This is a genomic window from Duganella zoogloeoides (assembly GCF_034479515.1).
In the GTDB taxonomy this organism is placed as follows: domain Bacteria; phylum Pseudomonadota; class Gammaproteobacteria; order Burkholderiales; family Burkholderiaceae_D; genus Rugamonas; species Rugamonas zoogloeoides.
Genome location: NZ_CP140152.1, coordinates 5,042,326 through 5,157,668 on the forward strand (window position 1 = coordinate 5,042,326; position 115,343 = coordinate 5,157,668).

A 115,343-nucleotide genomic window follows, 5' to 3' on the forward strand; every position below is an offset into this window, starting at 1 on the left:
AACTGCGCCAGATGGGCGGTTGCCTGCTGGCACGCCACGGCGATCCGCTGACGGCAATCCCGGCGCTGGCCGCCGAATTGAAAGTCGATGCAGTGTATTGCAACCACGACTACGAGCCGCAGGCCATCGCCCGTGATGCCGCTGTTGCCAAAGCGCTGCAAGCCGACGGCCGCGCGTTCGCCAGCTTCAAGGACCAGGTGGTGTTCGAGAAAAGCGAAGTGCTGTCGCAAACGGGCGGCGTGTTCTCCGTCTTCACCCCGTACAAGAATGCCTGGCTCAAGAAGCTCGACGCCGATCCGAGCGTGATCGCGCCTTACCATATCGAACCGCACGCCGCGCGCCTGGCGCCGCCTCCCTCGCCCGCACCCAAGTTGCCCACCTTGAAGCAGCTCGGCTTCGAACAGAGCAACCTGGCCGAACTGAAAATTCCCACCGGCATGTCCGGCGCCGCCCAACTGTTCGAGGATTTCCTGCCGCGCATCGCGCACTACAAGACCGCGCGCGACTTCCCTGCCGTGAAAGGCCCGTCGTACCTGTCGCTGCATTTCCGCTTCGGCACGCTGTCGGTGCGCCACCTGGTGCGCACGGTGGTGGACCTGATGGCGCGCGGCGGCGGTGGCGAAGGCGCACCGGTGTGGCTGGCGGAACTGATCTGGCGCGAGTTCTACGCCATGATCCTGTTCCACAACCCGCACGTGGTGGGCGGCTCGTTCAAGCCCGCCTACGACGCCATCGAATGGGAAACCGGCGAGGAAGCCGACGAACTGTTCGCAGCCTGGTGCGAAGCGCGCACCGGCTACCCGCTGGTGGACGCGGCCATGCTGCAACTGAACCAGACCGGCTATATGCACAACCGCCTGCGCATGGTCACCGCCTGCTTCCTGATCAAGGACCTCGGCATCGACTGGCGCCGGGGCGAGGCCTATTTCGCGCTGCACCTGAACGATTTCGACCTGGCCTCGAACAACGGCGGCTGGCAGTGGGCGTCATCGTCGGGCTGCGATGCGCAACCGTACTTCCGCATCTTCAACCCGATCACGCAGTCGGAAAAATTCGACGGCGCCGGCAAATTCATCCGCCGCTACCTGCCGCAGCTGAAGCACCTGACCGACAAGGAAATCCACGCGCCATGGGTGCACTCCCGCATGGAACCGCTCAAGTACCCGGGCCCGATCGTCATGCACGACGAGGCGCGCAAGCGCACGCTTGAGCGCTATGAAGTCGTCAAGAAGGTCAAACCGCCGGAGGATTGAGCAGTTTTTCCATCGTCTCGAGCAGCTCCGGCTCCTGGAACGGTTTGCCGAAGAAGGCATCCACGCCCAGGTCCAGCGCGTAGTTGCGATGCTTGTCGGCGCTGCGCGACGTGATCATGATGATCGGGATGCCGGCAGTGCGTTCATCGCCGCGTACCTGGCGCGTGAGATCGAAACCGTCCATGCGCGGCATTTCGATATCGACCAGCAGCAGGTCGGGCTGGTGCTCGCGCAGCTGTTCCAGCGCATCGACGCCATCCTTGGCCAGCAGCACCCGGTAGCCTTCGCGCTCGAGCAGGCGCCCGGTCACGCGGCGCACCGTCATCGAATCATCGACCACCATCACCGTGGCCGCGTGCGCACGCGTCGCCGTGCCGGCATCGGCATCGGTGTCGCCGTGGACCGCCTGCGCATACTGGGCGCGCGCCTCCGGGTTTTGCGCCAGGTGGTGCAGCAGCGCCACCGGGTTGAGAATCAACACGATGTCGCCCGACCCCAGCACGGTGGCGCCGGCGATACCGGCCATGCGCGCAAGCTGCGGGCCGATATTCTTGACCACCACCTCGCGGTTGCCCAGCACTTCGTCCACCTGCAATGCCAGCCGCTCGGTGCCATTTTTGAGCATCATCACCGGCGCCGACTGGTTGACCTGCGGCTGCATGTCAATATCGCCCAGCAGCGCGGGCAGGTAGTGCAGCGCGGCCTGGCGGCCATGCAGCGCCACGTGGCCGTTCAGGTGGCCAACCTGGTGGGCGGCGGCCAGCGCCTCCCCGTTCATCTGCTGCACCTGCTCGACCAGGATGGCCGGCAGGGCGTAGCTGCGGCCCCCGGCAGCCACCAGCACAACCTGGGTGACCGCCAGCGTGAGCGGCAGGCGAATCACGAAACGCGTGCCCTGCCCCGGCGTCGATTCCAGGTCCACCCGGCCGCCCAGGGCCTGCGCCTCGGACTGCACGATATCCATGCCCACGCCGCGGCCCGACAATTCGGTCAGCGCTTCGGCGGTGGTGAAGCCCGGCTCGAAAATCAGGTCGGCCACCTGCGCCTCGGTGACATCTTCGCCTTCTGCCAGCAAGCCGCTGGCGACGCCCTTGGCGCGGATGCGCTCGAGGTCCAGGCCGGCGCCGTCGTCGGAAAATTCGATGACCACCTCGTTGCCCTGCTGCGCCACTTCCATCAGCAGCTCGCCGGTTTCGCTCTTGCCGGCCGCCGTGCGTGCGGCGCGCGGTTCCACGCCGTGGGCAATCGCATTGCGCAGCAGGTGTTCGAACGGCGCGGCCATGCGTTCGAGCACGCCGCGATCGATTTCCACGCCGCCGCCGCGCAGGTCGAGGTTGACGCGCTTGTCCACTTCCTTGGCGCTCTGGCGCGCCACCCGGAACAGGCGCTCGGCAATGCTGGCAAACGGCACCATGCGCACCCGCATCAGGTCGCGCTGGAGGTCGCGCGTGAGGCGCGCCTGCACCACCAGGTCGTCGCTGGCGTGATTGACGCTGTGCGACAGGTGCTCGTGCAGGCTGGCCGCATCGTTGACGCTTTCGGCCATCATGCGCGTGAGTTCCTGCAGGCGCGTAAAGCGGTCGAATTCGAGCGGATCGAAATCGCGCTCGTTGACGTCGGCCATGCGCGACATGCTCGAGGCGATCTGCGACTCGGCCTGCATTTCGATTTCGCGTAGCTGCCGGCGCAAGCGCGACAGGTTGTCGGACACGTCGCCCAGCGTGGCGCGCATGGCGCCCACTTCGTTTTCCAGCCGCGAGCGGGCGATCGACACTTCGCCGGCCTGGTTGACCAGGCGGTCGAGGATATCGGCGCGCACCCGCACCAGCGGCGATTTGTTGGCCGGCTGGTCGTCGGCGCACGGCGCGGACGGCGCATCGGCGCATGGTGCGGCGCCAGGATCGGCCGCCGCATCGGCTTCCACGGCAGCGGCCATGCCGCCCTGCTGCAACTGCTCGAACAGCAGCAGCGCGTGGTCGTAATGGGCCAGCAGCTCGTCGAACGCCAGCGGCGTGGCGGAACCTTCGTGCACCATGTTTTCGATATGGGTTTCGATCTCGTGCACGTGCTGGCCCAGGCGCATGGCGCCGGCCATGCGCGCGCTACCCTTGACCGTGTGCAGCAGGCGCAGCAAACCTTGCGCGTGGCCGGCATCAAGCGGTGCGCCCTGCCAGGCGCGCAAGGCCTCGCCTACCTGTGGCAGCAGGTCGGCGCCTTCTTCGAGGAACACGGCCAGCAGTTCGGCGTCCAGTTCATCGTTGAAAATGGCCGGCGGAGCGTCGCGCTGCGCCGGGGCGGCCAGTGGCAGTTCGGTGATGCCGGTGTCGGCGTGGAATGGTGCCGGGACTGCTACCGGGTCTGCTGCTGGTACTGGTTCCGAGGTGGATTCGGCCGGAGCGGGCAGTGGCTGCGAAGTCATTTCGGCGGCCGGTGCGGCGATGTGCAGCGGCGGCTCGGCAAAGGTTTCGTCGAAGGCAGCGTTGAACAAGTCGTCGATATCGTCATCGACGCGCGGCTCGACCTTGCGCCAGCCTTTTTTCGGCGCTGGCGCCGGCTCGGCGGATGCCGGCACGGTCCCGCTCAGCTGGTCGTACACCTGGCGGAACATGGCGTCCAGCGGCGATTCGTCGTGCGCCGCCGCGCCAGGCGCCTGTGCGCCGGCCACCAGCTGGTCGAGTTGCGCGTCCAATGCGGCGTTGGCGGCCGGTGCGCTCGCTTGCAGCTGCGCGCGCAGCGCCGCCAGCGCGGCGATCAATTCCGGCTGGGCGGCCGGCATGTCGCCGCGACCCACGGTATCGACCATCTGCCGCAGGCGCTGCGCCGTGAAATCGAACAAGTCGTGCTGCGCCTGGTCGAGGAAAGGCGCGGGCGCCTGCAGCGCGACCAACGTGTCTTCCAGCGCCAGCGCCAGCGCGCGCAGCACGGGCACGCCCACGGTGCCGGAAATACCGGCCAGCGTGTGCGCGGCCCGCAGCGACTGCGGTTCGGCGGCGCGTTGCGGGATCTGGCGCCAGGCGCCGAAGTCGTGCGCCAGCTGGTCCACCAGCTGCCCGGCTTCCGCCAGGAAGATGGCGAGCAGCGGGGCCGGGATAGCGGCGTCACCAGCAGGCAGGTTGTCCGCGCTGGCCAATGCGTCAGAGGCGCCGGAGGCATCGGCTGTGTCGGCAGTCTCGGCCGCATCGGCAACGCCATCGATCACGCGCCTGGCGTCGGCAGCCAAAGCCTGGGCGCGGGTGGTCAGCGGCGCTTGCGCGCCGTCGCTGGCCAGCAGGTCGGTCCAGGCGCGCAGTTCGCGGGCGGCCCGTTCCAGCAAGGCGGTCAGCGCGGCGTCCACCGGGCGCTCTTCGGCCAGCCAGGTATTCATTACGCGCTCGATGGCGTGGGCGCCGTCGGCGAAGTCGTCCAACGCCACGGTGCGGGCGCTGCCCTTCAGGGTGTTGAACGAGCGGCGCAGCATGATCAGGTACTGTTCGTTGCCCGGTCCATCGACGGCCAGCGTGGTATCGGCGAAGTCCAGCGTCTCACGCGCCTCCGAGAGAAACAGCTCCAGCAGGTGCGGCGCGTTGGCGGCCGTCTCCACGGCGGGCACGGTTTCCGGCGGCGGTGCGGCGGGGGGCGGCGGCGGCACTGCGTCGTCGAGCACCGGGATCGATTCCGCGCCTGCCATCTTGGAAAATGGCACCGCGCGGAAGCTGCCCTGCCGCGCATCGTAGGCAAAGCGCTGGCGCGCCCCGGCCGCGTTGTGCGCCAGCAGCTCGGCAAAGAAACCCAGGGCGCTGAGGTTGTGCACCACGTCGTCGAGCGTTTTCGCTTCCTGCGCCGGATCGGCGCCGTCCTGCGCCAGGGCCGCTACCTGCGACTGTACTTGCAGGGCGGCCTGGGCGGCGGCCGGCTGCTCCAGCTCCGTCAATGTCGCCTGCAATCCATCGAGCGCCGGCGCCAGCCCGGTCAATGCCGCGCGCTGCTGCGGGTCGGCATAAAACCGGTCCAGCGCGTGCTCCACCGCGCGCAGCGCTGCCTTGATCTCGGCGGTGCTGCGCTCCGGTGCGGCATCCTGCCAGCTGCGCGCCTGCGCGGGCGCCAGCGCATCGCGCTGGCCGTAGCGGCGGGTGTCGTAGTCGGGCGGCGCCAGGCCGTCCAGCGCAAACGCCGCGTGCAGCGCGCGCGCCGTGGGCGAACCGCTGTCCGGACCGGCCACCGCGATGAAGAACAAGGCGTCGCGCAGCATGGCGTCCGGCTGGGCGGCATTGCCCTGGGAGAGGCGCCGCAATTGCAGGTTGATCATGCCAAACAGCTGCTTGACCTGCACGCTGCCGGCGATATCGCCGCCGGCCACCAGTTCGGCAAAGGCTTGCAGCGCCAGCCAGAACGCGCGCGGCTTTGCCTCCTGCTGGACGGCAGCCACCGCCGCCACCGCATCGGTCAGGGCGGCGGCGTGCTCGCGCTGCTGCGCCGGATCCGCGCTTTTCAGGTAGGGCAGCAGTGCGCGCTCGAAGCGCTGGCGGCGGGCGGCGTAGTCGGGGGCGGTGTCGGGCACCGCATCGGCAGCAGCAGGCAATTCCACGGCGCGCGCCAGGTCGGGGAAAAACAGGTCGGCCGGATGGATGCGTTCCGCCCCGACGATTTCCTGCACCGCGCGGTAGTACGGGTACAGCCTGGCCGGCTGCGATGGCGCGCCGGCCAGCAGCTCTTCCAGGTATTCCACCAGCGCCTGGTACAGCTGGGTGACCGCTTCCACGTGATCAGTCGTGCATTTGACGGCGCCCGACTTGAAGCGGTCAAGCGCGGTCTCGGCCAGCGCCGTGACCTGGCCCACGCCTTCCACATCGACCATCTGCAAAGCGCCATGGGCCTGGTGCAAATGGGTCTTGGCGTGCTGCAGCTGGGTGGCCTGGTCTTCGGCGGCGCGCCCGCCCGCTTCCTGCAAGGCGGTGCGCGAACGGGCCAGCGCTTCGCGGATTTCCTCCATCACCCACGACAGCGGACCGGTGTCGATGGGAGTTGCGGTGGTGATTGCGTGAGCAGTGTCAGTGGTCGTCATGCTGGTACCGGCCTTTCAATGTTGTGCCGCTCAGGAGGCGATGCGGAACCGCGCCACCGAGTTTTTCAGTTCCTGCGCCAGCACCGACAGTTTATGGATCGACTGCGCGGTGTGCTGGGTGCCGTCCTGGGTCTGTTCGGTGACGGTCAGGATCAGCTGGATGTTGCGCGCCACGCCGCTGGCCGACGTGGCCTGCTCGCCGGTGGCCTGGGCGATGCCGGAAATCAGTTCCGCCAGGTGGTGCGACACGTTCGAAATATCGTTCAGGGCCGCGCCGGCGGCGTCGGACAGGCGCGTGCCCTCCACCACCCCGCGCGTGGATTTTTCCATGGCCGCCACCGCGTCGTGGGTGTCGGTCTGGATGGTGCGCACCAGCGCGCCGATCTGCTTGGCGGCGGCGGCCGACCGCTCCGCCAGCCGCTGCACTTCCTCCGCCACCACCGTGAAGCCGCGCCCCGCTTCGCCGGCGGAAGCCGCCTGGATGGCGGCGTTCAGCGCCAGCACATTGGTCTGCTCGGTGATGTCGGAAATGAGTTCGGTGATTTCGCCGATCTCCTGGGACGACTCACCGAGGCGCTTGATGCGCTTGGACGTATCCTGGATCTGGTCGCGGATCTCGTGCATGCCGAAGATGGCGTTGGCCACGGCGGTCGATCCCAGGTTGGCAGCGGCCACCGATTGCCGCGCCACGGCGGCCGATTCGCTGGCGGAGCGCGAGACGTCGGTGATCTGGTCGGCCATGCGCACCACGGTGCTGCTCACGTCCTGGATTTCGCGCGACTGCTGCTGCGAGGCGCGCAGCAAATCGTTGGAAATGCTATGCGCGTGCAGCGAGGCCCGCGTGACCTGTTCGGCGGTGGCGGTGACCCGCCCCACCAGCACCCGCAGCTCCTCCACCGTGTAATTGACGGTGTCGGCAATCGCCCCGGTGACGTTCTCCGACACGGTAGCGCGCACGGTCAGGTCGCCATCGGCCACTTTTTGCAGCTCGTTCATCAGGCGCAGGATGGCGGCCTGGTTCTGGGCGTTGGTTTCGCGGGCCGCTTCCTCCTTGCGCTGCGACTCCACGCGCAGGGCGTCGGCCTCGCGGCGGCGGCGGTCGGCGCCGCGCGTGCGGTTGTTGGAATCGACCAGCAGTACGCGGCCGATGGCCACCGCCATCACCAGCGTGAGCATGCCGCAGCCCACCATCAGCCAGAAGGTCAGACCCAGTGAATCCTGCTCGGCGCGATAGGACTGCTGCAGCGTGTAGAGGCGCTGGCGCAGCGCCTCGTTCTCGTTGAAGATCAGCCGTTCGGCGTTCTTGGCGGCGCTGAATTTATCGAGCTTGTCGAGGATGGCCGCCACCAGCTTCTGGTAGTCCTCGAACTGCGCCTTGAGCGCGACGATTTTCTCGCGCAGCTCAGGCTCGCGCGCGGCGCTCAAACCCTGCGCGGCGCTGCCGACGAGGAAGCCTTCGAGGGTGGTGCGGAACACCGTGGTGTCGCGCCCCAGCTGGAATGCGGTTTCGGAACTGATGCCGCCGGCGGTGAGGAATTCGCTGGCGCTGCGGCTCATGCGCTGGGTAAGCATGGTGAGCTTGCCCAGCGCGGCGATCTCGCGCGCCGAACCGCCGCCGGCCACGCGCAAGGCGCTGATCTCCTCGGTGCGGGCCAGCAGGTCGGGCGACATGGCATTGAGCTTGTTCAGGGTCTGATCGACGCCACTGAGATCGGTCTTGAGGGTGAGGATGGTGGCGGCGGCCAGGTCGGTGGCGCCCCACTGCTTGCGCACCGATTCCACGGTTGCGGCCAGGTCGGCTCCGGGCGCGCGCAGCTGGCGGCCCTGCACCTTGCCGCCGCGCGTCATCAGCGTGATGTCGTTATTGAGTTCGCGCCGGCTTTCCTCGAGCTGGCGAAACGCTTCGTCGCTGCCCTGCACCGCGTTCGGCGCGGCCTTGCCGATGCGCTGCGAGTGCATCAGCGCGTCGCTGGCAACCTGGGTTTGCGCCGACCGGTTGGCGCTGTAGATGGTGTTGAGGGCGACGCAGGCGGCCGAGACGCTCAGGCTGATGCCAAGCGCGGTGGACAGGATGCTCAACTGGCGCTGGGTGGGCAGGCGGCCGATCAGCGGCAGCCGTTTCAGACCGGGCCGGGCTTCGTGCTGACCGTCGGCTGCCGCCGTGGCGGCGCCGAGACGGTCGAGCGCATCGCGCAGGCGCACCGGTCCGCCCTGCTGCGCGCGCGCGGCAGCGATATGGTCGAAGCTTTCCTGGTCCAAACCCGTTCCTTCCCTTTAAAAGCCCACCAGCGCAAAGCGTGGCTCGCGCACCAGTTGCGCCAGGTCCAGCAGCGTCCAGCGCCGGTCCTCGCCGTCGTCAAACTGGTGAGCGGCCCAGGCGGGCGCGCCGGCGCCGGGCACGGCGACCGCCTGCATCTCGGACGAGGTGCGCAGTCCCAGCACGCGGTCGGCCAGCAGCGCGCAGTTGAAGCCCAGTTTAGGCGAAAAGGTAATCAGGCGGCGCTCGGCCGACGTTGCGGCACTGGTACCGGCAACCGCACCGGGCTGGCCCTGGTAGCGCGCCAGGTCGATCACGCCGGTCAGGTCGCCGCGGATATTGGCCAGGCCCAGGTACCACGGGCGCGCCAGCGGCACCGGCGACACCGGTTGCGGCGTGACGATCTCGCCGATCTGGGTGAGGTCCAGCAGGTAATGCCGGCCGGCGATCACCACGCCCAGCTCGCGCACGCCGGCGGCAGCGCCGCTCTTGGCCGCCTGCATGCGTTCGAGCAGCTGCACCTGGTACTGGCGCAGGCTGCTGCGGCGCTCGCCGGCTGGCGGACCGTCGGTGGGATCGAGGGGTGCGGGCGTGGCGGCGTCCATCGCTCAGCCGAGGGCGGCGATCTTGTCGAGCAGGTCGCCCGGCGTGACCGGCTTGACCAGGTAGTCGCGTGCGCCCTGGCGCATGCCCCAGATGCGGTCGGTCTCCTGGTCCTTGCTCGAGCAGATAATCACCGGCACTTCCTTGAGCACCGGGTCGCGCGCGATCGAGCGCGTGACCTGGAAGCCGTTCGCGCCCGGCATCACCACGTCCATCAGGATCAGGTCCGGCTTCTCGGCGCGCAGCTTGACCAGCGCTTCCTCGCCGCTTTCGGCAACGTCCACGGTATAGCCGTTGCGGACCAGGATGTCGGACAGGTAGTAACGCTCGGTGGGCGAGTCGTCGACGATCAGTATGCGTTGTATGGCCATGGTTCCCCCTGCGGGTATCTTAGTCTGGTGAGCTGGTGGCATGCGCGCGAACCGCTGCAAGCATGCCTTCCCGGGTGAATGGTTTGGCCAGGCACGCGGCGGAACCGGCCATGGCGCCGCGCGCGCGGTCGAACAGGCCGTCTTTCGAAGACAGCATGAGCACCGGCGTGGCGTGGAATGCCGCGCTGTTCTTGATCAGCGTGCAGGTCTGGTAGCCGTCGAGGCGCGGCATGACGATGTCGCAGAACACCAGCGCCGGGCGATGGTCGGCCAGCTTGGCCAGGGCGTCGAAGCCGTCGTCGGCCAGCACCACGCGGTAGCCGGCGCCGGACAGGAAAATCTCGGCCGAGCGGCGGATCGTGCTGCTGTCGTCGATGACCATGATCGTCAGGGCGTTATTCATCACTGCACCTTAGCACATGCCGCAACTGCATGGATCGGGCTGCAGATCAGAGCGCGACCATCTCGAAATCGTCCTTGCGGGCGCCGCATTCGGGGCAGCTCCAGTTCATCGGCACGTCGGCCCAGCGGGTGCCGGGGGCGATGCCTTCGTCGGGCAGGCCGGCCTGTTCATCGTAGATCCAGCCGCAGATCAGGCACATCCAGGTCTGGAAGTCCTGCGTTGTTTCATTGCTACTCACGTTCTGCCACCCTTCAATCAAGTAAAATGCCGAATCAGGTATCTTAATCTACCAGCCGTGCAAAACCAAACTTCTCCTCTCATATTAAGCTTCGGCGTGGCCGATCCCGCCGGCGCAACCGGTGTCCAGGCCGACCTGGCCGCGTTTGCCGCGCTCTCGTGCACCGGCCTGGCCGCCACCACCGCGTTGCTGATCGGCGACACCGCCCGCATCGAGGATACCCAGGAAATCGATCCCGACTGGGTGGCCGACCAGGCCCGCGTGGTCCTCGAGGACATGACCATGGCCGCCTTCAAGGTCGGCGCGCTGACCAACGTGGAGCAAGTGGCGGCAATCGCCGAGATCCTGTCCGACTATCCCGATGCGCCGCTGATCCTCGATCCGTTCAGCTCGCGCCTGCCCGACCTGCCCGACGACGAGGCCGAGGAACTGCTGACCGCCGTACGCCAGCTGCTGGTGCCGCAGGCCACGCTGCTGATGCTGTCGGTGGTGGAACTGGGCCGGCTGGCCGAAACCTGGCGCGACGCCGGCGATGGCCTCGACAACATGCTGCAGTCCGACGTCGAATACCTGATCGCCCTGGGCTGCGAATACGTGCTCGTTACCGGCACCCAGGCCGGCGCCATGCAGGCCAAGGTGGGCAGCCGCACGGTACCGAATACCCTGGCCAACACCCTGTACCACTCGGACGGCATGGTCAGCCACGACGCCTGGCAGCACCTGCCCGGCCCCTTCATCGGCGCCGGCGGCACGCTGTCGGCCGCGATCACCGCCTTCATGGCGCGCGGCGTGGACGCCCCGGAAGCGGTGAAAGCGGCGCAGGAGTACACTGTGGGCGCCCTGGCCCATGCGCAGCGCTACGGCATGGGCAAGTTCGTGCCCAACCGCTTCTTCCACTTGCTGACGACGGCCGCCGACATGCAATAAGCATGGCCGCTTTATTCACCAGACACCGAGATAACCACATGACCACGATTTCCAACAACGACACGCTGTTCGCCCGCGCCCAGAAAACCACGCCCGGCGGCGTCAACTCGCCGGTGCGCGCCTTCCGCTCGGTGGGCGGCACGCCGCGCTTCATCACCCGCGCCGAAGGCCCGTACTTCTGGGATGCCGACGACAAGCGCTACATCGACTACATCGGCTCGTGGGGCCCGGCCATCGTCGGCCACGCCCACCCGCAAGTGGTCAAGGCGGTGCAGGAGGCAGCCACGCGCGGCCTGTCGTTCGGCGCTCCGACCCAGGGCGAAGTGGAAATGGCCGAGGAAATCTGCCGCCTGGTGCCGTCGCTGGAACAGGTGCGCCTGGTCTCGTCGGGCACCGAGGCGACCATGAGCGCGCTGCGCCTGGCGCGCGGCGCCACCGGCCGCGACAAGATCGTCAAGTTCGAAGGCTGCTATCACGGCCACGCCGACTCGCTGCTGGTCAAGGCCGGCAGCGGCCTGCTCACCTTCGGCAACCCGACGTCGGCTGGCGTGCCCGAAGACTTCGTCAAGCACACGCTGGTGCTCGACTATAACAACGTGGCGCAGCTCGAAGAAGCCTTCGCCAACTTCGGCGACGAGATCGCCTGCGTGATCATCGAGCCGGTCGCCGGCAATATGAACCTGATCAAGGCCAACGCCGACTTCCTGCAAGCGACGCGCGACCTGTGCACCAGGCACGGTGCACTCCTGATCTTCGACGAAGTGATGTGCGGCTTCCGCGTGGCCCTGGGCGGCGCCCAGGAACTGTACGGCATCAAGCCCGATCTCACCGCCCTGGGCAAGGTGATCGGCGGCGGCCTGCCGGTGGCGGCGTTCGGCGGCAGCGCGCAGCTGATGTCCAACATGGCGCCCCTCGGCGCGGTGTACCAGGCCGGCACCCTGTCGGGCAACCCGGTGGCGGTGGCGGCCGGCATGACCACCTTGAAGCTGATCCAGGAACCGGGCTTTTACGAGCGCCTGGGCGCCACGGCCGAGCGCCTGGCTGCCGGCCTGACGGCAGCGGCAAAAGAAGCGGGCGTGGTGTTCTGCGCCGATGCAGTGGGCGGCATGTTCGGCCTGTACTTCAGCGCCACGCCGCCGAACAACTACGCCGAGATGATGGCCGGCGACCGCGAACGCTTCAACGTGTTCTTCCACGCGATGCTCGACGAAGGCGTGTATTTTGCGCCGGCGGCGTTCGAGGCGGGGTTTGTGTCGGCCCAGCATAGCGACGCGGTCATCGACGAGACCATTGCAGCGGCGAGCCGCGTGTTCAAAAAGCTCGCAGCAGCATCAGCCTAAACATACGCATAAGCAACTATACGGGGGTTCAAGCCGACTGGATCACCCCCGTATTGAAGTCGTACTCGAACAGATCCCCGTACCGCCCCCACTCGATGGCCACGCGCAGTGCGCGTTCGGCCTCCTCTTCGCTCAGCGTAAACCGCAGCAGCTTGAGGAACAAATCTTCCGGCAAATCGCCCGACCGGTCCTGCGCCAGCCCATGGCAGATGTACGCAATCAGCGGCACGTGTTCGAGCAGCTGCTTGCCGAACACCGCCTGGCGCGCGCCGCTGTCCTCGGTCGCCATGATGGCGGCATAGCGCGCACCGAGTTCCGTTAGCAAAATATCGCCATCGAGCAGGTGGGCAAAACCCAGCAGCAGCAAGGCGTTGGTCACTTCCAGCAGCTCGGCGTCGGTGAGATCGGTTTCCTCGGCCAGTTGCGGCAGGTCGGCGCGGCCGGCGAACGGTTCTTCGGCCAGCAGTTCCAGTATGCCTTCCATGTGGGCGATGTCGGCCTGCGGCAGGCGGTCGCCCAGTTGCAGCTTCACCTCTTTTTCGCTGATCGGGCCACGGCGGCCGGCGCCGGCTGTCATCAGCTCGTACACTTTATCGATCAGGTGCCGCACTTCGGCACCTTCGGCCTTGCGCGGCTGCGGCAGCGCGATCGGCAGTTCGGCGCGCACCCGGCCCGGATCGCTGGCGAAAATCAGCACACGGTCGGCCATCATCACCGCTTCCTCGATATTGTGCGACACAACCAGGATGGCCTTGGTGGGAATCCGGCCGGACTGCCACAGTTCCAGAATTTCCTCGCGCAGGCGCTCGCCGGTGAGCACGTCGAGTGCGGAAAACGCTTCGTCCATCAGCAGCACTTCGGGTTCCATCACCAGCGCCCGGGCGATGCCCACGCGCTGGCGCATGCCGCCCGACAGCTCGCGCGGCAGCGCGCCCTCGAAACCGGACAGGCCGATCAGGTCGATCACGGCCGACGCCCGCCGCGCCCGTTCCGCCGCCGGCATGCCCTGCGCTTCCAGCCCCAGTTCCACGTTCTTTTGCACGGTCAGCCACGGGAACAGCGCAAACGACTGGAACACCATGCGGATGCCGCGCGCGGTGCCGTACAAGGGCATGCCGCGATACAGCACCTGGCCGGCGTCGGCCTGGATCAGTCCCGCCATCAGGCGCAGCATGGTCGATTTGCCGGAGCCGGACTGGCCCAGCAGCGCGACAATTTCCCCTTCGTGCAGGGTGAAATCGACGCCTTCGAGCACCGCGCGCGCAGCGCCATCGGCCGCCCGAAAATGCTTGGCGACGCCTTTGAGTTCGACGATCGGTGTGTTCATGGTGCGCTCCTAGAAATGCAGCCGGCTCTCGGCCATGATGTACAGGCGGCGCCAGACGAAGTGATTAAAACCCATCACGAAGATGCACATCACGCCGATGCCGAGCGCAATGCGCGGAAAATCGCCGGTGGCGGTCATCTCGGCAATGTAGCTGCCCAGGCCATGGGCCTTGACCGTGGTGGCGCCCCAGCTCACGTATTCGGCCACGATGCTGGCGTTCCACGAGCCGCCCGACGCGGTGATCGCACCGGTGACGAAACTGGGAAAAATCGCCGGCAGCAGGTAGCGCCGCCATTTAAGCCAGCCCGTCAACCCGAAATTCTGCGCCGCGTGGCGCAACTCGGTCGGTATGGTGGACGCGCCGGCGATCACGTTGAACAGCAAATACCACTGGGTGCCGAGGATCATCAGCGGCGACAGCCAGATGTCCGGGTTCAGCTGGTAGCGCATGATGACGATCACCGCCACCGGGAACACCAGGTTAGCGGGGAACGCGGCCAGGAACTGCGCCACCGCCTGGGTGCGCGACGCCCAGCGCGGGTTCATGCCGATCCACACGCCCACCGGCACCCAGATCAGCGCGGCCAGCACCAGCAAACCGATCACGCGCAGCATGGTGTAGCAGCCCAGCAGCAGCACGTGTCCCACTTCGCGCCAGCCCACCTCGGTGCTGATGAAGTGGCCGAGTGTCCACAAGGCGTAAAACACCACGGCGACGATCACCGCGTCCCACACGCGCTGGGGCACCAGCGACGGATGATCGCGGCGGGCGCGGATCGAGGTGCCGTCGTGGCCGAGACGGAACAGCGCGATGGAGCGCGACAGCAGCCGGCCGCACCACGCTACGAATTCCTGGGTGCGGTCGGTGCGGCGCAGCCAGGTGAGCAGCCACGAGTTTTGCGCGGTGTCGCCGCCGGTTTCCTCGAACCGGAACTTGTCGGCCCAGGCCAGCAACGGACGGAAAAACAGCTGGTCGTACAGCAGCACGGCGATCAGCATGGCAAAGATGGCCCAGCCGATGGCGCCCAGGTTGCTCTGCTCGATGGCCAGCGCGATGTACGAGCCGATGCCGGGCAACTTGATGTCCTGGTTCGAGACCGAGATCGCCTCCGACGCCACCACGAAAAACCAGCCGCCCGACATCGACATCATCATGTTCCACAACAGGCCCGGCATGGCGAACGGCAGTTCCAGGCGCCAGAAGCGCTGCCAGCCCGACAGCTGGAACACCTGGGCCGCCTCCGACAGTTCGGCCGGCACGTTGCGAAAGCCCTGGTAGGCCGAGAACGCCATATTCCACGCCTGCGACGTGAAGATGGCAAAGATGGCCGCGCATTCCACGCCCAGCAGGTTGCCGGGAAACAGCGCGATGAAGGCGGTCACCGTGATCGACAAAAAGCCGAGGATCGGGATCGACTGCAGGATGTCGAGCAGCGGCACCAGCACTTTTTCGGCGAGCCGGTACTTGGTGGTAAGCGCGGCAAACACGCAGGCGAACACCACCGACGCACCGAGCGCGATAAACATGCGCAAGGTGGTGCGCAGCAGGTAATACGGCAGGTTGGTCGGGTCGAGCGAGAGCGGCAGCGCCTGGCCCAATTGGTAAGGGCGCGCCATCTGCTGGCCGCCATAGGCCAGCAGCACGAACAAGGCCAGCACGATGGGCAGCAGCGCCCAGTCCCAGCGGTTGCCGCCGGCTTCCACTACCTGCCGGGGGAAAAATTGCCGTTTCTTGTACATGGTCGTGGCTCCCGGACACTGAGATTGGCCGCCATTTTAAGTGCATCCAGCATGCAACTATATTACGGTTGTGAAAGTCCATGACGCTGGCTCGGCCTAACCGACATAAATGACGGAAATGATGATCCACATCAAAAAAACTCACCGATAGATCGTTAGCACTAGAAATTTCATTGCTGTACAAACATAAAAACGTCATTTTCGTCAATTTAATTTGTTTCCATTAGGAAATTACAGTACACTGCTTTCATCCGCTGCCTTACCGGCCGTCCATGCTCGAGATACGCTAATGCCCAACAGTAAAGATTCCGTCCTGACCACCCGCGCGACCGCAGAGTTGCTAGGCGTGGCCGTCAGTACGGCGCAGCTGTGGATCGAGAACGGCGCGATTCCGTCATGGAAGACGCCGGGTGGCCACCGCCGTGTGCGCCTGTCGGCTGTCAGGCGCCTGATGGAAGAGCGCGGCCTGGTGGCGCCGGTCGCCGCCGTGGCAGTGTCTGCGGCAGCGGTAGCCAGCAGTGACGAATTTCTGCCCGTGTCCACCGCTGCCTACCCGGTGGCGCACGACGAGGCCCAGCGCCTGCTGGCGCTCGACGCCGCGCGCATCGTCGATACGCCCGCCGAGTCGGTGTTCGACCGCCTGACCTGGCTGGCCAGCCAGGTCACCGAGTCGCCGATGGCGCTGATCAGCTTGTTGACGTCGAAGCGCCAGTGGTTCAAGTCGCGCGTCGGGGTGGCCGTGACCGAGACGCCGCGCGACTGGGCGTTTTGCAGCCACGCGATCTTGCAGGACGGCTTGTTCGTGGTGGAAGATGCGGCGCGCGACCCGCGCTTCCAGGACAATCCGCTGGTGATCGGCGAGCCGCACATCCGCTTTTATGCGGCCTTCCCGCTGCTCGATGCGCACAAGGTCCCGCTGGGCACCTTGTGCGTGCTGGACCGCGAACCGCGCCGCCTGCGCGATCGCGAAATCCGCTCGCTGCGCGAACTGGCCGCCATCGCTTCGGAAGAAATCCAGCGCCGAGCGCGACCGTAACACCCGATTCCACGGCGCCCGCCCCTTGCCCGCCGGTGCGCCGCAGTTTTAGCAGTGTCAGTAGCAACCGCAGCAAGCCTGTCGTTTCCGGCGCCGCCCAATTCTCGCGACTGCCACAAAAAAAGCAAAATAACCAATGTCGCCGCCATGCGGCCGCGTTTCCACTAGCCGCAGGTGCCTGAGGAAACGTATAACGTTTCCAGGAAGAAGATCATGAACGCATTCAAACAACTGAAAATCGGTACCCAGCTGTCGTTGGGCTTTGGCATGGTCACGGCGTTGATGCTGCTGCTGGCGGCGGTCTCCATCTTTGGCGTCACAGCGATCAACAATGCCTTCAAGCAGCAGGACAAAATCAACACTGAACACCTCGATCCGCTGGTGGAAACGCGCGAAGCACTGGCGCAAACCGGCCTGGCTGCGCGCAACGCCTTCATCTTCAACGACAAGGCGCAGGCAGCCAAGGAACTGGCCATCCTCGACGAGCAAAAGGCGATCTACCTGAAAGCGCTGGAAAAAATGACGCCTGCCTTTGCCGGCAACGCCCAGTTCGACAAGGTGCGCACCGGCTTGCTGACCATGGCCCAGGAACTGAACAAGCCGCGCAAGTTCCGCGAGGCCGATGAGATGGAGGCTTACGGCAAGTTCCTGGTCAACGAGTGCAGCCCGCTGCGGCGCCAGATCGTGGCCGACATGGCGGTGCTGCTCGACGCCGCCCAGAAGGAATCCCTGGCAGCGAGCGATTTGTCGGAACAGCGCGCCGAAAGCGCCCGTTTCTGGACCATCGCCCTGGCCGTCACCGCGTTCATTCTCAGCATTGCAGTTACCGCGATCATCAAGCACGTGCTACTGCGCCAGTTGGGCGGCGAACCGGCTTATGCCACCAAGGTGGCCAGCCAGATCGCCCATGGCGACCTGGCCGTGAAGGTGAACGTCAAGTCCGGCGACCAGAGCAGCCTGCTCTATGAAATCAAGAGCATGCGCGACAGCCTGGCCGCCATCGTCGGCAAGGTGCGCGAAGGGACGCACGCCATCGACACCGCCTCGAGCGAAATTGCCGCCGGCAACGAAGACATGTCGAACCGCACCGCGCACCAGGCCTCGTCGCTGGAAAAAGTGGCCACCGCGATGGAAGAGCTGACCTCCACCGTGCGCCAGAATGCCAGCAATGCCCAGCAGGCCAACACCCTGGCGCAGACCGCTTCGTCGGTGTCGGAACAGGGCGGCGTGGTGATGCAGCAGGTGACCGACACCATGGAATCGATCAACGAGTCGTCGAAAAAAATCGTCGACATCATTTCCGTCATCGACGGCATCGCCTTCCAGACCAATATCCTGGCGCTGAACGCGGCAGTCGAAGCGGCCCGGGCCGGCGAGCAGGGGCGCGGCTTTGCCGTGGTGGCGACCGAGGTGCGCAACCTGGCCCAGCGGTCGGCCTCGGCCGCCAAGGAAATCAAGGCGCTGATCGACGATTCCGTCACCAAAGTGGGCAGCGGCACCGAGCTGGTGTCCAAGGCCGGCATCACCATGCAGGAGGTGGTTATCAGCGTCAAGCGCGTGACCGAGATCATGAGCGAGATCAGCGTGGCCAGCGCCGAGCAGAGCATCGGTATCGAACAGGTGAACGGCGCCATCGGCGAAATGGACGGCATGACCCAGCAGAACTCGGCGCTGGTGGAAGAAGCTTCGGCAGCCGCCCATGCGCTCGATCAGCAGGCGTCGGCGTTGACCGAGGTGGTGGGAGTGTTCAAGCTGGACAGCGACACCGCCACCGTGCGCTCGGTAGCGCAGCGCCCCAGCGCACCGCAGCGCAGCACCAACCTGCGCCTGGCGCGCGGCTAGGTTCCGGTTACTTCAGCCAGCCCCGCCGGCGGAAGTACCAGAACGGCGCGATCGCGCTGGTGACCATCAGGGCCAGCGCGAACGGGTAGCCGGCCTGCCACTCCAGTTCCGGCAGCCACTTGAAGTTCATGCCGTAGATCGAGGCGATCAGGGTCGGCGGCAGGAAGGCCACGCTGGCCACCGAGAAGATCTTGATGATCTTGTTCTGGTTGATGTTGATGAAGCCGACCGTGGCGTCCATCAGGAAGTTGATCTTGTCGAACAGGAACGACGTGTGGCCGTCCAGCGATTCGATGTCGCGCAAAATCTGCCGCGCTTCCTCGAACTGGTCGGCGTTGAGCAGGCGTCCGCGCATCAGGAAACTGACTGCACGGCGGGTATCCATCATGTTGCGGCGGATGCGGCCGTTCAAGTCTTCCTCGCGCGCGATCGAGTTCAGCGCTGCAGCCGCGTCATCATCGGTGAAGTGTTTTTGCAACACGCGGCCGCTCACTTCTTCCAGGCTCAGATAAATGCCTTCGAGCGCGTCGGCCGAGTACTCGGCGTCGGTCGCGTACAGGTCCAGCAGCACGTCCATGTAATCGCCGATCGAGCCGGGCCGCGAACGGGCGCGCATGCGCACCAGGCGGAACACCGGCAAATCGTCGGTATGGACCGAGAACAGCATCTTGCGCGCCAGGATGAACGCGACCGTGATCACGCGCGACGGGCCGTCGTCTTCTTCCAGCAGAAAGTCGGTGCGCAGGTGCAGGTCGCCGTTTTCCGCTTCGTAGTAGCGCGCCGATGCTTCGATATCCTTGACTTCATCTTCGCCCGGCAGGGTCACGCCATAAATGGTCTTGACCCATAGCCGCTCGTCATCCGTCGGGTCGGTCAGGTCGACCCACACCGGCTCGGCGTTGACCAGGTCTTCGCGCGTGTCGATCGGTACCTGGTTGAGCCGGCCATTCTGGAGAACGAAAACATTAATCATGGGAGGGGAGCCTTCTGGAAACAGCGCAAGTGTACTCGGAAAGGCACTGGCTAAGCCAGCCTGCCCTGTTGGTTGGGCTGCATTTTATCTCACGGCACCTCTACGGCGTTCATGCGGGCCAGAATGGTGGACGTACGGCGGTTCAGGTAGCTGGTATCGCGGTGCTTGTCGTAGTAGCGCGGATTGGGCAGCATTACCGCCAGCCGGGCCGCCTGGCCGGCGCTGAGGTTGGCTGCGCTGGTGCGGTAATAATGGCGCGACGCCGCTTCCGCGCCAAAGGTGCCGGTGCCGAACTCCACCACGTTCAAATAAATTTCAAAGATGCGGCGCTTGTCCATCAGGGTTTCCAGCATGTACGTGATCACCAGTTCCTGGCCCTTGCGCACGTAGCTGCGCGAGCCGGACAGGAACAGGTTCTTGGCCAGTTGCTGGGTAATGGTGGAGCCGCCCGCCACCACCTTGCGTTTCTTGTTGTTTTTCTCGTAGGCCTTTTGCAAGGCCTCCCAATCGACACCCTCGTGCTCGGAAAAATTGGCGTCTTCCGAGGCGATAATGGCGCGCTTGAGGTTGTTCGAGATGCGGTTGTACGGCACCCAGGTCTGGCGGATTTCGGCCTTGGGATTTTTATCCTGCAGCACCGATTCCTGCTCGCGCATGAAGCTGGTCATGCCCGGGTTGTGATCGACCCACCACCAGATTTGCAGGAAGAAATATACCTGCACCACCAGTACCAGCACCACCGGCACGATGAACACCCACTTGACCCAGCCGAACCGGCCGCGTGCCGCAGCAGGCCTGGGCGATTTTTTGGCCGCCTTCATAGCTGCGCACGCAGCGACTGCAACACCGGCGCGGTGTCGGGATGGACGCCGCGCCACACGGCAAACGCCTCGGCCGCCTGCTCCACCAGCATGCCCAGGCCGTCGCGCACGGCCGCGCCATGGCTGGCGGCAAATTGCAGGAACACGGTCGGCTCCTTGCCATACATCATGTCCAGCGCCAGTGCGCCCGGGGCAAACACGGTGGCTGGCACCGGCGGCAATTCCGCAGAGAGGCTGGCGGCCGTGGCGTTGATCACCAGGTCGAACGCGGCATCGAGGTCGGCGTAGCCGCAGGCCGATACCACGCCGTCTCCGCCCAGCGCGGCAAACTGGTCGGCCAGCGCCTGGGCCGTGGCCACGGTGCGGTTGGCGATGACCAGCTGCGCGGGACGGTGTTCGAGGATCGGCAACACCACGCCGCGCGCGGCGCCACCGGCGCCCAGCAGCAGCACCCGGCGGCCACCGATCTGCATGCCGGCGTTACCGACGATATCGGCCACCAGGCCGGCGCCATCGGTGTTGTCGCCGATGATGCCGTCTTCGGTGAAGTGCAGGGTGTTGACGGCGCCGGCGGCCTGCGCGCGGATGGTCAGGGCATTCGCCACTTTGACGGCTTCGAGCTTGAACGGCACGGTAACGTTGGCGCCCTTGCCGCCCTCGGCGATAAAGGCGTGCACGGCGGCGGCAAAGCCGTCCACCGGCGCCAGCCGTTTTTCGTACTGCACGGCGTGGCCGGTCTGGGCCGCGTAGGCGGCGTGGATGTCGGGGGATTTGCTATGGGCAATCGGATTGCCGAACACGCAGTAGCGGTCCGCTGGCGCCGGGGTGGCTGTCATGATTATTTTGCTCCGCCGAGCATGTCGGCTTCCAGTTTATCGTCGCGGGTGAATCTGAAGGTGGTGACGATGACCCACAGGTCGTCGCGGTCGCTCGAGCGCATATTGGCCGGGAACTTGCCGAACGGCGCGGCGCGCCGGACGATATCGATTGCCGCCTGGTCCAGCGCCGGGTTCTTCGAGCTGGTGGTCACTTCGATCCCGCCTTCCTTGTCATAGATGGTGCCATCCTGAAATACGGGAATCGACAGCACCAGCTGGCCGTACAGCTTGCGGCCGTTTTTTTGCGGGAAATTCAGCGTACCGACGTCCTCGATGCGCTTTTGCAGGGTCTTGTAATACATGGCGTAGCCCACGCCCCGGGTGCTGGGACTCAGGAACGTCTTGCGCGGGCGCTTGTTCTGGTCTTCGATGGTTTCGCTGATTTCGGCGGCGCGGCGGGCAATCGCCTTGCTCGATTCGAGCAGGTCCGAGCCGCTGGCCAGCGGATCGGGCTTGGTGTCTTCGGTCACCTTCGGTACCGCAAACGGGTCCTTGCGCCTGACCTGGTTGAGCAGGTTGCGCTGCTGCTCTTCCAGCGCGGCAATGCGGCGCTGGGTGGCGACGATGCTGTCGCCGGTTTCCATCTTGCGCATGTCGGGCAGCGGCGACTTGGACCGGCCCTTGTCCACCGTGCCGCCGCCATCGAGATTGGCCTGCGCCAGCGCCTCGGCCTTGAGCGGCGGGTTCTTGTGCTTGGCGTTGACCAGGATGACTTCCAGGCCCGGATCGGTGGGTTTGACCGGGGTGGGCGGCGGCGCAACAAAGCGCAGGGCCAGCAACGCGGCATGCGCCAGCAGCGACACCGCGATCGCGATGGCCAGGAAACGATTGTGTTGTATGAACTTCACGCGGGCAGCAGGTCCATGACGTCGGGAAATGCTGAATTTTACGTGAAAGCAGCGCCGTACCGCCCAGTTTTTGTGGGCGCCATGCACACCCGCGCCAAATTCCCCTTAAAAGCCCGCTTCGCGCCACATCAACGCCGCCACGCCGCGCAGCAGGCGGGTACCGGGCGCCTCCCAGTCGGCGGCAATCACGACCTTGCCGCGCCAGTTGCGCCCGGCCAGCGCGCCAGCTGGATCGGTGACCTTGAAGGTGACCCGGTACACGGCTTTTTCCGGGAACCAGTGGCCCTGCTTTTCATGCGCCGTCACCGAGCCGCCGTGCTGGGCCGACCACATGCCGCTCGGCAGCATGTGGGTGGCGTCCTGGTCGATGCCGCTCACTTGCAGCCGCACGAACGGCCCTTCGAGGCCGTCCGGGTAAAAGCGCGCGCTGTCGCCCACGGCCACGCGGCGCACCGTGTCTTCGTCGAGGTAAGTGCTTGCTTCCTCGCCCTGATCGCCCACCAGCACCGCCACCCGTTCGTTCTTGCCCACCCACACGCCAGGCGCCAGCGCACCGTCGATATCGCGCAGGGTGCCGGCGAACGGCGCCACCGGGCGGTAGCGCGCGGCTTCTTCTTCCAGCAGCGCCAGCTTGGCCTCGGCGCTGGCCAGCTGTTCGCGCAGCACCATGCTCTGGGCACGCTGCTCGGCGTCGAAACCGGCGCCTTCGGTGCGCCAGCGCAGGCTCTCGATCTGCGCGGCCAGCCCCTGGCGCTGGCTGGCGTTTTCCGCCACGGCAAATTGCAGCATGACGTCGCCGGCGCGCACCCTGGCGCCCTCGCCCAGCGGCAGGGCGGACAGCATGGCGTGTTCCGGTGCATGGATGGGAAACACCTGCGCCGGCCGCAACACGCCCGTGGCCTGCACCCGCGTGGGCCACGGCACCACGAACAGCAGCATGGCCAGCGCGGCCAGCACCAGCGTGCGCCGCGTGCGGCGGCGGTGCCGCACCTGCGGCCACAGGCTGCGCCAGGCGCGCAGTTCGGTGGCCAGGGGGCGCAAGATAAACCAGCTCATTTCAATCGCGAACAAGAAAATTCCCACCAGTTTGATAAAAAAGTGATACACCAGCACCGCGATACCGAGGAACAGCATCAGCCGGTACACCCACACGCCCCACGCAAACAGGATCAGGCCCCAGTGCCGGCGCGGCGGAAAATATTCGGGCGGCGGCGCGCCTGCGTCGAACAGCCGTTCGCGCAGGTTCCAGCGCGCCAGCGCAAACGCGCGCGCATGCAGATTCGGCATGTCGAGCCAGTCGGAGACGACAAAATAGCCGTCGAAGCGCATGAACGGACTGGCGTTGATGGCCAGCGTGGCGATCCAGGTGGTGGTCGCCAGCGGGAACACGATCGAGCGCAGCACGCCGTCCGGCAGCACGGCCCACGCCAGCGACGACCAGATGGCGATGATTAACTCGGTCGCCACGCCGGCCGCCGCCACCTGCTGGCGGTGGTGCTTGTTGTTCAGGCGCCAGACGTCGTTGGTGTCGGTGTACGGGACCGGCCACAGCACCAGGAATGCCAGCCCCATGGTGGGCACGCGGCAGCCGCGCCGCTTGGCCGTGATGGCATGCCCGAGTTCGTGCGCGCACTTGACGCCGGCCAGCGCCAGCCCGTAGCAGGCAATGCCGGCAGGCGTAAACGTATCCATCAACATGCTGCCCAGGCGGCCCCACTCGCGGTAGATCTGGATGCTGCTGATGATCAGCGCCAACAAGGTCAGGCGGGCGAAGGTGGTTGAAAACAGCCATTCGAACGACGGCGCCACGCGCGTGAGCCAGCGGTCGGGCTTGACCAGCGGGATGCGGAAAAACAGGTAGCCGTGCAGCAGTTGCGTGTACCAGGCGCCCTGCTGCGCCTTATGGCGTGCGGCCATGGTTTTCACGGATGCGAGCGGATCGGGCTGCAGCAGCTGGTTCTGGTCGAGGAAGCCGAGCACCGATTCGATCTCGCCGTAGCCGATATCGAGCGGCGTGCCGTGTTCGATATCGCGCAGGACCTGCTGCGGGCTGCCCAGCGTCCAGCGCCGCAGCACCTCGAAGGTCAGCCAGTCGATGCGGAAGAACTGGTTGCGTACCGGGTCTTCCAGGGTGTAGCTGGGTTCTCCCGTGTCCAGCGCCGGGCCGGCATGCAGGCTCAGTTCTTCGCGCAGCGGCGGCAGGCGCAGGTGCTCGAACTGCTGCGGCAGCAAACCGTCCAAGGCTTACAGTCCCGCCACCTGGCGCATGGCGGCCAGCGGCCGGCGCATGATCCAGTACGCCGCCGGCACCCAGCGGCCGGTCAGCTTGACCGTGCCCTTGAGGCCCACCCGGTGCGTGGTGGCGCCGTCGAGCGTGGCGCGGACGCGGTAGGCGTAGCTGCCGTCGGGACGCGGCTGCGCTTCGTACGAGACGTAGCGCACCCGCGCCGTCACCGGCTGCAGCGGGCTGGCGCCCAGGTACAGGCTGGTGTCGGCGCCCTCCTCCAGCGGGATGGCATCGCCCACGCCGAGCCATGCTTCCACCTCGACGTCGCCGGGCGTGGCGATGCGCATGATGCGTTCGCCGGTCATGACGGGCCGGCCGACCCATTCGCTGGGATCGTCGAACAGGGCGATGCCGTCGCGCGGGGCGACGATGCGCGCGCGTTCGGCCTGGCCATGCAAAAATTCGCTTTCCGCGCGGCGCTCTTCGATCTTGCCTTGCAGCGAAGACAGCAATGCTTTCGACCGGTTGTCGGTCAGCGCCTGTTGCAGCGACTGGCGGTATTCCGCTTCAGCCGTGGCCAGCGCCTGGCTGGCCACCTGGTAGCGGCTTTCGAGCTGGGCCTGGTCGAAGTCCAGCAGCGGCTGGCCCTGCTTCACCAACTGGTTGGGTTTGACGTGGAAGCGCTCGATCACGCCTTCGAGCGGCGAGCGGATGGCAGCCGGGTTGGCCGGCACCAGTTCGCCGGGCGCCAGGATGGTCAGCCGCACGGGCAGGCATAACACCGCCGCCACGCCCAGCGCAATCTGCACCTTGCGCCGCCGCCACCAGGGCAAGGCCGCGCTCTGTTCCTGCGCCATGCGCTGGCGCCAGCGCGACTTCAGCGCGAACGGCGACCACGGCGCCGGCTTTGTCACTGCCGCATACGCATGGCGCAGCACATCGCACCATTCGGTCAGCAGCGCGATGTCGTGCGCCTGCCACGGCGTGTCGCGCGCCAGCAGCAAGCCGCCGCGCGGCGCCTGCAACAGGCCGTCGGTGGCCGGCAGCGGCAACCACAGCGCATAGGCCGGTAGCCACTCGGTCCATTGCGCCGCCACGTCGCCGTCAAAATCGGCGGCGGTCAACGCGCCGGCCGGCGCCGCCTTGCACAGGCGCTCCAGCCACTGCACATAGGGCGCGTTCGCTTCGATCTGCACCACGCCCGACAGCGCGCACACCTTGCGGTCCTCGAACCACAGCGCGGCCTGGCGATACGGCGCCAGCGCATGGCTGCCGTTCACCGCCAGGAAATCGAGTTCGACCCGCGCGCCGACATGGCGCGCGCGGTGTGCCATGTCGAGCAGTGTGGCCAGCGGATCGGGACCGCCTTGTTGCGTATCTTCCATCTTATGCCCGGACGCGGTACGCGGCATTCACCGCGCTCACCTGGCGCAATTGCTCGCTCAGACCGCTCTTCCCCATCGCGGTTTTCGCCTGGCCCACGTTGATGCGGAACAGCGCGGTCGCTTCGTGGCCGTTGATGTCGCGCGCGATCAGCTTGACGCGCACTTCGCCCACCAGGCCTTTCGGCACTTCGCCGGTGAATTTGCCGGTCTGCGCGTCGAACTGCATCCACGCTGGCAGCGGACGTCCGTCCTGCAAGGTGGCGGCCAGGCGCACCACGGCGTCGGACTTGGTGTGCACAAAGGCGTCGCTCGGGATGGTCACCGTCATCGCGCGGCCGTTTTCGGTGTACTGGTCGGGCACGCCCTGGAACAGCATCAGCGCCGGGTTTTCCGCCGTGGCAACCACGGTGCGGAAGCCGTTGTTGTCGGTGTACAGATCGCTCATTTCGGCGCTGCGGCGATACTCGCCCGACAGCTCGGTGGCGCGTGTGCCCTGGCCATCGAGCTGTGGCGCCTCGCTGCCTGCCAGGTTCGACGGCGCGTCTGCATTGATGCGGGTATCGACAATCTCCGGGCTCGGCACGAAGGTCGGCAGCGGCGGCAAGGCAGCCACTGGCAATGGCGCAGGTACCGGCGGCGCTTCCACCACGACCGGCGCCGGCACGGCCACCGGTTCCGGCGCGAGCACCGGCTGCGGCGGCAATGGCAGCACGGTGAAGTTGACGGCGACACTGCTCGACGCCGTGCCATCGCTGGCGCGCACCACCACCGTGTAGCTGCCGGCTGCGTCGGTCGCTGGCGTGCCGCTGAAGGTACGGGTGGCAGGATCGAACACCAGCCAGGCCGGCAAGGCGTCGCCATTGGCCAGGGTGGCCGTGTAGTTCAGCGACGCGTTGTCGATATCGGTAAAGGCAGGCACCGTCAGCGTCGGCATGGCCACGCCGGCGGACAGGTCAACCGGCGCCGGCACGCTGCCAGGTGCTACCGGCGCATCGTTGACCGGATTGACCGTGATGTTGACGGTATAGGTGGTGCTGCCGCCGTTGCCGTCGCTGACCGTGTAGGTAAAGCTGTCAGCTCCATTGAAGTTGGCCGCCGGCGTGTAGATGTAGGTGCCGTTGGCATTGACGACCAGCGTGCCATGGGCCGGGTCGCTCGCCTTGCCATACGTCGCGGTATCGCCATCGACGTCAACCACTGCCGGCAGAGCGCCGGACAGGACCTGGTCTTCGTTGACTGTGACCGTGGAATCGGCGGCGGTCGGGGCGTCGTTGACCGGACTGATGTTGATCGCCACGGTGTAGGTATTGCTGCCGCCCTGGCCGTCGCTGACGGTGTAGGTGAAGCTGTCGGCGCCGTTGTAGTTGGCCGCTGGCGTGTAGAGATAAGTGCCGTCGGGGTTGACGACGACCGTGCCATGGGCAGGGTCGCTGCCCTTGCCGTAGGTGAGCGTGTCGCCATCGACGTCGGTCGCCACTGGCAAGGTAGCGGTTTTGACGGTGTCTTCGCTGGTGGTAATCGTCGTGCCGCTGCCGACCGGGGCGTCGTTGACCGGGCTCACCGTGATCGCGACCGTGTAGGTGTTCGAACCGCCCTGGCCATCGCTGACCGTGTACGTAAAGCTGTCGGCGCCGTTGTAGTTGGCCGCTGGCGTGTAGAGATAAGTGCCGTCGGGGTTGACGACGACCATGCCATGGGCAGGGTCGCTGCCCTTGCCATAGGTGAGCGTATCGCCATCGACGTCGGTCGCCACTGGCAAGGTACCGGTTTTGACGGTGTCTTCGCTGGTGGTAATCGTCGTGCCGCTGCCGACCGGGGCGTCGTTGACCGGGCTGATGGTGATTGCCACCGTGTAGGTGTTGCTGCCTCCGTGGCCGTCGCTGACGGTGTAGCTGAAGCTGTCGGCGCCGTTGTAGTTGGCCGCTGGCGTGTAGAGATAAGTGCCGTCGGGGTTCACGACGACCGTGCCGTGGGCAGGGTCGCTGCCCTTGCCGTAAGTGAGCGTGTCGCCATCGACGTCGGTCGCCACTGGCAAGGTACCGGTTTTGACGGTGTCTTCGCTGGTGGTAATCGTCGTGCCGCTGCCGACCGGGGCGTCGTTGACCGGACTGACGGTGATCGCCACGGTGTAGGTATTGCTGCCGCCGTGGCCATCGCTGACGGTGTAGGTAAAGCTGTCGGCGCCGTTGTAGTTGGCCGCTGGCGTGTACGTGTAAGTGCCGTCGGCGTTGACCACCACCACGCCGTGTGCTGGGTCGGTCGCTTTCGTGTAGGTCACGCTATCGCCGTCGATGTCGGTTGCCACTGGCAGCGTGCCGGTTTTGACCGTATCTTCGTTCAGCGAGATGCTGTCGTTACCTGCCACCGGTGCGTCGTTGACCGGGCTAACCGTGATTGCTACCGTGTAGGTATTCGAACCGCCATTTCCGTCGCTGACGGTGTAGGTGAAGCTGTCGGCGCCGTTGTAGTTGGCCGCTGGCGTGTACGTGTAAGTACCGTCGGCGTTGACCACCACCACGCCATGCGCCGGGTCGGTCGCCTTCGTGTAAGTCACCGTATCGCCGTCGATATCGCTCGCCACCGGCAGGGTACCGGTCTTGACGGTGTCTTCGCTGGTGGTAATCGTCGTGCCGCTGCCGACCGGGGCGTCGTTGACCGGGCTGATGGTGATCGTCACGGTGTAAGTATTGCTGCCGCCCTGGCCGTCGTTGACGGTGTAGGTGAAGCTGTCGGCGCCGTTGTAGTTGGCCGCTGGCGTGTAGAGATAAGTGCCGTCGGGGTTGACGACGACCGTGCCGTGGGCAGGGTCGCTGCCCTTGCCGTAAGTGAGCGTGTCGCCATCGACGTCGGTCGCCACTGGCAAGGTACCGGTTTTGACGGTGTCTTCGCTGGTGGTAATCGTCGTGCCGCTGCCGACCGGTGCGTCGTTGACCGGGCTCACCGTGATCGCGACCGTGTAGGTGTTCGAACCGCCCTGGCCATCGCTGACCGTGTACGTAAAGCTGTCGGCGCCGTTGTAGTTGGCCGCTGGCGTGTAGAGATAAGTGCCGTCGGGGTTGACGACGACCGTGCCGTGGCCAGGGTCGCTGCCCTTGCCGTAGGTGAGCGTGTCGCCATCGACGTCGGTCGCCACTGGCAAGGTACCGGTTTTGACGGTGTCTTCGCTGGTGGTAATCGTCGTGCCGCTGCCGACCGGGGCGTCGTTGACCGGGCTGATGGTGATCGCGACCGTGTAGGTGTTCGAACCGCCTTGGCCATCGCTGACCGTGTACGTAAAGCTGTCGGCGCCGTTATAGTTGGCGACTGGCGTATAGGTATAGGTGCCGTCGGCGTTGACCACCACCACGCCATGCGCCGGGTCGGTCGCCCTCGTGTAGGTGACGGTATCGCCATCGATATCGCTTGCCACTGGCAGTGTGCCGGTTTTGACCGTATCTTCGTTCAGCGTGATGCTGTCGTTTCCTGCCACCGGTGCGTCGTTGACCGGGCTCACCGTGATTGCCACCGTGTAGGTATTCGAACCGCCATTTCCGTCGCTGACGGTGTAGGTGAAGCTGTCGGCGCCGTTGTAGTTGGCCGCTGGCGTGTACGTGTAAGTACCGTCGGCGTTGACCACCACCACGCCATGCGCCGGGTCGGTCGCCTTCGTGTAAGTCACCGTATCGCCGTCGATATCGCTCGCCACCGGCAGGGTACCGGTCTTGACGGTGTCTTCGCTGGTGGTGATCGACGTGCCGCTGCCCACCGGTGCGTCGTTCACCGGGCTGACGGTGATGGTAACCGTGTAGGTGTTGCTGCCGCCGTTGCCATCGCTGACGGTATAGGTAAAGCTGTCGGCGCCATTGTAGTTGGCGGCCGGCGTATAGGTGTAGGTGCCGTCAGCGTTGACCACCACCGTGCCATGGGCCGGGTCACTGCCCTTGCCGTAGGTGATGGTGTCGCCATCGATGTCGGTGGCCGCCGGCAGGCTGCCGGTCTTGACCGTATCTTCGGCGGTGGTAATGGCCGTGCCTGAAGCAGTTGGCGCATCGTTGACCGGCGTGACATTGACCGACACCGTGTACGTGTTCGACGCACCCTGGCTGTCCGTGACTTTATAGGTAAAGCTGTCGGCGCCGTTGTAGTTGGCGGCCGGCAGGTAGATGTAGCTGCCATTCGGATTGATGACGACAGTGCCGTGCGAGGCATCGGTCACGCGGGCATAAGTAACGGCACCGCCGTCCACATCCGTGGCGGCCGGCAGGTTGCCGGACTTGATGGTATCTTCCGCCGTCGTGATGCTGTCGTTGCCCGCTACCGGCGCATCGTTGACCGGGCTGACGGTAATGGCCACCGTGTAGGTGTTGCTGCCGCCATTGCCATCGCTGACGGTATAGGTAAAGCTGTCGGCGCCATTGTAGTTGGCGGCCGGCGTAAAGGTGTAGGTGCCGTCGGCATTGACCACCACCGTGCCATGGGCCGGATCGCTGCCCTTGCCGTAGGTGACGGTATCGCCGTCGACATCGGTCGCGGTTGGCAGGGTGCCGGTCTTGACCGTGTCTTCATTTGTCGTGATCGCCGTGCCGGAGGCCACCGGCTTGTCGTTGACCGGCGTGACGTTGACCGACACCGTATAGGTGTTCGACGCGCCATGGCTGTCCGTTACCTTGTACGTGAAGCTGTCGCTGCCGTTGTAGTTCGCTGCCGGGATATACAGATAGCTGCCGTCGTCGTTGACGACTACACGGCCATGCGCGGGCGCCGTGCCCGTGCTGTAGATGAAGGTGTCGCCTTCCAGGTCGGTGGCGGCCGGCAAGGTGCCCGACTTGATGGTGTCTTCCGCCGTGGTGATGCTGTCGTTGCCCGCTACCGGCGCATCGTTGACCGGGCTGACGGTAATGGCCACCGTGTAGGTGTTGCTGCCGCCGTTGCCATCGCTGACGGTATAGGTAAAGCTGTCGGCGCCATTGTAGTTGGCGGCCGGCGTATAGGTGTAGGTGCCGTCAGCGTTGACCACCACCGTGCCATGGGCCGGGTCACTGCCCTTGCCGTAGGTGATGGTGTCGCCATCGATGTCGGTGGCCGCCGGCAGGCTGCCGGTCTTGACCGTATCTTCGGCGGTGGTAATGGCCGTGCCTGAAGCAGTCGGCGCATCGTTGACCGGCGTGACATTGACCAACACCGTGTACGTGTTCGACGCACCCTGGCTGTCCGTGACTTTATAGGTAAAGCTGTCGGCGCCGTTGTAGTTGGCGGCCGGCAGGTAGATGTAGCTGCCATTCGGATTGATGACGACAGTGCCGTGCGAGGCATCAGTCACGCGGGCATAAGTAACGGCATCGCCGTCCACATCCGTGGCGGCCGGCAGGTTGCCGGACTTGATGGTGTCTTCCGCCGTCGTGATGCTGTCGTTGCCCGCTACCGGCGCATCGTTGACCGGGCTGACGGTAATGGCCACCGTGTAGGTGTTGCTGCCGCCATTGCCATCGCTAACGGTATAGGTAAAGCTGTCGGCGCCATTGTAGTTGGCGGCCGGCGTATAGGTGTAGGTGCCGTCGGCATTGACCACCACCGTGCCATGGGCCGGATCGCTGCCCTTGCCGTAGGTGACGGTATCGCCGTCGACATCGGTCGCGGTTGGCAGGGTGCCGGTCTTGACCGTGTCTTCATTTGTCGTGATCGCCGTGCCGGAGGCCACCGGCTTGTCGTTGACCGGCGTGACGTTGACCGACACCGTATAGGTGTTCGACGCGCCATGGCTGTCCGTTACCTTGTACGTGAAGCTGTCGCTGCCGTTGTAGTTCGCTGCCGGGATATACAGATAGCTGCCGTCGTCGTTGACGACTACACGGCCATGCGCGGGCGCCGTGCCCGTGCTGTAGATGAAGGTGTCGCCTTCCAGGTCGGTGGCGGCCGGCAAGGTGCCCGACTTGATGGTGTCTTCCGCCGTGGTGATGCTGTCGTTGCCCGCTACCGGCGCATCGTTGACCGGGCTGACGGTAATGGCCACCGTGTAGGTGTTGCTGCCGCCGTTGCCATCGCTGACGGTATAGGTAAAGCTGTCGGCGCCATTGTAGTTGGCGGCCGCCGTATAGGTGTAGGTGCCGTCAGCATTGACCACCACCGTGCCATGGGCCGGGTCACTGGCCTTGCCGTAGGTGATGGTGTCGCCATCGATGTCGGTGGCCGCCGGCAGGCTGCCGGACTTGACCGTATCTTCGGCGGTGGTAATGGCCGTGCCGGATGCCGTTGGCGCATCGTTGACCGGTGTGACATTGACCGTCACGGTGTACGTATTCGAGGCGCCCTTGCTGTCGGTGACGGTGTAATTGAAGCTGTCGGCGCCGTTGTAGTTGGCGGCCGGCGTGTAGATGTAGGTGCCGCCGGCGCTGACCGTCAGGGTGCCATGGGCAGGATTGGTGGCCTTGGCATAGGTAAAGGTATCACCATCGAGGTCGGTACCCGCCGGCAGGCTGCCGGTCATGGGCAGGTCTTCGCTGGTGGTGATGGTGGTGTCCGATGCCGTCGGCGCGCGGTTGGCAGGGTCCGCAAAATCGACCACGATATCGGCACGCGCCGCGCCCGTGACGGCGCTGGCCAGCACGCCGCTGAACGCCCCATTGCCGAAGCTGACGCCAAAGTTGCTGATGTCATTCGCATTGGCGTGCGCGCTGGCATTGCCGGTGAAGGTCAGGGTGGCGGTGGTGGCGCTGGTGCGGGTGATCTCGGCCGTCAGGCCCGCCGGGGTATTGCTGAAAGTAACGCCGGACAGCGCCGCGCCATTGCTGCCGCTGAAAGTGCCGTTGGCCAGCGTGATGGTCGCGCTCATCGTGATCGAGCCATCGTTGGCGGTCGCTTCGGTGAAATTGGTGGTGCTGTACGTCAGGCGCGCGGCCGGAGAGTCGACGATGGTCGTCGCACTGCCCCATGCCGGCCCCACGCTGAAATCGAGCGCAAAATAGGCAGTCCCGTTCAGCGTACCGCTCCCTGCAGTATTGACACCCGACTTGATCTGGAACGAACTCATCGAATCGTAGTACACCTTGACGCGGTATTCGTCCTGGGCAATCGGCCCATTATTCACGCCAGTTGCCGACACATACTGGAACGTCACCGAGCCGTCGGCCTGGGTCGTGGGCACCAGCTTGGTATTGTTCGACAATTCGTAGCGGGAGAAACCTTTGAACTGCTGATACTGGCGGTCGGTGTTGCTGGAGCCTACGCCGTCGATATCATACGAATTGACGGCCACGTTTTGCAGCGTGACGGCGGTGCCGGTACCCACGCCGGTATAGGTGCCGGCCTTGTAGAAGTCGACGGTGAAGGTAGCGCCGCCACCCGAGGCGGATACCACCATGTTCGGCTGGAAGTATGCACTGGTACTCGACGGATTGCTGGTTGAATCATAGTTGCTGATGGTGGCGCGGTCCAGCGTGGTGGTCACCACCGCGTCGATGGCCCGGCCATTGATGGTGATCACGCTGTTAAAGCGCACCACGTTGCCGTTCGATTTGCCGTCGCCGATGATGTTGGTAAAGCCGGTGCCGGTACCATTGAACACCAGCTGCTGCCAGTTGGCGTTATACACGGTATCGACCGCCAGTTCGCCCTGCCAGCCCGCGCGGTCCAGTACCAGCGCGGCCGTCTCGATGCCGCCATGCTGCGCTTCCAGGGTCCAGTTGCCGGCAAACGCCTGCGAGCCGGTGATGTCGGTCGAGGCGGCCACGTCGGCCTGGGTCAGTTGCGCCAGGCGATCGACGAACGCCAGGCCGGCCGCGCCATCGGCCACATCGCAGCCATAAATCAGCAAGTCGCCACCGGCCGTGAGCGACTGGCCCAGTTGCGTCAGCTGGTCGCGGTATTGCTCGATATTGGCGCCCGAAATCGTGCTGCCGAGCTCGATCTGACCAGCCGAGCCGTGCGTGACCAGGTGGATCGCATCGACCGGCGCATGGCCTTGCAAGGCCGCCAGCATTTGCTGCAAGCCGTCGCGGGTATGGTCCAGCACCACCACTTCGACGCCATCGCGCACACCGGCCACCAGTTGCTGCAAATTGGTCACGTTATCTTCGATAAAGACGATTTCATGACGGGTTTGCTCGGTCGGGCCCGCCACCGCCGCCGGCGCCTTGACTGCGGCAGCGGCCTTTTCGGCGGCAGCGCGTTCGGCCGCCGCGTTGTCGGCTGCGGCGTGCTCGGCCGATGCCCTGGCACTCACGGCGGTATCGACCGCCGCACCGTCAAACATGATGCGCTGTTCTAGCACCAGTGGCGCCGGGCCGCGACGCTGGAGTGCGCGGCGGGCGGTGGCGACTGGAGGGAGGGAAGCTTCAATGACGGTGCGGTCCGTTTTTTTCATGGCGTACTTTTATCGGTAAGTTTTTTTTCGGTAATTTATTTGCCGGCGGGAGGCGTCAGGGCTACTCGTCCGCTCATGCCTGCGATCAATTCGGGGAAGCGTCCATCGATGGCGGCCGACAGCTTGACCGACTGGCTGACCGGATCGACACGGGCGCCGATGCGCTGCACCTTGGCCGGATAGGTCTTGCCGGTTTCATCGATCGCCACCTGGAAGGCGTAGCCGGGCTTGAGCCAGGCCAGCCAGCGCGAGGGCACGATGAATTCCAGTTCCAGCGAAGAATCATCGATGATTTCCAGTAGCGCCTGGCCCGGCTGCACATATTGCTGCTCGCGCACCTTCTGCTCGGTCACGCGGCCGGAAAATGGCGCTTGCAAGCTGCATTTGCCGATCACTGCCGCGCCATAGGCCAGTTCCGCGCGGGCCTTGGCCACCTCGGATTCCGACACTTCCAGCTCCACCTTGCCGATCGAGCGCAGCTCTTCCAGGCGCTTGTTGGCGTTGAAGGTATGTTCGGCCGCCGACAGCATGGCCTTGGCTTTTTCTCGCTGGGCCTGCTGCATCGAGCAGTCGAGCGCGACCAGGGTCTGGCCGGCGCGGAAACTGCCGCCTTCGGTCACCGCGATGCGGCTGATCTTGGCGCCCACTTCAGCGGCGATGGTGGTGTAGCGGCGCGGCGCCAGCTGGGCGCGCACTTCCTGGCGCTCCACGGCCGCACGCGGTGCTGCGGCGGCTGGCGCAACCGGACGCGGTGCTGCGGCGGCCGGCACCGGCGCCGCAGCCGGCGCGGCCCACGCCGGCGCGGCCAGCGCAGCAGCCAGCACCAGGCCGGTCAGACCAAGAGGACGCACCATCATCACTTGGCCACCGCCGGCGCCTGCACGCCCTGGCTCCAGCCAGCCATGGACGCGCCGACTTCACTGGTTAACTGTTCCAGCGACATATCGGTCACGCTGCCCAGCACCGGTTCCAGGCCCAGCGTGGCTTGCACCTTGCTGGCCGAGGCTTGCAGTTGCGCCAGCGACTGGTAGCGGCGCAGCAGGCTCAAAATGGCGGTGGTGCTGTTGGCAACCTGCTCCAGCTTGCTCTGGGTCTGGGCCTTGCCGCGATTCTTGACATGCGCGTCGATCTTGGCATCGGCTTGCCAGATTTCATCGGCGCGCAGATATTGCTTGTAAGCGATCTGGTATTGCAGGCGCGACAAGTGCACTTGTGCCAGCACGGTCATTTGCGCCGTGATGCGGCGCTGGTCCGCCAGTTTCACACCCGCTTCGGCCAGGCGCTTTTGTGCCGGCCCCGAGAACAGGTTGAACAGGTTGTACGACAGGTGAACGCCGGCATCGTTCCAGCGGTTGTTGATCATGTAGCGGTCGCTGTCGTAACGCAGGTCGTAGTTGAAGGACAGGTTCGGGAACAGGCGCAGCATCACGCGGCGCGTCTCTTCGGTAGCGATGCGGGCGTTGTAGAACTGCTCGCGGATGTCGGCGTTCTGGGTTACCGCCAGCTCTTCCATGCGCTCGACCGGCATGTCCAGCATGGTCACGTCCACCTTGTCACCGGGGTCGCGCACTTCCAGCACCTGGCCCAGCGGGGCGTTGATCAGGTGCGCCAGCTCGACGCGGCCCGACGACAGTTCCTGCTCGATGCTTTCCAGCAGGCGCAGGTTTTCCAGCAACTGGCGCTGGTAGCGCAGCGAATCGACGGGCGAACGCAGGCGTTCCGATTCCGCCTTGCGCGCATCCTTCAACGCGGCTTCGGCCAGCACGATGGTTTCCTGGACTTCCACGCGCAGCTTTTGCGCGCTGGCAGTGCGCCAGAACGCCGTGCGCACGTCCTGGATCAGCGTATGCATGGCCTTGCGGCGACGCTCGGCAGCGATATTGACGCGGTCGGCGCTTTGCCTGGCGGTGATGTAGCTCATGCCGAAGTCGAGCGCGTTCCAGGTCAGGCCCAGGTCGTATGCCGCATGGTTGCGCTCGGAGGAAATATACGGATTGGCCAGCGATGGCTTGCCCGTCACCGAATCCACACTGCGCGTAATCAGCTCTTCATTGCGGGTGGTGTAGCCGGCATTGGCCATCAGGCGCGGCAGCATGTCCCAGCTGGCATTGTCGAACTGGTTCATCGCCAGCGCTTCTTCCATCAAGCGCGTGCGGCGCTCGAGGTTGTACTTCAACGCCCGTGCAATCGCCTCATCCATCGACAACGCGCCCGACACCGGCGGCACGTTGTCCATCGCCGTCTGGCGATCGAGGGTGGTTTGCGCTGCCAGGTCAGCGCTGGACAACGGTTGTACCTGGACGGTGCCGCACGCCGTCAGCATGACGGCGGCGCACGCCGCGACAGCGCGGGCGATGATTTTTTTTTGCATGGAAAAAGGAAGAATGTTTGTGGAAGAATATGTTGCTTAGGAAATATACATTTCTAATTGACAATACTGATTTCGAAATTATATTTTAAAGAAACATTTCTGCATAGATAAACAGGTGACTTTACAACACTTTTTTTTGATCTTTTGCAATTTAATTTAACAATTTATTTTGCAACATTTTTATATCCATCATGAAAGTCACCCAGCATGAAACTGGTTTCACCCCATGTTATGGCCTGTTTTCGACAGGCGAAAAAAAATACCCGGCCAACCACTCCGGGTATTTTTTAACAATTAACCAGTAGTTTTTATTTCACAGTGTCGTCGCCTTCGGCGCTCACTTCGGCCAGTTCCGGCGCGGCAGCCGGGTCGGCTGGTTCGACGGCGGCGCCGGTTTCTTCAGCGCCCTCATCTTCGTCCACCTCGGCAGGCTGGGCGTCAGCTTGCGCGGTGATGATTTCCAGCAGGCGCGCTTCGATTGTCAGTTCCACCTCGTCCCAGCGCAGGATATCGAGCTTGACCTGGGTTCCGCGCGCCACCGATGGCATGCCCGGCAGGCGGATGATCAACGGCAGGTCGGTCAGGCGCAGCACTTCGTCCTTGAGCACCACGGCATCGACCTGGCGTGCATTTTCCTGGCCCAGCCAGCGCAGGCACCAGTAGCGTTCCATGTTCGACTGGTGGTCGCCATAGGCGGCGTACGCGGCGTCGAACTGCGAGACGATGGCAAACAGCGCCGAATCCTTGTGCTTGAACTTGGCCACCAGCGGCGCGGTCACGCCCTTGTCGGCGCAGGCCAGGATCTGCCACTGGTTGACCAGGTCGGTATAGCGGCGCAGCGGCGACGTGCTCCATGCGTACTGGTCCACGCCCAGGCCCTGGTGCGGCGCCGCGTGCGTCAACATGCGCACCTGCATCTTGGCCGCCCAGCCGCCCACACCCTGCCCCTGGCTGCGGTAGATGCCGGGCACGCCGCAGTCGTGCATCAGTTTGCCCCAGGTGCTGTTGGCAAAGATCATCAGCTCGGCAACGATCTTGTCGAGCGGCGCGCCGCGCTTGCGGCGGCTGACCGTGACCACGTCGTCTTCGACGTAGAAGTTGAAGTCCACGCGATTGTTCTGTTCCGGCTTCAAACCGAAGCCTTCACGCTTGACCATGCGCGCCGCTTCCAGCACTTGCGCCCACTGCCAGATCAAGCTCAGCGCTTCCTTGTGCGGGTAGTCGCCGGCGCCGCTGGCCAAAGTCTCTTCGTTGACCAGGTCGTCGAGGTCGTTGTGGCGCAGGTTGTTGGCGATCGGCACCATCTCGGCGCGGGTGTCGGTGGCCAGCACCGACCAGTCGGCCGGATTCAGGGTGGCGTACAGCGACAATGCCGGGCAGGTCTTGCCTTCGGCCAGCGTGAATGCCTCGACCACGCTATCGGGCAGCATGGTGATCTTGTCGCCAGGCATGTACACGGTGGACATGCGCGCCCGCGCCATCTTGTCCACGGCGTCGTCCGGCTTGATGGCCAGGCCCGGGGCGGCAATGTGGATGCCGATCCTGATGTTGCCATCTGCTAGGTGCGTGACCGAGAACGCATCGTCGATCTCGGTGGTGGTGACGTCATCAATGGAAAACGCCTGCACGTCGGCCACCGGCAGATTGGCGGGCGGCACCGGCACGGCCACGTCCGGGAAACCGGCGCCGCGCGGGAAGTTCTCGAACAGGAACTTGGCCATGTGGAAGTCCTTGGGCGACGCCAGGCCGCCCACGTCCAGCATCAACCGTTGCGGATTGGTGTGGAGTTCGTTGCAGGCCGCTTCCAGCGCCTTGTATTCGATGCCGTTCTTTTCCGGCTTGAACAGCAGTTGCAGCACGATGGGCTGCATCGCTTCGGGCAGCTTGCCGGCTTTCAGCTCTTCCACGTACTGGGCCTGGATAATCGCTTGCTGTTTCTTTTTCTCGATGCCGGCTTGCGCTGCGCGCAGCGACTGTTCCGGTGCCGCCTTGTAGCGGCCACGGCCTTTTTTATAGAAATAGATCGGCGCCGAATGCAGGGAGAGAATCAAGCCTGCCGCTTCGGCCGGCAACGGCGCGTGGCCGAAGTATTCTGCGCCCAACTCGGCAAAGCCGAATTCTTCTTCACCGGCCACTTCCCACAGGAAGTCGAGGTCGATATCGGCGGACACGGCCTTGGCCTGGTCCATCAACTCGCCAGGCGACGGCTTGTCGTATTGCAGCAGCACGTCCTTGATCTTGACCTTGGTGCGCTTGCCGCTGGCCATCTCCACCTGGTAGGCCTCGCCTGCCTGCGACATGATGGCGCCGACCTTGAAATCGCCGGATTCTTCGAAAAATAGATTCATTGCTCTTCTGTTCTTTATATATTGACTTGTTTCAGTTCCATCACAGAAGGCAAAAACACTTCCGTAACCAGCAGGGTACCGCGCCGGCGCCGATATAAACAGCGCCGTGCATATAATATGTTCGGCTGGGCCGACTCTCCTCCAAGCGCCGCCCGGGCGCGCTGCGCCAGGGGATGACCTTCGCGCAATCTTGCAAATTCGAGCACACTGCGCCGCACCAGCGGATCGCCGAACAGCGTGGTGCCCAGCGACCGCTCACCGAGCGCGCCAAACAGCGGCCAGTCGCTGGCGGTCGCCGACAACGGCACCACCGTGTGCGCAAACACTGCCGCCGTATTATCACACCGCAGCAGTACTTCCCTCTCCCACACCCGGCCAGGCCGCTGCAGGCCGATGGCCGCCGCCTCGTCCGCCAGGCAGCGGGCGGTGCGCTGGTGCAGGCACTGCACGCGGAAAGCGTGGCTGTGGGCTTTCAACCTGGCCGTGAGCGAACCGGCGGTGGTGAGCCAGTCACGCAACACCGGCGGCGCGCCCGACAGCAGTGCTTGCGGCTGCCATACAGCCTGGCGCAACGACGCGCCACGCCGGCCTTGCGCCACGCTCAAGTGGCAGCCTCGATGCCGCAAAAAGCCAGGACCGTCTCAACGTAGTCGGGGAATTCGGCAATGCCATGGTCGCTGCCTTCAATCACGTGCTGGCGCGCGCCCGCATAATGCTTGACCATATCGCGATAGTCCAGCACTTCGTCGCCGGTGGCAGCGATCAGGAAATAGCGTTCGGGACGCGTGATCGGGTCCACCGCCAGCGCCCGTAATTCGTCGATGTATTCGCGCTTGAATTCGAACGGTTCGTCGGAGTGATACTGCGTGGTCACGCCCACGTGCTGGTCGAGATCCTGCAACGGCACGATGGCCGGATTGAGCAGCACCGCGCGGCAGCCAAGGCGTTCGGCCAGCCAGGTGGCGTAGTAGCCGCCCAGCGACGAGCCGATAATGGCCAGCTCGTCGGCCGGCACGCCCTCGACCAGCGACAGCGCCAGTTCCATCGCCAGCCTGGGCGAGGCCGGCAGTTGCGGATTGACCAGCTGGTCGGACAAACCGAGTTCGGCCATGCGGCCAGCGATCACGCGGGCCTTCATCGACTGGGGCGAGGACCGGAAACCGTGCAAATACAAAATCATGCGAGCGCTTTCAACAGCTTGGCGTGAACGCCGCCGAAGCCGCCATTGCTCATGACGATGACGTGGTCGCCCGGTTGCGCCGCCTGCGCCACGGCCGCGACCAGCGCATCGAGGTCTTCGTAAGCGCTGGCCTTGTCGCCCAAGGGCGCGAGCGCGTCGCCCAGGCGCCAGCCCAGCGCCTCGTGGCTGCCGAAACCGAACACCAGGTCGGCATCGACCAGGCTGCCTGGCAGCGCATCTTTCATGGCGCCGAGCTTCATGGTGTTCGAGCGTGGTTCGAGCACGGCGAGGATGCGGTGCATGTTGCCCAGCTTCTGGCGCAAGCCCCCGACCGTAGTGGCAATCGCGGTCGGATGGTGGGCGAAGTCGTCGAAGACGGTGATGTCGCGCACCACGCCGCGCACTTCCATGCGGCGCTTGACGTTCTCGAACGTGGCCAGCGATTGCGCGGCCTGCGCCACCGGCACGCCGACGTGGCGGGCGGCGGCGATCGCGGCCAGGGCGTTGGCGCGGTTGTGCTTGCCGGTCAGTTGCCAGGCAACGTGGCCGGCCGTCTCTCCCTTGAAGATGACGTCGAAGCTGCCGTTGTGGTGTTCGACCAGCGACCAGTCGGCGCCTTCGGTGCGGCCGAAGTTTTCGTGCTCGCTCCAGCAGCCGCGTTTGAGCACGCGCGTAAGCGACGCTTCGTCGGCGTTATGGATCACGCGGCCGATGCCGGGCACGGTGCGCACCAGGTGGTGGAACTGGGTCTCGATGGCGCCCAGATCGGGGAAGATGTCGGCGTGATCGTACTCGAGGTTGTTGAGGATGGCGGTCTTGGCGTGGTAGTGGACGAACTTGCTGCGCTTGTCGAAGAACGCGGTGTCGTACTCGTCCGCTTCGATCACGAAGAAGATCGATTCTTTATTACCCTGGATGCGGGCCGACACGCCGAAGTTGCGCGGCACCCCGCCGATCAAAAAGCCCGGCGCATAGCCGGCGTCTTCGAGGATCCAGGTCAGCATGGCGCTGGTGGTGGTTTTGCCGTGCGTGCCGGCCACGGCCAGTACCCAGCGGTCTCTTAATATATGTTCGCCCATCCACTGCGGGCCGGAGACATACGGCAGGCCGCGATTGAGGATTTCTTCCATCAGCGGATTGCCGCGCGACACCACGTTGCCCACCACGTACAGGTCGGGATTGAGGGCGGTCTGCTCGGGGCCGAAGCCCTGTATCAGTTCGATACCCTGGGCTTCCAGCTGCGTGCTCATGGGGGGATAGACGTTGGCGTCGCAGCCGGTCACGCGGTGGCCCGCTTCTTTTGCCAGGACTGCCAGGCCGCCCATGAAAGTGCCGCAGATGCCGAGTATATGTATGTGCATGGTAATAAAACTGTGGGTAGCGCGATCGAATGCACGATTTTACCTGAGCCGACGCCTATTTCCCGGATCAGGGTATTATCTCGTCCATGACGCCCAACGTGATCGATGAAGTCCAGCTGCTGCGTGCGGAAATTGCCGCTGCCGCCGCGCGCCTGATTGCCGAGGACGGCGCCGACTACGGCACCGCCAAGCGCAAGGCCGCCAGGCAAATCATGGGCGACCGGCCGCCGCCCGCCAACGTCCTGCCCGACAACGTCCAGATCGAAGCCGAAGTGCGCGTGTACCAGTCGCTGTTCCACGCGGACACGCAACCGGCGCGCCTGTTCCGCCTGCGCACGCTGGCGGTGGACATCATGGACAAGCTGGCGCAGTTCAACCCGTTCCTGACCGGCGCCGTGCTGGGCGGCACCGCCGGCCCGCACGACGACATCCACCTGCAACTGTTTGCGGACAGCGCCAAGGAGGTCGAAATCTTCCTGCTCAACCGCAACGTGCAGATCGACATTTCCGAGTCGCCCCACTTCAAGGGTCCGCGCTATGATCCGGTCGAGACTGTGAGCTTCCTGTGGCAGCAGGAAGGCGTGCATGCCGAACTGTACGAGCTCGACGATTTGCGCGGCGCGGTCAAGGCCAAGGGCGACAAGGTGCAGCGGGCCGATATCGCTGCCGTACGCGCACTACTAGTTAACAGTACAAACAGTACTCACTCCTCCGAATCGAACCATGAATAAAAAACATCTTGCCGTCTATGCCGGCGTTGCCGTGCTGTTTGCCGCTGCCGGCGCCTACACCGGCATGAAGAAAGAAGCGGCGCCGATTACGGCCACCGCCCCGGCCGGTGTGACCGGTCCGGTACAGGCGCTGCTAGCGCAAACCATGCCAGACGCGGCTGGCAAGGCCACGCCGCTGGCGCAGTTCCAGGGCAAGGCGATGCTGGTCAATTTCTGGGCCACGTGGTGCGCGCCGTGCGTGCAGGAAATGCCGGAGCTGTCCGAACTCTCGTCCGGAGAAGCCGGCAAGAAGCTGCAAGTTATCGGGATCGGTATCGATTCGCCAACCAACATCGCCGAATTTAGCGCCAAGTATAAAATCACCTACCCGGTGCTGGTGGCCGGCATGAGCGGCACGGACCTGTCGCGCCAGTTCGGCAATGTCAACGGCGGCCTGCCGTTCACGGTGCTGATCGGCGGCGACGGCCAGGTCAAGAAGACTTACCTGGGCAAGCTGAAGTTTGACGAGCTGCACAAGGATTTGGCAACGCTGTAACTTGCCAGACACTGGGTACACGCATTTTTTTCTCTTGCCAATGCAGGCAGTTGGCGGCAAAATGCGAAACTTTCGCGGAAAACGGTCAAGAACATGGCAAAAAACCTCCTCCTCCTGAACGGCCCCAACCTGAATTTATTGGGCACCCGGGAGCCGGAGATTTACGGCGCCGCCACCCTGGCCGATGTGGAACACGCAGCCCAGGCACAAGCGCAAGCGGCTGGCGCCACCTTGTCTTGTTTTCAGAGCAATCACGAAGGGGCGTTGATCGACCGCATCCATGCTGCCCGCACCGAGGGCGTGGACGCCATCGTCATCAACCCGGGTGGACTCACGCATACCAGCGTGGCGCTGCGCGACGCCCTGGCGGGCGTGGCCATTCCATTTGTAGAAGTGCATATTTCGAATATTTACCAGCGCGAGTCGTTTCGCCACCATTCATTCCTGAGCGCGATCGCCAGTGGCACGATCTGTGGACTCGGTATCGAAGGATATCGGTTTGCCATCGACTTCGTTCTTAAAAGGCGATAATCTACGCGATCTGCGCGCAATTTAACGCGGCTGCGCCCAAAAGGCGTCGCCGTCATCACTTAAAAACAAGATATTCCTGGGGGTTACATGGATCTACGCAAACTGAAGACCTTGATTGATTTGGTCGCAGAATCCGACATCGCAGAGCTCGAAGTGACCGAAGGCGAGAGCAAAGTCCGCATCGTCAAATCGTCGGCCATGCCGCAAAACCAGATGGTGATGATGCAGCCGCAAGGCATTCCTCAGTACCATGCAGCGCCGGCGCCAGCCGCCGCCCCGGTTGCCGCAGCCGCGCCTGCCGTAGCCGCCGAGCCAACCGGCCACATCGTCAAATCGCCGATGGTCGGCACCTTCTATCGTTCGTCGGCGCCGGGTTCGGCAGCCTTTGTCGAAGTGGGCGCCACCGTCAAGGAAGGCGACACCCTCTGCATCATCGAAGCGATGAAGCTGCTCAACGAAATCGATGCCGACAAGTCCGGCACGATCACCCAGATCCTGGTCGAGAATGGCCAGCCGGTCGAATTCGGCCAACCGCTGTTTGTGATAGGCTAAGACGAGTTTCAGCGCCCGCCCCGCCGCACTGTCGGTGACGGGCGCGCCGTCTTCCGCATCCCCTCCCTACTTGATGTTACCGGTCTCTGCCGGTGATCACAGAAATACGCGAACCTACCATGTTTGAAAAAATCCTCATTGCCAATCGTGGCGAAATTGCCCTCCGTATCCAGCGCGCTTGCCGCGAACTGGGCATCAAGACGGTCGTGGTCCACTCGGAAGCGGACAAGGACGCCAAGTACGTCAAATTGGCCGACGAGTCGGTATGTATCGGCCCGGCGGCCTCGACGCTCAGCTACCTGAACATGCCAGCCATCATCAGCGCGGCCGAAGTGACCGACGCCGAAGCGATCCACCCGGGCTACGGCTTCCTGTCGGAAAACGCCGACTTCGCCGAGCGCGTGGAAAAATCGGGCTTCGTGTTCATCGGTCCGCGTTCGGAATCGATCCGCATCATGGGCGACAAGGTGTCGGCCAAGCAAACCATGATCAAGGCGGGCGTGCCTTGCGTGCCCGGCTCGGAAGGCGCGCTTCCCGACGATCCGAAAGCCATCGTGCAGATCGCCCGCAAGGTCGGCTACCCGGTCATTATCAAGGCGGCCGGCGGCGGTGGCGGACGCGGCATGCGCGTGGTGCATACCGAAGCGGCGCTGATCAATGCCGTGGCCATGACCAAGACCGAAGCCGGTACCGCCTTCGGCAATCCGGAAGTGTACATGGAGAAGTACCTGGAAAATCCGCGCCACGTGGAAATCCAGATCCTTGCCGACGAACACAAAAACGCCGTCTGGCTGGGCGAACGCGACTGCTCGATGCAGCGCCGCCACCAGAAGGTGATCGAAGAAGCGCCGGCGCCGGGCATCCCGCGCAAGCTGATCGAAAAGATCGGCGACCGCTGCGCCGAAGCGTGCCGCAAGATCGGCTACCGTGGCGCCGGCACCTTCGAGTTCCTGTATGAAAACGGCGAGTTCTACTTCATCGAGATGAACACCCGCGTGCAGGTCGAACACCCGGTCACCGAAATGATCACCGGCATCGACATCGTGCAGGAACAGATCCGCATCGCCTGCGGCGAGAAGCTGCGCTTCCGCCAGCGCGACGTCATGCTGTCGGGCCACGCCATCGAGTGCCGTATCAATGCCGAAGATGCCTTCAAGTTCACGCCGTCGCCGGGCCGCATTACGTCGTGGCACGTGCCGGGTGGTCCCGGCATCCGCGTCGATTCGCACGCATATGCCGGCTACTACGTGCCGCCGCATTACGATTCGATGATCGGCAAGGTCATTTCGTACGGCGCCACCCGCGAGCAGGCCATCCGCCGCATGCAGATCGCGCTGTCGGAAATGGTCGTCGAAGGTATTTCGACCAACATCCCGCTGCACCGCGAGCTGATGATCGATGCCCGTTTCATCGAAGGCGGCACCAATATTCACTACCTCGAGCACAAGCTGGCCGACATGCCAGAACTCAATAAACTGAGCCTGAACCCGAAAGCGCCACAATGAGCTGGACCGAAATCGTCATCGAAATCGCGCGCGAACACGCCGAAGCCCTGTCCGAAGCACTGATGGACGTGGGCGCGCTGTCGGTCTCCGTCGAGGACGCCGATGAAGGCACCGACGCCGAACGTCCGCTGTTCGGCGAGCCGGGCATGGAACCGACCGAAGCGGCCTGGGACCACAGCCGCGTGGTGGCCCTCACCGACGAAGCCGACGACCAGGCCGTGATCGTGGCCGCTGCCGCCGGCCAGGCTGGCCTGGCCAAGCTGCCCAAGTTCACCACCCGCAAGGTGGAAGAGCAGGACTGGGTGCGCCTGACGCAGTCGCAATTCGCACCGATTCACATCGGCAAGAACATCTGGGTCGTGCCGAGCTGGCACGAGGCACCGGATCCTGACGCGCTGATCCTGGAACTCGACCCGGGCCTGGCGTTCGGTACCGGCAGCCATCCGACCACGCGCTTGTGCATGGAATGGCTGGAAGCCCATCCGGCGCCCGGCAAGACCGTGCTCGACTACGGCTGCGGTTCCGGCATCCTGGCCATGGTAGCCAGGAAGGTCGGCGCTGGTGAAGTCGTGGGTGTGGACATCGATCCGCAAGCGATCGAATCGGCTGCCGACAATGCCCAGCGCAACCATTGCGAGATCGAATACTTCCTGCCCGACACCTTCGCCCAGTCCGCGCATGCCGAGCAGAAGTTCGACATCGTGGTGGCGAATATCCTGTCGAGCCCGTTGAAATTGATGGCGCCGATGTTGTCGGGCCGCGTCGCGCCCGGTGGCGCACTGATCCTGTCGGGCGTGCTGGCGCGCCAGGCCGAGGAAGTGGCTGCCGCTTACGCACCGTTCATCAAGCTCGGCGTATGGGCCGAACAGGATGGCTGGGTCGCCCTGCACGGTCGCCTCGGCAGTGACGTGGTTCCCGCCGCGCGCTAATCACACCCATGGCGCTTGCCACCAAATGCCCCCACTGCAACACGATATTTCGGGTCGCTCATGACCAGCTGAAATTACGTGGGGGCATAGTGCGCTGTGGCTCCTGCAACCAGGTGTTTGACGGTAATGCTGCGTTGCTGGAGCCGCTGGCGCCGCCTGCTGCGCCAGCCGTTTCTTCCGCTGCTGTTCCTTCTGCAGCAGCTCCTTCTACCGCTGCTCGTCTTGCCGCGGCTCCTGCCGGCTCCGTGCCTGATGCCGCTGCGCCTCCTGCCGCCATTGCGCCGGCCGCCGAACCAAGCGAGTTCGATCTCGATTTCGACGACGTCGATGACGCTGCCCTGCCCCCGCTGCCTGTGATGGCTGAGGTCAAATTGCCGGACTCGGTGGCGGCATTGAGCCTGGATTTCGATGATGAGGCCGGGACTGCTGCGGCCGAACCTGCGCCGCAGCCATTGCCCGCACAGTGGCGTGTTCGGCCGCCGGCGCCGCCAGCAGCGCCGGTATCGCTCACCAAGCCTGAGCCCGAGCCGCTGCGTGATCCCCAGCCGCTACCAGCGCCTGCCGTACTGGCCGAACCCGAACCCGCGCCCGCCCCGCCCCCCGAACCGACCGCGCAAGACCTGATCAGCGGCGACACGCTGTCCGAGGAAGAGTTGCAAGCGGCGATCGAGGTGGAACTGGCCGCGCTGGACGCCCGCATGGCGGCCGCGCAACCGGCGCCGGCCGTGCAAGTCGTCCGGGAAGTCAGGCCGGCACGCAGCGACGAGCGCCGCGAACCCACGCTCGACTTTTCCCCGCACCCTGACGAACTCGACGAAGAAGACGAGCAGGCGCTGCTGCAACTGTCCCATGGCGGTCTTGCCGCCCAGGCGCAAGACGACATTCCGCCCAGCCACACGCTGCTGCGCACCGTCTCCGCCCCGCCCGCAGACCGCTATTACGAGCCGGAATTCCAAAGCACCGAAACACTGGTGGCCGAGCCCGTGGTGGACCACCACATGCAGGAGCCCGAAGTCGAAGCCCCGGCCGAGCCAATGGCAGAGCCTGCAGACGACGAGCCCGGCTTCGTCAAGCGCGAACGCCACCGCGAGCGCTATGGCCGCGCCACCACCATCGCCCTGTGCCTGGGCATCGTGCTGATGCTCGGTGCGCTGGCCGCGCAGGGACTGACCACCTTCCGCAACCCGCTGGCAGCGGCCATGCCGTCGCTCAAGCCGGCGCTGGTGGCCGCCTGCAAACCGCTCGGCTGCAAGGTCGAACTGCCGTCGCAGATCGACGAGCTGGCGATCGAACAGGGCGAACTGCAAACCCTGAGCGAAAACACGTTTTCGTTCTCCACGTCGCTCAAGAACAGCAGCGGCAGCGCCCAGGCCTGGCCGCACATCGAACTGGTGCTGGACGACGCCAACGACAAGACCGTGTTGCGCCGCGTCCTTGCGCCGCGCGATTATCTCGATCCCGAAGTCGAGATCGCCCAAGGGTTTCCCGCACGCAGCGAACAACCTGTCAAACTCTACTTTGAATTGAAACAGCCCAGGGCATCGGGCTATCACATCGCAGTCTTTTATCCATAAAGAACCATCATGACCCAGACCTCCTTGATTTGCGGCTCGCTCGCGATCGACACCATCCTGCAATTCCCGGGCCGCTTCGACAGCATCCTGCTGGCCGACCAGCTCCATAAAGTGAACGTGTCGTTCCTGGCGCCAACCATGCGCACCGAATTCGGCGGCTGCTCCGGCAACATCGCCTACAACCTCAAGATGCTGGGCGGCGATCCGCGCATCGTCGGCGTGATGGGCCAGGACAACGCGGCCTATATTGCCCGCCTGGCCAAGCTCGGCATCCCGTCGGACAACATCCTGATCAAGGAAGACGCCTACAACGCCCAGTGCTTCGTCACGGCCGACCAGGACGGCAACCAGATCAACGCCTTCCACCCGGGCGCCATGTCGTACGCGCACGAGAACGATATCGCCAAGGCCGGCCCTGCCGCGCTGGCCATCATTTCGCCGGACGGCCACCTGGGCATGCAAAAGCACGCGACCGACCTGGTCAAGCTGGAGATCCCGTTCATCTTCGATCCGGGCCAGCAACTGCCGATGTTCAACGGCGAAGAACTGACCACCTTTATCGACCAGGCCACCTACGTCACCACCAACGATTACGAAATCGAGCTGCTGACCGAGCGCACCGGCTTGAGCGTGGCCGACATCGCCAGCCGCGTGGAAGCGCTGATCATCACCCGTGGCGAGCAGGGTTCGGAAATTTATACCAAGGGCGAGCGCATCGACATCCCGGCCGTGCCTGCCACCGAAGTGCTGGATCCGACCGGCTGCGGCGACGCCTACCGCGCCGGCCTGCTGTTCGGCATCACCAACGGCTGGAAATGGGAAACCACGGGCCGCCTGGCCAGCCTGCTGGGCGCGATCAAGATCGCCAGCAAGGGCGCACAAAACCACCGCCTGACGGCAGCCGAGATCGCCGACAAGTTCGAAGCCGCGTTCGGTTACCGCTACTAAGCATTCGTCCAGACGTCAAAAAGCCCGCGCCGGTGAACAACCGGCGCGGGCTTTTTTGCGTGCTGTCGGGTCAGCGGCCGTTGAAGGCCAGTCCCAGCAGCAACTGCGCGATCTGGAGCAATATCAGCGCCACCAGCACCGACAAATCGAGATTGCCGATCAGCGGCACCACCTTGCGGATCGGACGCAGCAGCGGCTCGTTGAGCGCGCGGATGAACGGCGCCAGCGGCGCGTGCGGATTGATCCAGCTAAAGATGACCTCGATCACCAGCAGCGCCATGAAGCCATACAGTATCCACGACAGGAAGCGCTCGAACGCCACCAGCAACACCAGTTGCACCGGCCAGCCCGCCAGGAAGAACACGCAGGTGGCCAGCAGCACGATCAGGAAGGCGCCGATCAGGCTGGCCCAATCGTAGCCGCCCATGCCCGGCACCACGCGCCGCAGCGGGCGCACCAGCCAGTCCGACAATTGGAACGTGAATTGCGCCACCTGGGCCGGTGGCCGCACGCGGATCGCCTGCATCCAGAAACGCAGCAGTAATGCCGAACCGAGCAGAACCGCAATGGCATCGACAATCAACTTCAGTATTGTTACAAGCACGGAGTCCCTCCAATAAAAAAGCCGCTGTGTGATTGTCTCACACAGCGGCCCGATTGCCTCAGCAGAAGCCTTCGATTACGAAGGACGGGTGCTGGTTGGGAAAGGCCATGCAGCAGCTGGTGCCAGCACGGTTTTGGCGGCAGGTGCAGGCGTAGCGGCCGGAGCGGCAGCTGGCTTGACAGCAGCTTCCTTCGGCGCGGCAGGCTTTTTAGGCGCTGCTGCTTTTTTCACTGCTGGTGCAGCGGCGGCGGCTGGTGCCGCTGCTACTGCTGCCGGCGCTGCTGCTACCGGTGCGGCTGCTGGCGCTGGAGCAGCTGCAACAGGCGCGGGGGCGGCTGCCGGTTTAGCGGCGGCTTTCTTGGCGGCTGGTTTTGCTGCTACAGGTTTTGCGGCTGCTGGTTTGGCAGCAGCAGGTTTCGCTGCAGCTGGCTTGGCGGCAGCTTTTGCGGCAGGCTTGGCAGCTGGTTTCGCTGCAGCCTCAACCGGCTTTTTTGCTGCTGGCTTAGCCGCGGCCTTTGCAGCCGGTTTGGCTGCTGCTTTTACTGCTGGTTTGGCGGCTGCTGGTTTGGCAGCTGCTTTAGGTGCGGCTTTGGCTGCTGGCTTGGCAGCTGCCTTGGCGGCTGGTTTCGCTGCTGCTTTAGGAGTGGCCTTGGCTGCGGCTTTAGGTGCTGCTTTGGCTGCTGCTTTAGGAGCTGCTTTTGCTGCTGGCTTGGCGGCTGCCTTCGGTGCTGCTTTCGCTGCTGGCTTGGCTGCGGCTTTAGGAGCTGCTTTGGCGGCTGCTTTAGGAGCTGCTTTGGCGGCTGCTTTAGGAGCTGCTTTGGCTGCGGCTTTAGGGGCTGCCTTGGCTGCGGCTTTAGGAGCGGCTTTCGCTGCTGGCTTGGCGGCGGCCTTTTTCGCTACCGGCTTGGCGGCGGCCTTAGGTGCAGCTTTAGGAGCGGCTTTTGCTGCTGGCTTGGCGGCTGCTTTAGGAGCTGCTTTCGCTGCCGGTTTGGCGGCGACAGCTTTTTTCGCTACTGGCTTGGCGGCTGCCTTGGGTGCTGCCTTCGGTGCGGCTTTCGCTGCTGGCTTGGCGGCTGCCTTAGTTGCTGCCTTAGGTGCTGCCTTGGCTGCTGCTTTAGGAGCTGCCTTCGGTGCTGCTTTTGCGGCTGGCTTGGCGGCTGCCTTCGGTGCAGCTTTCACTGCCGGTTTGGCGGCGACAGCTTTTTTCGCTACTGGTTTAGCAGCGGCTTTGGCTGCCGGCTTGGCGGCTGCGGCTTTGGCGGCGACAGGCTTTTTGGCTGCGGTGGTGGTGGTCGCGGCGGCTTTGGTAGCCGGCTTTTTTGCTGCTGGTTTTTTTGCGGCGGTTGCCATAACTAGTTCTCCTTCATCGGGGATGGGAAAATTCACATACAAGATTTAAAACCCGTCCGACCCCGGATTGGGCCAGGCGAATTATTCATCGGCGCAAACGATGTCGGTTGCGCTAATGAATTCGGCACTAGCTGAACTGCTGCATCCCCTCACGAGTGCAGCGCTTCAGCCATCAAGCTGGTCGCCGTCCGTGGGCGGCGCGGCGGACAGCATAAAATCTTGTTGCGACGTGTGCGGTAGGTCGGGCGTATCCTCAGCTCCATGACCTTCGTCGCAGCCACCATCGCTTTCGATTCAAACAAAAAACCGCCCGGCCTGAACCCGGTCAGGCAAGACGGCTGTTCGAAAACGGTGTGGTCTTGTGCATAGGTGTGAATCAATGTCCCGGTATTCCATCTCGCGGTCAGTGTTTACATACACGCTTTTTCATGTTCGTAAAGTACACGAAAACCTTATCGGTGCGCAACCAGCACAGCAGCGAATCGCGGGCTTTTTTACTTCATATGCTCGGCATTTCACATACGCGCCATGCGGCGCTTCCATCGCGCCGCATCGTCGCACCGCATCGCGTGCGCTCGACCAGTCCGGGAAGCGCGCCTGCCGCGCCGCGCGAAACTTGCTCGCTTCAAAGCGCACCAGTCTCCGCCTGGGTGTCTGCGATTCCGACTCGCACTGCACGCGCCGCGCGCCACCCTCTTCCTGATCCGGGAGCGCTTGCGCATCGCTTGCGCGCCATCGCCACATACCGTTTTCAAATTCGTCGCGATTATGAGACACAGTCCGGCGAATGGCAAGCACAAAGCAGCGGTGCGCCGCATGGGCACTGCGTTTGGGAGGTACGCGCGGCGCGCTCGCAGCGTGTAAATCGGCGTTAAGCGATTCAAGGTCCGCGACGAAAACCCTTGCAGGCATTGGTGCGCTTCGATGCGACGCAATCGCTGCGTCGATCATCGGGACGGCCTGCACGCCGATGCTATGGATGCTTGGCATATGCACCGGGTACTGCTATCGGACGCGTAAAGTGTCGTCCCGTTTAAGGAGTAATATCTTATCCATTAGCTGCTCGTCTTCCGCATAGGAGGCAATATGTTTGACTTTACGCTGGCGACCACGCCGGAGATTTGCGTCGAGTTGGGACGACGTTTGCGCGCGCGCCGGCTGGTGCAGGGATGGTCGCAGATCGAACTGGCGCAGCGCGCAGGCATCTCGGCAGGCACCATCAAGAACCTCGAGAAGCACGGCAGGGCGACACTTGAATCCTTCATCCATGTCGTCGCCGCGCTCGGCCTGTCCGACGAGTTGAGTGACATCTTCCTGATCCGGATGGTGTCTATCGCCGCCATGGAAAAGGCCGAACGCGCCAACCGCCAACGCGCACCGCGCAAGGCATCGAGATGAAGCGGCTCGCCGTCATGTACAAGGGATGGGGCGAGGACTGGCACCTCGGTACGCTGGCCGACAACGGTCTGGGTATTTTGTTCGAATACTCGCCGGTCGCACTCCATCGCGGCATCGAACTCTCGCCGCGCCACCTGCCGCTGCGGCCGGGCGCCTTCCACGGTTTCCCGCCACACCAGCACCACTTGCCCGGCCTGATCGCCGACTCGCTGCCCGACGGTTGGGGGATGCTGCTGATGGACCGTCTGTTCCGCAAGCAGGGACGCGCGCCCAATAGCATCTCGCCGCTTGATCGCCTGGCCTTTATCGGCGACCGGGGCATGGGCGCGCTTGGTTATGTGCCACCCGACCCGATGGAACTGTCGCCTGACGATCTCTCGCTACTCGACATGGCGAAAGCAATGCAGACGGTCCTGCAGGGCAGGGATAACGTCCTGCTCAGACAACTGAGCATGCTGGGCGGCTCACCGCATGGATCGCGCCCGAAGGTGCTGCTGCGCCTCGATCCCGCCAGCGGCGCCGCCACCACCCGCGACGATCCGGGTTGGGGACAACCGTGGATGGTGAAGTTCCCGGCGCAGGGTGAACACAAGGAGGTGTGCGCAATCGAGCATGTGTATGCCGAACTGGCACGGGCCTGTGGCCTGCCGATGCCTGCCACGCGTCACTTCGACCTGGACCGGCGCCTGGCAGCGTTCGGGGTACAGCGCTTCGACCGGGACGCCGGGATGCGGGTACCGGTGCATACGCTCGCTGGCCTGCTGCATGCCGACTTCCGGCTGCCATCACTCGACTACAGCACCTTCCTGCGTGCTACCCGGCTCGTCACCCGCGACGAACGCCAGGTCGAGGCGGCGTTCGAACGTTGCGTGTTCAACGTGCTGTTTAATAACCGCGACGATCACGCCAAAAATTTCTCCTATCGAATGGAGCGGGACGGCAGCTTCCAGCTATCGCCATGCTACGACATCGGCTTCCACTCCGGCCCTGGCGGCGGACACCAGATGGCAGTCATGGGCGAAGGCGCGGCGCCCGCGCTGGACGACCTGCTGCGCCTGGCCACGGATGCAGCCCTGCCCGAACGACGGGCGCGCGATATCATCGCCGCGATGGTGACGCGCGCTGGCCTGTTCGCACAATTGGCCAGCAATGCGCCCATCCGGGCCGCGACAGTGAAAGCCATCACGCGCGCCATCCTGGCCAATCGCGACCGGCTTCGCTAAGAAAAAAGGGAGGGCAAATTTCTTTGCCCTCCCCTTGGTCAACGATCACATCCGGTCACACCATCAATCCCAGTTCAGCGCGCCGCCGGTCTGGTATTCGATCACGCGCGTCTCGAAGAAGTTGCGCTCTTTTTTCAGGTCGATCATCTCGCTCATCCACGGGAACGGATTTTCTTCCTGGTCGAACAGCGTCTCGAGGCCGATCTGGGTGGCGCGGCGGTTGGCGATGAAGCGCAGGTAGCCTTTGAACATGGTCGCGTTCAGACCGAGCACGCCGCGTGGCATGGTGTCTTCGGCGTACGCGTATTCGAGGTCCACGGCCTGCAGGAACAGCTGCTTGATCTCTTCCTTGAAGGCTGGAGTCCACAGCAGCGGATTTTCCATCTTGATGGTGTTGATCAGGTCGATGCCGAAGTTGCAGTGCATCGATTCGTCGCGCAGGATGTACTGGTACTGCTCGGCGGCGCCCATCATCTTGTTCTGGCGGCCCAGCGCCAGGATCTGGGTGAAGCCCACATAGAAGAACAGGCCTTCCATCAGGCAGGCGAACACGATCAGGGACTTGAGCAGTTTCTGGTCGCTTTCCACGGTGCCGGTGGTGAAGGCCGGGTCGGTCAGCGTGTCGATGAACGGGATCAGGAATTCATCCTTGTCGCGGATCGATTTGACTTCGTTGTAGGCGTTGAAGATTTCGGCTTCGTCCAGGCCCAGCGACTCCACGATGTACTGGTAAGCGTGGGTGTGGATCGCTTCCTCGAACGCCTGGCGCAGCAGGTACTGGCGGCACTCGGGCGCGGTGATGTGGCGGTAGGTGCCCAGCACGATGTTGTTGGCGGCCAGCGAGTCGGCGGTAACAAAAAAGCCGAGGTTGCGCTTGACCAGGCGACGCTCGTCGTCGGTCAGGCCGTTCGGATTCTTCCACAGCTCGATATCGCGCTGCATGTTCACTTCCTGCGGCATCCAGTGGTTGGCGCAGCCGGCCAGGTATTTGTCCCACGCCCACTTGTACTTGAACGGTACCAGCTGGTTGACGTCGGTTTTGCCGTTGATGATGCGCTTGTCGTCGGCATTGACGCGGCGCGCCACTTGCTCGGCGGTGGTGCCCTCGCCTTCCAGCGCGGCAGGGTTGATGGCGGCAGGTGCGGCCGGTGCGGTGTCTTCGTCCCAGGAGAGCGACATAATGGATTCCTTCTATATATATGTGGTCCCGGCAGCCCGGGACGGCAAAGCCGTCGTCCCCGCAAGGGAGGACGACGGCGCTCAAGCTAAAGGTGCCGGGCGGTGTTCAAAACGCGCCCACTGCACCGTGGCGGATTATTGGCAGGCTTCGCATTCCTCGAAACCATCGTCGCCGGGACGCAGGTAGCAGGCTTCGCCGTCTTCCTCCGCGGATGCGGCAACTGCCGCGGCGGCTACCGGGGCAGCAGCCGCTACCGGAGCGACCGGCGCCGCAGCCTTGGCGCTGGCCGACATGCCGCCATCGACTGCCACGGCGTTCAGGGCGCCGGTCTTGGAGGTCGATTTCTCGGTATGGGTGGCCGAGGTGGTGCGCAGGTAGTACGTGGTTTTCAGGCCGCGCAGCCAGGCCAGCTTGTAGGTCTCGTCCAGCTTTTTACCGGACGCGCCAGCCATGTAGATGTTCAGCGACTGGGCCTGGTCGATCCATTTCTGGCGACGCGAAGCCGCTTCCACCAGCCAGCTCGGCGAGACTTCAAACGCGGTAGCGTAGATGTCGCGCAGGTCGTCCGGGATGCGGTCGATCTTGGTCAGCGAGCCGTCGAAGTATTTCAGGTCGGCGATCATGACTTCGTCCCACAGGTCGCGGGCTTTCAGGTCGCGCACCAGGTAGCCGTTGATCTCGGTGAACTCGCCCGACAGGTTCGATTTCACGTACAGGTTCTGGAAGGTCGGTTCGATACAGGCCGACACGCCGATGATGTTCGAGATGGTGGCCGTCGGCGCGATCGCCACGCAGTTCGAGTTGCGCATGCCGAACTTGGCGATGCGTTCGCGCACCGGGGTCCAGTCCATGGCCGACGACAGGTCCTGCTCGAGGTAGCCGCCGCGCTCTTCGGCCAGCAGCTTGATCGAGTCTTGCGGCAGGATGCCACGGTCCCACAGCGAACCTTTGTACGACGCGTAGTGGCCACGCTCTTCGGCCAGTTCGGTCGAGGCCAGGTAGGCGTAGTAGCACACCGCTTCCATCGAGGTATCGGCAAAGTTCACGCACTCTTGCGAGGCGAACGGCACGCGCATCATGTGCAGGCAGTCCTGGAAGCCCATCACACCCATGCCCACCGGACGGTGGCGCATATTGGCGTTGCGTGCTTTTTCGACGGCGTAGTAGTTGATATCGATGACGTTGTCGAGCATGCGCATCGCGGTGCGGATGGTTTTTTGCAGCTTGACGTGATCGAGCTTGCCTTCCTTCATGTGCGCCGGCAGGTTGACCGAACCGAGATTGCAGACGGCGATTTCGTCAGGACCGGTGTTCAGGGTGATCTCGGTGCACAGGTTCGAGCTGTGGACCATGCCCACGTGCGACTGCGGCGAACGGATGTTGCATGGGTCTTTGAACGTGATCCATGGGTGGCCGGTTTCGAACAGCATCGACAGCATCTTGCGCCACAGGTCGAGCGCAGCGATTTTCTTGAATACGCGGATCTCGCCGGCAGCAGCACGGGCTTCGTACGCAACGTACGCTTTTTCGAAGGCCTTGCCGACCAGGTCGTGCAGGTCCGGGGTGTCCGATGGCGAGAACAGGGTCCAGTCGCCCTTCTCCATCACGCGCTTCATGAACAGGTCGGGAATCCAGTTGGCCGTGTTCATGTCGTGGGTGCGGCGGCGGTCGTCGCCGGTGTTTTTACGCAGGTCCAGGAACTCTTCGATGTCCATGTGCCAGGTTTCCAGGTAGGCGCAGACCGCGCCCTTGCGCTTGCCGCCCTGGTTGACCGCCACGGCGGTGTCGTTGACCACTTTGAGGAACGGCACCACGCCTTGCGACTTGCCGTTGGTGCCCTTGATGTGGGCGCCCAGGGCGCGCACTGGCGTCCAGTCGTTACCGAGGCCGCCGGCGAACTTGGCCAGCAATGCGTTTTCCTTGATGGCGTCGTAGATGCCTTCCAGGTCGTCCGACACGGTGGTCAGATAGCACGACGACAGCTGCGAGCGCAGGGTGCCCGAGTTGAACAGGGTTGGAGTCGACGACATGAAGTCGAACGACGACAGCAGGTGGTAGAACTCGATGGCGCGCGCTTCGCGGTCCTGTTCGTTGAGCGACAGGCCCATGGCCACGCGCATGTAGAACGCCTGCGGCATTTCGATGCGCACGTCGCGCACGTGCAGGAAGTAGCGGTCGTACAGGGTTTGCAGGCCGATGTAGCCGAATTGCAGGTCGCGGTCGGCAACCAGCGCCTTGGCCAGGCGCTCGAGGTCGAACTCGGCCAGCTTGGCGTCGAGCAGTTCGTTCTTGATGCCGTTGGCGATGTATTGCGGGAAGTACGTGATGTACTCGGCAGCGGCCGCGCCTTGCGCGACTTCCTTGCCGAAGACTTCCTTGCGGATGGTGTGCAGCAGGATGCGGGCCGTCACTTGCGAGTAGGCCGGGTCTTTTTCCATCAGCGCGCGCGCCGCCAGGATGGCGGATTTGTGCAGCTCTTCCACCGGCACGCCGTCGTACAGGTTTTTCAGGGTCTCGGCAACGATGGCGTCGGCATCGACGTGCTTTTCCAGGCCGATGCAGGCGGCGTTGATCAGGCCGGTCACACGGCTCATTTCCAGCGGCTTGCGCTCGCCGTTTTCCACCACGTGGATTTGCGGCGCGGTGATGGCGGCAGAACCACCTTGCGCTTCCTTGGCCAGGCGGCGCTCTTCCATGTGCTTGGCGCGGTACAGCACGTAGGCACGGGCCACGTCATGCTCGCCCGAGCGCATCAGCGCCAGTTCCACCTGGTCCTGTACGTCTTCGATGTGGAAAGTGCCGCCCGAAGGCTGGCGGCGCACCAGGGCCGAGACCACGCTGGCGGTGAGCTGCTCTACCAATTCGCGAATGCGGGCCGAAGCGGCGCCCTGGCCACCGTTGACGGCCAGGAAGGCCTTGGTCACAGCGATCGCGATTTTCGACGGTTCAAACGCGACGACCGCGCCGTTACGGCGGATGATGCGGTAGTCACCGAGGTCGCTGGCGGCCGTGGACGGGCTGCTGGCGGCGCTCGCAGCGGCTGCTGGGACCAGCGCTGGATTGAAGGTGTTGTCTTGAGTAGATTGCATTGAAGCTCCCCGGTAACAGCGTGCAGCCGTGCTGCGCGATGTATGTTTATAAATAAAATGGCAAAAATAAAGCCTGCAGCCGGGCGAACCAGGCTGGCTTATTGTTGCGGAATATAGAGCTGAGTGGATGTTGCCCTGGCCCCGTGCCGTACAACAGGTTAAGAACCAGCGCCCTGAGAACTACTACATCTAGTGTTTAAACGAATTCCATGCACTGATTGTAGTAGCCGCAAAGTACCCGTGCAAGGGTATTTTTTAGCGGTAAAGGCAATTTTTCAATTGACTTTACAGGAGGCCTTTCACTACGCGCAGTCCGGGGTTAGCAAGTACTAACGACGGACTGCTCTCGGCATATTTTTTCCAGTCAAAAAACGCGCCGGGGTCGGTTTTGCGGCCCGGCGCGACGTGTTCGTGTCCTTGTATATCGGTAACCGGATACCGCGCCAGCAACGCCCCGGTCAGGTCCGCCAGCGCCGCATATTGCGCCGCCTCGAACGGGGTGTGGTCATTGCCTTCGAGCTCGATACCGATCGAAAAATCATTACATTTTACCCGCCCCCGGAACAGCGAGATGCCGGCATGCCAGGCGCGCGCGCCGGCCGGGGCATACTGCACCACGCGGCCGTCGCGCCGGATAAAGAAGTGGCTCGACACCCGCAGATCGCGCAGGTCCGCCAGCGAAGGGTCAACATTATAATCGAGGCGGCCGGTGAACAGGTCCGACACCTGCGGACCGCCAGAGCGCCCGCCCGGCAAACCGATGTTGTGGATGACCAGCAGGGTGATGTCTTCGGGGTCGGGCCGCGCGTCGATGAACGGGCTGTCGTAGCGCGCCGCCGCCGGCCACCAGCCGTCGGCATCGACGGCGACTACAGGTTTCATGCTTCAGGTTCCTGGATATTGAGTTTCTGCATTTGATAGCGCAACTGGCGGAAGCTGATGCCCAGCAGTTGCGCGGCCTGGGTGCGGTTGAACTGCGTCTGCACCAGTGCCCGCAAGATGATATCGCGCTCGATGGCGATCAGGTAGTCGGGCAGGCTGGCCGGCAAGTCGGCCGGCGCGGGCGACGATATGGCAGACGACGCGGCAGACGACGCGGCCGCCGCCACGCCATCGCCACCCTGGCTCCCCTGCCCGGCCTTGAGCGCCAGGTCGGCCACCTCGATCACGCCGTCGTTGGCAAACGCCAGCGCACGCTCGAGGATGTTTTCCAGTTCGCGCACATTGCCGGGAAAGCGGTAGCCGGCCAGCGCTTCGAGCACGCCCGGCCCCAGCGCCGCCTTGTGGCCGCCGCCGCCGAGGCGTTCGAGGATGGCGTCGGCCAGCGCCGGCAGATCGCCCTGGCGTTCGCGCAGCGGCGGCACCGCCAGTTCGATCACGTTCAGGCGATAGAACAGGTCCTGGCGAAAGGCACCCTGCTCCACGCACCGCGCCAGGTTCTTGTGGGTGGCGCTGATCAGGCGCACATCGACCGGCTCCTCCGACGTAGCGCCGATCTTGCGCACGCGCCGCTCCTGGATCGCGCGCAGCAGCTTGACCTGCATCGCCAGCGGCAGATCGGCCACCTCGTCGAGCAGCAGGGTGCCGCCGTTGGCGGCCTGGAAAAAGCCGTCGCGGTCGTCGGCCGCGCCGGTAAACGCCCCCTTGCGGTAGCCGAAAAACTCGGCTTCCATCAGCGCCTCCGGGATCGCACCGCAGTTGACTGCAATGAAAGGCTGGCCGGCGCGCGGGCTGCGGGCGTGGATTTCGCGCGCCGCCAGCTCCTTGCCGCTGCCCGATTCGCCGTGGATGGCGATCGGCGCCATCGACCGCGCCAGCCGGCCGATCTGCGCGCGCAGCGCCGCCATCACGGCCGATCCGCCCTTGAGCCGGCCGTCCACGGCATCGGCAGCGGCATCGGCCGGGCCATTGCCAGGCATACCGGGCGCGGCCTCGTGCACCCGCAGCGCCGAACGCACCAGCAGGCGCAGCTGATCGAGGGCGACCGGCTTGGCGATGTAGTCGAACGCGCCGGCCTTGAGCGCGACCACCGCGTTGTCGGCACTGCCGAAAGCGGTGACCACCGCGATCGGCGTGTTCTTGTATGTGGTGGCCACGTCGCGCACCAGTTCCAGCCCCAGGCCGTCGGGCAGGCGCATGTCGGTCAGTACCAGTTGATAGGGGTGGCGGGCCAGCAGCGCGCGGGCCTCGGCCACGGTAGCGGCGCTGTCGACATCGAGCCCCATTTTTACCAGGGTCAGCTCCAGCAGTTCGCGCAGGTCGGCTTCATCATCGACGACGAGCACGCGGGGGGACCTCACGCTCATGGACAGCCTTTCGATTACTTTTGCGGTGGTGCGAAAGTGATGACAAAGCGGCCGCCGGACCGGCGATCGACGCGATGACTGTCGTGGCTGTTTTCGATACCCTCGTCGATACCAACACTATCGAAGCGGTATTCATAATCGAGCCGCGCTTCATTATTCAAACACATTTCCCGCGCCAGATACAGCCCCAGCCCGGTTCCTTTGCTCGATGTGGTGTAAAACGGTTCAAACAGATGCGCGCGCACCTCACCGCTGATGCCGGGACCATCATCCTGCACGTGCAATTCCAGCCAGTTCGGCTGCCGCACCAGGTCCAGCCGCACCGACGCCGGCGCGCCGCTGGCGTAGCGCAGGGCATTGCCGACCAGGTTGGCGATCACCTCGCGCAGGTGCAGCGGATCGAAATGCACGGTGGTCCCGGGCGCAACCGACACGGCAATCTGGTCCTCGGCCAGGCCGTGGGTTTCGATGAATTCGTCGCGCATCTCTTCCAGGAAGCTGCCCAGCGCCAGCGGCTCGTACTGGACGTGGGATTTACGCGACAGTTGCAGGATGTCCTCGACAATGCGGTTGACCCGTTTGACGTTGTCGCCAACGATGCGCAGCAGGCGGCGCTGGCCGGGATCGGCGATGTCTTCTTCGAGCAGCGCGGTGGCGTGGCCGATGGCCGATAGCGGATTGCGCACCTCGTGGGCGATGCTGGCGGTGAGCCGGCCCATCGAGGCCAGTTTGAGCTGCTGGGCGCGCTCCTCGATCTCGCTCACCTCCTGCAAAAAAATCACGCTGCGCGCCAGATTGGGCCCACCGGCGATGACGTCGCCGAGATCGACGGCGGCAAACCGCGCCTTGAGGCGGATGCTGAAATACGGCTTCAGGGTGATGAAGGCGGTATCGAGCGCGGGATCGGCGCGCCATTCGGCGTAGGCCAGCGCCAGCGGCGCATGGTCATCCGACGCCGACAGCTCCGGCCCGGTCAGACCGAGCATGTGCTGCGCGGCCGGATTGCCGGCCCAGATGCGGCCATCGGCATCGACCACCAGCACGCCGTCGGCCACGTTGGCCATCACCAGCCGGTTGACCGCCTGCTGCACGCCGATCTCCACGCCGCGCCGGATCGCCAGTTCCTCCTGGCCGATCAGCCGCGCCGCCATCCGGTTCACGCCCAGCACGGCGGCAAAATATGCGGCGCCGTACAAGCCCGATTGCAGCAGCACATGTTCCCCCTCCATCTCCAGTACCTGGATCACGCCCACGCCCAGCATGAACAGCGCGACCAGCGCGGTGCAGAACAGCGCCAGCACCAGCGGCGCCAGGATGGCCGTGCCAGCCAGCGGAAACAGGTACAAGATGGCCAGGCCGCTGCGCAAGCCGCCGCCGTCCACATATAAGAGAGAGATGATGGCCAGGTCGCAGGCGATTTGCGTGAGCACCTGCACCAGGAAGCGGCGCTGCAGGTACACCGCCGTCAAGGCAAAGCCGATCGCCAGCACCAGGTAGGCCAGGCAGATCCACAAATACAGGTAGTGGCCGGAGGCGCGCAGGCCGCGGCCGTCAAAGCTCAGGTAAACCAGCAGCACCAGCGCGATGACGATGCGCGTGGCGTTGAGGGTTTGCAGCGAGCGCCAGAAGGTGGCGCGCGTGGGATGGGAGTCGCCTGGCAAAGCCGGAGGGGCTTGCAGGCGATCCATGGCGTCAGTTCGGTGGCAGGGCGGCGTGCGCCTTGCTGCAGTAGATGGCGCCGTCGAAGCGCACGGCCTCGCCGGCCGGGAAGAACACGCCGCAGTGCGCGCATTCGAGCATGGTTTCAGCCTCGATGGCGGGCTTTTGCGCGCCGCGCGGTGCATACCCGGCAGGACCGCCCGGCGCCTGCTGCCGCTGCTGCGCGTCGCGCATTTGTTGTTCGGCGCGCTTTTGCGCGCTACGAATCTTGCTGCGGATCGCGAAGACGATCAGGCAAATCAAACCCACCCAAAACAAAATGCGGCTCATGCCCATCCTTTATGCAGTACAACTTCAAACACGAAACGGCTGCCGACATACGCCAGCAGCAAGGTGGCGAACCCCGCCAGGGTAAAACTCAGCGCCGTCTTGCCGCGCCAGCCGCGCAGGCGGCGCCCGGCCAGCAGCGCCGCGAACAGCAGCCACGACAACATGGTAAACGCCGATTTATGGTCCCACTTGAGCGCCTGCCCGAACAGTTGTTCGGAAAACACGATGCCGGACAATACGGTCAGCGTGAGCAAGGTAAAACCGATGCCGATCATGCGGAACAGCAGCTTTTCCATGGTGAGCAGCGCCGGCAACTGGTCGAGCGCACCCGACAAGAAACTCTTGCGGTCGGTGGCCGCGTGCAGCCGCGCTTCCTGCAACGCCATCAGCACGGCGTGGAAAGCGGCAATGGTGAGCGTACTATAAGCCAGCGTGGCGACCGCGATGTGCCAGCCGAACAGCGGGGTCTTGTCGCCAAGCGCGATCAGGTTGCCGGGGTAGATCGCCTGCAGCGCGACGGTCAACGCGGCAGCCGGCATGACCAGCCGGCGCAGGCCGTCGAGGCCGAAGTTGCGGTTCTCAAACCAATACGCGGCCACCGACACCCACAGCGCCGACGACAGCATGGCTGCAAAACCGAGCCGCAGCGAGCCGTCGGCAGCGACGTCGGTCCACAGCCCGGCGCCATGCACCAGCCATGCCACGACGGTCACCGCCGACACCAGCGCGCCGCGGCGCGACGGCAAGGCCGCGCAAAAGAGATACAGCACGATGGCTGCGATGAACAAATAGGTCTGCATGCACCCAGTTTACACTATCGCTCAATCGGCGGCAGCCCCTCAATCGACCGCCGCCATCCGCAGTTCGTCGTGGTGGTGGCGTTGTTGTTCCTCCATCACCAGTTGTCCCAGCTCGCGCTTGAGGGCGTTGAACGATGCATCGGCCGGATCACGCAGGCGCGGCAGGTCCACCAGCAGGTCGCGCTTGATGGTGCCGGGGCGGTAGGTCATCACCACGATGCGGTCGGCCAGGTAGATCGCCTCCTCGATGCTGTGGGTGACAAAGATGATGGTCTTGTTCAGCGCCGCCCACAGCCGCAGCAGCTCCTCCTGCAAATTGCGGCGGGTGAGCGCGTCAAGCGCGCCGAACGGCTCGTCCATCAGCATGATCGGCGAATCGAGCGCCAGCACGCGGGCGATTGCCACCCGCTGGCGCATGCCGCCCGACAGGTCTTTCGGGTAGCGGTGGCGAAAATCGGCCAGCGCCAGCATGGCCAGCAGCTGATCCACCTTGGCGGCTGTGGCCGCTTCGCCCTTGCCCTGGATGCGCAGGCCGAAGCCGATATTGTCGGCCACCGTCATCCACGGGAACAGCGCATACTCCTGGAATACCATGCCGCGCTCGGGACCGGGGCCGGTCACCAGCCGGCCGCCGGCGGTAATGGTGCCGGTGGTGGGCGGCGCAAAGCCGGCCACCGCATTGAGTAACGTCGATTTGCCGCAGCCCGAAGGCCCCAGCAAACAGACGAACTGCCCTTGCGGAATGGCGAGATCGATGCCCTGCAACGCCACCATGTCGCGCCCGGCCGTATGAAATACCTTGCCGACGCCGTCTATCAGAATATGCGGATTCATTGCTGCTCCAGGCCGCGGTGCCAGCGCAGCAGATGGTTGTTCAACCGGTTCATCGCCACGTCGATCGCCAGGCCCAGCAGGCCGATGGTGACCATGCCGGCGATGATCTTGTCCGACCAGAAGTACTCGCGCGCCTCGAGGATGCGGAAACCGAGGCCGTTGTTCACGGCGATCATCTCGGAGACGATCACCACGATGAAGGCGGTGCCGATGCCGATCCGCACGCCGGACAATATATATGGCACGGCGGCAGGCAGGATCACCCGCACGAACAGGGTGGCGCCGGAGGCGCCGAGGTTGCGTGCGGCGCGCAGGTAGATGCCATCGACCTGGCGCACGCCGGCGATGGTGTTCATCAGCACCGGGAAGAACGCCCCCAGCGCGATCAGGAACACGGCCGGCGGATTACCGAGCCCGAACCACAGGATCGACAGCGGAATGTAGGCGATCGGCGGAATCGGCCGCAGCAGCTGCACCATCGGGTTGAACCAGCGGTAGGCGCGGGCATTGGCGCCCATGGCCAGGCCCAGCGGCAGCGCCAGGCCGGCGCCGATGGCGAAGCCCACCGCCACGCGGTACAGGCTGCCGAGTGAATCGACGATCAGCTCGCCCGAGCAGGCCCAGGCCAGCCAGCTGCCGTCGGCGGCATGGTACGGTTGCAGCGGCAGCAGGTACTCGAGCCACTTGCCCACCACCGCCAGCGGCGACGGCAGCACCTGCGGATTGACCCAGCCCAGCGCGGTGGCGGCCTGCCACAGCACGATCACCAGCGCCGGCACGATGGCGCCGACCAGGCCGGCGCCCGCGCGCTGCCAGGAGAAGGATGCGGCGGCCATCTATTTCACACCCAGGGTTTTCTTGGCCGCCAACAGCAGGTCGGTGCGCACCCAGTCGTGGGCAGTCGGCACGTTGCGCAGGCGGCCCACGCCGGTCTTGAGCATGGTGTCGGCAGTGACCTGGATGTGCTCGGGCGTGATGTCGTAGCTGAACGGCGAATTGCCGATGGCATCGATAAAGTCGGCACTGCTCAACTGGCCCTTGAACAGGACTTCGCGCACGTATTTTTCGGCGGTGGCCGGCTGCTCGATGAAGGTCTTGGTGGCTTGCACGAAGCAGCGCATGAATTTTTCAGCGAGCGGGCGCTGTTGCGTGTAAAACTTTTCGGTCATCACCATGGTGCGCACCGGTTCGCCGATCGGGGTGTCGTAGGGTTTCAGGATTTCGCTGCCGAAACCCTGGCTCAGCGCCTGCGACGACTGCGGTTCGGACTGCATCATGGCGTCGATATTGCGGCCCAGCAGTGCATGGTTGAGGTCGGCGTAGGCGAGGAACACCAGCCGCACGTCCTTGCCCGGCTGGTCGGACGCGGTCATGCCGTGCTTGTGCAATTCGGCCAGCAGCAGCACGTCCTGGATGGCGCCGCGCGTCACGCCCACGCGCTTGCCCTTGAGGTCGCGCACGCTCTTGAGCTGCAGGTCGCTGCGCCCCACCAGCCGCGCGCCGCCCCGGGCAAAGCCGGCCACGACAAAAATCGGCGCACCGCCGGCACGGCCGAGGATGGCCGCTTCCGACGCGGTGGTGCCCACGTCGAGTTCGCCGGCGATGATGGCCTGCATCACGTCCAGGCCCTTGGCGAACACGTGCTCCTCCACCTTGAAGCCGCACTGCGGTGCGATTTCCTTGATGTACGAGACGGCGCCGAAGTGGGCGAGCTTGAGATTGCCGAGCCGGACCACCTGCTGCGCGCCCGCGCTGTGACAGACGGATACCAGGGCCAGCAGGCAGCCCAGTGCTTTGAGGTTCATCCGATTCTCCTGATAATTGTCCAGCGGTAAGATATACCGTGAGGCAATTATTCAGGCTTTGCGGCGGATCAACGCATGGGACTGTTCAACGGGCGGCGCGGATGCGCGCGATGCGCTCGCCGGTGGCCGGGTGGCTCGACAGGTAGGGTGACATCCTGTCGCCGCTCTCCTCGCCCAGCTTGACGAACGCCTGTGCCATGTGCTCGGGGTCGATGCCGTTACGGCGCAGCATGGCTACCGCGTAATCGTCGGCCTCGGACTCGGCGTCGCGCGAGTATTTCATGTCCAGCGCCACCGTGGGCAGCGCCGTCAGCATGGCCGAGATGTCGCCGAAAATCACCCAGGTGGCCGCCGCCACGGCCGAACTTTGCACCAGCCGGCGCGTCAGGTGGCGCCGGTGCAGGTGGCCCAGTTCGTGCGCCAGCACGGCCATTACGGCCTGGTCGTCCTTGAGCAGGTTCACCAGCTCGTCGGTCATGACGATGTCGCCCGATGGCAGGGCCAGCGCGTTGGGGCCGATGCGGCTGCTGCGAAACACCAGCTTCCAGGTCGGGGCGTCCGGCTCGGGCGCGGTCAACGCCGCGAATTGCCGGCGCAACTGCTCCTGGCGCGCGGCCGCCAGCTTGCTCGGTCCCAGCGCGCGCTTGTCGAGAATCTCCAGCACGCCCTGCCCCATCTGGCGCTCCACCTTGACCGGCAAGGCGTTTGCCACCCAGACCGCGGCAGCGGGCAGCACATACACATACGACGCCACCACCACGCCCACCGTGACGCCCAGCGCCAGCAGCACGCCACGCCAGCTTTGCTGCGCGCGCACCACGCCGGTGTCGCGGTGGCCGGTGTTGGCCAGCAGCTGGGCAAACGCTGCGCGGTCATCCACTTCGAGCCAGGCGCCGTCGTCGAAACTGACCTTGCGCGCTGCGTGGCGCGCCCGTTCGGACACGCGCAGGCTGGCCAGCGGCGCGCTGCGTTCGACGTCGCCGGCCAGGTGCGCCATGCCGTCGGTCACGGTCAGGGTCACGCGATGCAGGCGCGACGTCTTGCCGTCGAAGTAACGGCCGGTGACTGCCGGGGTGTCCATGCCGGTCACAGTGAGAAGTCGAAGTCCATGAAGTCGGACACGCCCTCGCCGGCGGCGTTGACATCGGCGCTGGCGCTGGCGACGAATTCGTCGAGGCTGCCCTCGGGTATCATCATCAGCGATTCGATCCGGTAGCGCATCATGCGCACCTGGGCGAACGGCAGGAACAGGCCCAGCGTGCAGATCACGCCCAGGATATTGGTGACGATGATGAACAGCATGCGGCCGGTGCGCACCTCGGAGCGGAACTCGTGCCGGTCCAGGCTGGCGTTGTTCCACACCAGGTTCTGGATCAGCGCGATCAGCAGCGGCGCCAGCGACAGGATCAGCAAATAGAACACCGCGACGGTAATCATGCCACCCAAGCTCAGGTTAAGGTTGAGGGCATTCGGATCACGCCCGGCCAAGCTGCCGGCAACCATGAAGGCCGACAACATGCCAAAGACGATGCCGCCCACGATACCAAGCAGCAGGAACGCGCCGAACAGCTTGTAAAAACTGCCCACGCTGGCGCGCGTGGCAAACCGCGCCTGGCCGAAGCGGCTTTCGTTGAACTGCCAGGCCTTCAGGCGCTGGTAGATATAGGGCGTGGCCAGGCCGAACGTGACGATGTTGAGCAAGGGGCGCAGCAGGCAGTTGATGTAGGCGTCGCGCAGCTGGCCGTCGAAGCGGAAACGGATACCGCGCCAGGCCGAGTTATGCAGCTGGAATTGCAGGCTGCGCCAGATGAACCACGGTATCACGGCCGCCATCACCACGAACATCACGACCGCCAGCAGCGGCGAAACTTTGCCGGCAAAGGCGTAAGCGCCCACCACCACGGCGGCCACGATGCGGCCCTTGAGAATCGCGATCGGATTGCCGTGGTACTCGAAGCTGCTGCCGGCCAGTTCGGTGCTGGAGTAGAAATACTGGTTGCGGCGCACCTTGGCCCAGGCCGAATAGATGCCGAGGGTAACAATGCTGAGCAACAGGTTGACGATCCAGATGCGGAAATACTCGCTGCCGCTGGCGTGGAACTTCAGGTACTGTGGCGGCGTTGCGGCGGCCGGTGCAGGCGCAAACAGATCCGCCGGTTTATTGAAGTCAACCATGTGGTCACTCACCTTATTGTCAAAAATAGAACGATGCGCCATTGCCAATATCTTGTCAATGAGAAATTTAGTGATCAGCCTGCCAGCGCCACGACCGGGTCGAGCCCGGACGCCTTGCGGGCCGGCATATAACCGAACACCAGGCCTGTCACCACGGCGCAGCCGAACGCCCCGCCGATGGCCGACAGCGAAAAGATCACCGGCACCTGCCACACGAGGAGCAGGCCGGCAAATGCCACGCCCACCACGATGCCGGCCACGCCGCCTACCACCGAGACCAGTACCGCCTCGGTCAAAAACTGGCGCAGGATGTCGCGCCGGCGCGCGCCGGTCGCCATGCGGATGCCGATCTCGCGGGTACGCTCGCGCACCGTCATCAGCATCACGTTCATCACGCCGATGCCGCCCACCACCAGCGAGACTGCGGCGATCAGGCTCAGCATCATGGTCATATTGTCCTGTGTGCGCGCCTCCGCCGCGATCGACGCAGCGGCGTTGCTGATGCCGTAGTCGCGGATGCGGTGGCGCTCGAACAGCACCGCGTCCACCGCTGCCTCCACCTCGGCCACGCGGCTGACATCGGCCGCCGCCAGCACCGTGTAGGTGGGCTCGCGCTGGCCGAACACGCGGATGCCGGCCGTGGAAAACGGCAGCAGCAGCACGTCGTCCTCGTCCTTTTCGCCGGTCAGCGCGCCCTTGGCGCTCATCACGCCGATCACCTGGAACGGCACGTTGCCGATCAGGATGGTCTCGCCCACCGGGCTGGCGACGTCGGGCATCAGCTTCTGCGCCAGGCGCGCGCCCAGCACCGCAACCGTCGCCATCTCGCGGTCGTCCTCGTCGGTAAAGAAGCCGCCGCGCGCCACCGGCCAGGTCTGGATGCGCGGCAGCGCGGCGCCGGTGCCGCGTACATAGGTCTGCACGTCGAGGTTGCCGTGGCGGATCACCTTGTTGCCGGTAACATTGGGCAGCACGTGCGAAATGCCCGGCACGTCGGCCAGCGCTTCGAGGTCGCCCAGGGTGATGCTGCGCCCCGGAATGCGCGAACTCTCGCCACGCGACGCCATATACAGGAGGTTGGAGCCGAAGGCGCCCAGTTGCGCCATCACCTGCTGGCGCGTGCCGAGGCCGATGGCCAGCATCACGATCACCGATGCCACACCGATGACGATGCCGAGCAAGGTCAGACCGGTGCGGAAGCGGTTGAGCCACAACACGCGCCAGGCGGCGCGGGCGGCGTCGGCCAGTTCGGCCAGCAGCGGCGCGCCGCTGTCGTGGCGGGCGCGGGAGAGGTCGAGCGGGGGGAGCGTGACGGGAGATTCAATCTGGGTAGCAGTACCGTCATCAGAAACGATGCGCCCATCGCTGATCTCGATCACGCGGCGCGCCTGGGCCGCCACCTTGCGGTCGTGGGTGATCAGGATGATGGTGTGGCCGGCGTCGGCCAGTTCGCCCAGCAGCGCCATCACCTCGGCGCCGCTCCTGCTGTCGAGCGCACCGGTCGGTTCGTCGGCCAGGATGATGCGCCCGCCGTTCATCAGCGCGCGCGCGATCGACACGCGCTGCTGCTGGCCGCCCGATAGCTGGTTCGGACGGTTGTCGAACCGGCCTTGCAGGCCCAGGCGTTCGAGCAGCGCGGTGGCGCGCGCGTGGCGCTGGTCGGCCGGCATGCCTGCGTACAGCGCCGGCACCTCGACGTTCTCGCGTGCCGACTCGGTGGCGATCAGGTGATAACCCTGGAACACGAAGCCGAACGCCTCGCGCCGCAACCACGCCAGTTCGTCCGCGTTCATGCCGGCCACGTCCTGGCCGCCGAATGCGTACGTGCCTGCGGTGGGGCGATCGAGGCAGCCGAGCATGTTCATCAGCGTCGATTTGCCGGAGCCGGACGCGCCGACGATGGCGACGAATTCGCCGGCATGGATGTCGAGATCGACGCCGCGCAGCACTTCCACCGGCGGCGGCCCGCCTTGACCGGCATCACCGCCGCCATATTGCTTGCGGATGCCGCGCAGGCGGATCAGCACGTCGTCCGCCACCGGCGCCAGTACAGCGCTCATAACTGGAACCTGCTGGCGCCTTCGGCCACCTGCTCGCCGGTGACCAGCAGTTCGCCCTCGCGCAGGCCCTCGAGCACTTCGGCGGCGAGGCGGTTGCGCACGCCCACGCGGACCTCGCGCGTTTGCACGGCGCCATCACCCGCCAGCACGCGCGCCGTATAAAGCCCCGGCTTGGCGCCGTCGCCGGTCACCGGTTTGAGCGCCGGCAGCGGCGCGGCCAGTACATCGCTGGCGGCCGCCGTGACGAATACCACCTGCGCGGTCATCTGCGGCATCAGTTCGCCGTCGGCGTTATCGACTTCGAACAGCACTGTATACAGGATCACCTTGCTGGTGGAGGGCGCCAGCGCGGTGCCGGCAGCCACGCCCCCGGCCACCGCCGGCGCGGGCAGCACCTGCCGCACCTTGCCGCGCCAGCGGCGGGCGTCGCCGCCCAGGGTGGTGAAGTACACCGGCATCTCGGGCCGCACGCGGCGCACATCGGCCTCCGACACCTCGGTCCACACCGTCATTGCCGACAGGTCGGCAATGCGCAGGATGTTCGGCGTCTGGTACGTTGCGTTCAGGGTCTGGCCCTCTTTCGCATCGACGCTGACCACGGTGCCGGCCATCGGCGCGTAGATGCGGGTGTAACCGAGGCGCGCTTCGTCGGCTTTCAGCGTGGCCTGGGTCTGGTCGATCTGCGCCTTCAGGCTGGCGATGCGGGCCACCGCCGACTCCAGCGTGGCCTGCGCGACCTCCTGGTCGTTGACCGACGTCGCCTCGTGCACGGCCATCACCTGCTGGCGCGCGTGCTGGCGGCCGGCCAGGCGGTGCTGGGCCTGCTGCTCGGCCAGTTGCGCGCGCAGTCCCGCCAGCGCGGCGCGGCCGGCATCGACAGTGGCCTGCTGCACGCTGGGATCGATCTCGGCCAGCAGCTCGCCGTGCTTGACCGCGCTGCCCGGCGCCACGTGCAGGCGCGTGATCTGGCCCGACACCTGGGCCCCCACATCGACATAGCGCTGCGGCTGCAAGGTACCGATGGCAGTCACGCTGGCCTCGATGCTGGCGCGCTTGACGGGCGCGGTTTCATACACGACGGCCGGCTTGCGGGTATGCCACAGCGCGGCGCCGACGGCCACGGCCAGCAAGGTGGCGACGGTGCCGAGACGGGCGCCGGTCGAGCGGGGGAAACGAAAGTGCATCAGGACTCCTCGAGAACGGAACATGAGCGGCAATGCGCAGAACCATGCCTGGCCGGAATCGGTCGCGGAAGCTGGCTGCAAAGGGGCTGGCGGAGGGACGGAAGGGACAGGCCGGGCATCAACGCGACGGCGCCGATATGTAAATAAGAATTATTCTCATTGTAGCGTTGATGGTGCTTTGATGCAATCCTTGCACGGTCGTTTGCCGCGCATCCTGAGGTAAAATGACGGCCATTGTCCGTCCGGACCCTGCCCTATCACCGCTTCCACAGGTTCATCATGCTAGATAATCTTACCCAACGCCTTGCCAAGGTGGTCAAAACCATGCGCGGCGAGGCGCGTCTGACCGAGGCCAACACTGCCGAGATGCTGCGCGAAGTGCGCATGGCGCTGCTGGAGGCCGATGTTGCGCTGCCAGCGGTGCGCGAGTTCATCGCCCGCGTCAAGGAAAAAGCCATGGGCGAGGAAGTCATTTCCTCGCTGTCGCCAGGCCAGGCGCTGGTCGGCGTGGTGCAGCGCGAGCTGGCCAGCCTGATGGGTGCCGACCTCGGTCCCGAAGCGACCCAGCTGAGTTTTGCCCAGCAGCCACCCGCCATCATCCTGATGGCCGGTCTGCAAGGTGTGGGTAAGACCACCACCGTCGGCAAACTGGCCAAGTACCTGAAGGAAGAGAAGAAAAAGAAAGTGCTGACCGTGTCGGCAGACGTCTATCGTCCCGCCGCGATCGCCCAGCTGCAATCGGTCACCGCGCAAGTGGGCGCCGACTTCTTCCCGTCCACCGCGCAGGACAAGCCGGTCGATATCGCGCTGGCCGCGCTGGACTGGGCCAAAAAGCACTACCACGACGTGCTGATCATCGACACCGCCGGCCGTCTCGGTATCGATGAAGAAATGATGAAAGAGATCGCTGCCGTGCACAGCGCGGTCAAGCCGATCGAAACCCTGTTCGTGGTCGATGCCATGCTGGGCCAGGATGCGATCAACACCGCCAAGGCCTTCAACGACGCGCTGCCGCTGACCGGTATCGTGCTGACCAAGCTCGATGGCGATTCGCGCGGCGGTGCGGCGCTGTCGGTGCGCCATATCACCGGCAAGCCGATCAAGTTTGCCGGCGTGTCGGAAAAGCTCGACGGCCTCGAAGCATTCGACCCGGCCCGCATGGCCAGCCGCGTGCTGGGCATGGGCGACATCATGGCGCTGGTGGAAGAAGCCCGCAAAGGCGTGGACAGCAAGGCCGCCGCCGACCTGGCCAACAAGATGAAGAGCGGCGCCAAGTTCGACATGAACGACTTCAAGGCGCAGCTGGGCCAGATGAAAAAAATGGGCGGCATGGCCAGCCTGGTCGATAAACTGCCGGCACAGTTCCAGCAGGCGGCTGGCAACGCCAACATGGGGCAAGCCGACAAGCAGGTGCGGCGCATGGTCGGCATCATCGATTCGATGACGCCGCAGGAACGCGCCAAGCCGGAACTGATCAAGGCCACCCGCAAGCGCCGCATCGCGGCCGGCGCGGGCGTGCAGGTACAGGAAGTCAACCGCATGCTCAACCAGTTCGAGCAGATGCAAACCATGATGAAAAAGCTGTCCGGCGGCGGCATGGCGAAGATGATGCGCTCGATGAAAGGCATGATGCCGGGCATGCGCTAAGCGTGCGGCAAACCCGCTGAAAACCGCGCCAATACAGGGAAAAACCCCAGTGCATGCCCCTCCGGGGTGCACTGGCGCGCATAGCCACACAATTACGTGGTGTTTCCAAGCCAAAACGCGAAAAACACTTGCATAAGGCCTAAATCCCCACCAATATTAGCCGGTGCGATCAATTGCGCAATTTTCCATGTGTTCGTTAAGGAGGCTCGAATATGGCAACAGCCAAAAAAACCCCAGCAGCACCCGCTAAGAAGGCCCCGGCCGCAGCCGCAGCCGACAAACCGGCCCCTGCCAAAAAAGCAGCCGCACCAAAAGCAGCCGCCGCAAAAGCAGACAAGCCAGCAGCTAAATCAGCCGACAAGCCAGCAGCGAAAAAAGCCGCCGCCCCTGCCGCACCGCGCAAACCGAACGCCGCCTTCATGAAGGCGCTGACCCCGTCGGCATCGCTGGCAGCCGTGGTAGGCGAAGCACCGCTGCCGCGTACCGAAGTGACCAAAAAAGTCTGGGATTACATCAAAAAGCTGGACCTGCAAGATCCGGCCAACCGCCGCATGATCAATGCCGACGACAAGCTCAAAGCTGTGTTCGGTGGCAAAGCCCAAGTTTCGATGTTTGAAATGACCAAGCTCATTTCCGACCACCTGAAATAATCCTCAGCGCTGCGGCCCCGCAGCCGCGCCGGGATGCCCCCACCGCTCACGCGCTGGGGGCATTTCTTTTTTCACCAACACGTCGGATGCGCTACACTGATATCAGGTCTTTTGATGTGGAGAGGTCTGTTATGGCGACACTGAAACATACACACGGCGATCATCACACCCTGGCTACCAGCTTGCCGCACGAACCCGTCGTGGACGACACGATCGAGGCGCGACGGGCACGCCGTCGCGCGGCGCTGGAAAAGATAGCCGGCATATGGACGAACCGTGCCGATATTCCAGCCGATGGCCTGGAATATCAGCGGCAACTGAGGTCCGAATGGCCGGCTTAGTTCTTTTCGATACGAACATACTGATCGATGGAACCAAGGGTTACGCGGAAGCGCTGACCGAGCTGGCCCACTGGGACCATCCTGCCATCAGCGTGGTCACGTGGATGGAACTTTACGGCGAGCAGACGTCGGTGAGGTTCCGAAATTCGATGAATTCATGGCAGACTTCGGGTTCGAAATTATCGAGATCGATGCCGATATCATGTGCGCTGCAGCTTCGGTCATGTCGGAGCGGCGCAGGGTTGGGCCGAAGATCGCGCTGCCCGATGCGATCATCCAGGCCACCGCAGACGTCAAAAACCTCACCATCATTACGCGCAATACAAAAGACTTCAGAGGTGTTCGTGTACGTGTTCCTTACGAGCTGAAAACGACATCAGTTGTCAGCGTGGTCAATGTCGATCCACCTGGGGACAAGCCGAACCCGACGCCAGGAAGTCGCCGCAAATTCACCCGTATTCGATAACGGGTACGAACTTATTTCCAGTTATTCCAGGCCTTGAGTACCGCGTTCGGATAGTCGGGCTTGCCCCGGCTGCCGTTGTAGCGGCCCAGCGCCAGGTACAGGTTGCCGCCTTCCATGTCGATGTACATGCGCAGGATCGCGCAGCCGTAGCGCAGGTTGGTTTGCATGTGGAACAGGGCGCTGCGGTTGCGGTCGCCGATTACATTGGTCCAGAACGGCATCACCTGCATGTAGCCGCGCGCGCCGGCAATCGATACCGCGTACTTGCGGTACGCCGACTCCACCTGGATCAGCCCCAGCACCAGCCCCGGATCGAGCCCGGCGCGGCGCGCCTCATACCAGGCGGTGGCGAGGAATTCGTTGCGGGTCTGGTCGTCGGGCAGCTTGCGCTGCAGGCGCGCCGACATGGTGGCCAGCCAGAGCTCGTAGCGCTGGCGGTCGGCGTCGTTGCGGAAGGTGGGTCGCGGCGGCGTCGGATCCTTGATGGCGTTGGCCAGCGCCACGCGCACGGAGTCGGCGAGCGCCTCCTCCTTCTGGTTGCCGGCGGCGGCGACGGCGGGCAGCGCCAGCATCGCCGCCAGCACCGCCGTGCACCACCAGCCGCTGCGCCGTCGTTCCGGCGCAGACCGGAACCCAATTACTGCCTCCAATGACGCAGCAACTGGATTCCCGCCTGCACGGCGGTCCGCCGAAGCGGAACGACGACTCATGCTCACTGGCCGAGTTTGCCTTGAACGAAACTCAGGATGTCCGCTACCGGCACGGCAGTTGCCTCGGCATCGCGACGGCCTTGATACTCGAGGTTACCCTCTTTCAAACCACGGTCACCAATCACCACGCGGTGCGGTACGCCGATCAGCTCCCAGTCGGCAAACATCTGGCCCGGACGCAGACCGCGGTCGTCAACGATGACGTCGATGCCGGCGGCCACCGCATCGGCATACAGCTGCTCAGTCGCTTGCTTGACCGCCTCGCTGCGGTCCATGCCCATCGGGCACAGCACCAGTTCGAACGGCGCCAGCGACGTCGGCCAGATGATGCCCTTGTCGTCGAAGTTTTGTTCGATCGCCGCGCCCAGGATGCGGGTGATGCCGATGCCGTAGCACCCCATCTGCAGCGGCGCCGGCTTGCCGTTTTCGTCGAGGAACGTGGCCTTCATGGCGGCCGAATAAGCGGTGCCCAGCTGGAACACGTGACCGACTTCGATACCGCGCTCGATGGTCAGCACGCCCTGGCCGTCCGGCGATACATCGCCTTCGACCACGTTGCGCAGGTCGGCGACAATCGCTGGTTCCGCCACGTCGCGGCCCCAGTTGGCGCCCGTGTAATGGTAGCCGGCGTCGTTGGCGCCGCAGATGAAGTCAGCCATGTTGGCAACCGTGCGGTCGGCCACCACGGTGACCGGACCCTTGGTGCCGATCGGACCCAGGTAGCCGGGCACGCAGCCATAGACTTCGGCGATTTCTTCTTCGGTCGAGAAGCGGTGACCGGCCAGGCCGGCCACCTTGGTGACCTTGATCTCGTTGAGTTCATGGTCGCCGCGCAGCAACAACATGAAATACTGTTTAGTCACTTTGCCGTCTTTTTCCGTCTCCACGGTCAGCGCCAGGGTTTTCACGGTGTGCGCCAGCGGCAGGCCCAGTTGGGCGGCCACCAGTTCGCACTTGGTGGCATCCGGTGTGGCGACCTTGGTCAGCGCCTGGGCGGCAGCTGCGCGCTCGGCGGTGGCTGGCAGCGCTTCGGCCGCTTCCATGTTGGCGGCGTAGTCGGAGGTGGCGCAATAGACCAGCGCGTCCTCGCCGGTGTGGGCGATCACGTGGAATTCGTGCGAACCGGTGCCGCCGATGGCGCCGTTATCGGCCGCTACCGCACGGAACTTCAAACCGAAACGGTTGAAAATACGCACGTAGGCGTCATACATGATCTTGTACGAAGCTTGCATGCCGGCCACGTCGCGGTCGAACGAGTACGCATCCTTCATGGTGAACTCGCGGCCGCGCATCAGGCCGAAGCGTGGACGGCGTTCGTCGCGGAACTTGGTCTGGATGTGGTAGAAATTCAACGGCAACTGGCGGTAGGACTTGATCTCCGAGCGCACGACGTCGGTAATCACTTCCTCGGCCGTGGGCTGGAACGCGAATTCGCGGCCGTGGCGGTCCTTGACGCGCAGCAGTTCGGCGCCCATCTTGTCCCAGCGGCCCGTCTCCTGCCACAGCTCGGCCGGCTGAATCAGCGGCATCAGCAGTTCGACAGCGGCGGAACGGTTCATCTCTTCGCGCACGATGGCTTCGACCTTGCGGATCACGCGCAGGCCGATCGGCATGTACGTGTAGATGCCCGAACCGAGGCGCTTGATCATGCCTGCACGCATCATTAACTGGTGGGAGACGATCTCTGCATCGGCTGGTGCTTCTTTAAGCGTGGAAATAAAAAAACGTGAGGCGCGCATACGGTGAATTCTTTTTAAAAAGAGAGAGTTATAATCAACCTAATTTTAAAGGATTAGCTGGCTGATGCGTCCATACTTTATACAAATGCGTTCAATACATGGCCCTTCGACCGATTTCGTACCGCGGAATTCCCGCCGAAGCGTCTTTTTGTGGGCAAAAATATAAGCAGGGAGCTCAGTCGCAGAAAGTTTGAGGTGCAATATGCTGGATCGTGAAGGGTTTCGGCCCAACGTCGGCATCATCCTGCTCAACGCCCAGAACGAGGTGTGGTGGGGCAAGCGGGTGCGCGAGCATTCATGGCAATTTCCACAAGGTGGTATCAAGTACGGAGAAACGCCTGAGCAGGCGATGTATCGGGAGCTGGAGGAAGAAATCGGTTTGCGGGCCGAGCACGTCAAGATCGTCGGTCGCACCCGCGACTGGTTGCGTTACGAGGTGCCCGACCATTTTATCAAGCGGGAAATCCGCGGCCATTACCGTGGCCAGAAGCAGATCTGGTTCCTTTTGCGCATGTGTGCGCGCGACAACGACGTCAATCTGCGCCTGACCGACCACCCCGAGTTCGACGCCTGGCGGTGGCACGAGTACTGGGTGCCGCTCGACGTTGTCATCGAGTTCAAGCGCGATGTGTACCAGCGCGCCTTGCAGGAACTGTCACGGTTCCTCACCTGGCCGCCCAACGGCCACGAGCGCCGCCATGGCTCGCGCTACCTGCGTCAGCCCCGCGCGGGTGCAGGTGCCGGCGCCGAAGTGGAGCGCCGCGCCCAGGTATCGGCGCAGGTCGCCGAACCGCCGGCCATCGGCGCGCCACCTGCGATCATCAAGACCGGCAGCTAAGGTCTGACAAAAATACCTTCACCGGCATCTCGATGCTGGTGGGGGTACAATGTCGCCATCATGTTCAATCCCTCATCCGACGATGTGCGCCGCTTCTTTTGCGAGGTTTTCCGCAAGCAGCGCGCCAATGACATCCTGACCCCGCTCGAAGCGATGGCGGCCGACTGGGTGCGCCACCACCCCGAACACCACGACGTGCTGGCCGACGTCGAGTCCGCGCTGGGCCGCAACTATTCGGTCGAAGGCGCGCAGGCCAACCCGTTCCTGCACTTGTCGATGCACCTGTCCATCGACGAACAGATCTCGATCGACCAGCCGCCCGGCATCCGCGATGCCGCCACCGCCCTCACCCTCAAGCTCGACGACGCCCACGCGGCGCAGCACGAAATCATGGAATGCCTGGGGGAGATGATCTGGACCGCCCAGCGCAACGGCACGCCGCCCGATGGGCTGGCGTACGTCGAGGCGATCCGCCGGCGTATCCGATAAGCGTCCGCCAGGCATCCGCTCATCGGATAAATCGTTTACCCAATGCAAAAGGCCACGCATCGCGTGGCCTTTTTACTGTAGCGCCTGGCTTAGTTGGCGGCTGCCACCGGCACCACGGCCGGACCTGGCTGCGCGTTGCCGGTTTCATCGAGCGTGAACGCTTTCAGGCCCAGCACCGAGCTGCTGTACTGGCGAATCTTGTTAGCCAGCACCGGGTCGTTGTTCAGCTTTTGACCATACGATGGCACCATGGCCTTCATCTTGGCATCCCATTCCGGCGTGGCCAGCTTGGCCTTGAACGCGGTTTGCAATACCTTGATCATGATCGGTGGCGCGGTCGAAGCGCCTGGCGAAGCACCGAGCAGGGCCACGATGCTGCCATCGGCCGAACCGACGACTTCGGTACCGAACTGCAGTACGCCGCCTTTTTCCGGCAGGTCCTTGACGATCTGCACGCGCTGGCCAGCGTTTTGCAAGGTCCAGTCTTCCATCTTCGCTTCCGGCAGGTATTCACGCAGCGTGGCCAGGCGGTCTTCCGGCGAGTTCATGACCTGTTCGATCAAGTACTTGGTCAGCGGAATGTTATCCCAGCCGGCTTGCAGCATCGGACGCACGTTGCCGGTGCCGATAGACGCTGGCAGGTCCACCCACGAACCGTTTTTCAGGAACTTGGTCGAGAACGTTGCGAAAGGTCCGAACAGCAGGGCTTTCTTGCCGTCAATGATGCGGGTGTCCAGGTGCGGTACCGACATCGGTGGCGAACCGACCGACGCCTTGCCGTACACCTTGGCGGCATGCTTTTCCACCAGTTCCGGATTGGTGGTCACCAGCCATTGGCCGCCGACCGGTACGCCGCCGTAGCCCTTGGCTTCCGGGATGCCCGATTTTTCCAGCAGCGGCAGCGAACCGCCGCCGGCGCCCACGAACACGAACTTGGCGCGCACGGTTTTCACGGCGTTGGTATCGAGGTTCTTGACGGTGACGTTCCAGTTGCCGTCGGTGCCGCGCTTGATGTCTTCCACTTGCGTACGCAGGTTGACGGTGGCGCCGTGCGAGTCGGTCAGGTGCTTGACCAGCGCGCGGGTCAGGGTGCCGTAGTTGACGTCGGTACCGATGTCCATGCGGGTGGCGGCGATCTTTTGCGACGGATCACGGCCGGTCATCACCAGCGGCGCCCATTCGGCGATCTTGGCCGGGTCTTCCGAGTACAACATGCCCTTGAACAGGTTTTCCTTTTGCAGTGCAGCATAGCGCTTGCGCAGGAAATTGATGTTGTCATCGCCCCAGACAAAGGCCATGTGCGGCACATTGTTGATGAAGGTGTTCGGCGCGCCGAGGTAGCCGTTCTTGACCTGGTAGGCCCAGAACTGCTTCGACACTTCGAACTGTTCGTTGATATCGACCGCTTTCTTGGTCTCGATGTGGCCGTCGGCCGCTTCCGGGGTGTAGTTCAGTTCGGCGAATGCCGAGTGGCCGGTGCCGGCGTTGTTCATCGCGTCCGAGCTCTCGGCAGCCACCTTGTCCATGCGCTCGTAGAAGGCCATGGTCAGGGTGGGGTCGAGTTCCTTGAGCATGGTGCCCAGGGTGGCGCTCATGGTGCCGGCGCCGATCAACAGGACGTCGACCGGTTTGTCGTCGGTCGGTGCCGGCGACTTGCTGCATGCGGCCAGGATCAGGCACGACATCAGGATAAGAATTGACTTACGCATACGTAACTCCGTTGTGGTGATCGTGATGGACAGTGCGGCCGGCCAGCGCCAGGGACGATGAAAACGTATCGTAGGTGGCTGTCTGCCGCTGAGGCGGATGAGGGGGTGACGGCTGCCGGCGCAAGCACGCACAAGAACGCGCGCGTGTCCATAGTTAAAATCAAGGATAGCGATTTTAGCAGTGTCCACCCGGGGCGAAAATGGGGATAACACTTACGCAAAAGGTGTGAAACTACGTAGTTACTAACCGCAGCAAGATGCAAAAAGCCACGACAACCGGTGGTTGGCGTGGCTTTCAGGAGTGTGAAATGGTCAGCGGTGGACGGCCATCGTGCCTGGCAAACTGTGCAGGTAAGCGGCCAGATCCTTGATGTCCTTGTTGCTCAGCGGCTTGACCTGGCCGGTCATGATGGCGTTGTTGCGGCCATAGGCGCCATCGCCGCGCTTGTAGGCGACCAGTGCATGTTCGAGGTAGTCGCGGTGCTGTCCGGCCAGTTTCGGGTAGCTGGGATCGAGCGGCGTGTTGTAGTCCTTGCCGTGGCAAGTGAAGCAGTTGTACTTGTCGGCCAGCGCCTTGCCGTTGGCCACGTTGCCGGCGGCCTGGGCCGTCATGGAGATGGCGCCGCAAACGAGCGCCACAACTACAGCTTTGAGATGATTCATTTGGCGCTCCCGGCCCTGGTTTGCTGCGCATAGAATGCGGCGACGTCGGCAATGTCCTGGTCCGACAGGCTGGCGGCGATGCCGCGCATGCTCGGATGCTTGCGGTCACCTTTTTTGTACGCTTGCAGCGCCGCCTCGATGTACTTGGCGCCCTGCCCGCCGATCATCGGCACCTGGTAAACTTCCGGGAAAGTGGCCTTGTAGCCGGGAATGCCATGACAACCGATGCACATTTCGATCTTCGCTTTGGCGGCCTGGGCATTGCCCACGATTTCCGCCGCCGTGCCCACTTGGGTGACGCTGACTAAGACAAGTAGTGCTGTGATTTTTTTCATGGTCTTTGCTAGGTGGGTAATCGACGCCTGCTGCTGAACACTTGACTTTTGCACTACCAGTGCAGGGATTCTAACCTAACAAATTTGACAAAGCTACACAGTATCGTCGCTGGAAACAACACCGATGGCGCCGTCTTTTGCAGTGCAGCGTAACGCGCCCGCGCCCCTTCTCCACTATACTTGGCTCCATCGTCCACACCCCGAGACCCACGCATGCAAGCCACTCCCCGCTTTGAAGGTTCCGACCAGTACGTCGCCACCGCCGACCTCAAACTGGCGGTCAACGCCGCCCTCACCTTGCAGCGTCCGCTGCTGATCAAGGGCGAGCCCGGCACCGGCAAAACCATGCTGGCCGAAGAAGTGGCCGCCGCGCTCGACATGCCGCTGATGCAGTGGCACATCAAGTCCACCACCAAGGCGCAGCAGGGTCTGTACGAATACGACGCCGTCTCGCGCCTGCGCGACTCGCAACTGGGCGACGAGCGCGTGCGCGACATCCAGAACTACATCGTCAAGGGCGTGCTATGGCAGGCTTTTACCGCGCCAGCGCCGGTGGTGCTGCTGATCGACGAGATCGACAAGGCCGACATCGAATTCCCCAACGACCTGCTGCGCGAACTCGACCGCATGGAGTTCTACGTGTACGAAACGCGCGAGATGGTGCGCGCCGTGCACCGGCCGCTGGTGATCATCACGTCCAACAACGAAAAGGAACTGCCCGACGCCTTCCTGCGCCGCTGCTTCTTCCATTACATCCAGTTCCCCGACCGCGACACCATGGCGCGCATCGTCGAGGTGCACTACCCGAATTTGAAAAAAGAGCTGCTGGCGCAGGCCCTGCAAACCTTTTATGCCGTGCGCGACGTGCCGGGCCTGAAGAAAAAGCCTTCGACGTCCGAGTTCCTCGACTGGCTCAAACTCCTGATGGCCGAGGACATCTCCCCCGAAGAACTGCACGGCACCGACCACAAGGCCAGCGTGCCGCCGCTGCATGGCGCCCTGCTGAAAAACGAGCAGGACGTGCACCTGTTCCAGCGCCTGGTACAAATGGCAAGGACCAACCGCTGATGAAAGAAATTGCTCCCGTCACCCTGGAACTGCACGGCGTGCGCCTCGAACCACTGGCGCCGCACCACGCCGAAGGCCTGCGCGCGGCCGCCACCGACGGCGAACTGTGGACGCTGCGCGTGACGTCCGTGCCCGAGCCGCACGAGGTGGACGGCTACATCTTCAAGGCCTACGAAATGCGTGGCAGCCGGCTGGCGTTTGCCGTGGTCGATGCCGCCACCGACACCGTCATCGGCACCACCAGCTACCACGACATCGTGCCCGCCATCGGCCGTCTCGAAATCGGCTACACCTGGTACGCCAAAAGCCGGCAGCGCACGCATGTCAATACCACCTGCAAGCTGCTGCTCCTGACGCACGCGTTCGAGACCCTGGGCGCGGCGCTGGTCGGCCTGCGCACCGATAACTTCAACCACGCATCGCAGGCCGCCATCGAACGCCTGGGCGCGAAAAAAGACGGCGTGCTGCGCCACCACGCCGTGCGCCGCGACGGCACCGTGCGCGACACCGTCATGTACAGCATCGCCGCCGGCGAATGGCCCGAGATCAAGGCCCAGTTGCTGTACCGGCTTGCCCGCCACGGCCGGAGCTAGGCATGCTGATCGATTTCTTTTTCACCCTGAAAGACGCCAAAATCCCGGTGTCGATCAAGGAGTTCCTGACGCTGCTCGAGGCGCTGCAAAAGAATGTCATCGACACATCGCTCGACGATTTTTACTACCTGGCGCGCCTGACGCTGGTGAAGGACGAAGCCCACTACGACAAGTTCGACCGCGCCTTCGGCCTGTACTTCAAGGGCATCGCCGCCAACTTCGACGAGAAAAGCCAGATTCCGCTCGACTGGCTGCTGCAGCGGATGAAGCGCGAACTGACCGACGAGCAAAGGGCGCAGCTGGAAAAATTCGGCTACGACAAGCTGATGGACCGGCTGGCCGAGCTGTTAAAAGACCAGAAGGAACGCCACGAAGGCGGCAGCAAGTGGATCGGCACCGGCGGCACGTCGCCGTTCGGCCACGGCGGCACCAACCCGGAAGGCATCCGCATCGGCGGCAAGGGCGGCAACCGCACGGCGGTCAAGGTGTGGGAAGAACGCGCGTTCAAGGACTACGACGGCGAGCGCGAAATCGGCACCCGCAACATCAAGGTGGCGCTGCGCCGGCTGCGCAAGTTCGCGCGCGAAGGCGCGCACGAGGAACTGGCGCTCGACGCCACCATCCACGCCACGGCCAGCAACGCCGGCTTCCTCGATCTGAAAATGCAGCCGGAGCGCAAGAACAACATCAAGGTGCTGATGCTGTTCGACGTCGGTGGGTCGATGGACGACCATATCGAGCGCACCGAGGAACTGTTCGCCGCGTCGCGCACCGAATTCAAGAACATGGAGTTCTATTACTTCCACAACTGCGTGTACGACTTCGTGTGGAAGAACAACCGCCGCCGCCAGTCCGAGCGCTTCGATACCTGGGACATCCTGCGCAAGTACCCGCCCGACACCAAGCTGATTTTCGTCGGCGACGCCACCATGAGTCCCTACGAGGTGCTGCACCCGGGCGGCTCCGTCGAGTACAACAACAAGGAAGCCGGCAGCGAGTGGCTCACGCGCTTCACCAACGCGTTTCCGAAGTTCGCGTGGTTGAATCCCGAGCCGGAAGGGTTGTGGCAGTACCGGCAGTCGATCGCCATCATCCGCCAGTTGATGAACAACCGCATGTATCCGATTACCATCGATGGGCTGGAGCGGGCGATGCGGGCATTGAGCAAGTAGCGAGGCAATTAACTAAGCCGGCAGCTGCAAGCGATAGCCGACCGCCGTCTCCGTCAGCAAGAACTTCGGCTGCGTCGGGTCGGCTTCGAGCTTGTGCCGCAGGTGGCCCATGTAGATGCGCAGGTAATGGCCGTTCTCCGACTGCGACGGCCCCCACACGGCGCGCAGCAGCTGCGGGTTGGTCATCACCCGGCCTGCATTAGCCACCAGCACCGCCAGCAGGCGGTACTCGGTGGGCGTCAGGTGCACGTTTTCTCCGCCGCGCGTCACGCGGCGGTTTTGCAAATCCACGGCCACGTCGCCGAACGCGATCAAGCCGTCCTGGCTGGCCGCCGGCTGGCGCTGGCGGCGCAAGGTCGCGCGCACCCGGGCCAGCAACTCGCCGACGCCGAATGGTTTCGTTAAATAATCGTCGGCGCCGGCGTCGAGCGCGCGGATCTTGTCCGCTTCGTTGACCCGCGCCGACAGCACGATCACCGGTACCGTCGACCATTTGCGCAAGTCCAGCACGAAGTCGATGCCGTCGCCGTCGGGCAGCCCCAGGTCGAGCACGATCAGGTCCGGCTTGCGGGTGCCGGCGTCGATCAGGCCCCGTTGCAATGTAGCCGATTCGAACACCTGCCAGCCCTCCTCTTCCAGCGCGGCGCGCACGAAGCGGCGGATTTGCGGTTCGTCTTCCACCAGCAAGGCGGTGGGTGTGGTGATGTGCTCCGTCATGCGGTCTCCGGTTCAGGCTCCAGCTCCGGCATGGCTGGCGGTGTGCCCAATGGCAGGGTAAAGGTGAAGGCGGCGCCGCCCAATGGTAAAGCGTGCGCGGCGGCGCTGATGCGGCCACCGTGCGCCTCCACGATTGCGCGGCAGATCGCCAGCCCCAGGCCAACACCCGGCTTGGCCGACTCGCGTTCGCCCCGCGTAAATTTTTCAAAGATCGCTTCCTCGCGGCCCGGCGGCAAGCCGGGGCCGTCGTCGGCCACGGTAATATTGATCCACTGGCCGTGCAGCGCGGCGGCGATGGCGATGGTGGAACCGGGCGGCGTGTACTTGGCGGCGTTTTCCACCAGGTTGGCCAGCACCCGCTCGATCAGCACGGCATCGTAGCGCAGCAGCGGCAGGTCCTTGGGCAGCTCGGCGCGCACGTGGTGGCCGGTCAGTTGCGAACCGCTGGCGCGCAAGGCGCTGCCTACCACTTCTTCGAGCGGCTGCCACTGCAAATTGAATTTCACTTCGCCGCTCTGGATGCGCGCCATGTCGAGCAGATTGGCCACCATGGCGCTCATGCGCAGCGCCTCGTCGTGCAGCGCCACCGCCACCTCGCGCTGGGCGTCGGGCAGCGGCGGTTTGGCGCCGGCCAGCGATTCGGACAGCCCCACCAGCGACGTCAGCGGCGTGCGCACATCGTGCGACAGCGCCGCCAGCAGCGAATTGCGCAGCCGTTCGGATTCCATGTTGACCAGTGCATTCTGCGCCACCTCGATGTAGTGCACGCGCTCGAGCGCAATCGCGGCCAGCGCGGCAAAGGTGTCGAGCTGCTGGCGTTGTTCGGGGATCAGGAGCCAGCGCTGGCGCAGCGGCGCAATCGCCAGCACGCCCCGGGTGCGCATCGGCGCCACCAGCGGCAGGTAGAACAGCGTGCTGGCCGGCAGCGTGTCGGTGCCCAGGCCCGCACTTTCGGCGTTGTCGAAGGCCCACTGGGCGATGCCGATATCGAGCGCCATGCCGGCGGGCGGCGGCAAAAGGCGGCCGTCGGCATCGGGCAGCAGCAAGGTGGCGCGGGCGCGGAAGGCGTTTTCGATGAAGCGGCGCGTGGTGTCGAAGATTTGCTCGGTTTGCAGGGCGCCCGACAGTTCGCGGGCAAATTCGTACAGCGCGCGCGAACGCTTTTCGCGCTGCGCCGCCACCCGCGCCTGGAAGCGCAGGCCGGACGTCAAATGGCCGGTGATCAGGCCCACGGCCAGCATCACCACGAAGGTGATCACGTACTGAAAGTCCGACACGGCAAAGTCGAAGCGCGGGGAAACAAAGAAAAAGTCGAAGCAGGCCACGCTCACGCAAGTAGCCACCACCGACGGCCCGCGTCCGAACCGCACGGCCGTGAGCAGCACGCCGAGCAGGAACAGCATGGCGATATTGGCCAGGTCCAGCCAGGCCAGCAGCGGCATGGCGGCCAGTGCGATGGCGAAGCTGGCTGCGACAGCCACGGCATAGCCGGTGGCGCGCTGCTGCATCCACGGCAGGCGCGCGCCGGACAGGCCCAGCGCCGCGCGCCCGTCAGCGCCACCGTCGCCGTAGCCGTCTTCGCGGGCGCCAGGGTCGGCGTCGGCAGTGGCATCGGCGCCCCACGCGTTGCTGGTGCTGGCGGTACGTGCACCGGCCGGCGTGTCGATGCTGGCAGCGCCGATTTCGACCAGGTCGAGGTCCGGCGCATAGCGGGCCAGGCGCTTGATGTGCGGGGTTTGCCATGGCAAAGATGACCGCGAGCGGCCCAGCACGAACTTGGACAGGTTGTGGCTGCGCGCATATTCCACCGCCGCCAGCGCCACGTCGCGGCCCGGCACCACGGCGGTGGTGGCGCCCAGGTCCTCGGCCAGCTTCAGTGTGCGCAGGATCTGTTCGCGGCGCGCGGCCGGCAGCTTTTGCAGCGCCGGCGTCTCCACGTAGATAGCGTGCCAGTCGGTACCGAGCTGGCCCGCCAGGCGCGCCGTGCTGCGCACCGTGTGTTCGGCGCCCGGATTCGGTCCCACGCACGCTAGCAGCGCGGCGCCGGTTTTCCAGATGTCGGCAATCGACTGCTCCACGCGGTAGGCGCGGACGTCGTCCTCGATGCGGTCGGCGGTGCGGCGCAGCGCCAGCTCGCGCAGCGCGATCAGGTTCCCCTTGCGGAAGAAGTTTTTCGACGCCCGCTCGGCTTGCGGCGCCTGGTATACCTTGCCAGCTTTCAGGCGCGCCAGCAGTTCGTCGGCCGGCAGATCGACCAGCACCACCTCGTCGGCCTGGTCGAACACGGTGTCGGGCACGGTCTCGCCCACGCGGATGCCAGTGATGCCGCCCACCACGTCGTTGAGGCTTTCCAGGTGCTGGACGTTGACGGTGGTCAGCACGTCGATGCCGGCGTCGCGCAGCTCTTCCACGTCCTGCCAGCGCTTGGGATGGCGCGAACCGGGCGCGTTGGAGTGCGCCAGTTCGTCCATCAGGATCAGCGGCGGGTGGCGCGCCAGCGCGGCGTCGAGGTCGAATTCATTGAGCACGCGGCCACGATGCGCGACCGCGCGCGGCGGCAGCACGTCGAGGCCGGCCAGCATGGCGGCGGTCTCACTGCGGCCATGGGTTTCCACCACGCCGACCAGCACCGGATGCCCCTCAAGCTCGAGCTTGCGGGCGGCAGCCAGCATGGCGTAGGTCTTGCCCACGCCCGCCGACGCGCCGAAATAAATGCGCAGCTTGCCGCGCGCGGCGCGCCGCTCCCCCGCCTGGACTTGCGCCAGCAAGGCGTCGGGATCGGGGCGCGAACTCTCGTGGGGGATGGACATGCGGCGATTCTACCTTGGATTGATCAGCGGCCGGTCTGGTCGAGCGCCAGGTTCAGCGCCAGCACATTGACGCGCGGCTCGCCGAAAAAGCCGAAATATTGCGGCCGCGTGTGCTGCTCGATCAGCGCCAGCACCTGGTTGGTGTTGAACTGGCGGGCGGCGGCCACGCGCGCGGCCTGGTAGCGGGCGGCGGCCGGGCTGATCTCGGGATCGAGGCCGCTGGCCGACGCGGTGACCAGGTCCACGGGAATCGGCGCAGTGTTGGCCGGATCGGCCGCCTTGAGGGCCTCGATACGGCCTTTGACGGCATCGATCAGCGCCGCGTTGGTGGGGCCAAGGTTGGTGCCGGACGAACCGGCGCCGTTATTGGGCATCGGACCGGTGCCGGACGGACGGCCCCAGAAGTACTTCGGTGAGCTGAAGGACTGGCCGATCAGCGACGAGCCGACGGTTTTGCCGTCAACCTGCACCAGGCTGCCGGCCGCTTGCGCCGGGAACACGGTGGCGGCGACGCCGGAGACGGCGAGCGGGTACAGCACGCCGCAGATAATGGTGAGGGCGCCGAAGATCACAAAGGCGGGGCGGAAGTGGGATGTCATGACAGCTCCAGTTATTTAAGTTAGCTCTGAATCCGTCATCCCCGCGCAGGCGGGGATCCATGGAATAGTTGAGCAGTGCCAGCGTGGGCGCAAGCTGCGACCAATCGCAGTGTCTATGGATTCCCGCTGTCGCGGGAATGACGGATCGAAGGCAGGTGGTTGTTATACGAGATGTAATGCCGCCAGCACAATGTCGATCAGCTTGATGCCTACGAACGGCAGCACGATCCCGCCCAGCCCATACAGCAGCAGGTTGCGGCGCAGCAGCGCCACCGCGCCGATGGCCCGGTATTTCACGCCTTTTAGCGCCAGCGGGATCAGCACCACGATGATCAAGGCATTGAAAATCACCGCCGACATGATCGCCGACGACGGGCTGGCCAACTGCATCACGTCGAGCGCCTTCAGTTGCGGATACGTGCCCACGAAGGCCGCCGGGATGATGGCGAAGTACTTGGCGATGTCGTTCGAGATCGAGAACGTGGTCAGCGCGCCGCGCGTCATCAGCATCTGCTTGCCGATTTCGACGATCTCCAGCAGCTTGGTCGGATTCGAATCGAGATCGACCATGTTGCCGGCTTCCTTGGCCGCCTGGGTACCCGAGTTCATCGCCACCGCCACGTCGGCCTGCGCCAGCGCCGGGGCGTCGTTGGTGCCGTCGCCGGTCATCGCCACCAGGCGGCCTTCGGCCTGGTACTTGCGGATCAGCTTTAATTTGTCTTCCGGCGTGGCTTCGGCCAGGAAGTCGTCCACGCCCGCTTCGGCGGCGATGGCGGCGGCGGTCAGCTGGTTGTCGCCGGTGATCATCACGGTCTTGATGCCCATGCGGCGCAGCTCACCGAAACGCTCCTTGATGCCGCCCTTGACGATGTCCTTCAGTTCCACAACGCCCATCACGCGGCCGCCATCGGTGACCACCAGCGGCGTGCTGCCCCGGCGCGAGATGTCGTCCACGGCGCGGCCCACTTCGGCCGGGTAGGCATTGGGCTGGCCGAGCGACTCGACGTAGCGGCGCACGCTGTCGGCCGCGCCCTTGCGCACGGACCTCGCACCAGGGCCGATCCCGATATCGACACCGCTCATGCGGGTTTGCGCGGTGAACGGCACGAACACGGCATTCAACGACGCCATCTCGCGTTCGCGGATGTTGAACTTCTGCTTGGCCAGCACCACGATGCTGCGCCCTTCCGGGGTTTCGTCGGCCAGCGACGCCAGTTGCGCCACGTCGGCCAGCTGCTGCTCGGTCACGCCCGGCGCCGGCACGAAGGACGATGCCTGGCGGTTGCCAAGCGTGATGGTGCCGGTCTTATCGAGCATCAGCACATCGACGTCGCCCGCTGCTTCCACTGCGCGGCCCGACGTGGCGATCACGTTGGCCTGCATCATGCGGCTCATGCCGGCCACGCCGATGGCCGACAGCAGGCCGCCGATGGTCGTCGGAATCAGGCACACCAGCAGCGCGATCAGCACCGTAATGGTGACCGGCGTGCCAGATTGGGCGGCCTGCACCGAGAACAGCGAGAACGGCAGCAAGGTGATGGTCACGATCAGGAACACGATGGTGAGCGCCACCAGCAGAATGGTCAGCGCGATCTCGTTCGGGGTTTTCTGGCGCTTGGCGCCCTCCACCATCGAGATCATGCGGTCCAAAAAAGTCTCGCCCGGATTGACGGTGACCTTGACCACCAGCCAGTCCGACAGCACGCGGGTGCCGCCGGTAACCGACGAAAAATCGCCGCCCGACTCGCGGATCACGGGCGCCGATTCGCCGGTGATCGCACTCTCGTCGACCGAAGCCACGCCTTCGATCACTTCGCCGTCGATCGGGATCACGTCGCCGGCTTCGACCAGGATGTAATTACCCTTGCGCAGATCGGTGGCCGGCTGCGGCAGCCAGGTGGTGCCGTACTTGGGCGAGGCCAGCTTCTTGGCGCTCACGGTCTGCTTGAGGTTGCGCAGCGACGCGGCTTGCGCCTTGCTGCGGCCTTCGGCCAGCGCCTCGGCAAAGTTTGCAAACAGCACCGTGAACCACAGCCAGACCGAGATCGCCAGGATGAAACCGGCCGGCGCCTCGCCCTGGCCGAACAGCGCCTGCAGGTACAGCAAGGTGGTGATGATGCTGCCGACATACACCACGAACATGACCGGGCTGCGTACTTGCGTCGCGGGGCTGAGTTTCTTGAACGAGTCCGCAATCGCCGGCAGCAGCAGTTCGCTGTCGAACAGGCGCAGTTTTTTAGGCGCTGGATTGGTAAACAGCGTCATTTCTTTTTGAGTTGTTGACATGATGAGATCCTGCGAATTAATGAGCAAACATCTGCAAGTGTTCAACCACGGGACCGAGCGCCAGCGCCGGCACGTAATTGAGCACGCCGACCAGCACCACCACGCCAATCAACAGGCCGATGAACATCGGGCCGTGGGTGGGCATGGTGCCGGCGTTGGCGCCCAGGCGCTGCTTGCCGGCCAGCGAACCGGCCACCGCCAGGATCGGCACGATCACGGCAAAGCGGCCGAACCACATGGCCACCGCCAGCAAGGTGTTATAGAACGGCGTGTTGGCGGACAGGCCGGCAAACGCGCTGCCGTTGTTGTTGGCGGCGGAGCTGAGGGCATACAGGATTTCGGAGAAGCCGTGGGCGCCGGGGTTGAGAATGCCGGCGCGGCCTGCGTCGGTCATCACCGCCAGCGCGGTACCGGCCAGCACCAGCGTCGGCGTGACCAGGATGGCGATCGACGTCATCTTCATTTCATATGCCTGGATTTTCTTGCCCAGGTATTCCGGCGTGCGGCCGATCATCAGGCCGGCAATGAACACGGCCAGGATGGCGAAGATCAGCATGCCGTACAGGCCCGAACCGACGCCGCCGAAAATCACTTCGCCGAACTGCATCAGCACCATCGGGATCATGCCGCCGAGCGGCGTGAACGAATCGTGCATGGCATTGACGGCGCCACACGAGGCAGCGGTGGTCACCGCGGCAAACAGGGTGGAAGCGCTGATACCGAAGCGCGTCTCCTTGCCTTCCATATTGCCGCCCGATTGCAGGCTGCTGGCCGACTGGTCGATATTGAGTGCTTGCAGCGCCGGGTGAACCTGCTGCTCGGCGCCCATCACCACCAGCGTGGCGGCGACGAACAGCACGGTCATCGCGCCGAGCACCGCCCAGCCCTGGCGGCGGTCGCCGACCATGCGGCCGAACGCGAAGCACAGGCCGGCCGGAATCAGGAAGATCGCCAGCATCTGCACGAAGTTGGTCAGCGCGGTCGGGTTTTCATACGGGTGCGCCGAATTGGCGTTGAAGAAGCCGCCGCCATTGGTGCCCAGCATCTTGATCGCTTCCTGCGACGCCACCGGGCCCATGGCCAGGGTTTGCGTGCTGGTGGTCAGGGTTTCGGTGACCGGTTCACCCTTGGCATCCTTGAGCGGCTGGTTGTCGGCGTCCACTTTCGGCTGGGTGTACGTGACCGGTTCGATCAACTGCACTTGTTTATATGCGGAGAAGTTCTGGATCACGCCCTGGCCGGCCAGGAAGACCGCCAGGATCACGGATAACGGCAGCAGCACGTACAGGGTCGACCGGGTGACGTCGGCCCAGAAATTGCCGATCGATTTGGTCGAGCGCGACGAAAAGCCGCGTATCAGCGCGTAGCACACGGCGATGCCGGTGGCGGCCGAGAAGAAGTTCTGGCCGGTGAGCACCAGCATCTGGGTCAGGTAGCTCATGGTCTGCTCGCCGCTGTAGCCTTGCCAGTTGGTATTGGCGACGAAGCTGACGGCGGTGTTGAAGGCCGAATCGGGGCTGACATTGGCCAGGCCCTGGGGATTGAGCGGCAGGAAGGCTTGCAGGCGTTGCAGGCCATAGACTGCGACGGCGCCGAGGGCATTGAATGTCAACAGCGCGACGGCATAAGCTTTCCAGCCCTGGCCCTGCGGCTGGCCTTCTTTATCGGCGATGCCGGCGGCGCGGTACAGCAGGCGCTCCGCACCACCGAGCCAGCCCATGCCGGGCACACGTGAACCATCGCCCACGCGCGCCAACACCACGCCCAGCGGCCAGGCCAGCGCCAGCAGCACGGCCAGGAAGGCGACCAGCAGCAATATCGATTGGGTGGTCATCACAGTTCCTCCGCTTTGAGCAGCGCCAGCACCAGGTACACCAGCAGCCCGGCGGACGCGATGCCGCCGATCAGATAAAAGATGCTCATTGCTGGCCTCCCAGCTTGTCGCAGCCGGCGGCCATCGCCCAGATCGCGGCAGTGAAGGCCGCAATCACACCCATAAATATAAAATCCATCACACCCTCGAAGGTCTTGTTTTGATGGATGAAAGGTTAGCGGCAGGGGTCTAAAGATTTTGTAAAGACTTGGGTGGCGGGTGTAAACAAACTGTAAACGCGCCGTAAAAACCCACCGCCTTTACGGTTTGTTTACGCAGTCCTGGGCACTATTTAGAACATTTTTACGGGCGCCGGCATAGGCTGGACCTGTCTTCCACCACCTGTAAAGATCATGAATACTTCGTTTCGCGGCATCTGGGTGCCGCTGGCCACGCCCATGGACCACGGCGAGATCGACTTGCCCCACCTGCAGACGCTGGCCGACCGCCTGATCGCCGGCGGCGCCCACGGCCTGGTCGTCTGCGGCACCACCGGCGAGGCGTCGCAGCTGGACCTGGCCGAGCAATCGGCCGTGCTGTCGGCCGTGCTGGAAACGGCGCACCGCCGCTGCCCGGTCCTGATGGGCGTGGGCGGTAGCGACACCCATGCCGCCGCCGCCAAGGTCCGCGAGTTCGACGACACTGAACTGGCCGGCTACCTGGTCGCCACGCCCGCCTACGTGCGGCCATCGCAGGAAGGCCTGCTGCGCCATTTCGAGACCATTGCCGACGCCACCGGACGCCCCATCGTGCTGTACAACGTGCCGGCGCGCACGGGCGTGAACCTGGAACTGGCCACCGCGCGCACGCTGGCTCAACGTCCGCAGTTTGCCGCCATCAAGGAAGCCGGCGGCAGCCTGCGACGGATGGAAGAACTGGTGCGCCACACGCCGCTGGCCATGCTGTGCGGCGACGATGCGCTGCTGTTCGCGGCCCTGTGCGCCGGCGGTCAGGGCGCCATTTCCGCCTCGGCCCACATCCGCGTGGACCTGTTCGTGCAAGTCTACGACCTGGTCCACGCCGGCCACCTGGCCGAGGCGATGACCGTGTTCGACCACCTGCTGCCGGTGATCCGTTTGCTGTTCTCGGAGCCGAATCCCGCGCCCCTGAAAGCCGCGCTGGCCATGCAGGGATTGCTGCGCGACGAGCTGCGCCTGCCCATGACGCCAGCCAGCGATAACTGCCGCACCCAATTGGCCGCCGCGCTGGCGGCGCTGGACGCCATACCGGCGTATCATTCTCTGGAGGAGGTAACCGCATGATCGTCGCACTCACCGGTAACACCGAACACGATGGCAACCACGCCGTCTCCGACCTGGCCGAGGAACTGGCGCTGCTACGGGTAGCCGCCGGCAACCGGGTGCTGCTGGTCTGCCCCGAACCCTGCGCCTACGATCCCCAGCTCTACGACGACCTGGTGATCGACGCCTCGCGCAATGAAGAGCGCGATGAGGCATCGCTGGCCGGCGCCGCTGTCATCGTCGCGCTGCTGCGCCGCGCCGACCTTCAACACCCTGACCACCAGGATCACGCGGCGCTGCTGGCCCGCCTGCGCGCTGCCAGCGCGGCCAACCCCGGCGCCCGGGTGCTGGTCACCGTGGCCCACGGCAGCGAACCGCTCACGCCGCACCAGACCGGGTGCCTGCTGGTGTTCGTGGCGCAGCTGCCCGGCGCGCGCCTGGCCGACACTTTAGTGCTCGACCACGACACTTACCATACACACCACAGCGCCTTCGAGGCGGACGCCTACAAGACCGCCAACGTGCTGTGCGCGCCCGAGGTACGCCACCTGTATCGCCAGGTGTTCAGCAGCAGATAAGCAACAGATAAAAAAGCGGGCCGGGCGGGTGTTACCCCGCCCGGCCCGACCAAGGAAAATGCGCGGATCAGAAGGTCTTGCTGATGGTGAGCAGCAGCGCAGTCTTGCCGGTGAACTTGCCGTTGACCGGCGACGCATACGCGGTCTTGCTGGCGTTCGTCCCTACCACGGCCAGCGCACCGGTAACGATGCCGAAGTCTTTGGTCGCGCCCACTTTCCAGTCGGTGTAGTCGGCCGCTTGGTTGTTCTTCACCTCCTGATGGCCCGCATGCAGGTTGATGATGAAGCCCTCGCCTGCCTCGATATTGGCGCCCACGTCGAGGTAGCCGCTGTTCTTGCTGTCCACGAAGCCGAACAGGTTGGTCACCGCGTGCGAGTACTTGACGTACGCGGGACCGACACCGAGCTGGCCATACACCTCGGTGGTGTCGGCGTTGACAAAGCCGGCGACGTGTTTCAGGCCGTTCGACGGGTACACATAGGTCAGCACACCGACGTCATACGACACGGCATCGCTCACCTGCCCGCGCTTGCCGGCATAGAGGTCGAGCTCCACGTCGCCGTCGCCGCCGGCATCCTTGGTCCACTTGATCGACGACGTCCAGGCGCCGATATACAGGCCGGTGGGGTTGTTGACGTAATCAACGCCGCCCTGCACGGCCGGCTGCAGGCGTGTTTGCGAGATGCCGCGATAGCGGTAATCGGACACCACGGCGGCGTTGAAGCTGACCTCGTTATCGGGCCTGGCGGCTTCCTGGGCCTGCGCCGCATGGGCGGCAAAACCGGCGCACAGCACGGCGGCAAGTAGTAATTTGTTCATATTGCTCTTTCTATTAATAGTGGGATGTCTGGGTGAATCGCCCGAACTCCGCGCCGGGCAGCGACTGCATCACCGCGTCCATCACCGGCGCGACCATGGCCGCACCCACGCACAGCCACACCTTCATGCGGGTGCCGTGCTCGCAGATTTCGATGCGGATGAATTCGAGCGAATCGCCGCAGATGCGCGTGACCATGCGGCGTAACTGGGTGACCGATGCGGTATCGACCTTGAGCGTCATCACGCAAGGGAAGTGATTCATGGCGGCTCCGATGAGGGTTAAGCGATGGAGCCAGCTTATCGGGCAGCCCGTAAAAACGGTCTAAAAAGACGGGGGCCTCTTGTAAACATCGTGTATAAATTGCCGCTGTTTGCTCCGGTTGAGGATAGAATACGCAAACACGCGCAATTAGCTGTACATATACCCAGTACATAAACCCAGTATCGACATTATCAGCTTGATCACGTATGGCCACTAAAAAACCAGTTTCCGACTATAGCGAATCATCCATCCGGGTCCTCAAGGGCCTGGAACCAGTCAAGCAGCGCCCGGGCATGTACACGCGCACCGAGAACCCGCTGCACATCATCCAGGAAGTCATCGACAATGCCTCGGACGAAGCACTGGGCGGCCACTGCAAGAACATCATCGTTACCCAGAACGCCGACGGCAGCATCACGGTGGAGGACGACGGCCGCGGCATTCCGGTCGGATTGCACCCGGAAGAAGGCGTGCCGACGGTGGAAATCGTGTTCACGCGCCTGCACGCGGGCGGTAAATTCGACAAGGGTTCGGGCGGCGCGTACGCGTTCTCGGGCGGTTTGCACGGCGTGGGCGTCTCCGTCACCAACGCGCTGTCCAAGCGCCTGGAGATTACCGTCTGGCGCAAGGAACCCAATGGCACCGGCCTGCACCACCTGGTGTTCGAGCATGGCGACGTGGTCGAGCCGCTCACTTCGGTGGTCGCGCCGCGCGACGGCAAGAAGTCCGGCACCCGCGTGACCGCCTGGCCCGATGCCAAGTACTTCGACTCGCCGGCCATCTCGCAAACCGAGCTGCAACGCCTGCTGCGCTCTAAGGCCGTGCTGCTGCCGGGCGTCACCGTTACGCTCACCAATGCCAAGACCGGTGAATCGCAGACCTGGCAGTACAACGACGGCCTGCGCGGCTATCTGACCGAAGCGCTGGCCCAGGCCACCGATGGTGAAACCCTGATCCCGCTGTTCGAAGGCGCGCAGTTTGCCGGCCCCGATGCCGAAGGTTTTGCCGAAGGCGAAGGTGCGGCATGGGTGGTGGCGTGGACCGAGCAAGGCGCGGTAGTGCGCGAATCGTACGTCAACCTGATCCCCACCCCCAACGGCGGCACCCACGAATCGGGCCTGCGCGACGGCCTGTATGGCGCCGTCAAGAACTTCGTCGAGATGCACTCGCTGCTGCCGAAAGGCGTCAAATTGCTGCCCGAAGACGTGTTTGCGCGCGTGTCGTTCGTATTGTCGGCCAAGGTGCTGGACCCGCAATTCCAGGGCCAGATCAAGGAGCGCCTCAATTCGCGCGATGCGGTGCGCCTAGTCTCCACCTACTCCAAGCCGGCGCTCGAGCTGTGGCTCAATCACCACGTCGATTACGGCAAAAAGCTGGCCGAACTGGTGATCAAGCAGGCGCAATCGCGTCTGCGCTCGTTGCAGAAAGTGGAAAAGAAAAAGTCGTCGGGCGTGGCGGTTTTGCCGGGCAAGCTGACCGACTGCGAATCGACCGATGTCACCCGCACCGAATTGTTCCTGGTCGAGGGTGACTCGGCCGGCGGTTCGGCCAAGATGGGCCGCGACAAGGAATTCCAGGCCATCCTGCCGCTGCGCGGCAAGGTACTGAACTCGTGGGAAACCGACCGTGACCGCCTGTTCGCCAACAACGAGATCCACGATATCTCGGTGGCGATCGGCGTCGATCCGCACAATGCCACCGATACCCCGGACCTGTCCGGTCTGCGCTACGGCAAAATCTGCATTCTTTCGGACGCGGACGTCGACGGCTCGCACATCCAGGTACTGCTGCTCACGCTGTTCTTCAAGCACTTCCCGGGCCTGATCGCCAACGGCAATATCTGCATCGCCCGCCCGCCTTTGTACCGCGTCGATGCGCCGGCGCGCGGCAAGAAGCCGATCCAGAAGCTGTATGCGCTCGACGCCGGCGAACTGGTGGCGATCGAGGACAAGCTGCGCAAGGACGGCTTGAAAGAAGGCGCCTGGTCGATCTCGCGCTTCAAGGGCCTGGGCGAGATGAACGCCGAGCAGTTGTGGGAAACCACGATGAACCCGGACACGCGCCGGCTGTTGCCAGTCGCCCTGGGCGAGTACGAGCACGGCGCCTCGGCCGCGCGTTTCAATATGCTGATGGGTAAAGGCGAAGCCGCCGCCCGCCGCGCCTGGATCGAAGAACACGGCAACGAAGCCGAAGCAGACATCTAATACGAACCACTATGACTCAAGCAAATCTCTTTGACGAATCGCTGCCGGACCCGGACGGCGCCCTGCCGCCGGGCGGCCCCACCGACGGCGGCGAAACCCTGACCCTGTCCACGTTTGCCGAACGCGCCTACCTCGATTACGCCATCTCGGTGGTCAAGGGCCGCGCCCTGCCCGACGTGTGCGACGGCCAGAAGCCGGTGCAGCGCCGCATCCTGTATGCGATGAACGAAATGGGACTGAACTCCACCGCCAAGCCGCGCAAATCGGCGACGGTGGTCGGCGACGTGCTCGGTAAATTGCACCCGCACGGCGACCAGTCGGTGTACGACGCCATGGTGCGCATGGCCCAGGATTTTTCCTTGCGCTATCCGCTGGTCGATGGCCAGGGCAACTTCGGTTCGCGCGACGGCGACGGCGCCGCTGCCATGCGCTACACCGAAGCGCGTTTGACGCCGATCGCCAAGGTGCTGATGGACGAGATCAATCTCGGCACCGTCGATTTCCAGGCCAACTACGACGGCTCCACCGAGGAACCGAGCCTGCTGCCGGCACGCCTGCCCATGGTGCTGCTCAACGGCGCCTCCGGTATCGCGGTCGGCCTGGCCACCGAGATCCCGTCGCACAACCTGACCGAAGTGGCGCAGGCGGCGGTGGCGATGATCAGGAATCCGAAAATTTCGCACGCCGAGTTGATGGCGCTGATCCCGGGGCCCGACTTCCCGGGCGGCGGCCAGATCATCACGACGGCCACGCAGATCAGCGATATGTACTCGTCCGGTCGCGGCAGCATGAAGGTGCGCGCACGCTGGAAGATCGAAGAACTGGCGCGCGGCCAGTGGCAGGCGGTCGTCAACGAACTGCCGCCCGGTACCTCGTCGCAAAAGGTGCTCGAGGAAATCGAGGAGCTGACCAATCCCAAGGTCAAGCTGGGCAAGAAGGCGCTGTCGCCGGAACAGCTGGCGCTCAAGTCCCTGATCCTCAATTCGCTCGACACCATCCGCGACGAATCGGGCCGCGCCGCGCCGGTGCGCCTGGTGTTCGAGCCGAAATCGAAGAACCAGGACCAGACCGAATTCATGCTGATGCTGCTCGCGCACACGTCGCTCGAGTCGTCGGCATCGATCAACCTGGTGATGATCGGCGGCGATGGCCGGCCGCGCCAGAAAGGGTTGACCGAGATTTTGCAGGAGTGGATCGAGTTCCGCTTCGCCACGGTCACCCGCCGCTCGCAATTCAAGCTGGGCAAGGTCGATGCGCGCATCCATATCCTCGAAGGCCGCGAGACGATTCTGCTCAATATCGATGAAGTGATCCACATCATCCGCAATTCGGACGAGCCGAAGTCCGCGCTGATGGAGCGCTTCCGCCTGTCCGAAATCCAGGCCGAAGACATCCTGGAAATCCGCCTGCGCCAGCTGGCGCGCCTGGAAGCGATCAAGATCCAGCAGGAACTGGCCGAACTGCGCAAGGAAAAAGGCACGCTTCAAGACCTGCTCGACAACCCATCGTCGATGAAACGCCTGATCATCAAGGAAATCGAGAACGATGCCAAGACCTATGGCGATGCCCGCCGTACCGTGATCGAAGAAGCGCAAAAAGCGGTCGTGGAACAGAAAGTGGTGGACGAACCGGTCACCGTGATCATCTCGGAAAAAGGCTGGATCCGCGCCCGCACCGGCGTGGGCCACGACGCCGGTCAATTCACCTTCAAGGCCGGCGATGCGCTGTATGGCGCTTTCGAATGCCGCACGGTGGACAACCTGCTTGCCTTCGGCAGCAACGGCAAGGTGTATTCGGTGCCAGTGGCAGCCTTGCCGAACGCGCGTGGCGACGGCGTGCCGGTCACCACCCTGATCGACCTGGCCACCGGCGCGCGCATCCTGCACTACTTCGCAGGCAGCGGCGCTACGCAACTGATGCTGACCACCAGCGCCGGTTTCGGCTTCATCGCCAAGGCGGCCGACATGGTCAGCCGCATCCGTGGCGGCAAATCGTTCATCACCCTGGACGAAGGCGACGTACCGCTGCCGCCATCTGTGGTCGGCCCGGAAGCTTCCGCCGTGGCAGCGCTGTCGGCCAATGCCCGCGTGCTGGTGTTTGGTCTGGACGAGATGAAGGTGCTGACCAACGGCGGTCGCGGCGTGATCGTGATGGAACTCGAAGACAAGGAAACGCTGGTCTCGGCCAAGCCGATCAGCCAGAAAGGCGTCATTGTCAGCGGCATCGGCCGTGGCGCCAAGCCGCAGGATGTGCGCCTGTCGGCGTCCGGGCTGGCCGAGCACATCGGCAAGCGCGCCCGCAAGGGCAAGGCGCTGGCTACCAAGATCAAGCCGAGCGGGCTGACGCCGATCGTGTAACTACAACGTGCAGCAACAAGCCGTCATCCCGCAGCAGCGGCATGACGGCTTTTTTATATCAGCGAATCACGTGGATGCTGCCAGCAGCCAGTCGCGGCCCCGGCCATCGAGCGCGGCTGCAATCACGTCTTCCGGCAGGGTGTACACGGTCGCCCAGGTTGCCCGGCCATCGGCGCTATTGGACGGAAAGCTGGCCGTTTCGATCGGCCAGTGATACTTGCGCTTCAAGGTCCGCACGATGGCGGCCAGGGTCACCCGGCCGCGCAGCGGTTCGGCGCCGGTTTGGTCGGCGTTGGAGAGTAAAACAGCCAGCACTGCACCGCGCGCGGTACGGGGGCCGGGAAATACGGGATTTTTACGTGTCATCCCGCATTCTAGACGCGATCCGGCTTAAAAATCCACGTTCGCCGACAACCAGAGCCGGCGCCCTTCCTGGCTGTTCACATACGTGTTGCTGTAGGTGGGGTTGGCGGTCGGCGTGGCGCGGTACGAACGATAGTCGAGGAAGTCCTTGTTGAGCAGGTTGTAAATCGCCGCGTTCAGGGTGACCGCCTTGGTCAGCTGGTAGCTGCCGCCCAGGTGCAACATGGTGTAGCCCTGGTAGTCGCCCAGCACTTCCTTGGCCACGCGGGTGGACGCCGACGTACCCGGATCGCGGAAGCGGTCGCTGCGATATTCGGCGCGCAGCCAGCTCTTGACGTCGGGCGTGATGTCCCACGTCAGGCGCGCATTGACCGCGTGCTCGGGCGTATCGCTGAGCGGCTTGCCGGCGTTGGCGCCGCTTTTCTGCTCGCTGTCGGTGTACGTGTAGTTGGCGCTGGCAGCGACGGTCTTGCTCAGTGCCACGCGGGTGTTGAATTCCGCGCCGCGCGTGACGGCCTCATCGACGTTGATCGACTGGCCGAACGCATCGACATTGGGCCAGTTGCCGAAGCTGACGCAACCGGGACGATTCGGCGCCTGGCGATAGTCGCAGTTGATCAGGCCGGTGCCGGTGGTGATCTTGTCCTTGAACTTGTTATTGAACAGGGTACCGCTGGCGGTCCAGCCGGCCAGATTGTCGAAGTGGACGCTCAGTTCGGTGGCGGTGCTGGTTTCGGGTTTCAGGCCCGGGCTGCCCACCAGCGGTATCGTGCCCTGGCCGCCGAAGCCGTTGATGCCCGGCGACAGTTGCTCAACACGCGGCGTCTTGTAGCCACGGCTCACGCCGCCCTTGACGGTCCAGTTGGGCGTGGCGCTCCAGACCGCGTAAGCACGCGGACTCATCTGCCCGCCGAAGATGCTGTGGTCGTCATAGCGCGCGCCGAGCGTCAGTGCCACGGTCTCGGCCAGGCGCCATTCGTCTTCCAGGAACAACGCTTTTTGCGTGAACTCGAACTTGGCGGGCGCCACGCCGTCGGTCATCTCGGCCTGCCACCACTGGGCGCCGATGGTGGACATGTGGTTGCCCCACGGCAGTACCAGCTTGGTGTCGAACACGCGGCTTTCCACTTCCAGCGTGCGCGCGCTGCCCGCCACCGCACCGGGCGTACCGGGCGGAATGGTGCGGCCGATAGTCTCGGTCTGGTTGACCATGTAGCTGCTGTCGATGGTGCCCCAGCCCAGGCGGCCCGTGTGCGACAGGGTGTACTGGTCGCGATTGTATTTCTGCTTGGGACCGTAACCGCCCTGCACGCCCAGCGTACCCAGCTGGCCGGCGGCGTTGTCATAGGTCTGGCGCCCCGCTTCCACGTCGAGCATGATGGTGTGCGCGCGGTTGGGCGTAAACGCCAGGCGGCCGCCGTAGTTGTTCACTTCCGAGCGCACCGGGTTGGCGCCCATATTGGTCGGCGTTTCCACGCCATTGATGTTCTGGTACGTGACGTTGGCCGCGTCGCGGCGCTGGGTGCTGCCGCGCAAGGACAGGCCCAGCAAGTCGGTGCTGAGCGGACCGCTCAGGTAAAAGCGGCCGGCCTTGACGTCGCCGAAGGCTGACTCCTGCTGCGCCGTGTAGTCGGCGCCCACCGAACCGATCCATTTTTTGCCGACCTTGCGGGTGATGATGTTGACCACGCCGCCCATGGCGTCGGAGCCGTACAGGGTGGACATCGGCCCACGGATCACCTCGATGCGTTCGATCGCTGCCAGCGGCGGCATGAAGCTGGTCTGGGTGCCGCCGAAGTTATTCGGCGTGACATTGCCGGCCGCGTTCTGGCGGCGGCCGTCGATCAATACCAGGGTGTAGTCGCTGGGCATGCCACGGATGCTGATATTCATGCCGCCGGTCTTGTCGCTGGCCGCCCCCACGTCGATCCCCTCCACGCTCTCGAGCGCCTGGGTCAGGTTGCCAAAACGTTCGCGCTCGAGCTCTGCGCGCGTGATCACGGTAATCGACGCTGGCGCATCCTTGATGTTCTGCTCGAACCCGGCAGCAGACACCACTACTTCGGCCATGGTGCCGGTGGTGGCAATCTGCGCCAGGGCGCTACCGGCACTAACGGAACCACCAGCCATGACAACGGCAATGGCGAGCGCCAGCGCGGTCTTTCGGGTGGGGTGCGGATTGGGATGCGATGCTGGATGGGACGGACGTGCGATGTGACGGGTGCTGCTCGACATACATTCTCCTAGGTGCCCTGATGGCGTTAAATATTTTTTATGCGCATTTTTTAATGCGAATCATTATTATTAATATTTAATTAGGAGAAACTTAAGACAGATAAAAAAACGGGCACACCCTCGCAGGTGCGCCCGTTCTTCTAACCGCGCAGCAGATTAGTGCTTGGCAGCGGCTTCTTTGACGTCAGCAGCGGCTTTGGCGCGTACTGCGTCGGTTTTATTGGCGGCCAGCGCTTTGTCTTCGGTGGCGTCAACGGTTTTCTTGATGGCTTTGGCGTCCGCTTTCACGGTTTTCTTTTCAGCCTTCTCGACTGCCTTGGCAACGTCTTTCTGGCCTTCGGCAGCAACTTTGGCTTTGTCTTCAGGATCGGCCTTGGCCACTTTTTCGTTGGCTTTGGCAGCTTCGGTGTTTACCTTGGCTTGCTGTTCAGCGTGGACCTGGTCGGCCTTGTTGACAGCCTTGTTGGCTTTTTTGTCGGCTTTGGCTTCAACCTTGGCTTCTTTTTGCTGGGCCTTGGCGATGTCCTTGTTGGCTTCGGTCTGGGCGCGGCTTACTTCCGGCGTTTGGGCGAAGGCAGCGGTAGCGAACAGGCCGGCGATCAGGGTAGCGACGATTTTGCTCATGATAGTTCCTCTCAATTATGTTTGGATACGTTCTTATTTAGGTGGGCAAGACCATCAAAGGCCCCGCCTCTAAACGCTTTCCGCTTTTTTAGTAGAAGCGCTAGGTCACGTAATCAGAATATCCAAAACCCCGAAAGTTGACTGTTCGGTACCGTACGTAACCCCTTATTTGATTGCAGGACGGGAATACAGGTCGATGATGGTAGTGACGGCTTCCGCGCACACCGAACAGAACTTGTCGCTGCGATCGAACATCAGGCATTGCATCTCGGGCCGGTAGTAACCGGTGGCTTCGTAGTTGGCGCCCTCGAATGCGCCTACGGTGTGCCGGTGCGGATCGCGCGAGAATAGCGCGTTGCTCTGCTCCAGGTCGCGATGAAACAGTGCGCTCATTTCCGACTCGGGCCGGTTGGCCGCCCGCAGCGCCGCACGCTCCTTTTGATATGCGCGCGACGCGGTTTCGTACGCTTCTTTCGGCCACGGCGTGGGCAGTGGCGTGCCGTCCTTGACGAACTTTTTCCATTTCAGTTTGGTAGGGTCGCGCAGCGCGGTGGCGTTGGGTTCCCACGGTTCTCGGCGGGCGCCACCGGTGGCGTAGGCCACGGGCGACGTGTAGTACTCGTCGGCCAGGCCGGCGAAGTGGTGGCCGAATTCGTGCACGAACAGATAATTGGCCCAGTCGTTGTTGGCCGCCGCCGTGCTGAACTGGCCGAAGATGCCGCCGCCACCATAGGTGTCGTTGTTGACCAGGATTTCGATGAACTCGTACGACGCGTTCTGCGCCAGCTCGCGCAGCGCGCGATTATCGAGCGTGAGCACGTAGCGCTCGCTGCCGAAGATGTCGTAGCGCGTGCCCAGCGGCGACGCATGGTGCACGCCGGTCGATGGCCGCGACACGCCCGATTCGGCCGTGGGCAGCGCCAGCGCCCACACGTTGAAGTCATGGGCGCGCTCCTTGAACGGCGAGACGCTGAACAAGTGGTCGGCCAGCTTGCGCGCGGTCGCTTCGAATTTTTTCATCTCGCCGGCGGTGTAGCCGTCGCCGAGGATCAACAGGTCCACCTTGTCCTTCGGTGCGCCGTTGACGCGGATGCCGATCGGTTTTACGGGCGCGGCGGCCTGCTTGCGCACCACGTCCATGGCATCGGTATCGACGCGCGTGGTCCACACCACCGAGAACGCGCCGCGCTCGTCGCGCTTCAGGATGCGCACGCGCACCGGCTTGTCGGGCTTGGGGAAGCGTACCGATTCCTGGAAGCCGCGACTGGTGTGGCTAGCCTCCTCGGTGCTGGCCCATTCGGCAAACACCGTGGAAAAGCCGCGCGAATACAGCAGCTCACCTGATTCGGCATCGACCACTTCCACCAGGTTGTTGCCGCGATTGGTGGCGTCGATGGTGCTGCGCATGTCGCCGGGCCACGGTAGCGGCTCGATCACCACGCGATCGACTGCGTATTGTTCGTTGAGGGCGTTGCCGCTGTGGACATAGTCGAGGCGGACGGTGGCCGGTTGTGCCGGTGATGCCGCAGCGTTGGCGGTGGTAGCGGTGTTGGTAGCGGCGGTAGCAGCAGTGAAACCGGCAGCGGCAATGCAGGCAGCGGCAAGCGCGCCGATCAGGTTGTTACGGGACATGCGGGCCTCGCGAAGGTCGAAACGACCATTCTAGTGCCTGTATCCCGCGCGGCCAATACCTGAATCAGTTGCGCTGCGCCGGCACGGGCCCGGGATCGAGCTGGCGGATATCGAGCCGCATATTCAGGATCGAATAGCTGTGCGTCTCGGGTTTTACATAGCCTACGCTGTCGGGCGTCTTGCGGAAGGTGAACTGGAACCCGGGCGCGGGTGCGCCCTCGCCGCCTATCTCGCGCCCGCTGGTGGCGATCCCGATGGCCTCGTTCTCGTGGTTGTTGATCAGGTTTTCCATGAGCTCCACCACCGCGTTGCGGCCGAGGATATCGCTGGAATACACGGGCTGGCGCAGCAGTTCGCGGCCATCGGCCAGGCGGCCGCCGGCCTTGTCGGGCGCCGGCGTGAAGGTGTGGCTGGCCAGGTCGTAGCGGTCGCCCCGGTCCAGGTAACTGAGCACCGCGTTGGAGACGTTGAAGCCGGCGCGGGCGCTGTCGGTGGTGGCGCGCGTGAGGTCGATCAGCAGCGCCCCCTTGACGCCGATGATTTCCACCTGCCGCCGCCGGTCCACCACCATCGCCGTGTTTTCGTCGATGCCGAGGCCGTACTTGTAGCCCTTCTTGAGCATGGCCGGTATCATCCGGGCGAACCGGCCGCGCACCAGCAGGTGCTGGTCGACAAAGACATCGTCGCCGATAAAGCCCAGTCCGGGGGCGATGTCGCGACCGTCGGCAATGCCCTGGTGCAAGGTGGCCAGCACCGAGTTGGGCGCGTAAAACATGGTGCTGCTCATGATGGCGGCGCCGGCGCTGTCGCCAGCCACCACGCCGCCGCGCCGGTACACGTCCCATACGGCGTCGAGCACGGCGGTGCGGCTGCCGTCGGCGCGCACCAGCGCTGCGGTGATGCGCGACTGGTCGCCGCCGACGAAGAACACGCCGCCGGCGCCGCGCACCGCGCCGGCCAGTTCCGCATCCTCGGCCACCTTGCGGAAATCGGTATCGGCCAGGCGCACCGACAGCGGCACCACGAAGGCGGCCGCGCCATAGCTGTTGAGGCGTTCGGAGATCCACTGGCCGGCGCGTTCGGGATAGGCGCTGGCCGACGGCAGCACGGCGATGCGCGCGCCCGGTCCGCCGGCAAGGTTGACGATGCGTTGCCAGATCTCGGCATTGTCGGCTTTCAGGCCGCCGCCAACAATCACCAGCGATCCTTGCGGCGCGGCCGTGGCGGCAACTGCGGGAGCAGCGGCGCCAGCGTGCGCCAGCGGCATGGCCGCCAGCAGCGCGGCCTGGAACAGGGATCGCCATCGCAGGGAAAACATGCGCATGTGAGCTCCAAAAGAAAATGGGATGGCCGAATGCCATCCCATTCAAGTGTAGCTCAACTGTGATTTACCTGTAGCGGTAGAGCGGCTGCTGCAGCTGGATCGGCCGGATATCCAAGCGCAATTTCAGTACCGAATAGGCTTCCACCTCGGTCGAACTGTACCCCACGCTGTTGATGGTCTTGCTGAAGCGAAATTCAAAGCCCATGTCCGGGTACGAATCGCGCGGGTTGCCGAAGGCGATGCCGATGGCGTCCTGCTGGGCGTTGTCGATCAGGTTGACCATCAGGTCCAGTACCGCGTTATTGCCGAGAATATCGTTGGTATAGACCACGCCCCGCGTATCGGGCTGATTAGGGTCGAGCTTGTTGTCGGCCTTGTCGGGCGACGGCGTGAAATCGCGCGTGACCAGGTTGAACTTGTCGCCCCGGTCGAGGTAGCTGATGGTGGCGTTGCTGATATTAAAACCCTTGATGGCGCGGTCGGTGATCGCCGCCGACAGGTCGAGCAGCAGCGCACCGCTGTAGCCGATGATTTCCACGTCGCGCTTGGCGTTGACCACCATCGCCGTGTTTTCGTCGATGCCGAGGCCGATCTGGTACCCTTTTTTCAGCATCACCGGGATCATGCGGGCAAAACGCCCGCGCACCAGCAAGTGCTGGTCGATGAAGACGTCGTCGCCGACAAAGCCGAGGCCGGGGGCGATTTCGTTGCCGTCAGTCACGCCCTGCTTGAGCATGTCGAGCGTGGACTTGGCGTCATAAAACATGGTGGTGCTCATGATGGCCGCACCGGCCGACGAACCGGCCACCACGCCGCCGTCGCGGTACACGTCCCACACGGCTTCGAGCGCGGCAGTGCGGGTGCCGTCCTGGCGCACCAGCGCCTTGGTAATGCGGGCCTGGTCGCCGCCGGTGAAATAGATGCCGGTGGCCGAATGGATCAGGGCAACCACTTCCGGGTCTTCGGCCGCCTTGCGGTAGTCGCTATTGGGCAGCGTGACGCCAAGCGGAATGAAAAACGCCTGGGCGCCGTATTGGTTGAGCTTGTTGACCGTGTTCTGGGCGGCGTTTTCAGGATTGATCGAGGCCGAGCCGAACACGCCGATGCGCGCGCCCTTGCCGCCAGCTAAGAGCACGATCCGTTGCCAGACTTCCGCATTATCGGCGCGCAAGCCGCCGCCGATGATCACCAGGTTGCCCGCCGGCGGTGCCAGGACCGGCTTGGGCGGGGGGACCGCCTTGGCCGGTTTGACTGCCTTGCCGGTGGGTTGGGCCTTGGCTGCAGCGCCTTGCGCCGCGTGTACGCCGAAGCTGGCAAACACCAGCAGCCAGAGCACGAACAGGCGCTGGCACGTAAAACCTGAAAAATTCATGTTGCCCTTCCAAAGTGAAACCGGCGCCGGGGCTTGCGCGCGGCGCCGTCATGATGCAGATGATACCAATCAATTACTTAAGGCTATATTACATTGTTGAGGGGCAGTAGAAACCATGAATTTAATCGTGCTCACTTGAAAGCGTAGTTAGCGGAGGCAAAGAAGCGGCGGCCGCGCGGGTCGGTGTAGGTTGGATCGTAGCCCGACAGGAAGTAATACGCCTGGTTGGAGAACGGTGGCGAGCGGTCGAACATGTTTTGTATGCCGGCGCGCAGCTTGAAGTTCTTGTTGATCTGCCAGGCGCTGGTCAGGTCCCACAGCGAGTACGAGGTGACCTTGTTGGGCGCCACCACCGAGCCGTCATCGGTATTGATGGCCGAGTTCTGGTCGTGGTAGCCGCTCGAGAACGTGTTCGACAGCGTGGCCGACAGCGGGCCATTGTCCCAGTCCACCGAAATCGTATGGCGCCAGCGCTGTACCACGCCATCGGTGACGAAGCGGCCGAGGTTGCTCACGTACGGATCACCCTTGGCGTTCTGGATCTTGGAATCGAGCACGTAGGTGCCGGACAGGCGGCCGCCGAAACGACCGGCAAAGGTCTTGACGCCACTGTAGTCGAGCACCAGGTCCAGGCCCGAGGCGATCTGGGCGCCACGGTTTTCCTTGCGCAGTTCGATGTAATCGATCTCGTTGTCCTCGTCGCGGATCACCAGGTTGCCGTACTTGGCCGGGTTATTGAGGATGATGTCGTCGCCGATTTCGCTGATCAGATCGGTACGCTTGATGCGCCAGTAGTCAAGCGTCATCGATGCGTTGCGCGACGGCTGGATCACCATGCCAATCGAGGCCTGCTTGCTCTTTTCAGGTTTCAGGTTGGCGTTCGAATAGCGGCGCGTGTCCCAGTTGAACGCGCACTCGGCGTAATCGTTGTTGACCGTGGCGCAATACACCGGATCAGGCAGGGTGGCCGTGGCGCTGTACACGGTTGGACGATACAGCTCGTTCATCGAGGGCGCGCGGAAGCCACGGCCGGCCGACGCGCGGAACAACATGGTCTTGGTCGGCGTGTAGGTGAGGCCCACCTTGGGGCTGGCCGCGCCGCCCACCACCTGGTAGTGGTCGTAACGGGCGGAGACTTGCGCTTCCCACTGCTTGCTAAATGGCAGCAGCAGTTCGCCGAAGATGGCCTTGACCTTGCGGCTATTGGCGGTCGCCCCGCCGCCTTCCGGCGCGAAGTCGTCATTGATGTTGTCGCTCATCAGGAGCTCGGATGGCGTAAACGTGTTGCGTTCGCGGCGCCATTCGCCGCCGATGGCCAGGCCCGCATCGCCGCCGGCCAGGGTGCCCACCGAGTGCGAGACCTTGAAGTCGATCGAGTCCATGGTGCCCTTGGCGCGGCGCACTTCGTCGTTGACCTGGATGCTGTTGAGCAGGGCCACGCCGGCCGCGCTGGACGGGCCGAACGGGTTAATCAGGCCGTCGATGATGCCCTGGCGCACTTCGTTGTACAGCACATAGCCGTGTGTATCGCGGTCCTTGATGGTGTTGACGCTGTGATTGAGGCCCACGTCGTAGTCCCAGCCGTTGGCGCTGCCGGTCAGGCCCACAACGTAGCGCTGGCTTTCGCTGGTCAGTTCGCTGGTGCGGCGGCCGGCCTCGTTCAGGCGCACGCGCAGTTCCACTTCACCGGGCACATCGTCGTCGGCGCTCGCTTCGGGCGAGAGCATGTTGTAGCCGGCCAGCGCCGGGATCACGCTGTAGTCCACGTAAGCACGTACGCGTGCCGACGACCCCACGTACGAGGTGCGCGAGCGGCTCAGCGCCACCTCGGCGTACAGCTGGGTGCTCGGGGTGATCTGGAACACGCCGCGCGTGAGCGAGTTGAGCTTGTTCGATTTCGGGAACAGCTCGGTATCGCCCATGTAATCGTAGGTGCACGCCTCGGAGCCGCCGGTACCGTTGGGCAAGTACAGGTTGGCCGGGGGCGAACAGTTGGGCACCGACGGGTTGATGGTGGTCTTGGTGATGGGCTTGCCATTGATGGTGAAGCCCTGCTCGTTCAGATAGTCGCGCTGGGCGCCGGTCAGGCGGATATTGGCCGGTGACGTGAAGCCCGACAGCAGGTGCGGCAGGCGCTCGGGCACGCGCAGGTCGCCGATGAACTTGCGCTGCGACGTCGATAGCGCGCTGGTGGCCTGGATGTCGGCCACGGTGAAGATATTGAAACCGTTTTTATCGAGGTCGCCAAAACCGGCCGTGATGGTGGCGGTGCGCTTGCCAGCGCCGCCTTCCTGGGTCTTGTTGCCGTAGGTGCTAAGCTCGATGCCCTTGAAGTCCTTGCGGGTGATGAAGTTGATCACGCCGCCGATGGCGTCGGTGCCGTACAGGGCAGACGCGCCGTCGAGCAGCACTTCCACGCGCTGGATGGCCGACGCCGGAATATTGTTGAGATCGACGCCGGTGTCGTCGCCGGGCGAGGCAAAGTTGGCCATGCGGCGGCCGTTGAGCAGCACCAGCGTGGACGAGGTACCGATGCCGCGCAGGTTGGCGCTGTTGAAGCCGCGCTGGTCGCCGCCGACGTTGATGCTGGCGCCGTCGGTCAGGCCGCCCACGTTGGACGACAGCCGGGCCAGGATTTCGGACGCGGTGGTCACGCCCACTTTTTCAATGTCGGCGCGGCTGATCACCTGCACTGGCAGCGCGGTTTCCGATTCGATGCGGCGGATGGCCGAGCCGGTGATTTCCACGCGCGGCACCGGCTTGACGACCGCCGTGTCGGCTTCGGCGGCGGTGACCGGCGTGCCCGGAGCTTCCTGTGCCAGCGCCTGCTGACCTGCCAGTCCCATCAAGCCGACCATTCCCAGTCCCAGGGTGCGGCGCACCGCGTGAGCCATCGTCGAAATTCGCATGCCGTGCAGGTCAGCCATAATTTTCTCTTCTTAGGTAGTAATGTGATAAACAAATACTTCTGTTAAAACTGACTGTACGCACAAGTAGCCAAAAACTCAAGAATGTGCCGCCCGATACACGCACTATGATTTACTTTGTGAAAATAGTGCTACATACTCAAGCGATTTCAGGCGCTCCGCGCCGTTTTCGTGTTTCTTCAGCCCACTTTTATCACCTGCCGCCCGCCACCATGCAAGCACAAAAACACCCTCTTTCCGGCCTGCACAGCGCCAACACCTTCGAACTGACCAGTTTTCATTTCGGTACGCCCGGCGCCGGCAAAAAAGTCTATATCCAGGCCTCGCTGCACGCGGACGAAGTACCCGGCATGCTGGTGGCGCAATTTTTGCGCAAGCAGCTGACCGCGCTGGAACAGGCGGGCCGCATCACCGGCGAGATCATCCTGGTGCCGGCCGCCAACCCGATCGGCCTGGCGCAGGCAATCCAGGGCGCTGCCTTCGGCCGCTTCGATTTGACCACCGGCATCAACTTCAACCGCAATTACAAGCACGTGTTCGATGAGGTGAAGGTGTCGCTCGACGGCCAGCTGGGCCAGGATGCGCAAGCCAATGTGCGCATGATCCGCGAACACGCGCGCGCCTCGATCGCCACCTGGCAACCGAAAACCGACGCCGAAACCCTCAAAAAAGTGCTGATGACGCTGGCGGTGGACGCCGACATCGTGCTCGACCTGCACTGCGATAACGAAGCCGTAATGCACCTGTATGCCGGCACGCCGCTGGCCGACGCGGTGGCGCCGCTGTCCGCCCTGCTCGGCGCGCACGCGCTGCTGCTGGCACTGGAAGCGGGCGGCGAACCGTTCGACGAAGCGTGCAGCCGCCTGTGGTGGGACCTCGATCACCACTTCAAGGGCAGCGTGCCGATCCCGCCGGCCTGCGTGGCGGTGACGGTGGAGCTGCGCGGCGAGGCCGAAGTGAGCTACGACCTGGCCGAGCGCGACGCCAACGCCCTGCTGCGCTACCTGGCCATCAACGGCGTGCTGACCGATGACGATGCGGGGCCTGATCTGCCGGCCCCGCTGTGCGCAGCCACGCCGCTCGAAGGCGTGGAACCGCTGTACGCGCCGCACCACGGCGTGCTGGTTTATACGCGCGATCTGGGCGACAAGTTACAGCCGGGCGACGCCATTGCCGACCTGATCGACCCGGTCAGCGGCATCACCACCGTGCTGCGCGCCAGCGTGGCCGGCGTGTTCTTCGCCCGCAGCGCCCACCGCCACGTGCTGCGCGGCATGAACGTAGGCAAGGTGGCCGGCGCCACCGCCTTCCGCGCCGGCGACCTGCTCAGCCAGTAACCAGCCAATAACCAGCCAATAAGCCCACCTTTAGCGACAATAAAAAATGGCCATCAAAAAATTCAAGCTGCCGCACACGTTTGTCCTGCTGTTCATCATCCTGGCGCTGATCGCCGCCGCCACCTGGCTGGTCCCGGGCGGCAAATACGACACCCACCTGGTCAACGGCAAGCAGCTGATCTTGCCCGACAGCTTCCACTACGTGCCGAGCGCACCGCAAGGCGTGGTCGCCCTGCTCAAGGCGCCGATCAAGGGTTTTGTCGAGGCGGCGCAGATCATCGCCTTTGTCCTGATCGTCGGCGGCGCTTTTGCGGTATTGCACAAGACCGAGGCGGTCGATTCAATGATCAAGGCGCTGGCCGCCGCGCACAAGAATTCGCGCTTCATCCAGAAGGCGCTGATCCCCGTGTTTGTCACGCTGTTCTCGATCGGCGGCGCCACCTTTGGCATGAACGAGGAGGCGATACCGTTTATATTGATTTTCGTGCCGCTCGCTTTAGCCTTGGGGTATGACACCATTACCGGCGTCTCGATCCCGTTCCTCGGCTCGCAGGTCGGTTTTTCGGCGGCATTTTTGAATCCGTTCAACGTCGGCATCGCCCAGGGCATCGCCGGCGTGCCGGTGTTCTCGGGCTGGGGCTACCGCCTGATCGCCTGGACGATTGCCACCGCGATTACCGTGGCATTCCTGATGTGGTACGCGGCGCGCGTGAAAAAGAACCCGCAACTGAGCCCCACCTACGCACTGGACCTGGAAAAGCGCAAGGAACAGCCCGAGGGCCTCGGCGAATTCACCGGCATGACCGCGCGCCACAAGCTGGTGCTGTGGATGTTTGCGGCGTCGCTGGGCATCATGGTGGTGGGCGTGGTGCACTACGGCTGGTACATCGACGAAATCGCCGCCCTGTTCCTGACCATGGGCGTGGTGATCGGCCTGGTGGGCCGGCTCGATTCGGGCCAGATCGTCGACGGCTTCATCCAGGGCGCGCGCGACCTGGTGGGCACGGCGCTGGTAATCGCACTGGCGCGCGGCACCATGATCCTGGCGCGCGACGCCCAGATCATCGACACCATGCTGCACGCATTGACGCCACTGGTGCAGTCGTCGTCGCCGATCTTCACGGCCTGGAAAATGTTCGGTATCCAGACCGTGATCAATTTCTTCATCCACTCCGGCACCGGCCAGGCCGCGCTGACCATGCCGATCATGGCGCCGCTGGCCGACCTGGTAGGCGTCACCCGCCAGACCGCCATCCTGGCCTTCCAGTTCGGCGAACTGACCACGCCGATGATCCCGACCTCGGGCATCACCGTGGGCGTGCTGGCGCTGGCGCGGGTGCCGTGGATCACCTGGGCCAAGTGGATGATCCCGCTGCAACTGATCTACGCGGTGATGGCGCTGGCGCTGCTGGTGCCGCCGGTGTTGATGCATTGGCAGTGACGAGCAAACCCATTCGGCACGCATTTCGGTTAATTTTATGGCCACAACAACAACGTTGACCGATTTTTGTACGGCTGGCGGTTTATAATCCGTCAGTTCTGACTTACGTGCCCACTACTCTTCCTTATCATGACTGATCAATTCTCCAAAAAAAGCGAAGCCTGGTCGGCCCGCTTCAACGAACCTGTTTCCGACCTGGTCAAGCGCTACACCGCTTCGGTCTTCTTCGACAACCGCCTGGCCAAGGCCGATATCCAGGGCTCGCTGGCCCATGCCGAGATGCTCGCTGCCCAGGGCATCATCAGCGCCGCCGACCGCGCCGAGATCGAGCGCGGCATGGCGCAGATCCTGGCCGAGATCGAAGCCGGCAAGTTCGAATGGCTGCTGGACCTCGAAGACGTGCACCTGAATATCGAAAAACGCCTGACCGAACTGGTGGGCGATGCCGGCAAGCGCCTGCACACGGGCCGTTCGCGTAACGACCAGGTCGCCACCGACATCCGCCTGTACGTGCGCTCGGCCATCGACGACGTCGTCGGTCTGCTGAACGCCCTGCGCGGCGCGCTGACCGACCTGGCCGAGAAAAACGCCGACACCATCATGCCGGGCTTTACCCACATGCAGGTGGCGCAGCCGATCACGTTCGGCCACCACATGCTGGCGTACGTGGAAATGTTCGGCCGCGATGTCGAGCGCATGCAGGATTGCCGCAAGCGCGTCAACCGCCTGCCGCTGGGCGCCGCCGCGCTGGCCGGCACCACGTTCCCGATCGACCGACTGCGCGTGGCTGCCACGCTGGGCTTTGACGATGTGTGCCACAACTCGCTCGACGCCGTCTCCGACCGCGATTTCGCGATCGAATTCACCGCTGCCGCTGCGCTGGTCATGATGCACGTGTCGCGCATGTCGGAAGAGCTGATCATCTGGATGAGCCCGCGCGTTGGCTTCATCGACATTGCCGACCGCTTCTGCACCGGCTCGTCGATCATGCCGCAAAAGAAAAACCCGGACGTGCCGGAACTGGCGCGCGGCAAGACCGGCCGCGTCTATGGCCACCTGACCGGCCTGCTGACCCTGATGAAAGGCCAGCCGCTGGCCTACAACAAGGACAACCAGGAAGACAAGGAACCGCTGTTCGACACCGTCGATACCCTGGTCGATACGCTGCGCATCTTTGCCGACATGGCCGGCGGCATCACCGTCAAGCCCGACAATATGCGCGCCGCCGCGCTGCAAGGCTACGCCACTGCCACCGACCTGGCCGACTACCTGGTCAAGAAGGGCCTGCCGTTCCGCGATGCCCACGAAGCCGTGGCCCACGCCGTGCGCGCCTGCGACGACCTGAAAATCGACCTGTCGGAAATGTCGCTCGAGCAATTGCGCGCCTACTCGCCGCTGATCGGCGACGACGTGTTTGCCGTGCTCACGCTCGAAGGCTCGGTGGCCGCACGCGACCACGTGGGCGGCACCGCGCCGAACCAGGTACGCAAGGCGATCGCCCGCGTGCGTTCGCAACTGTCCTGATCAGTGCATCTTGAACCGGGCCAGCGTGGAAAACGCCGGCCCGGTCTGGTCCTGTTCAAGCAGCACCGTCAACTCGGTATTGGTGCAGATCATGTTCACCAGGTTGACGCGGTCCCAGGCCAGCTGCTTGAGGATCGCCTGGTAAGTGCCCGGTTCGCGCCCTGCGCCGGGATGCAGGTGCAGCGTCAACGCGTTCAGGTCATCGAGCCGCGCCAGCAATTGCTCGCCGTCGAACGCCTGCTCCACCAGCGGCGCCAGCGTGCGGCTGCAAATGACCATCACTTCATTGACCCCGCGCGTGACCGTCACGAACGCGCCCGGCAGCGGCTCGGTCGCGGCCAGCAGCTTGCGGTGGCATTCATGGATGCGGTCACTGTGACGAAACGTGTACTCGGTCAGCTCGGTGCGCGTGGTGAGCTCGCCAGTCTTTTGCACCAGCACGATGTTGCCCGTGGGAGGCTCGGGCAGGCGCTCGGCCAGGCGCCGCAGTGCCGTCACCACGGCGGCCTGGCCCACCGGTTTCCATAAATCGCTTTCGAGCTGCGGCTGCAACTGCCGCGCCAGCTCCGACAGGTTGATCAGCCCCCGCTTCAGCCCTTCCGTCAGAAAGGCCGATTCCCTCACGATACGTTCAACTTTAGTGGCAATCGACAACATGAACTATCTCCACACTGTGTAGATGGCCGGCGGACCACTATCGTCTCGTCCGGCTTCTGGCAGTGTAATTCGGACGAGTAACAATCTAAACGATTTTCACTGATTAATTGTGCAGAGTGTTGCATCGCGGCCCACTCAAAATTGCAGAGTTCGCCTTTAGGTACAGGCGCTATGCGATGGCTCATTTGAGCCATTTTTTCTTTCACGACCCATTTTCGATGTTTTTTGACTTGCCGATGGCAAGCGGAATAGTGTCACCGTTCCGGTCGGCATCACGTCGCCGTGTCACCATTGGGAGAAGAGATGAACCTACGTAAGACCCTGCTAGCCGCCTCCATCGCCGCCATGCCGCTGATGGTCACGACGCCTGTTTCAGCTGCCGCGCCAGCTGTTGCCGTCACGCCACAGGACAAAACGTTGCTGGCCAAATTGGCCGAACGCGACGCCCGGCTCGGCCTCGGCGCCGACAGCAATTTCCGCATCGCCAACCAGCACCCGGGCGCCGATGGCCAGAAAATCACCCGCGTGCAACACACCTACAAGGGCTTGCGCGTGTTCGGCTCCGAGGAAGTCGTGGTGACCGATGGCGGCGGCAACATCGTCAGCCTGTCGATGGCCGACAAGCGCGCCGGGCTGGACGCCAGCGTGGCCCAGGCCAGCAGCCCCGACCGTACGGTCGCCCTGGCCGGCCCGCAAGCCACGCCGCTCGACAACGTCAAACCCGCCTTCAACGCCGACGCCGCGATTGCCCGCGTGGCCAAAAAAGTCGCGCCTAGCGGCGAACACCGCTGGCCACCGACGGCCGAGCTGCTGATCTACCCGGTGATGGCGACCGTGCGTACGGCCGAGGCCGCCGACAAGGCCGAAGAAGACCTCAACGCGCTCGACCTGCAAGACATGGTGCAACGCTACGCGCTGGCCTATTACGTGCAAACGCGCATGATCGTCGATCGCAAGCCGGTCTATCACGACACCATCATCGACGCCAGGACCGGCGAAGTGATCGCCCAGTGGCAGGCGCTGCAAACCGTGGTGGGCACCGGCAACAGCCAGTACAACGGCGCCGTGCCGATCAGCACCAGCCAGAACGGCAGCGGGTTCCAGATGCTCGACGCCACGCGCGGCACCGGCGGCAAGTTCGGCGGCATGGCGATCACCAACGCCAACCACAGCTCGCAGCAAAACCCCAGCCCCGGCAATGTCTATACCAACAGCACCAACACCTGGGGCGACGGCAAGCAGTATATTCCCGGCGGCAGCACCACCAATGCCAATGGCCAGACCGCCGCCATCAACGCGCTGTGGGGCCTGATGAACACCTATGACACCA

Annotated in this window: 90 protein-coding genes (2 of these 90 only partly in view); 32 read left to right on the plus strand and 58 right to left on the minus strand. The window is 64.1% G+C overall.

Translation table 11 applies throughout. From position 1 onward, the window contains the following. A protein-coding gene (locus tag SR858_RS22295; protein WP_019921337.1) for a cryptochrome/photolyase family protein crosses the window boundary here: on the plus strand, window positions 1-1,253 show its 3' portion. Its footprint begins 196 nt before the window's first position; the window shows 1,253 of its 1,449 coding nt (coding positions 197-1,449); its start codon lies off the left edge, out of view; it ends in the stop codon at window positions 1,251-1,253. On the opposite strand, the gene SR858_RS22300 is transcribed toward SR858_RS22295, so the two are convergent. From SR858_RS22300 to SR858_RS22325, 6 genes are read right to left on the minus strand one after another with little or no spacing between them, the layout of a single operon-like run. After that, a complete protein-coding gene (locus SR858_RS22300) occupies window positions 1,234-6,294 on the minus strand; it encodes an Hpt domain-containing protein (protein WP_019921336.1) in 5,061 nt (1,686 codons plus the stop codon). The two genes, SR858_RS22295 and SR858_RS22300, sit on opposite strands and share 20 nt — an antisense overlap. Before the next feature lie 30 nt (window positions 6,295-6,324). After that, complete coding sequence (locus tag SR858_RS22305; RefSeq protein ID WP_019921335.1) at window positions 6,325-8,553, minus strand: methyl-accepting chemotaxis protein; 2,229 nt, start codon at window positions 8,551-8,553, stop codon at window positions 6,325-6,327. Window positions 8,554-8,568: 15 nt separating this feature from the next. After that, window positions 8,569-9,156: a chemotaxis protein CheW gene (locus SR858_RS22310; protein WP_019921334.1), complete on the minus strand. Its 588-nt coding sequence runs from the start codon at window positions 9,154-9,156 to the stop codon at window positions 8,569-8,571. Window positions 9,157-9,159: 3 nt separating this feature from the next. Further along, entirely contained in the window at window positions 9,160-9,525 is a 366-nt protein-coding gene (locus tag SR858_RS22315; RefSeq protein ID WP_019921333.1) for a response regulator transcription factor, read from the minus strand. A 19-nt stretch (window positions 9,526-9,544) separates the two neighbouring features. Then, entirely contained in the window at window positions 9,545-9,928 is a 384-nt protein-coding gene (locus SR858_RS22320) for a response regulator (RefSeq protein WP_019921332.1), read from the minus strand. A 46-nt stretch (window positions 9,929-9,974) separates the two neighbouring features. Then, window positions 9,975-10,127 (minus strand): rubredoxin, encoded by a 153-nt coding sequence (locus SR858_RS22325; RefSeq protein WP_019921331.1) that lies wholly within the window; start codon window positions 10,125-10,127, stop codon window positions 9,975-9,977. Window positions 10,128-10,223: 96 nt separating this feature from the next. Here SR858_RS22325 and thiD point away from each other — a divergent pair, with 96 nt between their 5' ends. Together thiD and hemL are read left to right on the plus strand one after the other, a co-directional pair. Further along, the gene (gene thiD, locus SR858_RS22330; protein ID WP_026637198.1) at window positions 10,224-11,093 is read left to right on the plus strand and encodes a bifunctional hydroxymethylpyrimidine kinase/phosphomethylpyrimidine kinase; all 870 of its coding nucleotides are present in this window, start codon (window positions 10,224-10,226) and stop codon (window positions 11,091-11,093) included. Between the two features lie 38 nt (window positions 11,094-11,131). After that, on the plus strand, window positions 11,132-12,433 hold the full coding sequence (gene hemL / locus SR858_RS22335; protein ID WP_019921329.1) for a glutamate-1-semialdehyde 2,1-aminomutase: 1,302 nt from the start codon (window positions 11,132-11,134) through the stop codon (window positions 12,431-12,433). 28 nt (window positions 12,434-12,461) lie between these two features. Here the strand turns inward: hemL and SR858_RS22340 are convergent, their stop codons facing one another. Both SR858_RS22340 and SR858_RS22345 read right to left on the minus strand, forming a co-directional pair. Then, window positions 12,462-13,760 carry an ABC transporter ATP-binding protein gene (locus SR858_RS22340; protein WP_019921328.1) on the minus strand — a complete coding sequence of 433 codons (1,299 nt, stop codon included), beginning with the start codon at window positions 13,758-13,760 and terminating at the stop codon, window positions 12,462-12,464. Window positions 13,761-13,769: 9 nt separating this feature from the next. Beyond that, on the minus strand, window positions 13,770-15,500 hold the full coding sequence (locus tag SR858_RS22345) for an ABC transporter permease (RefSeq protein ID WP_019921327.1): 1,731 nt from the start codon (window positions 15,498-15,500) through the stop codon (window positions 13,770-13,772). A 289-nt stretch (window positions 15,501-15,789) separates the two neighbouring features. On the opposite strand from SR858_RS22345, the gene SR858_RS22350 reads away from it, so the two are divergent. Both SR858_RS22350 and SR858_RS22355 read left to right on the plus strand, forming a co-directional pair. Continuing rightward, a complete protein-coding gene (locus tag SR858_RS22350) occupies window positions 15,790-16,536 on the plus strand; it encodes a GAF domain-containing protein (RefSeq protein WP_019921326.1) in 747 nt (248 codons plus the stop codon). Window positions 16,537-16,749: 213 nt separating this feature from the next. Continuing rightward, complete coding sequence (locus tag SR858_RS22355) at window positions 16,750-18,378, plus strand: methyl-accepting chemotaxis protein (protein WP_019921325.1); 1,629 nt, start codon at window positions 16,750-16,752, stop codon at window positions 18,376-18,378. Between the two features lie 7 nt (window positions 18,379-18,385). Here the strand turns inward: SR858_RS22355 and corA are convergent, their stop codons facing one another. The 13 genes from corA to mpl all read right to left on the minus strand — a co-directional run bounded on the left by corA (window position 18,386) and on the right by mpl (window position 41,108). After that, entirely contained in the window at window positions 18,386-19,351 is a 966-nt protein-coding gene (corA, locus tag SR858_RS22360; RefSeq protein WP_019921324.1) for a magnesium/cobalt transporter CorA, read from the minus strand. Between the two features lie 89 nt (window positions 19,352-19,440). Beyond that, on the minus strand, window positions 19,441-20,172 hold the full coding sequence (gene mtgA, locus SR858_RS22365; protein ID WP_019921323.1) for a monofunctional biosynthetic peptidoglycan transglycosylase: 732 nt from the start codon (window positions 20,170-20,172) through the stop codon (window positions 19,441-19,443). Further along, complete coding sequence (gene aroE, locus SR858_RS22370) at window positions 20,169-21,008, minus strand: shikimate dehydrogenase (RefSeq protein ID WP_019921322.1); 840 nt, start codon at window positions 21,006-21,008, stop codon at window positions 20,169-20,171. The genes mtgA and aroE overlap by 4 nt, the downstream gene beginning before the upstream one ends. Before the next feature lie 2 nt (window positions 21,009-21,010). Beyond that, entirely contained in the window at window positions 21,011-21,898 is an 888-nt protein-coding gene (locus SR858_RS22375; RefSeq protein WP_019921321.1) for an energy transducer TonB, read from the minus strand. 105 nt (window positions 21,899-22,003) lie between these two features. Further along, a complete protein-coding gene (locus tag SR858_RS22380) occupies window positions 22,004-24,139 on the minus strand; it encodes a hypothetical protein (protein ID WP_019921320.1) in 2,136 nt (711 codons plus the stop codon). A 3-nt stretch (window positions 24,140-24,142) separates the two neighbouring features. Next, window positions 24,143-25,510: an efflux RND transporter periplasmic adaptor subunit gene (locus SR858_RS22385; RefSeq protein WP_026637196.1), complete on the minus strand. Its 1,368-nt coding sequence runs from the start codon at window positions 25,508-25,510 to the stop codon at window positions 24,143-24,145. 1 nt (window position 25,511) lies between these two features. Continuing rightward, a complete protein-coding gene (locus SR858_RS22390; protein WP_322533981.1) occupies window positions 25,512-33,848 on the minus strand; it encodes a tandem-95 repeat protein in 8,337 nt (2,778 codons plus the stop codon). 35 nt (window positions 33,849-33,883) lie between these two features. Beyond that, entirely contained in the window at window positions 33,884-34,705 is an 822-nt protein-coding gene (locus tag SR858_RS22395) for an efflux RND transporter periplasmic adaptor subunit (RefSeq protein ID WP_019923118.1), read from the minus strand. Beyond that, entirely contained in the window at window positions 34,705-36,219 is a 1,515-nt protein-coding gene (locus SR858_RS22400; protein ID WP_019923119.1) for a TolC family protein, read from the minus strand. Before SR858_RS22400 ends, SR858_RS22395 begins: the two co-directional genes overlap by 1 nt. 308 nt (window positions 36,220-36,527) lie before the next feature. Next, complete coding sequence (locus SR858_RS22405; protein WP_019923120.1) at window positions 36,528-38,567, minus strand: ribonuclease catalytic domain-containing protein; 2,040 nt, start codon at window positions 38,565-38,567, stop codon at window positions 36,528-36,530. A gap of 14 nt (window positions 38,568-38,581) precedes the next feature. Beyond that, the gene (locus SR858_RS22410) at window positions 38,582-39,172 is read right to left on the minus strand and encodes a chorismate--pyruvate lyase family protein (RefSeq protein ID WP_019923121.1); all 591 of its coding nucleotides are present in this window, start codon (window positions 39,170-39,172) and stop codon (window positions 38,582-38,584) included. Continuing rightward, window positions 39,169-39,747: a YqiA/YcfP family alpha/beta fold hydrolase gene (locus tag SR858_RS22415; RefSeq protein ID WP_019923122.1), complete on the minus strand. Its 579-nt coding sequence runs from the start codon at window positions 39,745-39,747 to the stop codon at window positions 39,169-39,171. The genes SR858_RS22410 and SR858_RS22415 overlap by 4 nt, the downstream gene beginning before the upstream one ends. Continuing rightward, window positions 39,744-41,108, minus strand: a complete 1,365-nt coding sequence (gene mpl / locus SR858_RS22420; RefSeq protein ID WP_084670076.1) for a UDP-N-acetylmuramate:L-alanyl-gamma-D-glutamyl-meso-diaminopimelate ligase — start codon at window positions 41,106-41,108, stop codon at window positions 39,744-39,746. Before mpl ends, SR858_RS22415 begins: the two co-directional genes overlap by 4 nt. 86 nt (window positions 41,109-41,194) lie before the next feature. Between mpl and SR858_RS22425 the strand changes: the two genes are divergently transcribed. The 8 genes from SR858_RS22425 to SR858_RS22460 all read left to right on the plus strand — a co-directional run bounded on the left by SR858_RS22425 (window position 41,195) and on the right by SR858_RS22460 (window position 48,413). Beyond that, window positions 41,195-41,839 (plus strand): hypothetical protein, encoded by a 645-nt coding sequence (locus SR858_RS22425; RefSeq protein WP_019923124.1) that lies wholly within the window; start codon window positions 41,195-41,197, stop codon window positions 41,837-41,839. Further along, a complete protein-coding gene (locus SR858_RS22430) occupies window positions 41,832-42,374 on the plus strand; it encodes a TlpA family protein disulfide reductase (RefSeq protein ID WP_019923125.1) in 543 nt (180 codons plus the stop codon). The genes SR858_RS22425 and SR858_RS22430 overlap by 8 nt, the downstream gene beginning before the upstream one ends. A 93-nt stretch (window positions 42,375-42,467) precedes the next feature. Continuing rightward, window positions 42,468-42,905 (plus strand): type II 3-dehydroquinate dehydratase, encoded by a 438-nt coding sequence (gene aroQ, locus SR858_RS22435; RefSeq protein ID WP_019923126.1) that lies wholly within the window; start codon window positions 42,468-42,470, stop codon window positions 42,903-42,905. Between the two features lie 87 nt (window positions 42,906-42,992). Continuing rightward, on the plus strand, window positions 42,993-43,457 hold the full coding sequence (gene accB, locus SR858_RS22440) for an acetyl-CoA carboxylase biotin carboxyl carrier protein (RefSeq protein WP_019923127.1): 465 nt from the start codon (window positions 42,993-42,995) through the stop codon (window positions 43,455-43,457). A gap of 119 nt (window positions 43,458-43,576) precedes the next feature. Continuing rightward, window positions 43,577-44,962, plus strand: coding sequence for an acetyl-CoA carboxylase biotin carboxylase subunit (gene accC, locus SR858_RS22445; RefSeq protein WP_019923128.1), 1,386 nt, complete (start codon window positions 43,577-43,579; stop codon window positions 44,960-44,962). Then, window positions 44,959-45,891, plus strand: a complete 933-nt coding sequence (prmA, locus tag SR858_RS22450) for a 50S ribosomal protein L11 methyltransferase (RefSeq protein WP_019923129.1) — start codon at window positions 44,959-44,961, stop codon at window positions 45,889-45,891. Before accC ends, prmA begins: the two co-directional genes overlap by 4 nt. Before the next feature lie 8 nt (window positions 45,892-45,899). After that, complete coding sequence (locus tag SR858_RS22455) at window positions 45,900-47,465, plus strand: DUF3426 domain-containing protein (protein ID WP_084670078.1); 1,566 nt, start codon at window positions 45,900-45,902, stop codon at window positions 47,463-47,465. A 9-nt stretch (window positions 47,466-47,474) separates the two neighbouring features. Then, window positions 47,475-48,413 (plus strand): carbohydrate kinase family protein, encoded by a 939-nt coding sequence (locus SR858_RS22460; protein ID WP_019923130.1) that lies wholly within the window; start codon window positions 47,475-47,477, stop codon window positions 48,411-48,413. Window positions 48,414-48,483: 70 nt separating this feature from the next. On the opposite strand, the gene SR858_RS22465 is transcribed toward SR858_RS22460, so the two are convergent. Both SR858_RS22465 and SR858_RS22470 read right to left on the minus strand, forming a co-directional pair. Continuing rightward, window positions 48,484-49,017, minus strand: coding sequence for a YggT family protein (locus SR858_RS22465; protein WP_322533982.1), 534 nt, complete (start codon window positions 49,015-49,017; stop codon window positions 48,484-48,486). 75 nt (window positions 49,018-49,092) lie between these two features. Next, on the minus strand, window positions 49,093-50,367 hold the full coding sequence (locus SR858_RS22470) for a hypothetical protein (protein WP_019923132.1): 1,275 nt from the start codon (window positions 50,365-50,367) through the stop codon (window positions 49,093-49,095). Window positions 50,368-51,453: 1,086 nt separating this feature from the next. Between SR858_RS22470 and SR858_RS22475 the strand changes: the two genes are divergently transcribed. Beyond that, a complete protein-coding gene (locus SR858_RS22475) occupies window positions 51,454-51,765 on the plus strand; it encodes a helix-turn-helix domain-containing protein (RefSeq protein WP_019923133.1) in 312 nt (103 codons plus the stop codon). 14 nt (window positions 51,766-51,779) lie between these two features. Next, a complete protein-coding gene (locus SR858_RS22480; protein WP_322533984.1) occupies window positions 51,780-52,988 on the plus strand; it encodes a type II toxin-antitoxin system HipA family toxin in 1,209 nt (402 codons plus the stop codon). Between the two features lie 63 nt (window positions 52,989-53,051). On the opposite strand, the gene SR858_RS22485 is transcribed toward SR858_RS22480, so the two are convergent. From SR858_RS22485 to SR858_RS22550, 14 genes are all read right to left on the minus strand, one after another. Next, a complete protein-coding gene (locus SR858_RS22485) occupies window positions 53,052-54,167 on the minus strand; it encodes a ribonucleotide-diphosphate reductase subunit beta (RefSeq protein ID WP_019923135.1) in 1,116 nt (371 codons plus the stop codon). Window positions 54,168-54,302: 135 nt separating this feature from the next. Next, window positions 54,303-57,257, minus strand: coding sequence for a ribonucleoside-diphosphate reductase subunit alpha (locus SR858_RS22490; protein WP_019923136.1), 2,955 nt, complete (start codon window positions 57,255-57,257; stop codon window positions 54,303-54,305). Window positions 57,258-57,542: 285 nt separating this feature from the next. Then, a complete protein-coding gene (gene ampD / locus SR858_RS22495; protein WP_019923137.1) occupies window positions 57,543-58,139 on the minus strand; it encodes a 1,6-anhydro-N-acetylmuramyl-L-alanine amidase AmpD in 597 nt (198 codons plus the stop codon). Next, the gene (locus SR858_RS22500) at window positions 58,136-59,563 is read right to left on the minus strand and encodes a sigma-54-dependent transcriptional regulator (RefSeq protein ID WP_084670080.1); all 1,428 of its coding nucleotides are present in this window, start codon (window positions 59,561-59,563) and stop codon (window positions 58,136-58,138) included. The genes ampD and SR858_RS22500 overlap by 4 nt, the downstream gene beginning before the upstream one ends. 14 nt (window positions 59,564-59,577) lie before the next feature. Then, a complete protein-coding gene (locus SR858_RS22505) occupies window positions 59,578-61,251 on the minus strand; it encodes a sensor histidine kinase (protein ID WP_019923139.1) in 1,674 nt (557 codons plus the stop codon). A 4-nt stretch (window positions 61,252-61,255) separates the two neighbouring features. Next, the gene (locus SR858_RS22510) at window positions 61,256-61,552 is read right to left on the minus strand and encodes a PP0621 family protein (RefSeq protein WP_026637520.1); all 297 of its coding nucleotides are present in this window, start codon (window positions 61,550-61,552) and stop codon (window positions 61,256-61,258) included. Further along, window positions 61,549-62,352 (minus strand): cytochrome C assembly family protein, encoded by an 804-nt coding sequence (locus tag SR858_RS22515; protein ID WP_019923141.1) that lies wholly within the window; start codon window positions 62,350-62,352, stop codon window positions 61,549-61,551. The genes SR858_RS22510 and SR858_RS22515 overlap by 4 nt, the downstream gene beginning before the upstream one ends. A 39-nt stretch (window positions 62,353-62,391) precedes the next feature. Continuing rightward, entirely contained in the window at window positions 62,392-63,186 is a 795-nt protein-coding gene (locus SR858_RS22520; RefSeq protein ID WP_019923142.1) for an ABC transporter ATP-binding protein, read from the minus strand. Next, on the minus strand, window positions 63,183-64,022 hold the full coding sequence (locus SR858_RS22525) for an ABC transporter permease (RefSeq protein ID WP_019923143.1): 840 nt from the start codon (window positions 64,020-64,022) through the stop codon (window positions 63,183-63,185). Before SR858_RS22525 ends, SR858_RS22520 begins: the two co-directional genes overlap by 4 nt. Beyond that, on the minus strand, window positions 64,023-64,991 hold the full coding sequence (locus SR858_RS22530; protein ID WP_019923144.1) for an ABC transporter substrate-binding protein: 969 nt from the start codon (window positions 64,989-64,991) through the stop codon (window positions 64,023-64,025). A gap of 85 nt (window positions 64,992-65,076) precedes the next feature. After that, window positions 65,077-66,072, minus strand: a complete 996-nt coding sequence (locus SR858_RS22535; RefSeq protein WP_026637521.1) for a M48 family metallopeptidase — start codon at window positions 66,070-66,072, stop codon at window positions 65,077-65,079. 5 nt (window positions 66,073-66,077) lie between these two features. Next, the gene (locus SR858_RS22540; protein ID WP_019923146.1) at window positions 66,078-67,166 is read right to left on the minus strand and encodes a YjgN family protein; all 1,089 of its coding nucleotides are present in this window, start codon (window positions 67,164-67,166) and stop codon (window positions 66,078-66,080) included. A 74-nt stretch (window positions 67,167-67,240) separates the two neighbouring features. Continuing rightward, window positions 67,241-69,226: a MacB family efflux pump subunit gene (locus SR858_RS22545; protein WP_019923147.1), complete on the minus strand. Its 1,986-nt coding sequence runs from the start codon at window positions 69,224-69,226 to the stop codon at window positions 67,241-67,243. Beyond that, window positions 69,223-70,410 carry an efflux RND transporter periplasmic adaptor subunit gene (locus tag SR858_RS22550; protein WP_019923148.1) on the minus strand — a complete coding sequence of 396 codons (1,188 nt, stop codon included), beginning with the start codon at window positions 70,408-70,410 and terminating at the stop codon, window positions 69,223-69,225. Before SR858_RS22550 ends, SR858_RS22545 begins: the two co-directional genes overlap by 4 nt. A 279-nt stretch (window positions 70,411-70,689) precedes the next feature. Between SR858_RS22550 and ffh the strand changes: the two genes are divergently transcribed. The 4 genes from ffh (at window position 70,690) to SR858_RS22570 (ending at window position 73,514) form a co-directional block, all read left to right on the plus strand. Then, window positions 70,690-72,057 carry a signal recognition particle protein gene (gene ffh / locus SR858_RS22555; protein WP_026637523.1) on the plus strand — a complete coding sequence of 456 codons (1,368 nt, stop codon included), beginning with the start codon at window positions 70,690-70,692 and terminating at the stop codon, window positions 72,055-72,057. Window positions 72,058-72,269: 212 nt separating this feature from the next. Next, window positions 72,270-72,707, plus strand: a complete 438-nt coding sequence (locus tag SR858_RS22560; protein ID WP_019923150.1) for an SWIB/MDM2 domain-containing protein — start codon at window positions 72,270-72,272, stop codon at window positions 72,705-72,707. A 131-nt stretch (window positions 72,708-72,838) separates the two neighbouring features. Beyond that, window positions 72,839-73,048, plus strand: coding sequence for a hypothetical protein (locus tag SR858_RS22565; RefSeq protein ID WP_019923151.1), 210 nt, complete (start codon window positions 72,839-72,841; stop codon window positions 73,046-73,048). A 157-nt stretch (window positions 73,049-73,205) separates the two neighbouring features. Continuing rightward, window positions 73,206-73,514 carry a PIN domain-containing protein gene (locus SR858_RS22570; protein ID WP_019923152.1) on the plus strand — a complete coding sequence of 103 codons (309 nt, stop codon included), beginning with the start codon at window positions 73,206-73,208 and terminating at the stop codon, window positions 73,512-73,514. Window positions 73,515-73,525: 11 nt separating this feature from the next. Here SR858_RS22570 and SR858_RS22575 read toward each other — a convergent pair whose 3' ends face one another. Both SR858_RS22575 and SR858_RS22580 read right to left on the minus strand, forming a co-directional pair. After that, window positions 73,526-74,086 (minus strand): lytic transglycosylase domain-containing protein, encoded by a 561-nt coding sequence (locus SR858_RS22575; RefSeq protein WP_051120362.1) that lies wholly within the window; start codon window positions 74,084-74,086, stop codon window positions 73,526-73,528. Between the two features lie 140 nt (window positions 74,087-74,226). Further along, entirely contained in the window at window positions 74,227-75,963 is a 1,737-nt protein-coding gene (locus tag SR858_RS22580) for a proline--tRNA ligase (protein WP_026637524.1), read from the minus strand. Between the two features lie 202 nt (window positions 75,964-76,165). On the opposite strand from SR858_RS22580, the gene SR858_RS22585 reads away from it, so the two are divergent. Both SR858_RS22585 and SR858_RS22590 read left to right on the plus strand, forming a co-directional pair. Beyond that, the gene (locus tag SR858_RS22585) at window positions 76,166-76,801 is read left to right on the plus strand and encodes an RNA pyrophosphohydrolase (RefSeq protein WP_019923155.1); all 636 of its coding nucleotides are present in this window, start codon (window positions 76,166-76,168) and stop codon (window positions 76,799-76,801) included. Between the two features lie 60 nt (window positions 76,802-76,861). Further along, the gene (locus SR858_RS22590) at window positions 76,862-77,290 is read left to right on the plus strand and encodes a DUF1841 family protein (RefSeq protein WP_019923156.1); all 429 of its coding nucleotides are present in this window, start codon (window positions 76,862-76,864) and stop codon (window positions 77,288-77,290) included. A gap of 89 nt (window positions 77,291-77,379) precedes the next feature. On the opposite strand, the gene mqo is transcribed toward SR858_RS22590, so the two are convergent. The 3 genes from mqo to SR858_RS22605 form a co-directional block, all read right to left on the minus strand. Continuing rightward, window positions 77,380-78,999 (minus strand): malate dehydrogenase (quinone), encoded by a 1,620-nt coding sequence (mqo, locus tag SR858_RS22595; protein WP_051120355.1) that lies wholly within the window; start codon window positions 78,997-78,999, stop codon window positions 77,380-77,382. A 312-nt stretch (window positions 79,000-79,311) separates the two neighbouring features. Continuing rightward, the gene (locus SR858_RS22600) at window positions 79,312-79,662 is read right to left on the minus strand and encodes a c-type cytochrome (RefSeq protein ID WP_040377994.1); all 351 of its coding nucleotides are present in this window, start codon (window positions 79,660-79,662) and stop codon (window positions 79,312-79,314) included. Continuing rightward, entirely contained in the window at window positions 79,659-79,997 is a 339-nt protein-coding gene (locus tag SR858_RS22605; protein WP_019923159.1) for a c-type cytochrome, read from the minus strand. Before SR858_RS22605 ends, SR858_RS22600 begins: the two co-directional genes overlap by 4 nt. Before the next feature lie 213 nt (window positions 79,998-80,210). Between SR858_RS22605 and SR858_RS22610 the strand changes: the two genes are divergently transcribed. The 3 genes from SR858_RS22610 to SR858_RS22620 are packed head-to-tail and all read left to right on the plus strand — an operon-like array spanning window position 80,211 to window position 82,830. After that, the gene (locus SR858_RS22610) at window positions 80,211-81,065 is read left to right on the plus strand and encodes an AAA family ATPase (RefSeq protein ID WP_019923160.1); all 855 of its coding nucleotides are present in this window, start codon (window positions 80,211-80,213) and stop codon (window positions 81,063-81,065) included. Further along, complete coding sequence (locus SR858_RS22615; protein ID WP_019923161.1) at window positions 81,065-81,658, plus strand: GNAT family N-acetyltransferase; 594 nt, start codon at window positions 81,065-81,067, stop codon at window positions 81,656-81,658. Before SR858_RS22610 ends, SR858_RS22615 begins: the two co-directional genes overlap by 1 nt. Before the next feature lie 2 nt (window positions 81,659-81,660). Beyond that, window positions 81,661-82,830 (plus strand): vWA domain-containing protein, encoded by a 1,170-nt coding sequence (locus SR858_RS22620; protein WP_019923162.1) that lies wholly within the window; start codon window positions 81,661-81,663, stop codon window positions 82,828-82,830. A 12-nt stretch (window positions 82,831-82,842) separates the two neighbouring features. Here SR858_RS22620 and kdpE read toward each other — a convergent pair whose 3' ends face one another. The 6 genes from kdpE to SR858_RS22650 form a co-directional block, all read right to left on the minus strand. Beyond that, window positions 82,843-83,547, minus strand: a complete 705-nt coding sequence (gene kdpE, locus SR858_RS22625) for a two-component system response regulator KdpE (protein ID WP_019923163.1) — start codon at window positions 83,545-83,547, stop codon at window positions 82,843-82,845. Next, window positions 83,544-86,357 carry a DUF4118 domain-containing protein gene (locus SR858_RS22630; protein ID WP_019923164.1) on the minus strand — a complete coding sequence of 938 codons (2,814 nt, stop codon included), beginning with the start codon at window positions 86,355-86,357 and terminating at the stop codon, window positions 83,544-83,546. Before SR858_RS22630 ends, kdpE begins: the two co-directional genes overlap by 4 nt. A gap of 23 nt (window positions 86,358-86,380) precedes the next feature. Continuing rightward, complete coding sequence (gene kdpC / locus SR858_RS22635; protein ID WP_019923165.1) at window positions 86,381-86,956, minus strand: potassium-transporting ATPase subunit KdpC; 576 nt, start codon at window positions 86,954-86,956, stop codon at window positions 86,381-86,383. Window positions 86,957-87,118: 162 nt separating this feature from the next. Beyond that, window positions 87,119-89,221, minus strand: coding sequence for a potassium-transporting ATPase subunit KdpB (kdpB, locus tag SR858_RS22640; protein WP_019923166.1), 2,103 nt, complete (start codon window positions 89,219-89,221; stop codon window positions 87,119-87,121). A 37-nt stretch (window positions 89,222-89,258) separates the two neighbouring features. After that, window positions 89,259-91,076 carry a potassium-transporting ATPase subunit KdpA gene (kdpA, locus tag SR858_RS22645; RefSeq protein WP_019923167.1) on the minus strand — a complete coding sequence of 606 codons (1,818 nt, stop codon included), beginning with the start codon at window positions 91,074-91,076 and terminating at the stop codon, window positions 89,259-89,261. Further along, window positions 91,076-91,165 (minus strand): potassium-transporting ATPase subunit F, encoded by a 90-nt coding sequence (locus SR858_RS22650; RefSeq protein WP_019923168.1) that lies wholly within the window; start codon window positions 91,163-91,165, stop codon window positions 91,076-91,078. Before SR858_RS22650 ends, kdpA begins: the two co-directional genes overlap by 1 nt. A 303-nt stretch (window positions 91,166-91,468) precedes the next feature. Here SR858_RS22650 and dapA point away from each other — a divergent pair, with 303 nt between their 5' ends. Together dapA and SR858_RS22660 are read left to right on the plus strand one after the other, a co-directional pair. Then, window positions 91,469-92,377: a 4-hydroxy-tetrahydrodipicolinate synthase gene (gene dapA / locus SR858_RS22655; protein WP_019923170.1), complete on the plus strand. Its 909-nt coding sequence runs from the start codon at window positions 91,469-91,471 to the stop codon at window positions 92,375-92,377. Then, window positions 92,374-92,934: a hypothetical protein gene (locus SR858_RS22660; protein ID WP_019923171.1), complete on the plus strand. Its 561-nt coding sequence runs from the start codon at window positions 92,374-92,376 to the stop codon at window positions 92,932-92,934. The genes dapA and SR858_RS22660 overlap by 4 nt, the downstream gene beginning before the upstream one ends. 67 nt (window positions 92,935-93,001) lie before the next feature. On the opposite strand, the gene SR858_RS22665 is transcribed toward SR858_RS22660, so the two are convergent. Continuing rightward, entirely contained in the window at window positions 93,002-93,754 is a 753-nt protein-coding gene (locus SR858_RS22665) for a TorF family putative porin (RefSeq protein WP_019923172.1), read from the minus strand. Window positions 93,755-93,767: 13 nt separating this feature from the next. After that, window positions 93,768-94,016 carry a hypothetical protein gene (locus SR858_RS22670; protein WP_322533992.1) on the minus strand — a complete coding sequence of 83 codons (249 nt, stop codon included), beginning with the start codon at window positions 94,014-94,016 and terminating at the stop codon, window positions 93,768-93,770. A gap of 206 nt (window positions 94,017-94,222) precedes the next feature. On the opposite strand from SR858_RS22670, the gene SR858_RS22675 reads away from it, so the two are divergent. After that, on the plus strand, window positions 94,223-96,220 hold the full coding sequence (locus tag SR858_RS22675) for a DNA topoisomerase IV subunit B (RefSeq protein WP_019923174.1): 1,998 nt from the start codon (window positions 94,223-94,225) through the stop codon (window positions 96,218-96,220). An 11-nt stretch (window positions 96,221-96,231) separates the two neighbouring features. Beyond that, complete coding sequence (gene parC / locus SR858_RS22680) at window positions 96,232-98,577, plus strand: DNA topoisomerase IV subunit A (protein WP_019923175.1); 2,346 nt, start codon at window positions 96,232-96,234, stop codon at window positions 98,575-98,577. Window positions 98,578-98,643: 66 nt separating this feature from the next. On the opposite strand, the gene SR858_RS22685 is transcribed toward parC, so the two are convergent. The 7 genes from SR858_RS22685 to SR858_RS22715 all read right to left on the minus strand — a co-directional run bounded on the left by SR858_RS22685 (window position 98,644) and on the right by SR858_RS22715 (window position 109,054). Next, on the minus strand, window positions 98,644-98,943 hold the full coding sequence (locus tag SR858_RS22685) for a hypothetical protein (protein WP_019923176.1): 300 nt from the start codon (window positions 98,941-98,943) through the stop codon (window positions 98,644-98,646). Between the two features lie 24 nt (window positions 98,944-98,967). Then, the gene (locus tag SR858_RS22690; protein ID WP_019923177.1) at window positions 98,968-101,175 is read right to left on the minus strand and encodes a TonB-dependent receptor domain-containing protein; all 2,208 of its coding nucleotides are present in this window, start codon (window positions 101,173-101,175) and stop codon (window positions 98,968-98,970) included. Window positions 101,176-101,331: 156 nt separating this feature from the next. Beyond that, window positions 101,332-101,799, minus strand: coding sequence for a hypothetical protein (locus SR858_RS22695; protein WP_019923178.1), 468 nt, complete (start codon window positions 101,797-101,799; stop codon window positions 101,332-101,334). Window positions 101,800-101,964: 165 nt separating this feature from the next. Continuing rightward, on the minus strand, window positions 101,965-103,431 hold the full coding sequence (locus tag SR858_RS22700; RefSeq protein ID WP_019923179.1) for an IgA Peptidase M64: 1,467 nt from the start codon (window positions 103,429-103,431) through the stop codon (window positions 101,965-101,967). A gap of 64 nt (window positions 103,432-103,495) precedes the next feature. After that, complete coding sequence (locus SR858_RS22705; protein ID WP_026637527.1) at window positions 103,496-104,755, minus strand: cyanophycinase; 1,260 nt, start codon at window positions 104,753-104,755, stop codon at window positions 103,496-103,498. A 64-nt stretch (window positions 104,756-104,819) separates the two neighbouring features. Then, window positions 104,820-106,127 (minus strand): cyanophycinase, encoded by a 1,308-nt coding sequence (locus tag SR858_RS22710; protein WP_026637528.1) that lies wholly within the window; start codon window positions 106,125-106,127, stop codon window positions 104,820-104,822. 131 nt (window positions 106,128-106,258) lie between these two features. Then, the gene (locus SR858_RS22715; RefSeq protein ID WP_026637529.1) at window positions 106,259-109,054 is read right to left on the minus strand and encodes a TonB-dependent receptor; all 2,796 of its coding nucleotides are present in this window, start codon (window positions 109,052-109,054) and stop codon (window positions 106,259-106,261) included. A 212-nt stretch (window positions 109,055-109,266) separates the two neighbouring features. On the opposite strand from SR858_RS22715, the gene SR858_RS22720 reads away from it, so the two are divergent. From SR858_RS22720 to argH, 3 genes are all read left to right on the plus strand, one after another. Next, entirely contained in the window at window positions 109,267-110,391 is a 1,125-nt protein-coding gene (locus SR858_RS22720) for a succinylglutamate desuccinylase/aspartoacylase family protein (RefSeq protein WP_019923181.1), read from the plus strand. A gap of 46 nt (window positions 110,392-110,437) precedes the next feature. Further along, entirely contained in the window at window positions 110,438-111,832 is a 1,395-nt protein-coding gene (locus SR858_RS22725) for a YfcC family protein (RefSeq protein WP_019923182.1), read from the plus strand. Window positions 111,833-111,961: 129 nt separating this feature from the next. Then, on the plus strand, window positions 111,962-113,356 hold the full coding sequence (gene argH / locus SR858_RS22730) for an argininosuccinate lyase (RefSeq protein ID WP_019923183.1): 1,395 nt from the start codon (window positions 111,962-111,964) through the stop codon (window positions 113,354-113,356). On the opposite strand, the gene SR858_RS22735 is transcribed toward argH, so the two are convergent. Beyond that, on the minus strand, window positions 113,357-114,013 hold the full coding sequence (locus SR858_RS22735; protein ID WP_019923184.1) for a hypothetical protein: 657 nt from the start codon (window positions 114,011-114,013) through the stop codon (window positions 113,357-113,359). A gap of 303 nt (window positions 114,014-114,316) precedes the next feature. Between SR858_RS22735 and SR858_RS22740 the strand changes: the two genes are divergently transcribed. Then, window positions 114,317-115,343, plus strand: partial view of a M4 family metallopeptidase gene (locus tag SR858_RS22740; RefSeq protein ID WP_019923185.1) — the start only. 1,520 nt of this gene lie beyond the right edge of the window; the window shows 1,027 of its 2,547 coding nt (coding positions 1-1,027); it begins with the start codon at window positions 114,317-114,319; the stop codon falls past the right edge of the window.

Excerpts from the sequence above, each read along its gene's own strand:
- SR858_RS22345 (WP_019921327.1), bottom strand. The coding sequence starts at position 15,500 with ATGTACAAGAAACGGCAATTTTTCCCCCGGCAGGTAGTGGAAGCCGGC.
- SR858_RS22720 (WP_019923181.1), top strand. The coding sequence starts at position 109,267 with ATGCAAGCACAAAAACACCCTCTTTCCGGCCTGCACAGCGCCAACACC.
- SR858_RS22395 (WP_019923118.1), bottom strand. The coding sequence starts at position 34,705 with ATGATGGTGCGTCCTCTTGGTCTGACCGGCCTGGTGCTGGCTGCTGCG.
- SR858_RS22715 (WP_026637529.1), bottom strand. The coding sequence starts at position 109,054 with ATGGCTGACCTGCACGGCATGCGAATTTCGACGATGGCTCACGCGGTG.
- SR858_RS22695 (WP_019923178.1), bottom strand. The coding sequence starts at position 101,799 with ATGAGCAAAATCGTCGCTACCCTGATCGCCGGCCTGTTCGCTACCGCT.
- SR858_RS22315 (WP_019921333.1), bottom strand. The coding sequence starts at position 9,525 with ATGGCCATACAACGCATACTGATCGTCGACGACTCGCCCACCGAGCGT.
- SR858_RS22685 (WP_019923176.1), bottom strand. The coding sequence starts at position 98,943 with ATGACACGTAAAAATCCCGTATTTCCCGGCCCCCGTACCGCGCGCGGT.
- kdpC (WP_019923165.1), bottom strand. The coding sequence starts at position 86,956 with ATGACATCCCACTTCCGCCCCGCCTTTGTGATCTTCGGCGCCCTCACC.
- SR858_RS22565 (WP_019923151.1), top strand. The coding sequence starts at position 72,839 with ATGGCGACACTGAAACATACACACGGCGATCATCACACCCTGGCTACC.
- SR858_RS22620 (WP_019923162.1), top strand. The coding sequence starts at position 81,661 with ATGCTGATCGATTTCTTTTTCACCCTGAAAGACGCCAAAATCCCGGTG.
- SR858_RS22325 (WP_019921331.1), bottom strand. The coding sequence starts at position 10,127 with ATGTGCCTGATCTGCGGCTGGATCTACGATGAACAGGCCGGCCTGCCC.
- SR858_RS22425 (WP_019923124.1), top strand. The coding sequence starts at position 41,195 with ATGACGCCCAACGTGATCGATGAAGTCCAGCTGCTGCGTGCGGAAATT.
- SR858_RS22310 (WP_019921334.1), bottom strand. The coding sequence starts at position 9,156 with ATGGACGCCGCCACGCCCGCACCCCTCGATCCCACCGACGGTCCGCCA.
- SR858_RS22490 (WP_019923136.1), bottom strand. The coding sequence starts at position 57,257 with ATGCAATCTACTCAAGACAACACCTTCAATCCAGCGCTGGTCCCAGCA.
- accC (WP_019923128.1), top strand. The coding sequence starts at position 43,577 with ATGTTTGAAAAAATCCTCATTGCCAATCGTGGCGAAATTGCCCTCCGT.
- SR858_RS22415 (WP_019923122.1), bottom strand. The coding sequence starts at position 39,747 with ATGATTTTGTATTTGCACGGTTTCCGGTCCTCGCCCCAGTCGATGAAG.
- SR858_RS22580 (WP_026637524.1), bottom strand. The coding sequence starts at position 75,963 with ATGCGCGCCTCACGTTTTTTTATTTCCACGCTTAAAGAAGCACCAGCC.
- corA (WP_019921324.1), bottom strand. The coding sequence starts at position 19,351 with ATGATTAATGTTTTCGTTCTCCAGAATGGCCGGCTCAACCAGGTACCG.
- accB (WP_019923127.1), top strand. The coding sequence starts at position 42,993 with ATGGATCTACGCAAACTGAAGACCTTGATTGATTTGGTCGCAGAATCC.
- hemL (WP_019921329.1), top strand. The coding sequence starts at position 11,132 with ATGACCACGATTTCCAACAACGACACGCTGTTCGCCCGCGCCCAGAAA.
- prmA (WP_019923129.1), top strand. The coding sequence starts at position 44,959 with ATGAGCTGGACCGAAATCGTCATCGAAATCGCGCGCGAACACGCCGAA.
- SR858_RS22550 (WP_019923148.1), bottom strand. The coding sequence starts at position 70,410 with ATGCACTTTCGTTTCCCCCGCTCGACCGGCGCCCGTCTCGGCACCGTC.
- SR858_RS22355 (WP_019921325.1), top strand. The coding sequence starts at position 16,750 with ATGAACGCATTCAAACAACTGAAAATCGGTACCCAGCTGTCGTTGGGC.
- SR858_RS22690 (WP_019923177.1), bottom strand. The coding sequence starts at position 101,175 with ATGTCGAGCAGCACCCGTCACATCGCACGTCCGTCCCATCCAGCATCG.
- SR858_RS22575 (WP_051120362.1), bottom strand. The coding sequence starts at position 74,086 with ATGCTGGCGCTGCCCGCCGTCGCCGCCGCCGGCAACCAGAAGGAGGAG.
- SR858_RS22300 (WP_019921336.1), bottom strand. The coding sequence starts at position 6,294 with ATGACGACCACTGACACTGCTCACGCAATCACCACCGCAACTCCCATC.
- SR858_RS22530 (WP_019923144.1), bottom strand. The coding sequence starts at position 64,991 with ATGAACCTCAAAGCACTGGGCTGCCTGCTGGCCCTGGTATCCGTCTGT.
- SR858_RS22615 (WP_019923161.1), top strand. The coding sequence starts at position 81,065 with ATGAAAGAAATTGCTCCCGTCACCCTGGAACTGCACGGCGTGCGCCTC.
- ampD (WP_019923137.1), bottom strand. The coding sequence starts at position 58,139 with ATGAAACCTGTAGTCGCCGTCGATGCCGACGGCTGGTGGCCGGCGGCG.
- mpl (WP_084670076.1), bottom strand. The coding sequence starts at position 41,108 with ATGCACATACATATACTCGGCATCTGCGGCACTTTCATGGGCGGCCTG.
- SR858_RS22430 (WP_019923125.1), top strand. The coding sequence starts at position 41,832 with ATGAATAAAAAACATCTTGCCGTCTATGCCGGCGTTGCCGTGCTGTTT.
- argH (WP_019923183.1), top strand. The coding sequence starts at position 111,962 with ATGACTGATCAATTCTCCAAAAAAAGCGAAGCCTGGTCGGCCCGCTTC.
- SR858_RS22385 (WP_026637196.1), bottom strand. The coding sequence starts at position 25,510 with ATGGAAGATACGCAACAAGGCGGTCCCGATCCGCTGGCCACACTGCTC.
- aroE (WP_019921322.1), bottom strand. The coding sequence starts at position 21,008 with ATGACAGCCACCCCGGCGCCAGCGGACCGCTACTGCGTGTTCGGCAAT.
- SR858_RS22475 (WP_019923133.1), top strand. The coding sequence starts at position 51,454 with ATGTTTGACTTTACGCTGGCGACCACGCCGGAGATTTGCGTCGAGTTG.
- SR858_RS22455 (WP_084670078.1), top strand. The coding sequence starts at position 45,900 with ATGGCGCTTGCCACCAAATGCCCCCACTGCAACACGATATTTCGGGTC.
- SR858_RS22605 (WP_019923159.1), bottom strand. The coding sequence starts at position 79,997 with ATGAAAAAAATCACAGCACTACTTGTCTTAGTCAGCGTCACCCAAGTG.
- SR858_RS22710 (WP_026637528.1), bottom strand. The coding sequence starts at position 106,127 with ATGAATTTTTCAGGTTTTACGTGCCAGCGCCTGTTCGTGCTCTGGCTG.
- SR858_RS22590 (WP_019923156.1), top strand. The coding sequence starts at position 76,862 with ATGTTCAATCCCTCATCCGACGATGTGCGCCGCTTCTTTTGCGAGGTT.
- SR858_RS22350 (WP_019921326.1), top strand. The coding sequence starts at position 15,790 with ATGCCCAACAGTAAAGATTCCGTCCTGACCACCCGCGCGACCGCAGAG.
- SR858_RS22545 (WP_019923147.1), bottom strand. The coding sequence starts at position 69,226 with ATGAGCGCTGTACTGGCGCCGGTGGCGGACGACGTGCTGATCCGCCTG.
- SR858_RS22320 (WP_019921332.1), bottom strand. The coding sequence starts at position 9,928 with ATGAATAACGCCCTGACGATCATGGTCATCGACGACAGCAGCACGATC.
- SR858_RS22600 (WP_040377994.1), bottom strand. The coding sequence starts at position 79,662 with ATGAATCATCTCAAAGCTGTAGTTGTGGCGCTCGTTTGCGGCGCCATC.
- SR858_RS22520 (WP_019923142.1), bottom strand. The coding sequence starts at position 63,186 with ATGAATCCGCATATTCTGATAGACGGCGTCGGCAAGGTATTTCATACG.
- SR858_RS22515 (WP_019923141.1), bottom strand. The coding sequence starts at position 62,352 with ATGCAGACCTATTTGTTCATCGCAGCCATCGTGCTGTATCTCTTTTGC.
- SR858_RS22725 (WP_019923182.1), top strand. The coding sequence starts at position 110,438 with ATGGCCATCAAAAAATTCAAGCTGCCGCACACGTTTGTCCTGCTGTTC.
- SR858_RS22675 (WP_019923174.1), top strand. The coding sequence starts at position 94,223 with ATGGCCACTAAAAAACCAGTTTCCGACTATAGCGAATCATCCATCCGG.
- mtgA (WP_019921323.1), bottom strand. The coding sequence starts at position 20,172 with ATGAAGGCGGCCAAAAAATCGCCCAGGCCTGCTGCGGCACGCGGCCGG.
- SR858_RS22665 (WP_019923172.1), bottom strand. The coding sequence starts at position 93,754 with ATGAACAAATTACTACTTGCCGCCGTGCTGTGCGCCGGTTTTGCCGCC.
- SR858_RS22585 (WP_019923155.1), top strand. The coding sequence starts at position 76,166 with ATGCTGGATCGTGAAGGGTTTCGGCCCAACGTCGGCATCATCCTGCTC.
- SR858_RS22525 (WP_019923143.1), bottom strand. The coding sequence starts at position 64,022 with ATGGCCGCCGCATCCTTCTCCTGGCAGCGCGCGGGCGCCGGCCTGGTC.
- SR858_RS22670 (WP_322533992.1), bottom strand. The coding sequence starts at position 94,016 with ATGAATCACTTCCCTTGCGTGATGACGCTCAAGGTCGATACCGCATCG.
- SR858_RS22540 (WP_019923146.1), bottom strand. The coding sequence starts at position 67,166 with ATGGTTGACTTCAATAAACCGGCGGATCTGTTTGCGCCTGCACCGGCC.
- aroQ (WP_019923126.1), top strand. The coding sequence starts at position 42,468 with ATGGCAAAAAACCTCCTCCTCCTGAACGGCCCCAACCTGAATTTATTG.
- SR858_RS22660 (WP_019923171.1), top strand. The coding sequence starts at position 92,374 with ATGATCGTCGCACTCACCGGTAACACCGAACACGATGGCAACCACGCC.
- ffh (WP_026637523.1), top strand. The coding sequence starts at position 70,690 with ATGCTAGATAATCTTACCCAACGCCTTGCCAAGGTGGTCAAAACCATG.
- SR858_RS22535 (WP_026637521.1), bottom strand. The coding sequence starts at position 66,072 with ATGGACACCCCGGCAGTCACCGGCCGTTACTTCGACGGCAAGACGTCG.
- SR858_RS22405 (WP_019923120.1), bottom strand. The coding sequence starts at position 38,567 with ATGAATCTATTTTTCGAAGAATCCGGCGATTTCAAGGTCGGCGCCATC.
- SR858_RS22510 (WP_026637520.1), bottom strand. The coding sequence starts at position 61,552 with ATGAGCCGCATTTTGTTTTGGGTGGGTTTGATTTGCCTGATCGTCTTC.
- SR858_RS22570 (WP_019923152.1), top strand. The coding sequence starts at position 73,206 with ATGGCAGACTTCGGGTTCGAAATTATCGAGATCGATGCCGATATCATG.
- SR858_RS22400 (WP_019923119.1), bottom strand. The coding sequence starts at position 36,219 with ATGCAAAAAAAAATCATCGCCCGCGCTGTCGCGGCGTGCGCCGCCGTC.
- SR858_RS22735 (WP_019923184.1), bottom strand. The coding sequence starts at position 114,013 with ATGTTGTCGATTGCCACTAAAGTTGAACGTATCGTGAGGGAATCGGCC.
- SR858_RS22705 (WP_026637527.1), bottom strand. The coding sequence starts at position 104,755 with ATGCGCATGTTTTCCCTGCGATGGCGATCCCTGTTCCAGGCCGCGCTG.
- SR858_RS22500 (WP_084670080.1), bottom strand. The coding sequence starts at position 59,563 with ATGAGCGTGAGGTCCCCCCGCGTGCTCGTCGTCGATGATGAAGCCGAC.
- SR858_RS22630 (WP_019923164.1), bottom strand. The coding sequence starts at position 86,357 with ATGTCCATCCCCCACGAGAGTTCGCGCCCCGATCCCGACGCCTTGCTG.
- SR858_RS22340 (WP_019921328.1), bottom strand. The coding sequence starts at position 13,760 with ATGAACACACCGATCGTCGAACTCAAAGGCGTCGCCAAGCATTTTCGG.
- SR858_RS22460 (WP_019923130.1), top strand. The coding sequence starts at position 47,475 with ATGACCCAGACCTCCTTGATTTGCGGCTCGCTCGCGATCGACACCATC.
- SR858_RS22650 (WP_019923168.1), bottom strand. The coding sequence starts at position 91,165 with ATGAGCATCTTTTATCTGATCGGCGGCATCGCGTCCGCCGGGCTGCTG.
- kdpB (WP_019923166.1), bottom strand. The coding sequence starts at position 89,221 with ATGACGCTGTTTACCAATCCAGCGCCTAAAAAACTGCGCCTGTTCGAC.
- SR858_RS22470 (WP_019923132.1), bottom strand. The coding sequence starts at position 50,367 with ATGGCAACCGCCGCAAAAAAACCAGCAGCAAAAAAGCCGGCTACCAAA.
- mqo (WP_051120355.1), bottom strand. The coding sequence starts at position 78,999 with ATGCGTAAGTCAATTCTTATCCTGATGTCGTGCCTGATCCTGGCCGCA.
- SR858_RS22700 (WP_019923179.1), bottom strand. The coding sequence starts at position 103,431 with ATGTCCCGTAACAACCTGATCGGCGCGCTTGCCGCTGCCTGCATTGCC.
- SR858_RS22505 (WP_019923139.1), bottom strand. The coding sequence starts at position 61,251 with ATGGATCGCCTGCAAGCCCCTCCGGCTTTGCCAGGCGACTCCCATCCC.
- dapA (WP_019923170.1), top strand. The coding sequence starts at position 91,469 with ATGAATACTTCGTTTCGCGGCATCTGGGTGCCGCTGGCCACGCCCATG.
- kdpA (WP_019923167.1), bottom strand. The coding sequence starts at position 91,076 with ATGACCACCCAATCGATATTGCTGCTGGTCGCCTTCCTGGCCGTGCTG.
- SR858_RS22610 (WP_019923160.1), top strand. The coding sequence starts at position 80,211 with ATGCAAGCCACTCCCCGCTTTGAAGGTTCCGACCAGTACGTCGCCACC.
- SR858_RS22390 (WP_322533981.1), bottom strand. The coding sequence starts at position 33,848 with ATGAAAAAAACGGACCGCACCGTCATTGAAGCTTCCCTCCCTCCAGTC.
- SR858_RS22560 (WP_019923150.1), top strand. The coding sequence starts at position 72,270 with ATGGCAACAGCCAAAAAAACCCCAGCAGCACCCGCTAAGAAGGCCCCG.
- parC (WP_019923175.1), top strand. The coding sequence starts at position 96,232 with ATGACTCAAGCAAATCTCTTTGACGAATCGCTGCCGGACCCGGACGGC.
- SR858_RS22480 (WP_322533984.1), top strand. The coding sequence starts at position 51,780 with ATGTACAAGGGATGGGGCGAGGACTGGCACCTCGGTACGCTGGCCGAC.
- SR858_RS22485 (WP_019923135.1), bottom strand. The coding sequence starts at position 54,167 with ATGTCGCTCTCCTGGGACGAAGACACCGCACCGGCCGCACCTGCCGCC.
- kdpE (WP_019923163.1), bottom strand. The coding sequence starts at position 83,547 with ATGACGGAGCACATCACCACACCCACCGCCTTGCTGGTGGAAGACGAA.